This is a genomic window from Thiocapsa bogorovii, assembly GCF_021228795.1.
Classification (GTDB): Bacteria; Pseudomonadota; Gammaproteobacteria; order Chromatiales; family Chromatiaceae; genus Thiocapsa; species Thiocapsa bogorovii.
On record NZ_CP089309.1, the window covers coordinates 4,986,276 to 5,099,108 of the forward strand.

The 112,833-nt window shown below is 64.0% G+C and carries 103 protein-coding genes, 3 tRNA genes and 3 pseudogenes (2 of these 109 running past the window's edge); 72 read left to right on the forward strand and 37 right to left on the reverse strand.

Going from position 1 to position 112,833, the window contains the following annotated elements; genetic code table 11:
* On the forward strand, positions 1-1,446 hold the final stretch of the coding sequence (locus LT988_RS22195) for an efflux RND transporter permease subunit (protein ID WP_232407685.1). It extends 1,704 nt beyond the left edge of the window; the window shows 1,446 of its 3,150 coding nt (coding positions 1,705-3,150); its start codon lies beyond the left edge, outside the window; the stop codon is at positions 1,444-1,446.
* A 94-nt stretch (positions 1,447-1,540) separates the two neighbouring features.
* On the opposite strand, the gene LT988_RS22200 is transcribed toward LT988_RS22195, so the two are convergent.
* Entirely contained in the window at positions 1,541-2,386 is an 846-nt protein-coding gene (locus tag LT988_RS22200) for a PA4780 family RIO1-like protein kinase (protein ID WP_232407686.1), read from the reverse strand.
* Between the two features lie 284 nt (positions 2,387-2,670).
* Here LT988_RS22200 and LT988_RS22205 point away from each other — a divergent pair, with 284 nt between their 5' ends.
* Both LT988_RS22205 and LT988_RS22210 read left to right on the forward strand, forming a co-directional pair.
* Positions 2,671-2,931, forward strand: a complete 261-nt coding sequence (locus LT988_RS22205; RefSeq protein WP_232407687.1) for a hypothetical protein — start codon at positions 2,671-2,673, stop codon at positions 2,929-2,931.
* 51 nt (positions 2,932-2,982) lie between these two features.
* Positions 2,983-3,224: pseudogene (locus tag LT988_RS22210) on the forward strand (type II toxin-antitoxin system Phd/YefM family antitoxin).
* Between the two features lie 122 nt (positions 3,225-3,346).
* Here LT988_RS22210 and LT988_RS22215 read toward each other — a convergent pair.
* The 3 genes from LT988_RS22215 to LT988_RS22225 all read right to left on the reverse strand — a co-directional run bounded on the left by LT988_RS22215 (position 3,347) and on the right by LT988_RS22225 (position 8,558).
* Positions 3,347-5,812: a heavy metal translocating P-type ATPase gene (locus LT988_RS22215; RefSeq protein ID WP_232407688.1), complete on the reverse strand. Its 2,466-nt coding sequence runs from the start codon at positions 5,810-5,812 to the stop codon at positions 3,347-3,349.
* Complete coding sequence (locus tag LT988_RS22220; protein WP_232407689.1) at positions 5,809-6,357, reverse strand: hypothetical protein; 549 nt, start codon at positions 6,355-6,357, stop codon at positions 5,809-5,811. Before LT988_RS22220 ends, LT988_RS22215 begins: the two co-directional genes overlap by 4 nt.
* 311 nt (positions 6,358-6,668) lie before the next feature.
* The gene (locus tag LT988_RS22225; protein WP_232407690.1) at positions 6,669-8,558 is read right to left on the reverse strand and encodes an LTA synthase family protein; all 1,890 of its coding nucleotides are present in this window, start codon (positions 8,556-8,558) and stop codon (positions 6,669-6,671) included.
* 319 nt (positions 8,559-8,877) lie between these two features.
* Here LT988_RS22225 and LT988_RS22230 point away from each other — a divergent pair, with 319 nt between their 5' ends.
* From LT988_RS22230 to LT988_RS22295, 14 genes are all read left to right on the forward strand, one after another.
* Entirely contained in the window at positions 8,878-9,402 is a 525-nt protein-coding gene (locus tag LT988_RS22230) for a Na+/H+ antiporter subunit E (protein ID WP_232407691.1), read from the forward strand.
* Entirely contained in the window at positions 9,399-9,665 is a 267-nt protein-coding gene (locus LT988_RS22235) for a monovalent cation/H+ antiporter complex subunit F (protein WP_232407692.1), read from the forward strand. Before LT988_RS22230 ends, LT988_RS22235 begins: the two co-directional genes overlap by 4 nt.
* A complete protein-coding gene (gene mnhG, locus LT988_RS22240) occupies positions 9,662-10,012 on the forward strand; it encodes a monovalent cation/H(+) antiporter subunit G (RefSeq protein WP_232407693.1) in 351 nt (116 codons plus the stop codon). Before LT988_RS22235 ends, mnhG begins: the two co-directional genes overlap by 4 nt.
* The gene (locus tag LT988_RS22245; protein WP_232407694.1) at positions 10,012-10,284 is read left to right on the forward strand and encodes a Na(+)/H(+) antiporter subunit B; all 273 of its coding nucleotides are present in this window, start codon (positions 10,012-10,014) and stop codon (positions 10,282-10,284) included. The genes mnhG and LT988_RS22245 overlap by 1 nt, the downstream gene beginning before the upstream one ends.
* Complete coding sequence (gene mbhE / locus LT988_RS22250) at positions 10,277-10,966, forward strand: hydrogen gas-evolving membrane-bound hydrogenase subunit E (RefSeq protein ID WP_232407695.1); 690 nt, start codon at positions 10,277-10,279, stop codon at positions 10,964-10,966. The genes LT988_RS22245 and mbhE overlap by 8 nt, the downstream gene beginning before the upstream one ends.
* Complete coding sequence (locus LT988_RS22255) at positions 10,963-11,487, forward strand: sodium:proton antiporter (protein WP_232407696.1); 525 nt, start codon at positions 10,963-10,965, stop codon at positions 11,485-11,487. The genes mbhE and LT988_RS22255 overlap by 4 nt, the downstream gene beginning before the upstream one ends.
* On the forward strand, positions 11,484-13,040 hold the full coding sequence (locus LT988_RS22260) for a complex I subunit 5 family protein (protein WP_232407697.1): 1,557 nt from the start codon (positions 11,484-11,486) through the stop codon (positions 13,038-13,040). The genes LT988_RS22255 and LT988_RS22260 overlap by 4 nt, the downstream gene beginning before the upstream one ends.
* Positions 13,037-14,905 carry a proton-conducting transporter transmembrane domain-containing protein gene (locus tag LT988_RS22265; RefSeq protein WP_232407698.1) on the forward strand — a complete coding sequence of 623 codons (1,869 nt, stop codon included), beginning with the start codon at positions 13,037-13,039 and terminating at the stop codon, positions 14,903-14,905. Before LT988_RS22260 ends, LT988_RS22265 begins: the two co-directional genes overlap by 4 nt.
* Positions 14,906-14,954: 49 nt before the next feature.
* Positions 14,955-15,836 (forward strand): respiratory chain complex I subunit 1 family protein, encoded by an 882-nt coding sequence (locus LT988_RS22270; protein WP_232407699.1) that lies wholly within the window; start codon positions 14,955-14,957, stop codon positions 15,834-15,836.
* Between the two features lie 169 nt (positions 15,837-16,005).
* Positions 16,006-16,740 carry an NADH-quinone oxidoreductase subunit B gene (locus tag LT988_RS22275; RefSeq protein WP_232407700.1) on the forward strand — a complete coding sequence of 245 codons (735 nt, stop codon included), beginning with the start codon at positions 16,006-16,008 and terminating at the stop codon, positions 16,738-16,740.
* Between the two features lie 110 nt (positions 16,741-16,850).
* A complete protein-coding gene (locus tag LT988_RS22280; RefSeq protein WP_232407701.1) occupies positions 16,851-17,429 on the forward strand; it encodes an NADH-quinone oxidoreductase subunit C in 579 nt (192 codons plus the stop codon).
* Positions 17,419-18,561 carry an NADH-quinone oxidoreductase subunit D gene (locus tag LT988_RS22285; RefSeq protein ID WP_232407702.1) on the forward strand — a complete coding sequence of 381 codons (1,143 nt, stop codon included), beginning with the start codon at positions 17,419-17,421 and terminating at the stop codon, positions 18,559-18,561. The genes LT988_RS22280 and LT988_RS22285 overlap by 11 nt, the downstream gene beginning before the upstream one ends.
* Positions 18,561-20,405: an FAD-dependent oxidoreductase gene (locus LT988_RS22290; RefSeq protein WP_232407703.1), complete on the forward strand. Its 1,845-nt coding sequence runs from the start codon at positions 18,561-18,563 to the stop codon at positions 20,403-20,405. The genes LT988_RS22285 and LT988_RS22290 overlap by 1 nt, the downstream gene beginning before the upstream one ends.
* Positions 20,402-20,905, forward strand: a complete 504-nt coding sequence (locus LT988_RS22295; RefSeq protein ID WP_232407704.1) for a ferritin family protein — start codon at positions 20,402-20,404, stop codon at positions 20,903-20,905. Before LT988_RS22290 ends, LT988_RS22295 begins: the two co-directional genes overlap by 4 nt.
* A 180-nt stretch (positions 20,906-21,085) precedes the next feature.
* On the opposite strand, the gene LT988_RS22300 is transcribed toward LT988_RS22295, so the two are convergent.
* The 4 genes from LT988_RS22300 to LT988_RS22315 form a co-directional block, all read right to left on the reverse strand.
* Positions 21,086-21,571: a DUF2934 domain-containing protein gene (locus LT988_RS22300; RefSeq protein WP_232407705.1), complete on the reverse strand. Its 486-nt coding sequence runs from the start codon at positions 21,569-21,571 to the stop codon at positions 21,086-21,088.
* A gap of 173 nt (positions 21,572-21,744) precedes the next feature.
* A complete protein-coding gene (locus LT988_RS22305; protein ID WP_232407706.1) occupies positions 21,745-24,267 on the reverse strand; it encodes an FtsX-like permease family protein in 2,523 nt (840 codons plus the stop codon).
* Complete coding sequence (locus tag LT988_RS22310; RefSeq protein WP_232407707.1) at positions 24,264-24,998, reverse strand: ABC transporter ATP-binding protein; 735 nt, start codon at positions 24,996-24,998, stop codon at positions 24,264-24,266. The genes LT988_RS22305 and LT988_RS22310 overlap by 4 nt, the downstream gene beginning before the upstream one ends.
* Positions 24,995-25,246 carry a hypothetical protein gene (locus LT988_RS22315; protein ID WP_232407708.1) on the reverse strand — a complete coding sequence of 84 codons (252 nt, stop codon included), beginning with the start codon at positions 25,244-25,246 and terminating at the stop codon, positions 24,995-24,997. Before LT988_RS22315 ends, LT988_RS22310 begins: the two co-directional genes overlap by 4 nt.
* A 241-nt stretch (positions 25,247-25,487) precedes the next feature.
* Here LT988_RS22315 and LT988_RS22320 point away from each other — a divergent pair, with 241 nt between their 5' ends.
* From LT988_RS22320 to LT988_RS22330, 3 genes are read left to right on the forward strand one after another with little or no spacing between them, the layout of a single operon-like run.
* Positions 25,488-26,849: a glycoside hydrolase family 57 gene (locus LT988_RS22320; RefSeq protein ID WP_232407709.1), complete on the forward strand. Its 1,362-nt coding sequence runs from the start codon at positions 25,488-25,490 to the stop codon at positions 26,847-26,849.
* Positions 26,850-26,894: 45 nt separating this feature from the next.
* Positions 26,895-28,361 carry a glycosyl hydrolase family 57 gene (locus LT988_RS22325; RefSeq protein ID WP_232407710.1) on the forward strand — a complete coding sequence of 489 codons (1,467 nt, stop codon included), beginning with the start codon at positions 26,895-26,897 and terminating at the stop codon, positions 28,359-28,361.
* 25 nt (positions 28,362-28,386) lie between these two features.
* Positions 28,387-28,782 (forward strand): DUF2750 domain-containing protein, encoded by a 396-nt coding sequence (locus LT988_RS22330; RefSeq protein ID WP_232407712.1) that lies wholly within the window; start codon positions 28,387-28,389, stop codon positions 28,780-28,782.
* 290 nt (positions 28,783-29,072) lie between these two features.
* Here LT988_RS22330 and LT988_RS22335 read toward each other — a convergent pair whose 3' ends face one another.
* A complete protein-coding gene (locus LT988_RS22335; protein WP_232407713.1) occupies positions 29,073-30,542 on the reverse strand; it encodes a 2Fe-2S iron-sulfur cluster-binding protein in 1,470 nt (489 codons plus the stop codon).
* 291 nt (positions 30,543-30,833) lie between these two features.
* On the opposite strand from LT988_RS22335, the gene LT988_RS22340 reads away from it, so the two are divergent.
* The gene (locus LT988_RS22340) at positions 30,834-31,160 is read left to right on the forward strand and encodes a DUF1244 domain-containing protein (protein ID WP_232407715.1); all 327 of its coding nucleotides are present in this window, start codon (positions 30,834-30,836) and stop codon (positions 31,158-31,160) included.
* Positions 31,161-31,378: 218 nt separating this feature from the next.
* On the opposite strand, the gene LT988_RS22345 is transcribed toward LT988_RS22340, so the two are convergent.
* On the reverse strand, positions 31,379-31,873 hold the full coding sequence (locus tag LT988_RS22345) for a DUF302 domain-containing protein (protein WP_232407716.1): 495 nt from the start codon (positions 31,871-31,873) through the stop codon (positions 31,379-31,381).
* A 36-nt stretch (positions 31,874-31,909) separates the two neighbouring features.
* Complete coding sequence (locus tag LT988_RS22350; protein ID WP_232407717.1) at positions 31,910-32,191, reverse strand: cupin domain-containing protein; 282 nt, start codon at positions 32,189-32,191, stop codon at positions 31,910-31,912.
* Positions 32,192-32,376: 185 nt separating this feature from the next.
* Between LT988_RS22350 and LT988_RS22355 the strand changes: the two genes are divergently transcribed.
* The 8 genes from LT988_RS22355 (at position 32,377) to LT988_RS22390 (ending at position 39,875) form a co-directional block, all read left to right on the forward strand.
* Positions 32,377-32,886, forward strand: a complete 510-nt coding sequence (locus tag LT988_RS22355; RefSeq protein ID WP_232407718.1) for a CinA family protein — start codon at positions 32,377-32,379, stop codon at positions 32,884-32,886.
* Positions 32,879-33,394: an RNA 2',3'-cyclic phosphodiesterase gene (thpR, locus tag LT988_RS22360; RefSeq protein ID WP_232407719.1), complete on the forward strand. Its 516-nt coding sequence runs from the start codon at positions 32,879-32,881 to the stop codon at positions 33,392-33,394. Before LT988_RS22355 ends, thpR begins: the two co-directional genes overlap by 8 nt.
* A 268-nt stretch (positions 33,395-33,662) precedes the next feature.
* Positions 33,663-34,715, forward strand: coding sequence for a recombinase RecA (recA, locus tag LT988_RS22365; protein WP_232407720.1), 1,053 nt, complete (start codon positions 33,663-33,665; stop codon positions 34,713-34,715).
* A 20-nt stretch (positions 34,716-34,735) separates the two neighbouring features.
* Entirely contained in the window at positions 34,736-35,191 is a 456-nt protein-coding gene (locus tag LT988_RS22370; RefSeq protein WP_408648023.1) for a regulatory protein RecX, read from the forward strand.
* A gap of 34 nt (positions 35,192-35,225) precedes the next feature.
* Complete coding sequence (alaS, locus tag LT988_RS22375; RefSeq protein ID WP_232407722.1) at positions 35,226-37,826, forward strand: alanine--tRNA ligase; 2,601 nt, start codon at positions 35,226-35,228, stop codon at positions 37,824-37,826.
* A 171-nt stretch (positions 37,827-37,997) separates the two neighbouring features.
* Positions 37,998-39,227 carry an aspartate kinase gene (locus tag LT988_RS22380; protein WP_232407723.1) on the forward strand — a complete coding sequence of 410 codons (1,230 nt, stop codon included), beginning with the start codon at positions 37,998-38,000 and terminating at the stop codon, positions 39,225-39,227.
* A 267-nt stretch (positions 39,228-39,494) separates the two neighbouring features.
* Positions 39,495-39,713 carry a carbon storage regulator CsrA gene (csrA, locus tag LT988_RS22385; protein WP_007192647.1) on the forward strand — a complete coding sequence of 73 codons (219 nt, stop codon included), beginning with the start codon at positions 39,495-39,497 and terminating at the stop codon, positions 39,711-39,713.
* 71 nt (positions 39,714-39,784) lie between these two features.
* Positions 39,785-39,875 (forward strand) — tRNA-Ser (locus tag LT988_RS22390).
* 368 nt (positions 39,876-40,243) lie between these two features.
* Here the strand turns inward: LT988_RS22390 and LT988_RS22395 are convergent.
* From LT988_RS22395 to LT988_RS25660, 3 genes and pseudogenes are all read right to left on the reverse strand, one after another.
* On the reverse strand, positions 40,244-40,555 hold the full coding sequence (locus tag LT988_RS22395) for a hypothetical protein (protein ID WP_232407724.1): 312 nt from the start codon (positions 40,553-40,555) through the stop codon (positions 40,244-40,246).
* A 65-nt stretch (positions 40,556-40,620) separates the two neighbouring features.
* Positions 40,621-41,139 (reverse strand): nucleoside deaminase, encoded by a 519-nt coding sequence (locus LT988_RS22400; protein WP_232410635.1) that lies wholly within the window; start codon positions 41,137-41,139, stop codon positions 40,621-40,623.
* A gap of 288 nt (positions 41,140-41,427) precedes the next feature.
* A pseudogene (locus tag LT988_RS25660) lies at positions 41,428-41,685 on the reverse strand (ATP-binding protein); the annotation flags it as partial.
* Between the two features lie 877 nt (positions 41,686-42,562).
* Here LT988_RS25660 and LT988_RS22405 point away from each other — a divergent pair.
* The 3 genes from LT988_RS22405 (at position 42,563) to LT988_RS22415 (ending at position 44,219) form a co-directional block, all read left to right on the forward strand.
* The gene (locus tag LT988_RS22405; protein ID WP_232407725.1) at positions 42,563-43,084 is read left to right on the forward strand and encodes a DUF411 domain-containing protein; all 522 of its coding nucleotides are present in this window, start codon (positions 42,563-42,565) and stop codon (positions 43,082-43,084) included.
* Positions 43,085-43,203: 119 nt separating this feature from the next.
* A complete protein-coding gene (locus tag LT988_RS22410; RefSeq protein ID WP_232407726.1) occupies positions 43,204-43,653 on the forward strand; it encodes a c-type cytochrome in 450 nt (149 codons plus the stop codon).
* Between the two features lie 173 nt (positions 43,654-43,826).
* Complete coding sequence (locus LT988_RS22415; protein ID WP_232407727.1) at positions 43,827-44,219, forward strand: DUF302 domain-containing protein; 393 nt, start codon at positions 43,827-43,829, stop codon at positions 44,217-44,219.
* Between the two features lie 14 nt (positions 44,220-44,233).
* On the opposite strand, the gene LT988_RS22420 is transcribed toward LT988_RS22415, so the two are convergent.
* Both LT988_RS22420 and LT988_RS22425 read right to left on the reverse strand, forming a co-directional pair.
* Positions 44,234-44,641: a TlpA family protein disulfide reductase gene (locus tag LT988_RS22420; RefSeq protein WP_269752078.1), complete on the reverse strand. Its 408-nt coding sequence runs from the start codon at positions 44,639-44,641 to the stop codon at positions 44,234-44,236.
* 17 nt (positions 44,642-44,658) lie between these two features.
* On the reverse strand, positions 44,659-44,811 hold the full coding sequence (locus LT988_RS22425; RefSeq protein WP_232407728.1) for a hypothetical protein: 153 nt from the start codon (positions 44,809-44,811) through the stop codon (positions 44,659-44,661).
* A 417-nt stretch (positions 44,812-45,228) separates the two neighbouring features.
* On the opposite strand from LT988_RS22425, the gene LT988_RS22430 reads away from it, so the two are divergent.
* From LT988_RS22430 to LT988_RS22440, 3 genes are read left to right on the forward strand one after another with little or no spacing between them, the layout of a single operon-like run.
* Entirely contained in the window at positions 45,229-46,179 is a 951-nt protein-coding gene (locus tag LT988_RS22430) for a hypothetical protein (RefSeq protein ID WP_232407729.1), read from the forward strand.
* Positions 46,166-47,548, forward strand: a complete 1,383-nt coding sequence (pabB, locus tag LT988_RS22435; RefSeq protein ID WP_232407730.1) for an aminodeoxychorismate synthase component I — start codon at positions 46,166-46,168, stop codon at positions 47,546-47,548. The genes LT988_RS22430 and pabB overlap by 14 nt, the downstream gene beginning before the upstream one ends.
* Entirely contained in the window at positions 47,535-47,849 is a 315-nt protein-coding gene (locus LT988_RS22440) for an amino acid kinase family protein (RefSeq protein WP_232407731.1), read from the forward strand. The genes pabB and LT988_RS22440 overlap by 14 nt, the downstream gene beginning before the upstream one ends.
* A 497-nt stretch (positions 47,850-48,346) precedes the next feature.
* On the opposite strand, the gene LT988_RS22445 is transcribed toward LT988_RS22440, so the two are convergent.
* The gene (locus LT988_RS22445; RefSeq protein ID WP_232407732.1) at positions 48,347-49,123 is read right to left on the reverse strand and encodes a phosphodiester glycosidase family protein; all 777 of its coding nucleotides are present in this window, start codon (positions 49,121-49,123) and stop codon (positions 48,347-48,349) included.
* Between the two features lie 417 nt (positions 49,124-49,540).
* On the opposite strand from LT988_RS22445, the gene ubiG reads away from it, so the two are divergent.
* Positions 49,541-50,287: a bifunctional 2-polyprenyl-6-hydroxyphenol methylase/3-demethylubiquinol 3-O-methyltransferase UbiG gene (gene ubiG / locus LT988_RS22450; RefSeq protein ID WP_232407733.1), complete on the forward strand. Its 747-nt coding sequence runs from the start codon at positions 49,541-49,543 to the stop codon at positions 50,285-50,287.
* Positions 50,288-50,379: 92 nt separating this feature from the next.
* Entirely contained in the window at positions 50,380-50,565 is a 186-nt protein-coding gene (locus LT988_RS22455) for a hypothetical protein (RefSeq protein ID WP_232407734.1), read from the forward strand.
* Here the strand turns inward: LT988_RS22455 and LT988_RS22460 are convergent.
* On the reverse strand, positions 50,562-51,695 hold the full coding sequence (locus LT988_RS22460; RefSeq protein WP_232407735.1) for an aminotransferase class V-fold PLP-dependent enzyme: 1,134 nt from the start codon (positions 51,693-51,695) through the stop codon (positions 50,562-50,564). The two genes, LT988_RS22455 and LT988_RS22460, sit on opposite strands and share 4 nt — an antisense overlap.
* Positions 51,692-53,125 (reverse strand): L,D-transpeptidase, encoded by a 1,434-nt coding sequence (locus tag LT988_RS22465; protein WP_232407736.1) that lies wholly within the window; start codon positions 53,123-53,125, stop codon positions 51,692-51,694. Before LT988_RS22465 ends, LT988_RS22460 begins: the two co-directional genes overlap by 4 nt.
* A 259-nt stretch (positions 53,126-53,384) precedes the next feature.
* Between LT988_RS22465 and mdoH the strand changes: the two genes are divergently transcribed.
* The 6 genes from mdoH (at position 53,385) to LT988_RS22495 (ending at position 59,489) form a co-directional block, all read left to right on the forward strand.
* On the forward strand, positions 53,385-55,229 hold the full coding sequence (gene mdoH, locus LT988_RS22470) for a glucans biosynthesis glucosyltransferase MdoH (RefSeq protein WP_232407738.1): 1,845 nt from the start codon (positions 53,385-53,387) through the stop codon (positions 55,227-55,229).
* 46 nt (positions 55,230-55,275) lie between these two features.
* Positions 55,276-55,989: an FkbM family methyltransferase gene (locus tag LT988_RS22475; protein ID WP_232410637.1), complete on the forward strand. Its 714-nt coding sequence runs from the start codon at positions 55,276-55,278 to the stop codon at positions 55,987-55,989.
* Positions 55,970-57,028 (forward strand): zinc-dependent alcohol dehydrogenase, encoded by a 1,059-nt coding sequence (locus tag LT988_RS22480; protein ID WP_232407739.1) that lies wholly within the window; start codon positions 55,970-55,972, stop codon positions 57,026-57,028. The genes LT988_RS22475 and LT988_RS22480 overlap by 20 nt, the downstream gene beginning before the upstream one ends.
* Before the next feature lie 115 nt (positions 57,029-57,143).
* Positions 57,144-57,560 (forward strand): 6-pyruvoyl trahydropterin synthase family protein, encoded by a 417-nt coding sequence (locus tag LT988_RS22485; RefSeq protein ID WP_232407741.1) that lies wholly within the window; start codon positions 57,144-57,146, stop codon positions 57,558-57,560.
* A complete protein-coding gene (locus LT988_RS22490) occupies positions 57,557-58,621 on the forward strand; it encodes a glycosyltransferase family 4 protein (RefSeq protein WP_232407742.1) in 1,065 nt (354 codons plus the stop codon). The genes LT988_RS22485 and LT988_RS22490 overlap by 4 nt, the downstream gene beginning before the upstream one ends.
* Positions 58,614-59,489, forward strand: a complete 876-nt coding sequence (locus LT988_RS22495) for a class I SAM-dependent methyltransferase (RefSeq protein ID WP_232407744.1) — start codon at positions 58,614-58,616, stop codon at positions 59,487-59,489. The genes LT988_RS22490 and LT988_RS22495 overlap by 8 nt, the downstream gene beginning before the upstream one ends.
* 80 nt (positions 59,490-59,569) lie before the next feature.
* On the opposite strand, the gene LT988_RS22500 is transcribed toward LT988_RS22495, so the two are convergent.
* Positions 59,570-60,649 (reverse strand): RibD family protein, encoded by a 1,080-nt coding sequence (locus LT988_RS22500; RefSeq protein WP_232407745.1) that lies wholly within the window; start codon positions 60,647-60,649, stop codon positions 59,570-59,572.
* A 165-nt stretch (positions 60,650-60,814) separates the two neighbouring features.
* On the opposite strand from LT988_RS22500, the gene LT988_RS22505 reads away from it, so the two are divergent.
* The 4 genes from LT988_RS22505 to LT988_RS22520 all read left to right on the forward strand — a co-directional run bounded on the left by LT988_RS22505 (position 60,815) and on the right by LT988_RS22520 (position 66,387).
* Positions 60,815-62,086: a metallophosphoesterase family protein gene (locus tag LT988_RS22505; protein WP_232407746.1), complete on the forward strand. Its 1,272-nt coding sequence runs from the start codon at positions 60,815-60,817 to the stop codon at positions 62,084-62,086.
* Positions 62,083-65,625 carry an ATP-binding protein gene (locus tag LT988_RS22510; RefSeq protein WP_232407747.1) on the forward strand — a complete coding sequence of 1,181 codons (3,543 nt, stop codon included), beginning with the start codon at positions 62,083-62,085 and terminating at the stop codon, positions 65,623-65,625. Before LT988_RS22505 ends, LT988_RS22510 begins: the two co-directional genes overlap by 4 nt.
* A 169-nt stretch (positions 65,626-65,794) precedes the next feature.
* Positions 65,795-66,037, forward strand: coding sequence for a BolA family protein (locus LT988_RS22515; protein WP_232407748.1), 243 nt, complete (start codon positions 65,795-65,797; stop codon positions 66,035-66,037).
* Positions 66,038-66,147: 110 nt separating this feature from the next.
* Entirely contained in the window at positions 66,148-66,387 is a 240-nt protein-coding gene (locus LT988_RS22520; protein WP_232407749.1) for an acetyltransferase, read from the forward strand.
* A 191-nt stretch (positions 66,388-66,578) separates the two neighbouring features.
* Here LT988_RS22520 and LT988_RS22525 read toward each other — a convergent pair whose 3' ends face one another.
* The gene (locus tag LT988_RS22525; RefSeq protein WP_232407750.1) at positions 66,579-67,592 is read right to left on the reverse strand and encodes a YhdH/YhfP family quinone oxidoreductase; all 1,014 of its coding nucleotides are present in this window, start codon (positions 67,590-67,592) and stop codon (positions 66,579-66,581) included.
* Positions 67,592-69,115 carry a fumarate hydratase gene (locus tag LT988_RS22530; RefSeq protein ID WP_232407751.1) on the reverse strand — a complete coding sequence of 508 codons (1,524 nt, stop codon included), beginning with the start codon at positions 69,113-69,115 and terminating at the stop codon, positions 67,592-67,594. The genes LT988_RS22525 and LT988_RS22530 overlap by 1 nt, the downstream gene beginning before the upstream one ends.
* A gap of 335 nt (positions 69,116-69,450) precedes the next feature.
* On the opposite strand from LT988_RS22530, the gene LT988_RS22535 reads away from it, so the two are divergent.
* The 10 genes from LT988_RS22535 (at position 69,451) to LT988_RS22580 (ending at position 77,314) form a co-directional block, all read left to right on the forward strand.
* Positions 69,451-69,527, forward strand: a tRNA-Val gene (locus LT988_RS22535).
* A 123-nt stretch (positions 69,528-69,650) separates the two neighbouring features.
* Positions 69,651-71,570, forward strand: a complete 1,920-nt coding sequence (gene thrS, locus LT988_RS22540) for a threonine--tRNA ligase (RefSeq protein ID WP_232407752.1) — start codon at positions 69,651-69,653, stop codon at positions 71,568-71,570.
* Positions 71,571-71,628: 58 nt separating this feature from the next.
* Positions 71,629-72,162, forward strand: coding sequence for a translation initiation factor IF-3 (infC, locus tag LT988_RS22545; protein ID WP_040731927.1), 534 nt, complete (start codon positions 71,629-71,631; stop codon positions 72,160-72,162).
* Between the two features lie 149 nt (positions 72,163-72,311).
* Complete coding sequence (gene rpmI / locus LT988_RS22550) at positions 72,312-72,509, forward strand: 50S ribosomal protein L35 (RefSeq protein WP_007194184.1); 198 nt, start codon at positions 72,312-72,314, stop codon at positions 72,507-72,509.
* A gap of 36 nt (positions 72,510-72,545) precedes the next feature.
* Positions 72,546-72,902 (forward strand): 50S ribosomal protein L20, encoded by a 357-nt coding sequence (rplT, locus tag LT988_RS22555; RefSeq protein WP_007194183.1) that lies wholly within the window; start codon positions 72,546-72,548, stop codon positions 72,900-72,902.
* A gap of 116 nt (positions 72,903-73,018) precedes the next feature.
* Positions 73,019-74,050: a phenylalanine--tRNA ligase subunit alpha gene (gene pheS, locus LT988_RS22560; RefSeq protein WP_232407753.1), complete on the forward strand. Its 1,032-nt coding sequence runs from the start codon at positions 73,019-73,021 to the stop codon at positions 74,048-74,050.
* Between the two features lie 112 nt (positions 74,051-74,162).
* Positions 74,163-76,541 carry a phenylalanine--tRNA ligase subunit beta gene (gene pheT, locus LT988_RS22565; protein WP_232407754.1) on the forward strand — a complete coding sequence of 793 codons (2,379 nt, stop codon included), beginning with the start codon at positions 74,163-74,165 and terminating at the stop codon, positions 76,539-76,541.
* Positions 76,542-76,545: 4 nt separating this feature from the next.
* On the forward strand, positions 76,546-76,845 hold the full coding sequence (ihfA, locus tag LT988_RS22570) for an integration host factor subunit alpha (RefSeq protein ID WP_007194180.1): 300 nt from the start codon (positions 76,546-76,548) through the stop codon (positions 76,843-76,845).
* Positions 76,826-77,200, forward strand: a complete 375-nt coding sequence (locus tag LT988_RS22575; protein WP_232407755.1) for a MerR family transcriptional regulator — start codon at positions 76,826-76,828, stop codon at positions 77,198-77,200. Before ihfA ends, LT988_RS22575 begins: the two co-directional genes overlap by 20 nt.
* Positions 77,201-77,237: 37 nt before the next feature.
* A tRNA-Pro gene (locus tag LT988_RS22580) sits at positions 77,238-77,314 on the forward strand.
* Between the two features lie 181 nt (positions 77,315-77,495).
* On the opposite strand, the gene LT988_RS22585 is transcribed toward LT988_RS22580, so the two are convergent.
* On the reverse strand, positions 77,496-79,037 hold the full coding sequence (locus LT988_RS22585; protein WP_232407756.1) for a transposase: 1,542 nt from the start codon (positions 79,035-79,037) through the stop codon (positions 77,496-77,498).
* Positions 79,038-79,212: 175 nt separating this feature from the next.
* Between LT988_RS22585 and LT988_RS22590 the strand changes: the two are divergent.
* From LT988_RS22590 to LT988_RS22620, 7 genes and pseudogenes are all read left to right on the forward strand, one after another.
* Positions 79,213-79,572 (forward strand): annotated as a pseudogene (locus LT988_RS22590) (type I restriction-modification system subunit M N-terminal domain-containing protein); the annotation flags it as partial.
* Between the two features lie 525 nt (positions 79,573-80,097).
* Positions 80,098-82,434 carry an EcoAI/FtnUII family type I restriction enzme subunit R gene (hsdR, locus tag LT988_RS22595; protein WP_232407757.1) on the forward strand — a complete coding sequence of 779 codons (2,337 nt, stop codon included), beginning with the start codon at positions 80,098-80,100 and terminating at the stop codon, positions 82,432-82,434.
* 3 nt (positions 82,435-82,437) lie between these two features.
* Entirely contained in the window at positions 82,438-84,216 is a 1,779-nt protein-coding gene (locus LT988_RS22600) for an AAA family ATPase (protein ID WP_232407758.1), read from the forward strand.
* A 3-nt stretch (positions 84,217-84,219) separates the two neighbouring features.
* Positions 84,220-85,704, forward strand: coding sequence for a class I SAM-dependent DNA methyltransferase (locus tag LT988_RS22605; RefSeq protein WP_232407759.1), 1,485 nt, complete (start codon positions 84,220-84,222; stop codon positions 85,702-85,704).
* 3 nt (positions 85,705-85,707) lie between these two features.
* Positions 85,708-86,940: a restriction endonuclease subunit S gene (locus LT988_RS22610; protein WP_232407760.1), complete on the forward strand. Its 1,233-nt coding sequence runs from the start codon at positions 85,708-85,710 to the stop codon at positions 86,938-86,940.
* Positions 86,941-86,962: 22 nt separating this feature from the next.
* Entirely contained in the window at positions 86,963-87,988 is a 1,026-nt protein-coding gene (locus LT988_RS22615; RefSeq protein WP_232407761.1) for a DNA-binding protein, read from the forward strand.
* Positions 87,985-88,449, forward strand: a complete 465-nt coding sequence (locus LT988_RS22620) for a type II toxin-antitoxin system death-on-curing family toxin (RefSeq protein ID WP_232407762.1) — start codon at positions 87,985-87,987, stop codon at positions 88,447-88,449. The genes LT988_RS22615 and LT988_RS22620 overlap by 4 nt, the downstream gene beginning before the upstream one ends.
* 397 nt (positions 88,450-88,846) lie before the next feature.
* Here LT988_RS22620 and recD2 read toward each other — a convergent pair whose 3' ends face one another.
* Complete coding sequence (gene recD2, locus LT988_RS22625; RefSeq protein ID WP_232407763.1) at positions 88,847-91,030, reverse strand: SF1B family DNA helicase RecD2; 2,184 nt, start codon at positions 91,028-91,030, stop codon at positions 88,847-88,849.
* A 280-nt stretch (positions 91,031-91,310) separates the two neighbouring features.
* Between recD2 and zwf the strand changes: the two genes are divergently transcribed.
* A complete protein-coding gene (zwf, locus tag LT988_RS22630; protein WP_232407764.1) occupies positions 91,311-92,858 on the forward strand; it encodes a glucose-6-phosphate dehydrogenase in 1,548 nt (515 codons plus the stop codon).
* 16 nt (positions 92,859-92,874) lie between these two features.
* Positions 92,875-94,014, forward strand: coding sequence for a glucose-6-phosphate dehydrogenase assembly protein OpcA (locus tag LT988_RS22635; protein WP_232407765.1), 1,140 nt, complete (start codon positions 92,875-92,877; stop codon positions 94,012-94,014).
* Positions 94,015-94,394: 380 nt separating this feature from the next.
* Here the strand turns inward: LT988_RS22635 and LT988_RS22640 are convergent, their stop codons facing one another.
* The 7 genes from LT988_RS22640 to LT988_RS22670 form a co-directional block, all read right to left on the reverse strand.
* The gene (locus LT988_RS22640; protein ID WP_232407766.1) at positions 94,395-94,925 is read right to left on the reverse strand and encodes a TRIC cation channel family protein; all 531 of its coding nucleotides are present in this window, start codon (positions 94,923-94,925) and stop codon (positions 94,395-94,397) included.
* Positions 94,922-95,449 (reverse strand): MOSC domain-containing protein, encoded by a 528-nt coding sequence (locus tag LT988_RS22645; RefSeq protein ID WP_232407767.1) that lies wholly within the window; start codon positions 95,447-95,449, stop codon positions 94,922-94,924. The genes LT988_RS22640 and LT988_RS22645 overlap by 4 nt, the downstream gene beginning before the upstream one ends.
* Positions 95,450-95,512: 63 nt before the next feature.
* Positions 95,513-96,379, reverse strand: a complete 867-nt coding sequence (locus tag LT988_RS22650) for an alpha/beta hydrolase (RefSeq protein WP_232407768.1) — start codon at positions 96,377-96,379, stop codon at positions 95,513-95,515.
* 64 nt (positions 96,380-96,443) lie between these two features.
* Positions 96,444-97,265, reverse strand: coding sequence for an ethanolamine ammonia-lyase subunit EutC (eutC, locus tag LT988_RS22655; protein WP_232407769.1), 822 nt, complete (start codon positions 97,263-97,265; stop codon positions 96,444-96,446).
* Positions 97,266-97,273: 8 nt separating this feature from the next.
* On the reverse strand, positions 97,274-98,665 hold the full coding sequence (locus LT988_RS22660) for an ethanolamine ammonia-lyase subunit EutB (RefSeq protein WP_232407770.1): 1,392 nt from the start codon (positions 98,663-98,665) through the stop codon (positions 97,274-97,276).
* A 16-nt stretch (positions 98,666-98,681) separates the two neighbouring features.
* Positions 98,682-100,136, reverse strand: coding sequence for an ethanolamine permease (eat, locus tag LT988_RS22665; protein WP_232407771.1), 1,455 nt, complete (start codon positions 100,134-100,136; stop codon positions 98,682-98,684).
* A gap of 490 nt (positions 100,137-100,626) precedes the next feature.
* On the reverse strand, positions 100,627-100,779 hold the full coding sequence (locus LT988_RS22670) for a hypothetical protein (protein ID WP_232407772.1): 153 nt from the start codon (positions 100,777-100,779) through the stop codon (positions 100,627-100,629).
* On the opposite strand from LT988_RS22670, the gene LT988_RS22675 reads away from it, so the two are divergent.
* Positions 100,778-101,236, forward strand: coding sequence for a hypothetical protein (locus tag LT988_RS22675; protein ID WP_232407773.1), 459 nt, complete (start codon positions 100,778-100,780; stop codon positions 101,234-101,236). The two genes, LT988_RS22670 and LT988_RS22675, sit on opposite strands and share 2 nt — an antisense overlap.
* A gap of 128 nt (positions 101,237-101,364) precedes the next feature.
* Here the strand turns inward: LT988_RS22675 and hda are convergent, their stop codons facing one another.
* On the reverse strand, positions 101,365-102,069 hold the full coding sequence (gene hda / locus LT988_RS22680; protein WP_232407774.1) for a DnaA regulatory inactivator Hda: 705 nt from the start codon (positions 102,067-102,069) through the stop codon (positions 101,365-101,367).
* A 34-nt stretch (positions 102,070-102,103) separates the two neighbouring features.
* Positions 102,104-102,703: an NAD(P)H:quinone oxidoreductase gene (gene wrbA / locus LT988_RS22685; RefSeq protein WP_232407775.1), complete on the reverse strand. Its 600-nt coding sequence runs from the start codon at positions 102,701-102,703 to the stop codon at positions 102,104-102,106.
* 260 nt (positions 102,704-102,963) lie between these two features.
* Here wrbA and LT988_RS22690 point away from each other — a divergent pair, with 260 nt between their 5' ends.
* Positions 102,964-103,521 carry a thioredoxin family protein gene (locus tag LT988_RS22690; protein ID WP_232407776.1) on the forward strand — a complete coding sequence of 186 codons (558 nt, stop codon included), beginning with the start codon at positions 102,964-102,966 and terminating at the stop codon, positions 103,519-103,521.
* 58 nt (positions 103,522-103,579) lie between these two features.
* Entirely contained in the window at positions 103,580-103,870 is a 291-nt protein-coding gene (locus LT988_RS22695) for an acylphosphatase (RefSeq protein WP_232407777.1), read from the forward strand.
* Positions 103,871-103,912: 42 nt separating this feature from the next.
* Here the strand turns inward: LT988_RS22695 and cpdA are convergent, their stop codons facing one another.
* Positions 103,913-104,779, reverse strand: a complete 867-nt coding sequence (gene cpdA / locus LT988_RS22700) for a 3',5'-cyclic-AMP phosphodiesterase (RefSeq protein ID WP_232407779.1) — start codon at positions 104,777-104,779, stop codon at positions 103,913-103,915.
* Positions 104,780-104,990: 211 nt separating this feature from the next.
* Here cpdA and LT988_RS22705 point away from each other — a divergent pair, with 211 nt between their 5' ends.
* The 3 genes from LT988_RS22705 to LT988_RS22715 all read left to right on the forward strand — a co-directional run bounded on the left by LT988_RS22705 (position 104,991) and on the right by LT988_RS22715 (position 106,690).
* Positions 104,991-105,410 (forward strand): rubrerythrin family protein, encoded by a 420-nt coding sequence (locus tag LT988_RS22705; protein ID WP_232407781.1) that lies wholly within the window; start codon positions 104,991-104,993, stop codon positions 105,408-105,410.
* 498 nt (positions 105,411-105,908) lie between these two features.
* On the forward strand, positions 105,909-106,412 hold the full coding sequence (locus LT988_RS22710) for a hypothetical protein (RefSeq protein WP_232407782.1): 504 nt from the start codon (positions 105,909-105,911) through the stop codon (positions 106,410-106,412).
* Entirely contained in the window at positions 106,409-106,690 is a 282-nt protein-coding gene (locus LT988_RS22715) for a BPTI/Kunitz domain-containing protein (protein ID WP_232407783.1), read from the forward strand. Before LT988_RS22710 ends, LT988_RS22715 begins: the two co-directional genes overlap by 4 nt.
* A gap of 111 nt (positions 106,691-106,801) precedes the next feature.
* Here the strand turns inward: LT988_RS22715 and lpdA are convergent, their stop codons facing one another.
* From lpdA to aceE, 3 genes are all read right to left on the reverse strand, one after another.
* Positions 106,802-108,529, reverse strand: a complete 1,728-nt coding sequence (gene lpdA / locus LT988_RS22720; protein ID WP_232407784.1) for a dihydrolipoyl dehydrogenase — start codon at positions 108,527-108,529, stop codon at positions 106,802-106,804.
* Positions 108,530-108,740: 211 nt separating this feature from the next.
* Positions 108,741-110,483: a dihydrolipoyllysine-residue acetyltransferase gene (gene aceF, locus LT988_RS22725; protein ID WP_232407785.1), complete on the reverse strand. Its 1,743-nt coding sequence runs from the start codon at positions 110,481-110,483 to the stop codon at positions 108,741-108,743.
* Positions 110,484-110,692: 209 nt separating this feature from the next.
* A protein-coding gene (gene aceE, locus LT988_RS22730) for a pyruvate dehydrogenase (acetyl-transferring), homodimeric type (RefSeq protein ID WP_232407786.1) crosses the window boundary here: on the reverse strand, positions 110,693-112,833 show its 3' portion. It continues 514 nt past the right edge of the window; 2,141 of the gene's 2,655 nt are visible here — the last part of the coding sequence; the start codon falls outside the window, past its right edge; its stop codon occupies positions 110,693-110,695.

The following is a 112,833-nucleotide window of genomic DNA, read 5'->3' on the forward strand; positions in this document are numbered from 1 at the left end:
GAAGGTCAAATCGTTACGGCGAACGCGACCTTTGTCGCCGGCACGCCGCGCGCGCGGGTCGATGCGCTCTTGGAGCACCTCGACGAGACGCTTTGGGAAACCGAACGGGCCTTCGATCAGGGCAAGCTGGTCAATCTGGCGATCGCGTTGCACGGCTCCAAAGGCGACAGTAGCGGCTCCTCCTCGGATCAGCTTGGCGCCTTGCAGGTGGAGCTGGTCGCGCCGGATGCTCGCGAGGTGCGCAACGAGGAGTTCATCCGGGCCTGGCAGGAGCGCATCGAGCTTCCGGCCGGACTCGAGGGCTTTACGATCGCCTCGCGGCGAGCCGGCCCGCCCGGTCGAGACCTGACGGTCCGACTCTTCGGTGCGGATGCGGCAACGTTGAAGGCAGCGGCACTGGACATCTCCGAGGTTCTGAAAGGGATCTCGGGCGTGACGGCGGTCGAGGACGACATGGCCTTCGGGCGCGAGCAGATCATCTACTCGCTCACGCCCGCAGGACAGGCGCTCGGTCTCACGGTCGCGGACTTGGGGACCCAGCTGAGGACCGCCTTCGAGGGACAATTGGTCCAGATTTTTCAGGACGGTGCCGACGAGGTCGAGGTCCGCGTCAAGCTCCCGAAGGCCGAGCGTGAGCGTCTCGGAACGCTGGAGCGCATCAACATCCGTCTTCCCGACGGCACCTCGGTGCCGCTGACGACGGTCGCGCAATGGCGCTCGCAACGCGGCTTCGAGATCCTGCGTCATGCCGAGGGCAAGCTGGCGGTGGAGGTCTCGGCGGACGTCGACTCCGACGTCAACAACGCCGGTGCCATTATCGAAGGGCTGATCGCCTCGACACTGCCCGAACTCGGCGCGAACTACGGGATCAGCTACTCCTTCGAGGGGCGCTCTGCCGATCAACGCGAGACCCTGGGCGACATGCGCAAGGGCTTGGTGCTCGGCCTGATTCTGATCTACATCATCCTGACCTGGGTCTTCTCGTCCTACGGATGGCCGTTGGTCGTCATGGCTGCGATCCCGTTCGGCTTGACCGGTGCGCTTTTCGGGCATTGGCTGATCGGGATCGACGTCACCATTCTCTCGCTGTTCGGGATGTTCGGCCTGTCCGGGATCGTCATCAACGACTCGATCATCCTGGTCAAGTTCTATCAGGAGCAGCTCGACCAAGGGGTCGCCAGCCGCGATGCCCTCATCGAGGCCGCCTGCCAGCGTCTGCGGGCCGTGCTGTTGACCTCGCTGACCACGATCGCCGGCCTGACGCCGCTCTTATTCGAGAAATCCGTTCAGGCCCAGTTCCTGATCCCGATGGCGACCTCGATTGCATTCGGGCTTGGCTTTGCGACCGTGCTGGTCCTGCTCGTCATTCCGGCATTGCTCTCGATCCACGATAGCGTGCATGGACGGCTTGGCCGGTTGTTCAGGGCGAACCCGGCACCGGCGTGACCTTTCTCGGGTGGCGCATGCGACACCGCCCCGGCGGTGTCGCGACTCTCCCGGCGCTATGCGCCGATCCAGGTCGATCCGTACGAATCGCGGGTCATGCCTCCTCGCGCCCTTGGCGACGCCTGATCGCATTCTCGCGCGCATCGTTGATTTCCCGCATGATGCTTTCGATGTCGGCTTCCTTGTTGGCGCCCTTGAAGTGCCCGGTCAACGTGATCTCGGGCGTCAAGGCACCGGTTTCGTAGATGTACCAGATCTCCTTCGCGTAGCTCGTCGAGAGCAGCTCCGGGGCGAATTGACCGAAGTAGGACGCCAGGTTCCCGACATCGCGCTCCAGCATTCGCGCGGCATTGTTGTTGGCCGCCGCGTCGACCGCTTGCGGGAGATCGATGATCACGGGACCATCCTGATCGACCAGGATGTTGAATTCCGAGAGATCGCCGTGCACGATGCCGCTGCAGAGCATGCGCACCACATCCTTGAGAAGGATCCCGTGGTACCGAAGCGCGTCCTCGCCCGTCAGGTCCAGATCATTGAGCCGCGGCGCCGCATTGCCCTCGTCGTCGGTGACCAGCTCCATCAACAAGACGCCCTCGACATAGAGGTGAGGCTTTGGAACACGCACACCCGCAGCGGCCAAGCGGTAAAGTGCATCGACCTCGGTATTCTGCCAAACGTCCTCCTGCTGTTGGCGTCCGTATCGCGAGCCTTTCGCCATCGCCCGCGCCTGCCGGCTGTTTCGCACCTTACGGCCTTCGCTGTATAAGACCTGCTTGTGAAAACCCCGCTGATTTGCTTCCTTGTAGACCTTGGCGCAGCGCACCGCGCCATCGGCATGCACCACATAGACGGCGGCCTCCTTGCCGCTCTTGAGCGGACGGATCACCTCGTCGATGAGACCGTCGCGGACCAAGGGTTCGAGACGCTTTGGAATCTTCATAGACATCCTGGTGTGAAATGGCAAAGTCCGGGCGAAATCGGCGCCGCCCAAGAGCAGTTTCTCGACGCCCGAATGACCGCCGATGGCGTTCGAGCGATACTCGTTGAGTTGATGACCGGGAATTGCGACGGACGCTCGACCCGACGGCGCGGGAGGAGGGCTCGATCGGAAGGGCCAAGGCCAAGATTAACACGTTGGCCCGGGCTGACTGTGCCGGCGTCTCTCCACGACAGGTTACGCATTCGAAGCGCAAGAGTATCGTGAAACCGGACTCCCGAACCGCCATGCGACACCTTATCGACGAGGTGCGCGCAGCGATCCCGTTCGACGCGGATGATGCGCGCGTCTGCAGCGGTGATTGCGCCGGTTGCTCGCAGAAGCTGTTGGACTATCTGGAGGGAGAGCTGGATGCCTGGCAGCAGCGGCTCGCCGAGGGCGACCGGCCAAGCCTTGGAGACCTATCGCGTCTAGCCAAGACCGCTCGCAAGATCCATCGTGTATTGGTGCGAAACGGCATCCTGTCCGAGGTGGCCGAGCCGATTTGACATGAGTACGACATCACTCCGTTTTGTTGGTCAGCCCATTGGAGGAATGTGGTGACAGCGATGACGGCACGCGAAGCGCGTGCCAATCTCTATCGATTGATCGACGAGGTCGCATCTTCGCATCGGCCGCTGCGGATCTCCGGGAAGCGAAACAATGCGGTCTTGATCTCCGAAGAGGACTGGGAGGCGATTCAGGAGACGCCGTTTCTGGTGTCTGTCGCCGGGAGCTCGAATCCATCCGTGAAGACATGGCAACCCCTGTTCACGGGTGCAGCGAGGGTCCAGGCTGGTGAATTGGCGGATGGTTTAGACCAAACAGGCCCAAAAAATGCGCAGACGCCCGCTGTTTTGCCCTGGTCAGGCGACTGTGCAGTACGTCCGCCGAGCTCTCCCGGGAGATCACAACAGGACACAATCACTTGGCGGCAAGCTGGCGGGAGTCCCGCGCGGCTTGACCGAATCGCCGCAGCCGCAGGCTGTTGGTGACGACGAAGAGGCTCGACACGCTCATGGCGGCGGCGGCAAGCATGGGGTTGAGGAGCCATCCGGTGAGCGGGAAGAAGACGCCGGCGGCGAGCGGGATGAGCGCGACGTTGTAGGCGTAAGCCCAGAAGAAGTTGATGCGGATAGTGCGAAGTGTCTTGCGCGCCAGCGCGATCGCGGCGGCCGTGCCGCGCAGGTCGCCCTGCATCAGGATGACCTCGCCGGCTTCGACCGCGATATCCGTACCCGTGCCGATCGCGATGCCGACATCCGCCTGCGCAAGGGCCGGGGCGTCGTTGATGCCGTCCCCGACGAAGGCGACGCGACGCCCCTCGGCTTGCAGACGCTTGACCTCGGCGGCCTTGTCCGCCGGAAGCACCTCGGCGAGGACGCGCGTGATGCCGACTTGGCGAGCGATTGCCTCGGCGGTCCGGCGCCCGTCGCCGGTCAGCATCCCGACCTCGAGCCCGAGCGCACGCAGTTGGGCGATTGCCTCTTGGCTGCCGGCCTTGATGGGATCCGCGACCGCAAGGACCGCGATCAGGCGTCCATCCGCCGCGACATAGATCGGGGTCTGGCCTTCCGCGCCGAGGCGCTCGGCGACCTCGCTCGCGGCGTCCAAAGACACCTCCATCCGCTCCATCCAGCGCCGCGCACCGACCGCGATCCGTTGCTGGCCGACTTGGCCCTGAATGCCGAACCCGGGCTCGGCTTCGATCTGCGTGACCTCAGGCAGGGTCAATTCCCGTGCCTTGGCGTTCCCAACGACGGCAGCGGCGATCGGATGCTCGCTGTGATGCTCGACGGCCGCCGTCATCGCCAGTGCCGTGTCCTTCTCCATACCGTAGGCGTGGAGCGCGACGAGTGCCGGACGGCCCTCGGTCAAGGTCCCGGTCTTGTCCAGGACGAGGGTGTCTACGCGGGCCAGCGTCTCGAGCGCGGCACCGTTGCGCACGAGGATCCCCAAGGCCGCGCCGCGTCCGGTCGCGACCATGATGGCGGTCGGCGTCGCGAGCCCCATCGCGCAGGGGCAGGCGATCAGCAGCACGCTGACCGCGGCGACGAAGGCATAGCTTAAGGCCGGTTCCGGACCCAGCCAGAGCCAGACCGCGAAGGTGACGAGCGCGACGACCATGACCAGGGGCACGAAGACGGCCGCGATCCGGTCGGCGACGCGCTGGATCGGCGGTTTGCCGGACTGGGCATCCTCGACAAGCCGGATGATCTGCGCCAGCACCGTCTCGGCACCGACGCGGGTCGCGCGGTAGCGGAAGGATCCGGTTTGATTGAGTGTGCCGCCGATGACCGCGTCTCCGGGATCCTTGCGCACCGGTACCGGCTCGCCGCTGATCATGGATTCGTCGACCCGACTGCCGCCCTCGGTCAGGGTGCCGTCGACCGGGATGCGCTCGCCCGGGCGCACCTGGATGACGTCACCCGGAACGACCGCGTCGGCGGGGACCTCGATCTCGCCGTCCGGGCCGATGATGCGCGCGGTCTTCGGCTGGAGGGTCACCAGACGTCGAATGGCCTGCGAGGTTCGTCCCTTGGCGACCGCTTCGAGATAACGCCCGAGCAGGATCAGGGTCACGATGACCGCGGCGGCCTCGAAATAGAGATGGACCGTCCCGGCGGGAAGCATCCCCGGAAGGGTCAGCGCCAGCAGCGAGTAGAGATAGGCCGCGCCGCTGCCGAGCATGACCAGGCTGTCCATGCCGGGGCTGCGATGCCGAAGCTCGGTCAGACCGCGCACGAGGAAGCGCCGCCCGGACCAGAAGAGCACCGGGGTGGCCAGTACCAGCTCCAGCCAGGCCCAGAGGCCCTTCGGTGCCAGCTTGGCCATGAGCGCATCGAGTCCCGGCAGGAGCATCGGCCCCATGCTGATGAGCAGCAACGGAAAGGTCAGGGACGCGGCGACGCGCAGATCGCGTGCGAGTCGGTCGAGCTCGTGCGCCTTGCGCATCTCGTCCGACTCCGACCGTTGCTCGGGCGTAGCGGGCTCGTACCCGGCCGCGCGGATCGCTTGGGCGATACGCTCCGGACTTACCGAGGCCGGGAGATAGCCGACGGTCGCCGATTCAGTGCCGAGGTTGACGGTCGCCTCGATCACGCCGGGCACCGCTTGAATGGCCCGTTCCACGCGTGCGACACAGGACGCGCAGGTCATGCCGCCGACGCCGAAGGTGATCGATTCGACCCGGGGCTCGTAACCCGCGCCGCGCACCGCATCGAGCAGGGCCGGCACGGTCGCCTGATCGTAGCGTACAACTGCGGTCCCGGCCGCCAGGTTGACCGTCGCCGATGCCACGCCCGGAGCACGGGCGATGGCGCGCTCCACCCTCGCCACGCAGGAGGCGCAACTCATGCCGGCGACACCGATGCGGACCTCTTGGGTCATGGGTCGACCTGGCTCCAGACGCCCGGCAGGGCCAACGGATCGTCGACGAGGTCGCCGAGAGCGCCGTCGATCACGGGCGCCAAGAGCCCGTAGCCCACCCGCCAGCGGACGGTGCCCACCTGCACCGACGCGGTCTTTGTATTCAGCTTCACAACCTGTCCGAACCGCTCCTGTCCGTCGCGGTCCTTGAAGGCGACCCGGTCGCCCACGCTCAGACGATTGCGATCGACCGCTTGGCGTTTCTGTGCGGAGATCGTCACGTCTTCGCCGTCGAGATCGATCTGATAGAAGGGAATGCTCCACCGCTTTGCGTCGCCGAGATTCTCGATCTCCGCACGGCTCCGGTTGATCCGCAACATCTTGGCCTCCAGCAGCCTATTCTCGACGTGGTCGAACCAACGCACCGTCTGGCCGACACGCAGTGCTTGCTTGACGGCACGGACGCGCTTCGGGTCGTCGAGCTGGTTGCTGATGGCTGCATTCAAACGATAGAGCTCGAACAGGCTGGCTCGGCCCAGCGCATCCATAACCTCTGTATAGTTCAAGTCGACGTCTCCGATATCTGCAAGGATGCGCGCCAGCCTGCGGCACCAGGACGATGTGCGGGATCGGCGCGGATGATTCTAACGAGATTTGGACATACGCGAGCGCGAGGGTTTCCCAGGCCATCGGTTGACCTCGATGGCTTCGGTTTGGGTCATGTCGTCGATCGATCGGGCGGCTTAAGCCCCGCATCCACGCGGTAGGGCGTTTTCCGCGAAAGTATCGCGCAAGACGTCGATGCGCATTTCCGGAAATCCCCCCACGTTTTCCCGCCCTCGCGATCGGTCGAATCACTCGCCCGGTATCGGACGCCTCAGAGCTTGGGCTTGAGCTTATCTGAAGGCGGCAGGCTGGCGGCTGCCCGGAATCCCGGTGTGGGCTCAAGACGGCGCAGTGCATGTTGGGCGCCGCCGAAGATGTCGCGCGCGAGGATGCGGATGGCCGCGAGCCAGGAGGTGGATGCCTCGCAGGCAGAGGGTTGGTTCTCGGAGTCGCGACAGATGGTCGCCGTTTCACCGTCGCTGATGAGGTGCAAGCCGGGAAGCGGCCGGACTGCCGGCGACCCGGGCTCGGGTGCGGTCAGAGCCATCATCGAGGGGCGCGTATCGCTCAAGAGTCTTAGGAGCAGTCCGGGGAGTTGGTAGAAGGGAAGGTCGCCGGTCTTCACGACGCCGCGTTGTCCGTCGATCAGGATCAGGGGCGTGGCGACCAGGGTGCGGAACATCGCGTCGTTGAACTCGGCTCGGTTGGGCGCCAAAAGGCCCGATTCTCTGAAGCCGCCGAACTGGTTGCCGAGTGCCGGGAGATGGTCGCCGAAGAGGACGATCAAACCGTCGGGATCGCGCTGCCGAAGCTCGCCCAGGAAGTCCATCAGCTCGCGTGACTTGTAGTACATCGTATTGGCGTAAGCCTCGACCGTCGCGTGCCCCTCGGCTGCCCTGATGACGTTTGGGCGTTGCGCATTGAGCGGGTACGGCAGATGTCCGAAATAGGTCAGGACATAGTTGAAGACGGGCGTGGGTCCCTGCAGCTGAGGTCCGAGGCGATCGAGTACCTGGCGATAGAGCGATGCATCGCTCAGGAAGCCCTTGTTCATGTCGTCGAGCTCGAAATCGCCGTCGGACCAATAGGTCTCGAATCCGATACGGCGATAGGCGTTGACCCGATTCCAGAAGGACGCCGCGTTGGGGTGGGATGCGAATGACCGGTAGCCGGCGCTCGCCAGATGGCGCGGCAGACAGGGTGCGTCGTTGCGCAGTCCGCCCTCGAAGAAGACGTTGTCGCGCTCAACCGGGAAGCCGCAGAGGATCTCGAACTCGGTATTGGCAGTGTAGCCGCCGAAGACAGGCGAGAGGGCATGGGCGTGTCCCGAGGCGGCCCAGAGCTCGCGGAAGGCGGGATCGATCGGATCCGCGGAGAGCCCGGATGCGTCGAGCAGCATCGGATCCCAGAAGGATTCGAGCACGATCATATGCAGGTTCCGCGAGGGGAGAGCGGTCCCCGCCACCTTCACCAGGTCCTTCGGTGCGGTAGCGCCGAGCCGCGCGAGCGCGTCTTGCACCTCGCCGGGCGTCGGAGGGGGCTCGCGCCGGGCGCGGCTGCGCACGCCCTCCTGCAGGAGTTGCAGCGGAAGACCTCGTGCCTCGAAGTTGCCTCTTTGGTTCCAAACCGAGTTGCCGAACTGCTTGTCCAGAGCATGGCTTGCAGGCTCGGGGAAGGCAAGGAGCAGAGCGACGGCAAGCGCGACGACGCCGAGGTTGATCCAGGACCAAGGCCGACGCCAGGCGATCGTCCACCAGAGCAGGATCGTCGGGACGGCGACCATGAGGACAGCCCCCGCGAGCGGCCATCCCTCGAGCAGCAGCAACATGTTCTTGGCCGCGACGAAGTCGTCCGGCATCAAGGGGCCACCCAGGATCGACATCTTGAGCGCGTTGCCGAGCGTCAGCGCCGTGAACAGGGCAGCCGTTGCCAGTGCAAAGCGCACGAGGTTGCTCGACATGCCGTAGAGCAGCGTGCCGATCATCAGGTGCGCGATCAGGTCGGCCCGGAAAGCCTCGGGGCCGGGCTTGACCTCGAACAGGAGATCCATGGCCGCCTGGGCAGCCAGATACCAGGCCGAGACGAAAAGCATCGCGCCGATCCAGCCGAGGACAAGGCGGAATCCGCGTAGAAGAGTGTTCTGAAGACGGAGGTGATTCATCGATACTCGGCTCATGCCAACGACCCCTCTCCCCGGCGGGTCGACGGAGCATCGAGGACGAAAATGAAAACGTCAGTGAGTAGTCACCAAAGTGTAATACGCGCCCTTGTCCCTGGCCAGCTCATGGCCTTTCGAAATTTTTTGTGTGGGCTTTCAGGAGACTATCGGGAGTCTATCGGTGTCGGTGGGGGTAGGCGCGGCCGAGCGATTCAGCGTAGACTCCGGCGTGCGATGCTTTTCGATCCGTCTGCTCGGGGCCGATCGCAATCCCCGGCTGCGTGCTTCCACACCATCAGCCCAGTCGTCTTGAGGCTTACGAATGGATGACACCCCCGTCGATCCTCGGCCGTCGATCGGTCACTACCTCTTCTCGGTTCTCGTGCTCGCCCTGCTTTGGCTTTTGCTGGCAGGCAGCCTGGCGACGGCAGAGCTGATCGCGGCACTGGCTGTCGGCATCCTCGTGACCTCCATCGCCGGACCGCGCCTGGCCGTCTTGAGCGGGGTTCGGCTTTCGCCTTTGGCGCCTTGGCACCTTCTGCGCTATCTGCTGACCTTCCTCGTTGCGCTGGTGGCGGCCAATGTGGACATGGCGCGCCGCGTACTGTCGCCGTCGTTGCCGCTGCGTCCCGCTTTAATCGAGGTCCGGACCGCACTGCGCTCTTCGCTCGGGCGGATGTTGTTGGCCAACAGCATCACGCTGACGCCAGGCACGCTCGCCGTCGATATCCGCGGGGACCGGATCTTGGTCCACTGGGTGGATTGCCCGCCCGGAACCGATCTCGACCGGGCGACCGCCGCCATCTCGGATGCCTTCGAGCGCCATATCCGCGGGTTCCTCAAATGACGCTCAATACCTTGGAGATCTTAGCCGCCGTAATGCTCGGAGCGGCGCTCCTGATTGCGTTGCTGCGCCTCGTCACGGGGCCGTCGGCACCGGATCGCGTGGTCGCGGCGGATACCTTGACGGTGATCACGACCATCGCGATCGTCGGCTTGGCGCTCCTGTTCGCAAATCCTCTCTATCTGGACGTGGCCCTCGTCTTCGGTGTCTTGGCCTTCGTCGGTGTGGTCGCGATCGCCCGGGCGATCGAGGGAGGGCGCTCGTGAGGCTGCTCGCCGATGTCTTTCTGTTGATCGGGGCCGCCTTCGCCTGTCTCGGCGCCTTGGGCTTGGTGCGGATGCCAGATGTCTACACGCGGATCCAGGCCGGCACCAAGGCGGTGACCCTGGGGGCTCTCGCCTTCCTGATCGGTGCCGCGTTGCTCTTCCCGCAGTGGTGGGCCAAGTTGCTCTGCATTCTCGGGTTTATTCTCTTTACGAGTCCTGTGTCGTCCTCGACGATCGCGCGTGCAATCCATCTGTCGGGGATCACGCCGTGGCGGGCGCCCACGCCCGAGGCGTCCGGGCAGGCCCCGATGTCGCCACAGGCCGCCAAGCCCGCGGAGGGTCGCTGATGACAACCTGGGTCGCCTTGGTGGTGGTCGTGCTGATGTTGGTCTCGGCGCTTGCCGTCTTGCTCTTGCGAAGCTTCGTCGCGGCCGTGGCGGCGACGGCGGTCGTCGGGTTGGGTTTGACGGTGCTTTTCGTGCTGATGCGGGCCCCGGATGTCGCCATGACCGAAGCGGCGGTCGGGGCGGGGCTGAGCGGGGTCATCCTTGCGCTTGCGCTGCGTCGCCTGGGCCTCTGGCGAGTCGAGGATAACGGCCAAGGGGGCGGGGATGCGTAACCTGGCCTCGCTTCTCTTCGCCGGCGGTTTAGCCTTTCTGCTCCTGACGCTTCTGTCTCAGCTCGCCTTCGGGACGCCGCCGATGCGGGTCGGTGCGGAGATCCTGGCGGTGGCGCCCGGCGAGGTCGGTGCCGCGAACCTAGTGACCGCGATACTGTTGGGCTACCGCGGGTTCGATACGCTCGGCGAGCTGGCGATCCTCTTTGCTGCGGCTACGGCTGCGGGGGTCGTGCTCGGGCGCCGCCGTGACGACGCGCGTCGCGATCCGCCCGGTGGAGAAGTCTTGCGCACCGGCGCCGATCTGCTGTTCCCCTTGTTGGTCGTCGTCGGATTCTATGTGATTGCCCACGGGCATCTCACGCCGGGCGGCGGTTTTCAGGGCGGTGTCATCCTGGCTGCGGCCTTCTTCGTCGCTCTCCTCGCGCAACCGGCGCGCCATCTCAGTCATGGCCTGATCCTTTGGATCGAAGGTCTGGCCGGGGCCGCCTTCATCCTCATCGGGATCTGGGCCTTGGTCGCGGACGGTGACTTTCTTGCGCCCTTGCTCGGTCCAGGGCGGATGGGCGACCTGGTGTCCGCCGGGACCCTGCCGCTGCTGTCTCTGGCCATCGGGCTGAAGGTCGGCGCGGAGCTGGCCGGGATCATGGCACACATCGCCGACGCGGAGGCGCCCGACACATGATGTCCCTGACCTTGGAGGGCGTGGTCTTGATCGGCGCGCTCGGGCTGATCGTGATCGGCGCTCTGGGCATGGCCATCTCGAATCACCTCTTTCGGATGCTGTTGGCACTGGTTATTGCCGAGTCCGGCGCGAATCTGCTGATCGTGCTTTCGGGTTACCGGGTCGGCGCGAGCGCGCCCATCCTTGGCTTCAGTGATCCGACGACGCCCATGGTCGACCCCATTCCGCAGGTCTTGGTACTGACCGCGATCGTCATCGGCGTCGGCGTGCAGGCGTTGGCGGTCGCTCTTCTGCTCAAGGTGTATCGTGTCTACGGCACGCTGAACGTGCGCGAGCTGCGCGACCGCATGGACGCCGATGTCGCGACCGCCGCCGGCGTCGAGGCCGATGCGAGTCAGGATGCGCCCGCGGGCGAGCGTCCCTTGCCGCCGGTTCCGGCGCGTGCCTCGGGAGGGGCGGGGGGATTCGGAAGACGCGGTCCGGTCACTTTCCCGCCCCACTCCGACGAGCGGCGCCCATGATCCCGGATATCGCACTCCCGAATCTCTTTGTCGCGCAGCCCGGGCAACTGGTCCTGCCGGTAGTCCTGCCGCTCTTGGCCGCCTTTCTGATGCAGCCGCTGGCGCGCGTGTCTACCGCTCTGGCGCGTGGACTGGGCCCGTTGGTCCTCATCCTCTCCGCTTGGATCACGGCGCAGCTTTGGATCCAGCTCGGTGATGCGCCCTTTACGCTGGCGATCGGCGGCTTCGCCCCGCCGCTCGGGATCCTCTTTTATGCCGACGGGATCGCATTGCTCTTCGCGCTCGCCGTGCCTGTCTTTGCGCTCCTGTTTTGGCCTGGATCGGGATCAGGGGGAGACGCGGTCGCCGGATCGGGCCCTGATTCCAATCAGGCCGACCGCGATCAGGCCGCGCGTCGCGATGCACTGGTGCTCCTGCTGGTGGCGGCGACCACCGGACTTGCCCTGTCCGGCGATCTCTTCAACCTCTATGTCTTCTACGAGCTTGCCGCCGTGGCCTCCTTCGGTCTGGTGGCGCTGTCCGGCACCGGCCGTGCGCAGGTCGCGACCTTCCGTTACCTGATGATCAGTGCCTTCGGGTCTGTGCTTGCACTCGTCGGCATTGCGATTCTCTACATGCAGACGGGCACCTTGAACCTCGGCCAAATCGCGCAGCTGGCGCCCGAGACCCTGAACAATCCGATCGGTTCGGCGGCCTTCGCGCTCATGCTGATCGGCTTCGGCGTCAAGGCGGAGCTCTTTCCGGTCAACACGTGGGTGCCTGAGGTCTACGCCGGCGCGCCGGCGCGCGTGTCCGCCTTGCTGGCCGGCTTGGTGTCGAAGCTCGCGGTGCTGGTGATCGTTCGTCTGCTGGTGTTGATCTTCCCGCAGCCCGAGGCCGCTCAGATGCTGCTCGTGCTGGGTGTGCTCGGGGTCCTGACCGGCGAGTTTGCCGCTTGGCGCGCCAAGGACTTCCCGCGGATGCTGGCCTTCTCATCGATCGGCCAGCTCGGCATCGTCTTTGTTGCCTTCTCGATCGGCGGCGAGATCGGACTCTTGGCCGGGCTTGCCGTCGCGCTGCACCACCTGATCGTCAAATCCGCCTTGTTCGGGCTGGCGGTGCGCTGGAATGGCTCGTTGGAGGCACTTTCCGGTGCCGCGCGCACCTCGCCGCTGGGGGCGGCCCTGTTTGTCTTGTTTGCCCTGTCGCTGGTCGGGGTTCCGCCGCTGCCTGGGTTCTGGGCCAAGCTGACGGTCCTGATCGGTCTGGCCGAGCGAGGAACGCCGCTCGACATGACCGCGCTGATGGTGATCCTGCTGGTGACCGCAGTGGAAGCGAGCTATCTCTTCCGGGTCGCGATCCGGCTCTATCAAGACAATCCGGATCCGGTCGCCCCGCATGCCCGCCGGGATCTCGGGGTGGCCGCGCTGCTCGGAGCCGTTCTGGTCGCCGCGACCCTGGGTCTTCGGCCGGTTGCCGATGTCCTCGGTGCGGGCGCTGCGCAACTCGGCGACCGTGCGGGCTATATCGAGACCGTTTTCCCGTCTCACGTCGCCGGAAAGGATCGACCATGACGTCACTCGATCACCTCTTGCTGGTCTCGGCGCTGACACTCGCTCTGATGCTGCTGTTCGGACGGACGCGGATCGCCGGACGGCTTGCGGTCGCCCTCTACGGTGTCCAATTCCTGCTGCTCATGCAGACCGGGGCACTCCTCGGCGAGCCGGTCGCCTCCTCGCTGACGGTCTCGGTCCTGGATCTTCCGATGCATTGGCGCTACGACGCGCTCTCGTGGTTCTTCGCCATGATCACCATCGGGGCAGGATTCTTTTGTGCCTGGTATGCCGCCGGGGTGTGGCAGGAGCGCTATCGCGAACAGGGACACAGTCCGCGACTCTTCCATGTCGCGCTCGCGGCGAATGTCTTGACCATGTTGATCCTTCTGGGCAGCGGAGACCTTCTCTCGCTCTTTATTGGCTGGGAGTTGGTGAGCTGGGCGAGCTTTCTGCTGATGGCCGTCGGCGGCGGTCCGGCCGGACGGGCTGCCTTGCGCTATCTGGTCTACGCCTTCTCCGGAGGGATGGCGATCCTGGCCGGTCTGATGCTGATCTATACCCAGACCGGCTCTTTGGAGTACACGCGCGTTCTGACCCTATTCGGCGAGCTGTCCGACGCCCGGGTTTGGACACTGCTTCTGCTGATCGGCGGCGGCTTTGCGGTCAAGATGGGGCTGTTGCCTTTTCATCTCTGGCAGGCCGCAGCCTATGCCGAGACGCCCGGTCCGGGATCGAGCTTTCTCGGGGCCATCTCGGCGCGCATGGGTCTCTATGCCCTCATCCTGCTCCTCGTCGCCATGGTCGGCATCGGGCGATTGACGGCGATGGAAGTCCCTTTCACCTTTCTGAGCGCGCGCGACCTGATCGCCTGGATCGCCGCTCTGACGGTGATCATTCCGACCTATATCGCACTGCAGCAGCACGACGCCCGTTATCTACTGGCCTGGCACGGCATCGGACAGGGCGGCTACATGCTGCTGGGTCTGATGGTCGGCAATGCCGTCGGCTCCGCGGGCGGCCTGTTTCATGTCTTCACCTACGGCATCACCCAGGCGGCCTTGCTGATGGCGGTCTTCGCGGTGGTTTACCGCACGGGCACAGCGGACCTCAATAAGCTGGGCGGCCTCGTCGCACGCATGCCGCTGACCTTTCTGGTGCTCTTGTTCGGCATCATCAGCCTGGCCGGGCTGCCGCCGATGGCCGGCTTCGTCTCCAAGTGGATGGTCTATCGCTCGCTCGTCGCGGAGGGCATGCCGCTCCTGTTCGTCGCCGCCGTGGTCGGAACGCTCGGCACCATCCTGTCGGTCTATAAGCTCATCCACAACATCTTCCTCGGCCAACTGCGCATCGAGCATGAGCAGGTGCGCGAGGCGCCGCTGAGCATGCTACTGCCGATGCTGGGTCTCTCGACTCTGATCTTTCTGGTCGGGCTGATGCCCGGACCCGCGCTAAGCTGGGTCGCGGCGGTTCAGACCTCGCTCGGGCTGCCGCCGGTGCCCTATACCTTGGGCGGGATCGAAGATCCGCGCGGCGGTCTCGACATGCTCTGGCTGGTCGGCATCCTCATGGCCGGCTTCGGTGTCGGTGCGTTGATCTTCTTTGGACTCGGCGGCAAGTCCAAGCGGGTCCATCAGCTTGACAACTATGCCGGTGGCCACTTCCTGACCGCGGATGTGCGCTACCAATACAGCGACAACTTCTATGCCGGACTTATGCACTTGATCGGTCCCTGGTATCGGGGAGCGTTCCTCTGGCTGGAGAAGGCGTTGACGGCAACGGTGGCCTTCATCTCGGCGGTCACGAACGGGCTTTATCGCTACGCACAGCCGGCGCTTTTCGTGTTGGCGACTGCGGTCGCACTGCTCGCCTTGACGACCGCATGACCGCCGCTTTGAACCGGGTTTCTCGAAGGTGGTAAAGGTGATCGGATTGATGATCGAGCTGATTCTCATGCCCTTGGCGGCCTTCGTCATCGGGCTTGCCATGGTGCTGATGATGCGTAGGATCGGCGCGCGTTTGCAGCGGCGCGTCGGGCCGCCGCTGCTTCAGCCACTGTGGGACATCATCAAACTGCACGGCAAGGAGACCCAGACCTCGCACGGCCTGATCCACGAGTTCGGCATCGTGATGGCGATCGGCGGATTCGTGGCCGCGGTGACGCTCATGCCCTTGCCGGGCATGAACGGCCTGGCGGAGCAGGGCGGTTTGATCGCGCTCGTCTATATGATGATGATCCCGTCGCTCGGCCTCGCGCTCGGAGTCGGCCAATGCGCCAACCCGAACGGGTCCATCGGCATCTCGCGCGCATTGACCGCGATGCTGGCTTACGACATCCCGATGGTGATCGTCATCTTCGGGGTCGCCTTCTTCTACGGCTCGACGAGTCTCGTACAGATTATCGACGCTCAGCAGGCCGGCGGCTTCGCGACTTGGGGCATCGCCGAGATGCCGCTGCTCGCCCTGGCCGGACTCTTCGCGATGCAGGCCATGCTGGGCAAGCAGCCCTTCGAGATCTATGTGGCCCCGGCCGAGATCGCGACCGGGCCGATGGTCGAAATGGGCGGCAAGTTCCTCGGCGGTCTCTTCATCATGCAGTGCTTCCAACTCTACGCGGCGGGCGCGCTCTATACCCTTCTGTTCCTTGGGGGAGGGGAGAATTGGCTGACATTCCTGATCAAAGTCTTTGCCGTGGTCGCCATCCCGATGAGCATCGCTTTTCTCTTCCCGCGGTATCGGACCGAGGATGTGGTGCGGCTGGTTTGGAAATGGCCGGCAATGATCGGCTTACTGGGCATTGCCTTTCTGATGTATTAAACCGCGTCCGATGCGACATGCACCGTTTTTCAGTGGGTTGATTGTCGATTGCATCGATGCGCATTGGCTCTCACGCGGTTTGAGATGATGAAGACAGGCTTTGTATGCTTGGCGTGTCGTTGGGCGACGATCGTTCGACCGAGACTCGATTGCCGATGGGGTATCCGTTATGACTGAGCTGATCAAGACACCGCGCGCGGGCGAGACCCTGCCGGTCACGGCCGGGAAGCGAACGAATCCGCTTGCGAATGTCTTCGACGAGTTGGTGCGCTTCGCGCAGTCTCGCTCGCTCTTCATGCTGCACTATTGCACCGGCTGCGGTGCAATCGAGCTGCCCCCGGCCATGACCTCGCGGTTCGACATGGAGCGGCTCGGAATTCAGCCGATGGTCTCGCCGCGACAAGCGGACATCCTGCTCGTGACCGGCTATGTCTCGGTCAAGACGCTCAAGCGCGTCATTCTGACCTACGAGCAGATGGGCTCGCCGAAGTATGTGATCGGCATCTGCTCCTGCACGGTCAATGGCGGCATGTATTGGCAAAGTTATGCGACGGCGAAGAAGCTCAACGACTATATGCCGGTGGATATCTACATCGCGGGCTGTATGCCGCGTCCCGAGGCCGTGATCGCCGGGCTTCGCGAGTTGATGGAGAACATTCGGCAAGGCAAGGCCGACTCCTGGAAAGACTACTACAGGCACTACGATCACTACCTCGGTCACCAGCAGCGGTTGTTCGGCGAGACCTGGCAGACCCCCACCGACGTGATCTCGGAGGCCAGACATTACGGTCTTTTTGGTCCCGATACGCTGGGTACGCATACCGCGCTCTTGGAGCAACACCAGAAGCCGCTGGAAGCGCTTGAGATGAAGGTGGATATTCCGGAGTTGACGGCGCGGCGCTGACGCCTACCGCGATCCCGGTTTGACATTGCGGCGTTGATGGTCGGATTCGCTGTGCTCGCTACGTCTTCTCTAAGCCCCGGCCAAATAGATGTTATCGATTGGAATCCCGAATGACTAAAGACCTCTCGACCTGGCTGGATACGTTGCTCAGCGAGCTGCAAGGCATCGAGGTGCGGCGCAAAAGCAGTCGGCGGATTCGTGTCGATGTGCAACCGGATGCCCTGCCGGCCTTGTTGGAGCTGCTCCGTGGGCGCGCCTCCTATGTCCATCTCTCCGCGATCAGCTGCGTGGACTGGATCGAGGAGAACGAATTCGAGTTGGTTTACCATGTATGGTCGTACGAGATCGGATCCTTGGTCTCGGCGCATACCCGGATTGCACGCAATCCCGGCGTCTATATCTCCGTCTACGATATCTACACCCCCGCAGCCTTCTTCGAGCGCGATATCCACGAGATGTTCGGTGTCTTCTTCGAGGGCAGTCCCGACATGAGTAAATTCATCCTGACCGAATGGGATGGACCGCCGCCGATGCGTAAGGACTTCGACTCGGAGGCGTGGGTCAACGCGCACTTCGATTTTCAAGACTACCAACCGGATTGGTTGACGGAGATCGAGGCCAAGGGCGGCGGCGTCGCCGTGCGTCCCGACGAGCAGCGTTTCAGCCGGAGGGACGTCGATGCGTCCTGAGAACTACGAGGCTCAACGCCAGCCGCCGAGCCACGAATACGAGCTCAATATCGGCCCCAATCATCCGGGCATCGAGGGCAACTATGCCTTCAAGTTGAGACTCCACGGCGACAGGGTACTGGAAGGCAAGGCCGATGCCGGGTATCTGCACCGCGGATTCGAGAAGCTCATGGAGGGGCGGCTCTGGATCCAGAACCTCGCCATCACACCGCGGATCTGTGTTCCGGACCCGGTCCCGATGGAGGTCAGCTACTGTCTGGCCGTCGAGGAGCTCTGCGGTCTCGAGATCCCCGAGCGTGCTCAATGGTTGCGGGTGCTCCAGCTCGAGCTCTCGCGCATCGCCGCGCATCTGTTCACCTTCGGCGGACATGCCGCCACCACCGGCATGTACAGCCCCATGTTCTGGGGGATCGCCGATCGTGACCTGGTCCTGGATCTCTTCGAGGAGCTCACCGGCGGACGCGTCTACCATATCTACAACATCCCGGGCGGCGTGCGGCGCGACGCCCCGGACGGTTTTCTCGATCGCGTCGGGAGTACGTTGGATTATCTCGACTCGCGTCTGCCGGACTACGACAATCTGCTGTTCACCAACCAGGTCTTCGTGCACCGGGCGAAAGGGGTGGGCACGATGAGCCGCGAGCAGGCGCTCGAATGGGGCGTGACCGGCCCGAACCTGCGTGCGACCGGACTCGAGTTCGACGTGCGTCGCGACGATCCCTACCTCGTCTACGACGATTTGGATTTCGACATCCCGACCGAGGAGGCCGGAGACGCCTGGGCTCGCACCTTGGTTCGGCGCAAGGAGCTGGTGCAGAGCATCCGGATCGCGCGTCAGGTCATCGCCGCTTTGCGGTCCATCGACGGCCCCATCCGCTGTCCGATCCCCAATCCATTGGCCTGGAACGTCCCGGCCGGCTCGGTCTATACCCGTGTGGAGTCATCCAAGGGGGAGTTGGCCTGGTACGTGGTGTCGAACGGTAGCGAGCGACCCTATCGCACCCACGTGCGCGGTCCCTCGCAGATGCATGCGGTGCAGGTGCTCGAAAAGCTCTCCGTCGGTTGCCGACTCGAAGACGTTGCCCAGACCATGTTTTCGCTCGACGCTTGCCCCCCGGAGGTGGATCGCTGATGCGCGACATCGACTACAAGGATAGGGGCGGGATACTGAACCCGCTGAAGAGTCTCTCCTTTTTCGGTCGCAGGTCCGTGACCGTGCCGCTGGAGCCGCGCGCCGCGTCGGCCAACTATCGTGGCTTCCATGTCAACGACTGGGAGGCCTGCATCGGCTGCAGTACCTGTCAGAAGGTCTGCGACAACGCGGCCATCACCATGGTCAGCATCCCCGATCTGCCGCAGGATCCCGCGAAGGGGATCCGCAACCTGCGTCCGGCCATCGACTACGGACGCTGCTGCTGGTGCGCACTCTGCGTGGATCTTTGTCCGACCGGCTCCATCTCGCTGTCCCGCGAGTATGTCCATACCTGTCTCGACAGCGAGCTGGACAGCTATTTCGTGCTGCCCGATTCCAATGGCATCCACGGCACACCGTATCCGAAAGGCTGGGCCAAGTCGGAGGATGCCGACCTGGTCGCGCTCGAACGCGCGCGGATGGAGGAGCTCCCGCCCGCCGAACGAATCGGCAACTTCAATGAGATCGTCGCCGGCTACGACGCGAACCAGGCGATCATCGAGGCCTCGCGCTGCGTGCAGTGCGGCATGTGTTTCGACGCCTGCCCGACCCACATGAACGCGCCCGAATACATCCGCGCCATCTGGAAGGGCGACCTCGAGCAGGCGGTCCGCGAGATCTATCGGACCAACCCGTTCGCCCACACCTGCGGCCGCGTCTGCACGCATCGCTGCGAGGATGCGTGCTCGGTCGGGCACCGCGGCACGCCGATCGCCATCCGTTGGCTCAAACGGTATGCCATGGACGCCGTGGATCACGAGCGGGTGAAGACGATCGCCGCCGAGGGCAAGGCGCGGTTCCTCTCCGGCAAGCGCGTCGCCGTGGTGGGGGGTGGTCCGGCGGGACTCACCGCTGCCTTCGACCTGATCAAGGAGGGCCATGAGGTCACCGTCTTCGAGGCCCGACCCAAGGCCGGCGGCATGGTGCGCTACGGGATCCCGGACTATCGCCTCCCGCAGGATCGCATCGACCGCGATGTCGACGTCATCGCCTCGCTGGGCGTGAAGATCCGGTACGGCACGCAGGTCGGAACAGACATCACGATGGCCGAGCTCGAGCAGGACTATGACGCCGTCATCCTGACCATCGGTCTCTGGATGGGCCGCTCGACCCGCATTCCGGGCTCCGATCACCCGCGGGTCAAGCGCGCGGTGACCCTGCTGCGCGACGTGGCCGATCAGGTCAAGGTCTCGGTGCCGACCTCCGCGATCGTGATCGGCGGCGGAAACGTGGCGATGGACGTCGCCCGGACGATTGCACGTCTCCAGAAACAGACCTACGGCCAAGTCAAGGTCACGGTGACCGCCTTGGAGGACCTGGAGCACTTCCTCGCCGATCCCGAAGAGATCAAAGAGGCCAGAGAGGAGGGCGTCGAGATCCTGCCCGCCCGTGGCCCGCAGGAGATCCTCTTCAAGCCGCGTAAGTATGAAGTCGACAAGGTCCATGGCTTGCGGACTTGGCGCGTGCTCTCCATCTTCGACGCGCAGGGGCGGTTTGCGCCGAGATATGATGAAGCCGACGAGCAGATCCACGAGGGCGAGATGGTCGTCGAGGCCATCGGTCAGGCCGCCGAGGTCGAATTACTCGGCGAGGAGCTGACGGAGCGCCTCGACTGGAACCGCGGCCGATTGAAGATCGACGATCAGGGCCGGACCAATCTGCCCTGGCTCTGGGCCGCCGGAGACATGGTGCGGGGTCCGGATGTCGTCTCCGCGGTGGCCGACGGACACCGGGTGGCCTCGAGCATCACTAGCGTTTTATCGATTCGGGAGGACGCGGCATGATCGAAGGAGCCGTGAGCAGCTACGAGAAGATCAAGTCCAAGACCTCGCTGCGCGAGATCCTGGAGGTCGCCTGCAGCTTCGAGGCGAGCGCGCGTGATTTTTACACCGACCTGATCCCCAAGGTCGGCAAGAACATACGTTGGCTGGTCGAAGAATTAGCTGCCGAGGAGCAGCAGCATTTCGATCTATTGAACGGACTGGCGAGCCGAGAAGACATCGCCGAGCAGATCAAGGCAGAGGTCCGAATCCCGGCGACCGACACCCGATTCTCCGATGCTGTTCAGTTGCCGGACTTGGGTGCCAAGCCGGACGATCAGGCGATTCTGCAGTATGCGATGGGTCGCGAGCAGATTGCCATGGAACATTATCACTCGCTGGCGGAGGGCACCGAACCCGGACCGATTCATGATCTCTTCAGCTATCTCGCCGACGAGGAGACCAAGCACAAGGCCGAGCTGGAAAAGGTCTACTACGAGGTCGTCCACTCGGGCGGGGTCTGATACGACGCCGCATTGAAGCCTGTCCGGAGCGCGCAGCGCGAACCGCGGCATCTTAGGTGACTCGAGCCGAGTCGCGCGCCATCACCCCGACCGACCGCTTGTTGAGGCTTTCTCGAGCCGTTCCGAAGGAAACCCGTCACACGGGGCGGCGCCGGTTCTGCTGCTGCGCGCGGATCGGAATCAGCGTCCGGAAATCCGTTTCGCATTGGCGAGCAGGTCGTCGATCTCGCGTTCAGCTTCGACCCAGTCCTCTGCTTCGTGTCCGGGCGCGAAACGACGTTTCTCTGCACGGTAGTAGGCCGCCTCATGGATCATGTGCATCCGCTCCTCGTCCGACACATTGGCGAGTAACTTCAGGCTGATCGATTTGCTTTCGGGTGCGTTCCGGGCGACTCCGGATTTTGCGGGTGCCTTCTTGGCGGGTGTCTTTTTCGCGACGGGGGTCGCCGTGGCGGTCCGTGTCGCTGACGGCGCTGCCTTCTTCTTCGTGGCTGTCTTTGCGGGGGGCGCGGGGGCCTTGCCCGGTGCCGGTTTCGCCGCCGGTTTGACGGCAGCGGCTTTTGTGGGAGCCTTCTTCGCCACGGTCTTCTTGATGACTGGGTTCTTGCTGTCTACGGCCGCCTTCGGGGCCGTCTTTTTGGTTACGATCGTTTTGTCGTCGGCCATGTCGCTCGCTCGCCTCTTGGATTCCGGTATGGTCTCTTCGGGGTTTTTACTAAGACCCCGTCGGTCATTGGACGTCGTTGATTCAAGACCGGCGGTTCCTCTCGTCATCGCCGATAAGGATACACGGGATTCTTGTTCTCGGGGCAAGAACAGAGGTATGAATTTCGGGCATCTTATTCCGATCTCAACGCCTGCGCCGGATCCGTGCGGGCAGAACGATAAGCCGGGTAGAGGCCCGCCAGCAAGGCGGCGCTCCAAGCGAGCACGACATCCTGGATCAGTGTCAGCGATGGGATCCGCATCTCCATGGTCCAGCCGAAGGATCGCAGATTAACGACCTCGATGAGGAGGTCCGCCATCACGAGTCCGAGGGGAATCGCCAGCACGCCTGCCGAGAGACCGAGAATCGAGGTTTGGGTCAGAATCAACAGGGTCAGCTCGCGCCGGGTTATGCCCGTCGCGCGCATCACCGCGTAATCGCGACGCCGCTCCAGCTCGAGCGCCATCAAGGCGCTCAGCACGCCGATGAATGCCACACCGATGGCCAGGAGACGCAGGACATGGGTTATGGCGAAGGTGCGGTCGAAGATGTCGAGCGATTGCTCGCGGATCTGCTCGTTCAGGCTGACGAGGACCGGGGCATCGAACGTCTCTGTCAGGGCGCGAATCCGCTCGAAGACCTCGGCTCGATCCGCGTTGTCGTGCACCATGATGCCGATAGAGGAGACGGCGTCGTCGGCCCAGAGCGTGGCGTAACGGCCACCCGACATGATCAGCATCCCCGCATCCGAGCCGTAGTCGCGAAAGATGCCGCCGATCTCGAAGGACTGCCAGCCCCTTTGCGTGAAGAGTTCAACCCGGTCGCCGACCCCGACGTCGTGATGATAGGCGTAGGGCTCCGAGGCGAGGATCAACTCGCCGGTCTCGAAACGCGTCCAGAGATCCGCGGCTTCTCCGCCGTCGAAGCTGAAACCGCTCGGACTGACCGACGAGGAGGTCAGCCCGAGCAGCAGCACCGAGCCGGTCTCCGACTCGACCCGCACGCTGCGCCCCATGCTGATCTCGGCGATGCCCGGAAGGCCGGCCAGCCGTTCCGCAAGCCCGGAGGGCAGGACGCCATCGGCGCGATTCCCTGTCTCGGAGGGCGCAGAGACATAGATGTCACTTTGCAGGGTCGTGTCGAGCCAGACGATCAGACTGCTGCGAAAGCTGTCGATCATGACGCCGACTCCGAGGGTCGAGGAGATGGCGACGGTCAGTGCGGCTGCGGCGATGCCTGTACGGGTGATGGATGCAGCCACACCGCGCGCCGCGAGCACGGCGGGGATACCGCCGATCGGACCGACAATGCGCGCCAATCCGAGTGCAATCGCGCGGAGCACGGCGGGGACACAAAGGCTGAAGCCGAGAATCAGGATCAGAATGGCTAAGAAGCCGAGACCGATCGAGCGACTCGGGATCTGTGCTGCACCCCATCCGACGACCATCAGGGTCAGACCGAACGCTCCCAGCCAGAGCACCCAGCGCTGTCCTCGGCGCTCCAGGCTATTGGCACGCAGCACGTCACGCGGCTGAGCCCGCGCGGCCTCGATTGCAGGTCCGAGCGCGGCGACCAAGGTAATCAGAAGTCCGGCGGTCATGCCTTTTACGACCGACAGCGGTGTGACGAAGAGCTCGCGCACGGTCAGTGCGAAGTAGATGTCGTTGATGGTGCGTGTGACCAGCTGCACCAAACCCCAGCCGGTCAGGACACCCAAGGTCAGGCCGAGTAGAGCGCCGACGAGTGCGAAGAACAGGGCCTCGGACAGGACCAAGGTGAATAGCTGTGCGCGCGTGCAGCCGAGTGTCCGCAGCGAACCCAGCAGGCTGCGCCGCTGCAACACGGCGAATGTCATGGTGTTGTAGATGATGAATCCGCCGACCAGCATGGCGAGCAGGCTCATGGCGGTCAGATTGGTATGGAAGGCCCGTGTCATCTGACGCAGGGTCTCGCTGCGTTGCTCGGATGCGACCAGCCGCAGACCGGGCGGAAGCGCTTCGGCCAGAGCAGACGCCTCTTCGGGCGTGATGACCAGATCGATCCGGTCGATGGTGCCGACGCGCTCTGTGATCTCTTGTGCGGTTGCGATGTCTGCGATCGCCAGACCCTCGAAACCGCTGGTCTGATTCGAGGTCAGGATGCCGACCAGCTCGGCCGAGAGCTCGCGGGCCCCGATCCGCAGCGGCAAGGTGTCGCCCGGAACGACACCGAGTCGCCGGGCGTCGCTCGCGCTCAGCAGAAGGGTATCGGGCTGTGTCAGGATTCGTTTCAGCGATGGACCTTCGACCGAGAGGCCGGTGCCTCGGACGGACGAAAAGGCCAGCAGATCGAGCCCGATCAGCGTGAAGGTCGCGTCGGCGATCCGCACCGGCGCCTCGATGATCGGCGAGGCATCGATCGCTGCAAGCCCGCCGTGGCGGCGCAGGTCTGCATAGACCGCATCCGGGATGCCGCCAGAGGCGGATTCGATGCGGTGGGTCGCACGTCCGGCGACCCGCTCGATCGAGAGGTCGAAGGCCCGCCTCGCGCTCTCGTTGGCGATGTCCACGGCGATCACGACTGCCACGCCGAGTGCGATGCCGAGGACCGAAAGACCGGACTGCCAGCGGTGGCGGGCCAGATAGCGCAGGCTGGCGCGGACGAGGACCGGAATCACCAGGCGAGATCTCGCGCCGAGTCGACCAGCTGACCCTTGTCGAGCGTGAGCACCCGGTCGGCGATGCGCGAGACCGCCAGGCTGTGCGTCACCAGGATGAGGGTCCGGCGCCGATCCGCGAACAGCTCGGCGAGGAGCGCGAGGATCTGCTCGCCGGTCTCCACGTCCAGGTTGCCGGTCGGCTCGTCGGCCAGGACCAAGGCAGGGGAATGGATCAGTGCACGACCGATGGCGACGCGCTGCTGCTCGCCGCCGGAGAGTTGGTCCGGAAATGCACGGGCGCGACCGTCGAGTCCGAGGCGCTCCAACATCTCGGTGATCCGCGGCATGCCCCGGGCGAGCGAGGTGCCGTTCAGCTCGAGCGGCAAGGCGAGATTCTCGGCGACCGTGAGGGTCGGGATCAGATTGAAGAATTGATAGATGAATCCGACTTGGCGCCTTCGCAGGAGCGTCAGGCCGGGCTCGCCGAGGGTCGACAGGTGATGCCCCATGACCTCGACGCGCCCTTGATCGGGCCGATCAATCCCGGCAAGGAGGTTGAGCAGGGTCGACTTGCCCGACCCGCTGCGCCCCAGCAGCGCGACGCACTCCCCGCGGCCCACGTCGAAGTTGATCCCTTCCAAGACCCGGTGCTCGGTTGTTCCCCCGCCCTCGCGGTAAAACTTGTGCAGGTCCCGGATGCGCAGCACCGGCCGATCGGCGGACGGTGGATCAAAAGCCGGCGCCTTCATGCGAGCCAACGCACCAGATAATAGACGCGCTGGCCCTCCGATGAGCTCGACGGCCCGTAGACGATCGCCGCATGGAGTCCGCGCTCTGCGTGCGCCCCCGCGCGAGCCCCGGCAAGCGCCGTCGCTTCGTCGTCGACCACCGTCACGCAACCCTCCGGGTAGCGAGCACGGTCGGTGCGTTTCGTCTTGATGATCGCGAACCTGTGGTCCAGCGAGGTCGACTCGGGGTCGATGAGAATATTGGGCATGAGGTATACGGTCTCGGAGGCTTGGATCGGCGGGTGCGTGCGGGACACTCGCTCGGCGGGCGAAACGTCCGCCACTTGGACAGAAGTGGTGCGTCCGCTCGGCGGGCGCAAGTGCGAATCGAAGGGAGGCGTCGGCCTTTTGGGCGTTGGTCGCGCTTCTGTTATCCTCGGCACCTTCGAACCGTTGCTCCTCCGGCCGTCTACGAATGCCGTCCCCCTCATGCCATCTCGGAGTCGTACCGTGATCGCCCAGCACGCGCTCGTTCTGAACCTGCATCAGCCCGCCGGCAATCTCGAGGAGCTCCTCGACAACCAGAGCTGGGAGGCGAAGGAGATCCTGTTCGCCCTGGATCGTATCCCGCGCAGTCTATGGGGCCACGAAGATCTGGCACGCGTCCATGTCTCCCTTTCCGGCACCCTGCTCGAGACCCTGTCGAATCCCGAGTTCCAAAAGCGTGTCTACGGCACCGTGGATTGCGGGTCGCTCCTGTGGCACTTCCAGAACGAGACGCTGTTCGAGGTCTTGGGCACGGGTTACTACCACCCGGTGCTGCCCCTGATCCCCGAGGCGGACCGCGAGGAGCAGCTGCGCCGCTGGCTCGGCATCGCACATCACCTGCTCTGGCGCCCGCGCTTCCAAGGTTTCTGGCCGCCCGAGATGGGCTTCTCGATGGAGTTGATTCCGCTGCTGCGCGCTTTCGGCTATCGGTACGTCATGGTCGACAGCGAGCACGTGGAGCCGATCTCGCCGATGAGCTGGCAGGAGCTTCGCTATCGTCCGCATATCGCGCGTTTCGGCGGCGAGGCGATCACGGTCATCGTGCGCGATCGCGATCTCTCCGATGCCCAGGAATCCGGGATGGAGCTGGATTGGTTTCTCGCCGAGGTCGCCGAGCGGACCAAGTGGTGCGACTTTACCCCCCTGGTGACCACCTGTACCGACGGCGAGAACGGGGGTTGGTTTCGCAATGTGACCGAAGGGGCCAACTTCTGGAGTGCCTTCTATCTGCCGCTGCTCGAGCGCGTCGCCGCCGGCGAGGCCGCGATCGCACCCACCTTCATCAGCCGCTATCTGGATACCTACGGGGCCCACGGCGAGGTGCGCGTGCGCACCGGTGCCTGGAACACCGGGTGGCACCATGGCCGCGACTTCACCCAATGGACCGGCTCGGATCGCCAGAAGGAGGCGATCGAGGCCTTCGCCAAGGCCAGCCGGATGGTCCATGATGCACGTTGGTACGCCACCGAGCGGGGCGTCCGCGAAGGTCCCGAGGCCGAAGCGATCGAGGAGGCGATGTGGCGTCTGCTGCGCGCCGAGACCAGTTGCCATCTTTACTGGGGCGAGGCCTGGGTGCCGCGGGCCGAGGCGGATCTCGAGGCCAGTCGGGCCGCGCTCGAGCGTATCGGGATCCGCCCGGAGCCTACGGATGCGAATATGGATGCACCCGCACCTGAGCCCGGGTCAGAGCCCTTGTCCGACTTGACCCCGGCACCCGATGCGCTCACAACGAACATTCCCGCCGAACCGGCCGCCGACACCCCTCCGACCCATGCACCCGATGGGCCGGCCGTCTCCGAAACACCGGCACCAAAATCCTCTTGATCCACCCCGGCAACCCCGGAACAACCCTTCCTCAAGGAGTCCAGCGTGAAACCGCTACCCGAGTACGTCGATGACCTTCCGAATATCTGCGGCCATGAGGCGGACGTCGAGGCCGTCGCTGCCGATGCGCGGACGCGTTCGCTCTTCGCCGATCGCGGCGGCATCGATTTCGGCTCGATCCGCTCGGCGACCGCCATCGCCCTGCACCAGCACCAGCCCCTGATCCCGGCGGGCGGCGGGGATCTGCGCAGTGCTGCCTTGATCAGCAACCTCCAGTACATGATGGAGAACCAGCACATCGGGGACAATTACAACGCCCCCGCCTTCGTCTGGTGCTACAAGCGAATGGGCGAGTTCATCCCGCAGTTGATCGGCGAGGGCAAGTCACCGCGCTGCATGCTCGAGTACTCGGGCACGCTGCTGCACGGTCTGCGCAAGATGGGCGAGCATCATGTGATCGATGCGCTCAAGGGCATGACCTGTAACCCGGACTACAACTGGGCCGTCGAGTGGCTCGGCATGCCTTGGGGCCACGCGGTCGCACCCTCTACGCCGGTGCAGGATTTTCGTCTGCACGTCAAGGCGTTTCAGCATCACTTCGCGGCCATCTTCGGGTGGGAGGCGCTGGAGCGGGTGCGCGGCTTCTCCCCCTCCGAGATGGCCCTGCCGAATCATCCCGATGTCGCCTACGCCTTCGTCAAGACGCTCGTGGACTGCGGTTTTCAATGGGTTCTGGTGCAGGAGCACACGGTTCAGCAGGTCGACACCGGGCGGCATCCGGAGCGCCCGCACATCCCGCATCGCTTAGTCGTCACCAACTCGCACGGCGATACCGCCAGCATCATCGCCATCGTCAAGACCCAGGGGTCGGACACCAAGCTGGTCGCCCAGATGCAGCCCTGGTACGAGGCACAAGGGTTGCAGCGGGTCGCGCTCGCCGGCAAGTCGATCCCGCCGCTGGTCACCCAGATCGCCGACGGCGAGAACGGCGGCGTCATGATGAACGAGTTCCCGGGGAAATTCATGGAGGTGGTCGGGGCGTCGAGTTACACCGACACGCCTATGATGAACGGGAGTGAATATCTGGAGCATCTCTTTGCGCTCGGGATCAAGGAGTCCGATCTCCCCGAGGTCCAGCCCCTGTTTAACGATCGCATCTGGGCGCGCATTCAGCCCGGCGACGGGCCGGAAAAGCTGGAAAAGGCGATCACCGAGCTCAAGCAGGAAGACGGCCGATTCCACATGGAAGGCGGCAGTTGGACATCCGACCTCTCCTGGGTGAAGGGCTACGACGACGTGTTGGGTCCGATGGAGGAGGCGAGCGTCAACTTCAACCAAAAGGTCCTGATCCCCGGTGTGCCCACCAACGACCCGCGTTATCGCAACGCGCTCTTCCACCTCATGGCCTCCCAAACCAGCTGCTATCGCTATTGGGGTCAGGGTCTTTGGACCGACTACGGGCGCGAGATCTGCCGACGGGTCAATGCGATCCTCGAGCAGGATTTCGGCTGACGACAATCTGGGAAAAGACCTTGCAATGAACGCATTACCGAACACAGAGGATCTCTCGGCCAGTTTCGAACTGCCGGGCGAAGAGCGCTATATCGCGTTTCTTGCGCGTGTCACGGAACGGGGCGAGGTCTGGACCTTAAAGGGAGATGATGGCTTCATCGCTTTCTCCGACGATGAGGGACGGGATTGTTTTCCCTTCTGGCCCGACGCGGCATGTGCCACGGCGCTGGCGACGCATGATTGGGCCGATTGCCGCGCCGAGCCGCTGGCGCTCGAGGTCTTCATGACCCGTTGGTTGACCGGTATGGCGAAGGACGGCCGGATGGTCGCGGTCTTCCCCGCGCCGGATGGCTCGGGCGTAGTCATTGCGCCCGAGACCCTGTTGGAGGATCTTCGGGAGGAGGGGGAGCAGGGCGCTTAACGGGGCTGTGTTGAAGGGATGATCCGAGGCCGCTCGCCCGCGGGCTGAACGGTTGCTCGCGCGTCCGTCGAGGTCACTCGCTTTGGTCACGACGGGATGAACGCCGTGAACGATACCTTGAGCAAGATCAAGGCTCAGGCAGAGCGTGCCCGAAACTCGCACGAGGAGGTCAAGGAGACCTCGGCGGAGAAGCCCACCCCTGCGGCATCATGTTGCATGTTCCCGGCGGTCGTTAAATCTGCCGGGGTCGCTCCCGTCCAAGAACATCGCATACCGCCGTCAGGCGCGGTTTAAGTCTCGGTGATCTCGCACGCGATCCGGTCATCGGCAACTCCCTCGCTGCGGAGCAGGTCCGCCAGCCTTCCGATGGGCGCTTCCGGGCCGGCCAGATAGAAACGCAGTCCGCGCAGATCCGGGTGATCGGCGCGGATCACCGCAAAGACATCCTCCGCACGGCCGCTCATCAGCGGCGTCAGTTGGAAGTTGTCCAGCGCATCCGTGAGCGCGCGGCCCCAACGTCCCTGGTGGTGCCCCTCCGGATATTGCGTGTCCCAGTAGAGGTGGAAGGACTCGATCACGTCGATGGAGATGGCGTGCTCGATCAGGCTCTTCGCCGGCGCGATGCCGTCGCCGAAGGCGATGAAGACCGCCGGTTCCGGCGCGTCCTCGGTCAGCACGAAGCGCCCGTAGGGCCCCTCGACCGCGATGAGGTGGCCGGGGTGCAGAGGCTTGAAGACCGCTTCGGAAAAGGTATCGGTGCCCCGTCTGACGTAAAACCAGAGGTTTCGGGCGTTGCAGGGACAGCTTGCGATCGGCAGCTCGCGGCTTGCGCCGTCTTCCAGCGTCAGGCGCACGCGTTGCCCAGACATGAACCGCAGGGTTTGAGTCCGCGGGGTCTGGACGTTCAGCGCGACCAGGTTCTCCGAGATCTGTTCGAGCTTGCGTAGACTGGCTCGGATCTCCTGATGCGGGAGATCGTTCACGCAAAGCGCCTCGGCCGCCTCGATCACGACGTCCGTGACGGCGGTGTGCGAGCAGGTCAAGAGATAACCCATCGCCTTCTCGCGCTCGCTCAGCACATAGTCGTGCTCGCGGATTCGCCGCGTCTCACCGCTGATCAATCGCCCCTTGCAGGCCCCGCAGTTGCCGCTCGCGCAACCGTAATTAAGGTTGATTCCGGCGCGCACCGAGGCGTCGAGAATCGACTCGTTGCCCTCGACGAAGTAGTCGTGACCGCTCGGGATGAGTTTGACGTTGGCTGCCATGATGCGAAGGAAGGTGTCTTTGGCGAAGAGTTGTGCGCGCTCGTCCGTGACCGCACTGCCGATCAGAGCCGTGCGGGCGTCGAGGAACCAGTCGCGCGTCTCGCATGCCTGTCCCCCGATATGATCGGGGGGCGCGTCGGCAAGCGCCTTCAGACGCTCGCCGACCTGGTCCAAAAGGTCCTCGGCGGCGCTCAAGGCCGACATACGCTCGACGAGCGTCTTGCTCATTGCCCGCAGCCGTGCGACCAGGACTTGCGGGCTGGGCAGCGCGGCGTCGTGCCCCTCGGTCTTGGGAAGCGCATCGCTTTTGATGCGCTCGACCCGCTCGAGCGCCGCGTCGTCCGTCAGACTGACGGCGGGAAAGGCACGAAGGAGATCGCTGACGGCGACCGAACCCTCGAAGGTGGCGATCTCGCCGCGTCTGATGCGTCGCTGCAGCTCGGCGCGGGTGACGCCGGCGAGCCGTGCGGCGCGGGACAGGCTCAGGTAGTCCATGGGCGTGAGGTCTCCGATAGGGCTGGAGGCGTGCGTTCCCCCAGCACAGAAAGTGCTGCCGTGTTCGATCGACCGATCAGCCGCGCTTGACGCAATGCGGACACCGCGGTTCGCGATGACTGTGGTTGTCTGCTTCGGCCGCCAGTTGGGCTTCTCCTGTGCGCCGGGCTCGATGAGGAATCAACGCGAAAAATCTCCCCCCGATCCCGATATCGTCCTTTCCAGAGCCTCCGCGCCTCCCGGCGTGCCTTCATTCCATCGGTTCAATCCACCTGACGAAGGAGAGCTGACGTGGACGACAACACCAAGACCCAGATCGAGGCCGCCGCATTCCGTGGCTTGGTCGAGCACCTGCAACGCCGTACCGACGTGCAGAACATCGACCTCATGAACCTGGCCGGCTTCTGTCGAAACTGCCTGTCCAAGTGGTATATGAACGCCGCTTCCGAGCACGGCGTCGAAATGACCTACGACCAGGCACGCGAGGCGGTTTACGGAATGCCGTATGCGGACTGGAAGACCCGCTATCAGCGGGAGGCAACCGCGGAGCAGGCGCGCCTGTTCGAGGAAACCCAGCCCTTGCACGCCTTCGTCAGCGGCCACGGTGGAAAGGCTTAGACGCTCGGGCTAGAGCAGGTCGTTACAATGACAATGCCGGCACGTAGGGTGGACGAGCGAGAGCGAAGTCCACCTGGGCCAGGGCCGGCGCTGGTGGACTGCGCTGCGCTTGTTCACCCTACAGCGCGTGTCCGCTCTATAGCGCTTGTCCACCCTTCCGCGTGCTCACCCTTCCGCCTGTCTACCCGAGAGCTCCGAATCGGCGGCGTGGCCGTGTGTTAGAGATCGCCGGTGGCGCCCGCGGTCATGATCTCCTCAATCGTATCGCGCACCTTGATTGCATTATCCATCAGGTTCGGCGGTAGGTCGGCCATCCCGATGACCTTATTGAGGTCGAGCGTCGTCAGCCATGCCTTGCCGTCCTGATCTTCGATCAGGGTGATTCGACAGGGCAGATATGCTGAGAAGTCAATGTTTTCCTTGATCATCTCGCTGGCGATCCGAGCGTCGCAGAACTGGAAGATCTCGATGCGTTTGGTCTCCACGCCCATCGACTCCAGCTCCTTGTAGAGCGGCAGGTGAGCGACGAGTTTGAAGTTCAGCGTGTTGGCCCGAAGTTTCATGGACTCGACGGCGTCGTCCATCGAAACATCTTCGGCCAGTGGCATCTTCAGCACGGTGTCGGCGATCGTCATGCTTTCGGCATGTGTCTGTGTGGCGAGGAAGGTCAAGGGCAGCAGGGCGATCAGCAGGGACAGTAGGACTTTCTTCATTGTTGCATCTCTCCGGTGGATAAACTGTTGATGAGTTCAGTCGAATTTGTAGTGCTTCTCGACCGGCTCGACGACCTCCCAGGTGCATTCCATGCCGGCGGGGAAGGTGATCAGGTCGCCGCGTCCGAAGGTCTGGGGCTCGCCCCCGGTCGGGGTCACATGAAAACGCCCTCGCACGACGTAGCAGGTCTCGGAACGATCGTAACGCCAGGGAAAGGTCGAGGGCTCTTTTTTCCAGACCGCCCAGTCCTCAACGCCGAGGACATCCAGTTTGGCGGGGGAGGGTTTGTGCTCGCAGTAAATCTGAAGGTCGGTCATCCATCGGCTCCGGGGTCGGCCGCCGCGATCGGCGGGTCTGGCTTTGCTGGGTCGGCATTCTGGAGCCAATCCGTTGGATTTTCCACCCGAGCGGCTGATGGCCGGTCTGGTTCGGGCGGCGTACGCCCCGGTCGCTATACCTGAAACCCTTTGTGTTCTTTGTGCCTTTGCGGTTAGATCCGGTCATGAATGACCCGAACACTCCCTCCGAGCAAGAGCCGAGCGCTGTCCCCCTTGCCGAGCTGATGCTCCGATCGGCACTGCGCCTTGCTGTCGCTGAATCCTGTACCGGCGGTTGGTTGGCGAAGGTCATTACGGATCTCCCCGGGAGCAGTGCCTGGTTCGATTGCGGGTTCGTCACTTACAGCAATGCGGCCAAGCAGGAGATGCTCGGCGTGCGTGCCCAGACGCTGGCCGCGCAGGGCGCCGTGAGCGAGGCGGTGGTCGCGGAGATGGCCTCGGGCGTCCTGAGTCGCACCCGAGCCCACGTCGCTGTTGCCATTAGCGGCGTGGCCGGACCCGGCGGCGGCAGCCCCGAGAAGCCTGTCGGAACCGTCTGTTTCGCCTGGGCCTGGCCCGAGGGGCGGATCGAGACCCGACGTCTGCACTTCGACGGCGATCGCGATGCCGTGCGGCGCCGCTCGGTGCAGGTGGCGATCGACGGGCTGCTCGAGCGGCTTCCGGACCGTGGCTGAACGCTGGTTCTTTGCCCTTTGGCCCGATGACGCCGTCCGCGACGCCTTGGCTGCGCGCGTCCGCGAGCTTCTGCCCGTCGGCGCCCGTGCGATCCACCCGAGCGATTTTCACCTGACGCTTGCCTTCCTCGGTCCGCTCGCACCCGACGTGCTCGGGTGTGCGGAGGGGGTTGCAGATCGGATTCGAGCCCCCGAGCTCGAACTCGAGCTCGATCGCGTCGGTTGTTTCGCGCGAGCGCGCGTGTTGTGGTGCGGGCCCGCATGCCCGCCCGAGACCTTGCCGGCCCTCGTTTCGGATTTGCAGGTGCGGCTCGCGACCTGCGGTCTTGCCGCCGATCCGCGTCCCTATCGGCCGCATATCACACTCGCGCGCCAGGCCGCCGCCGCGCCGCCGGGGTCCGAGTGGTCGACGCCGATTCGTTGGTCGGTCCGCGAGATCGTGTTGGCTGCCGGATACGGCGGTCCCAGGCCGCGTTATCGGGTGCGTCGTCGGTGGGCGTTGCACTAGCGTCCCACCGCCCGCGTTCAATGCGGGCTCATCGCGCTTGCGGCCTGCGCAACTTGTACGCCTTACCAGCCCGGACGGGCGCTATGCCTTGTGACGTTTGCCGATTCGCTATGCGATAATCGGGATCTGGCTGTTTCGGGCGGCATGAGCCTCGGCGGAGGCCCGGCGCGCTCGCCGGCCGCTGTCGGGACGCCGGCGAGTCGCATCCGGACATTGCAGAACGAGACACCTAGGAATGATCAAGCCGATCAGGTTCAACGGAGACCCAATGGACGATAACCGCAAGAAGGCACTGGCCGCCGCGCTGACCCAGATCGAAAAACAGTTCGGCAAAGGCTCGGTGATGCGCATGGGCGACACCGGTGTCATTCGCGAGGTCGAAGCCATCTCGACCGGCTCGCTTGGTCTGGATCTCGCGCTCGGGATCGGCGGGGTGCCCAAGGGTCGTGTGGTCGAGATCTACGGACCCGAATCCTCGGGTAAAACGACGCTCACGTTGCACATCATCGCCGAGGCCCAAAAGGCCGGCGGCACCGCCGCCTTCGTCGATGCCGAGCATGCCTTGGATCCGGGATATGCCGAGAAGCTCGGCGTGAACATGAACGATCTGCTGGTTTCGCAGCCGGACACCGGGGAACAGGCGCTCGAGATCACCGATATGCTGGTACGCTCCGGCGCGGTCGATGTGGTGGTCGTCGACTCGGTCGCGGCGCTGACTCCGAAGGCGGAGATCGAGGGCGAGATGGGCGACTCCCACGTCGGCCTACAGGCGCGTCTGATGTCTCAAGCGCTGCGCAAGCTCACCGGAAATATCAAGCGGTCGAACTGCCTCGTCATCTTCATCAACCAGATCCGCATGAAGATCGGTGTGATGTTCGGCTCGCCCGAGACCACGACCGGCGGCAACGCGCTCAAGTTCTACGCCTCGGTCCGGCTCGATATCCGCCGCATCGGCAGTATCAAGAAGGGCGACGAAGTGATCGGCAACGAGACCAAGGTCAAGGTCGTCAAGAACAAGGTCGCGCCGCCCTTCAGGCAGGCCGAGTTCGACATCCTCTACGGGCAAGGCATCTCGCGCGAAGGCGAGATCATCAGCCTGGGCGTAAACGAGGGCTTCATCGAGAAGTCCGGCGCCTGGTACAGCTATGAGGGCAATCGCATCGGACAAGGCAAGGACAACGCGCGGGTCTTCCTGTGCGAGAATCCCGAGATCGCCAAGGCGATCGAGACGAAGATCCGCGACAAGCTTCTGCCCAAGGTGGGCGAGGCATTGCCCGGCGCCGGTGTTGCACCGATCGCCGAGGCACCCGCGGAGATCTAGACCGAAGCCCTCGCCGAGCGATGGAAGAACCGGGTCCTGTAGCGGAGATCGTTGATCGAGCCCGCCGGCTGCTCGCAACCCGCGAGCATTCCCGAGCCGAGCTGATGCGTAAACTCCGAGCGCGCGGCTTCGATGATGCCGGGATCGGGGAGGCGCTTGACAGGCTGGTCGCCGAAGGCGCACTCGATGAAGAGCGTATGGTCGAGCAGTATGTTGCCGAGCGTGCCGCCAAAGGGTTCGGACCTCTGCGAATTCGCGCCGAGCTACACGAAAAAGGTCTGACCGATACCCTCATCGACCCTCATCTCGGTGCCATGCGGGATGACTGGGTCGCCTATATGGCAGAGATCTACGATCGCCGATTCGGCAGTGAGCCACCGCCCGACCGTGCCGAGTATGCTCGACGTGGCCGCTTCCTCGAGCAACGTGGGTTTCCCTCCGAGATGATCCGCCGCTTCCTGCGCCGGCCCGATTGACCGGCCGGCGTCCGCAGTCCAACCGAGCATACCCATGACCACGAGTGCAGAGCTTCGAGCGAGTTTTCTCGACTATTTCGCGCAACGCGATCACGAACGCGTGCCGTCCAGCCCCTTGGTGCCGGCCAACGACCCGACCTTGCTTTTCACCAATGCCGGGATGGTCCAATTCAAAGAGGTCTTTCTGGGGCGCGAGCGGCGCGCGTACACCCGGGCGGTCAGCTCGCAGCGGTGCGTGCGCGCCGGAGGCAAGCACAACGATCTGGAGAACGTCGGCTACACGGCTCGGCATCACACCTTTTTCGAGATGCTCGGCAACTTTAGCTTCGGCGATTACTTCAAGCGCGAGGCGATCCTGTTTGCCTGGGACTATCTCACCCGTGTCCTGGCCCTGCCGCCCGAGCGACTCTGGATCACCGTCTACACCGAAGACGACGAGGCCGCCGACATCTGGCTGAAAGAGATCGGCGCCGATGCCTCGCGATTTTCCCGTTGCGGGGCGAAAGACAACTTCTGGTCCATGGGCGAGACGGGCCCCTGCGGCCCCTGTTCCGAGATCTTCTACGACCACGGCCCCGAGATCCCCGGCGGCCCGCCCGGCTCCGCGGACGAGGACGGCGACCGCTACGTGGAGATCTGGAACCTGGTCTTCATGCAGTACAACCGCGACGCCGAGGGCATTCTCACCCCGCTCCCGCGCCCCTCGGTGGACACAGGCATGGGTCTGGAGCGCCTTGCCGCCGTCATGCAGGGCGTGCACAGCAACTACGAGATCGATCTGTTCGTGCGGCTGATCGACGCAGCGGCACGCGCGACCGGCTGTGCGGATCGCGAGAACAAATCGCTGCGCGTCATCGCCGACCACATCCGGTCAGCGGCCTTCCTGATTACCGACGGGGTGACGCCGGGCAACGAGGGCAGGGGCTACGTCCTCCGTCGCATCATGCGTCGGGCCATTCGCCATGGATACCAGATCGGGTGCACCACGCCCTTTTTTTATCGGCTGGTGCCGGCGCTCGTCGCCGAGATGGGAGAAGCCTACCCCGAGCTGGTCGCGGCACAGGAGCATGTCGAGCGCATCGTCCTGCTGGAAGAAGAGCGCTTTGCCGAGACCCTCGAGCATGGTATGCGACTGCTCGACGAGGCGATCGCCGGTCTGAGCGATGCACGCATCCCGGGCGAAACCGTCTTCAAACTCTACGATACCTACGGCTTTCCGACCGACTTGACGGCCGATATCGCCCGCGAGCGTGGCCTGTCCCTGGATATGGATGGCTTCGAGCAGGCGATGGCGCAGCAGCGTGAGCGCGCGCGCGCCGCCAGCCAGTTTGGCGGTCCGGCCGGTTTCGAGATCGATGTTCAGGGCGAGACCGAGTTTTGCGGCTACGAGCGTCTCCACGAGGAGGCGACCGTGGTCGCCATCTATTCCGCAAACGGCTCCTGCGACCAGCTCGCCGCGGGCGAGGAGGGTCTGGTTGTCTTGGATCTCACGCCCTTCTACGCCGAGTCCGGCGGCCAGGTCGGAGATTGCGGCTGGCTCGTCGGCGAGAGCGGCCGGTTCGAGGTGCTGGACGCGCAAAAGAAAGGCGAGGGTGCCGTCGGTCATCTCGGGCGTATCGCCGAGGGTACCTTGGCGGTCGGCGATCGGATCGACGCGCGCGTCGACGGCGAGCGTCGGCGTGCGACGGCCCTGAACCATTCCGCCACCCATCTGCTGCATGCGGCGTTGCGCCAAGTCTTGGGCGAGCACGTACAGCAGAAGGGCTCGCTCGTCGGTCCGGAGCGACTGCGCTTCGACTTTTCGCACTACGAGGCGGTCACGCGCGAGCAGTTGCTCGAGATCGAGCGCATGGTCAACCGCGAGGTCCGCGAGAATCATCTCGTCGAAACCCGGATCATGAGCCTCGACGACGCCAAGGCATCCGGGGCCATGGCGCTCTTCGGCGAGAAATATTCCGACCAAGTGCGTGTGCTGCGCATGGGTGACTTCTCCGTAGAGCTGTGCGGCGGCACTCACGTCAAAGCGGTCGGCGACATCGGTCTGGTCAAGATCGTCGGCGAGAGCGGCATCGCCTCCGGTGTGCGGCGGATCGAGGCCGTCACAGGTGCGGCCGCGCTCGACTGGATCGAAGCCGACGAGGATCGGCTCATTCGCTTGGCCGGCCTCCTCAAGGGCGGGCGCGACGACGTCGACCAGCGGGTCAGCCAGCTGCTCGAGCGCAGCCGCCGGCTCGAAAAGGAGCTCGAGCAGCTCAAGGCCAAGCTTGCTAGCTCCGCCGGTCAAGATCTGGCGTCGCAGGCGGTGGTGATCGACGGTATCAAGGTGCTCGCCGCGCGTCTCGATGGGGCCGATTCCAAGGCCCTGCGGGTCACCCTGGATCAGCTCAAGGATAAGCTCGGCTCGGCGGTCGTTGTCCTCGCCACCGAGGGCGACGGCAAGGTCAGCCTGATTGCCGGCGTGACTAAGGATCTGACCGACCGCCTGAAGGCAGGGGATCTCATCCGCGAGGTTGCAGAGAAGGTCGGCGGCAAGGGCGGCGGACGCCCCGACATGGCTCAAGCCGGCGGCAACGATCCGGCGGGTCTCCCAGCCGCCTTGGCGGTGGTGGACGGTTGGGTGCGGCAGCGGCTCTAGGCTGCCGTTGGGCTGACGGTGCCCGCCACCGACCGACCTCTCGTGGCGAAGTCTGTGCGGTGAACCGTCCGGATGATCCAAAAATCATTTTCTTCAGGATCTTTGGACCCCAGCGGTTCATCGGATCCGACACATCGGGAGAACGCGAGACGTGCATGCCGGGAGAGTTCGATGGGGCTGATCGTCCAGAAGTACGGTGGCACATCCGTGGCCAACGCCGAGCGAATCAAGGCGGTCGCCGAGCGCGTTAAGCGATGGCGCGACGAGGGGCATCGTGTCGTCGTCGTGGTCTCGGCCATGTCCGGAGAGACCGATCGACTGGTCGCGCTTGCCAAGCAGATCCAGGAGCGTCCCCTCCCGCGGGAGCTCGACGTGCTCCTGTCCACCGGCGAGCAGGTGACCATTGCCCTGCTGAGCATGGCCCTCGACGCCATGGGCTGTGCCGCCCGCTCGTACACGGGAGGCCAGGTGCACATCCTTACCGACAGCGTCCACAACAAGGCGCGTATCCACGACATCGACGCCGCCCGTGTCGGTGCGGATTTGGAGGCCGGTCGCGTCGTGGTCATCGCCGGTTTCCAGGGCGTCGATGCCGAAGGCAATATCACGACACTCGGGCGCGGTGGCTCCGACACCTCCGCCGTGGCGATCGCGGCGGCCCTGAAGGCCGACGAATGCCAGATCTACACCGACGTGGACGGCGTCTACACGACCGACCCCCGTGTCGAGCCCAAGGCGCGCAAACTCGATCGCATCACCTTCGAGGAGATGCTCGAGATGGCCAGTCTCGGCTCCAAGGTGCTGCAGATCCGATCGGTTGAGTTTGCCGGTAAATACAAGGTGCCCCTGCGTGTACTCTCCAGTTTCGAAGAAGGCGAGGGTACGCTCATTACGTTCGAGGAAGACATCGTGGAAGACGCCAAGATCTCCGGAATCGCCTTCAGTCGAGACGAGGCCAAGCTGACCGTGCTCGGTGTGCCGGACCAGCCCGGCGTGGCCTATCGGATCCTCGGGCCGATTTCTGACGCCAACATCGAAGTCGACATGATCATCCAAAACATCGCAGCCCAAGAGGCGACGACCGACTTCACCTTCACCGTGCACCGGAACGATTTTCCGCGTGCGATGGAGATCCTCGATCGAACCGCGAAGGAGTTGGGAGCACGACAAGTGCTCGGCGACAGCCGGATCGTGAAGATTTCGCTGGTCGGAGTCGGAATGCGCAGTCATGCGGGGATTGCGAGTCTTATGTTTTCCACCCTGGCCAAGGAAGGCATCAATATCCGGATGATATCGACCTCCGAAATCAAGATCTCGGTCGTGGTCGACGAGAAGTACCTTGAGCTCGGGGTGCGAGCCCTGCATGACGCGTTCGGACTTGGCGTACACGCATCATCTTGACCGTGGTCGAAACGTGAACCGACCGTCGGTCGGCTCGAATCCGTCGGGGGCTCTTGGAATTGCGTTTTCGAGGACAATTGTCGTTGCCTGGAGCGCGAATCTTTTTGGTTCTTGCGGGCAGGTGCTAGAATCCTGGAAGGAAACTTGGTTTCTCACACCCGATATGCGACTGGCTGTGCCTTCGATGAGACTGATCCGCGTTACGGCCAGCTAGCGGTTCGGGTACTATCATTCAATCGGAAAAGGGAACGTAAGGGAGATTAAGCGATGTTGATTCTGACCCGCCGGGTTGGCGAAACCCTCATGATCGGTGACGAAGTGACAGTGACAGTCCTCGGTGTCAAAGGAAACCAAGTACGGATCGGGGTCAACGCACCTCGCGACGTCGCGGTGCATCGGGAGGAGATTTACGAGCGCATCAAACGCGAGCAGGCCGAAGGTGGTCCGATCGCTGGAGCGGTTCCGCCGGGAACTCGGCTCGACTGAGCTTGCCGGGAACTCGGCTAGACTGAGCTTGTAGCCAAGGGCGCGTAGGCAGGATAAACTACGCGCTCGTCGGAGAGATGGCCGAGTGGCTGAAGGCGCTCCCCTGCTAAGGGAGTATAGGCTAATCCCCTATCGAGGGTTCGAATCCCTCTCTCTCCGCCAATTCAATCGAATTCATATCGATGATTCAATCGCTTGATGAGGTATAGCCTCTCCGGGTCTCCAGTTCGTTCCCCCATCTCATGCGATCCGCACTGCCTCTTCGCCTCCTTTATCGCAGTTGCCAAGATCGCCTCGTGCCGTGTGCGCGGTTCAGAGTTGCGGAGATTCCGTCTCGCTGACGGCAAACCTCGTCTGCAGTCGGTGGCTTCCGACCGTGGGGGCGGTGGCCGGTTCGAACGGGATCACGACGATGACGGCTATGCCGTTGGTCATCACTTCCCGGTCGGCCAGACGAAATGAGGGTCTCGGCAACCTGCCGGGCACAATCTCAATCGCCCGCAGGCGGGAGTCGCACGACGGGTTTATCGTCATCGGGGGGCGGCCGGCGGCGAGCCGGCCTTCCATGTCAACAGGCGATGACCGCCCTCGGGCGTCGGGCGCAACAGACCGGCCCAGCCTTTATTCCAATCGATCCGGGCGGATCCGTCCTCCAACGTCCAAGTCCCGCTGCTGCGGTAGTCGCCGATCTGCTCGGTGGCGATGCCGCCCGGCAGGAGACCGATCACGATCGGGGTATCGGGTCGAGACAGACTGGGTGCGGACCAGATCCCCTCCAGCGCGTCTCCGGCAACGGCGAAAGCGGGCAGGAGCAACAGGAAGGCAAAAACATGACGAGACATCGCACACCTCGATGATCGCGGATGGGCCAACAGCGCGGTAAGCGCCGCCGGGCTGAGCGTTGGCTTCAGTAGTGCACCCGATCCGGATCGGCGGCATAGCTTTCGAGAACCTCCAGCGCCTCCTCGCGGAGCAAGGGGATCTCCGGGATCCCACGCCGTTCCGGCGGTCTTTCCAGCTGTTCGTAGATGAAGCGGTCATCGAAGCCGATGCCGGCCGCATCCTCGATGGTGAAGCCGTAGAACACGCGCTCGATCCGCGCCCAGTAGATCGCACCGAGGCACATCGGGCAGGGCTGTCCACTGGTGTAGAGATCGCAGCCCTGCAGGCTGAGGCTCTCGATCCGCCGGCAGGCATCGCGGATCGCCACCATCTCGCCGTGCGCTGTTGGATCCCGCGTGGCGATGACCCGATTCCAGCCCTCCCCGATGATTCGCCCGGCGCGAACGATCACTGCACCGAAAGGACCGCCGTCACCTGCTGCCGAGCCCCGACGGCCCAAGGCGATGGCGCTCCGCATGAAGTGCTCATGACCGGACCGGTCATCGATCTCGCCGACGTCTCGACTCGGCGACTCGGATTGCATGCTCACATCAATCTCTATCGGCTTGCGGCTGCCCGAGCCACTCCGTTTTGATCTTCCGGCGTACTTGATCTCCCAGCATAGCGCCATAGCTGCCTATTTGATTGACCTTAGACCCGATCATCGGCGAACAACCGGGGCGCCGAGTAACGGTCTTCGTCCGACAGGCCGCGGTCTCGGCGAAGGGTCGACGGCGATGCACAGCGCACTTTAACCGGTGAAGGACCCGATTTCGGCAGGCATGTCATCTGGGCAGGGTAATCGTTGCAGTCATTCCGCCATGCTGTCGGTTTAGCAGCAGCAGATCGACTCCACGCGCGCGGGCAATATTACGCGCGATCCCCAGCCCGATGCCCCCGAGTTGCGCACCCATGAACCCTCAAGGCGCCAAAAGGGCGCGAAGACCTTCTCCGGTGATTCGGGCCGGATGCCCGGTCCCCGATCGGCGATCGTCACCTTCACCACGGTCTCGGAATCCCTCAACTCGATGTCCGCTTCGCCGCCATAGCGCAGGGCGTTGTCGAATAGATTGCCGATGCAGCGTTCGAGCGCGACGGGTCTGCCTTGATAAGGCTTCTAAATCTGACCGCGCAGGCGCACGCGTGCACCCGACTTTTCGGCATTGTCGCTCAGGCTTTCGAGCAGGGCTATCCGATCCATGGGTCTCCTCCCGGCTGGCGGTGCACGCATGGAATCGAGGGGCGTCTCGACCATGCTCTGTATGTCGTCGAGATCACGCCGGCCAGCAGGATCAGCAGTCTCAACGGCATCTGCGCCGGCCAGTCGAAGAGTTCCCGCGGTATAAGGCGCTCGGACCAGACCCAGCTGCGGTCCTTGAGCCGGGCCTGGACGATGAAGCGGTTCGCCATCGCGTGCCTGTCGGCACCGTCTCGACCCGGCCCCGTCGTGTCCTAAGCGTCTCGACCGTGCATCGGCCCACTCATGACGAAGCCGGCCAGGGCCACTTCGACCTTGGTGTCGGCACCAAGACGTTTTCGGATCTACGCTCGCACCAGTTTGGCACCGGCCTTGTGCGCATCCAACGGCGGCAAGTCGCATGATGGTTGATGGATTCGGTATCCCCGGATTCGGGATTGTCCTGATCTGGGTCGTGATCAACGCCGCGGTTGCGTTGTTGATCCGGGCATTTGTGGGTGGCGCGCGGAGAGGAGCGCGCCCGCATCCATGTCTTTACGAACAGTAGTTGTCAGTATTGCAAGAAGTTACATGGGAAAATTCTGGCGCTGCGAGAGGGCGGTGTGCCATCGCCTACATTCCGTTTTCGCGCGGCGATACCGAAACCGGCGTGCTGCAACTGCCCACCTGATCGATCCGGAACCCCACATAAACGCTGACGATCAGGCAAAACCGCGTGCGTCACCACTGAGTGCTTCACCACTGAGTGCTTCACCACTGGGAGGATCGAATGCCAAGACTCAGAAATCTCGTTCCGGGGCTGTTGCTCGTTGCGCCACTGTTCTGCGCTTTGGCTGCGGCAGCGGAGCCGACCATCTCCGTCTTTAAGAGCCCCACCTGCGGCTGCTTTACCCGATGGATCGGACACCTGGAAGACAACGGCTTCGAGGTGGACGCCGTAGACTTCACGGACCTTGGTCGCATCAAGTCCCGGGCCGGCATCGCCCCGGAGCAGTCGTCCTGCCACACGGCCCTCCTCGGCAACGATGTGATCGAGGGCCATGTGCCGGCGAGCGACATCCGCCGGCTGCTTGCGGAGCAACCGGATGCGCGCGATCTCACGGTGCCTGGAATGCCGCCGGGCTCGCCGGGCATGGAGACGCCGAATCCCCAGCACTACCAGGTGCTGCCCATCGGCAAGGACGCCAGTACGTCCGTATTCGCGGAGCGCGAACCTCATGCGCCGCGGCTCATCTCGGAGCGCATCTCGATCGCCGTCCGGGAAGGGGGGGCGGGAGGGCCCAAGCAGTGACCGTGTGGCACGACCGACGCGCCGCGCTGCTGGTCGGCGCAGCCGTTTTGGCTGCGCTGAGCGCCTGCGCCGGGCCGCGCTGGATGGGCCCTGGACCTCCACGCGGAGCGGCAGGCCCGATGTCGGGCGCTCCGGGCGGCATGATGGGTGGTTACGGCATGGGCGGCTACGGATACCGGATGCGTGGCTATCGTGGCGGCATGATGGGCGGCTCGATGCTGCGGCACCGGCAGGTGATGACGGATGGGATTCCGGCGGTCTATGCTCGGCTGCGCAACCCGCTGCCGTCGAGCACGGCGGTGATCGCCGCGGGCAATGCGCTCTATCGAGCCAACTGTGCCGCCTGCCACGGCGACCTGGGCGACGGCGATGGTCCGGCAGCGGCCGGGATGTCGCCTCCACCGGCCAACCTGCGCTGGTCGATGCGGCGACCCGTTGTCGGAGATGCGTATCTGATGTGGACCATTAGCGAGGGCGGCGGGCAAATTGGCACCGCGATGCCCGCGTTCAAGGACGCGCTCACCGAGACCGAGCGCTGGAAGCTGATCCGATTTCTCAGGACACTCTAATGGCCTGCATGTCGGCGGGGGACCACAAGCGAAGGACGTCGCCCCGGAGGCCGCGACGGTTGCTGGTCCGGTCCACGGGATTTAGGCCACCTTCGCCTCAACCTAAGCCGAACCTAGGCAGGCGTCCTGGTTCATAACGACCCATTCCACAAACAATAGAGGAGTTGCATGCGATGTACGGATTTTCCACGACACTGAAGACCACATTCGACGAGGCCGTCGCCCGCGTCACCGAGGCACTGAAGGGCGAAGGTTTCGGCGTCCTGAGCGACATCGACGTCAAGGCCACACTGGAGGCCAAGCTGGGGATCGAGAAGCGACCCTACCGCATCCTCGGCGCCTGCAATCCGCCCCTGGCCAATCGGGCACTGGAGGCGGAGCCCGACATCGGGCTGCTGCTGCCCTGCAATGTGGTCGTGCGCGAAGAGGCCGACGGCAGCATCGTCGTCGCCTTCATGGACCCTGAGTCAGTTCTGCAACTGGTGGACAGACCCGAGGTCGCGGAGATCGCCGCGGAGGTCAAGGGTCGGATGGAACGGGTCCGCGACGCCCTCGCGGCGGCTTGAGGGGACTCGACCTTTCACTTAAACCGCGTCCAGCGCGGCGTGCGATGGTTTTGAATCGGATCAACCCTCGCGGAATCAACGATCGCCGGAGCTGGCGCGGTTTCATCGGAGACACCTGTTGAATCCCATTCCGGCGGGCCGAGCGCCTGGAATCGCAAGCGGCCATCGCACCCGATCAGGAAACGGCTGGGCAACACTTTTGCGCCCCGGGCATGGAAGATCGTCTGATCCGGATCCAATACGATTTGGCCCTCGTAACCGAGCCGGCGCATGGCCTCCACGGCCCGGCGCGGTGTCTCGTCGACGTTGACCGCCGCGACGTGGAACGGATGTCCAGCCAGGCCTTGGGCAAGCCGCTGCAGCGAAGGCATCTCCGCGAGGCAGGGCGGGCACCAGCTCGCCCAAAAGTTCACCAAGACCACACGGCCGTCGGGGTCGCTCAGCGAATGCCGATCTCCCCCGGGTCGGCGGCGCCGACGGCCGGTGACGGCGCTGCATCCGGAATCCCTTCCAACGCGCCACCGAACGCGGGAAGCGCGAGGACCATGAACAACGCCATTGCGTTGGCCGGAACGGCCCGGATGGACGTCATAGCGCGTACCCCATCGACAGGCGTGCACGGTAGGACGCCGGGCTTGGCCACCTCTTCAAGCTCTGTGGCCCGATCTTAACCGGTCGGTCATGTCTCGGTGCGCTCGACAGCCAGTGGTGCGGTGCACAACGATTCTTCAGATCGACGTGCATGAGCGAGGGAACACGCCCGGATTCGGACCAGTGCTCCGACAATAGCCCACCCCCGCGCAACGGCACCTCGGTCGGATGTTCCCTTCGGTCGATTCGGCTGCCGAGGCGCGGGCGTGCATGCTCTGGCCCAGCCATTGCGTGCCCAGGGACCATCGCGCCACAGCGCAGTTGCCCCGAGCCCTTTCCAGGTATGACCCTAAAAAGAGCATTTACACCTTGCCTCAGGTGATCCAAGCGGCTGAAATATCGCTGCAAGGAGGTCCCGATGACCAATTCGATCCCTCACCCGCAGGGTGAACCCGAAACCACCGCGGCGGTGCCGCATGCCGGCCCGGTGGCGGTGGACACCTTTGGCGGGCGCGTCCACGTCGAGTGGGATGCGCAGGCGTCGGTGCGCCGCAGCCTCGGCAAGCTCGATGAAGCCGACGGGGTGGCCTGGTCGCAGAACCACCTGGACGCCTGCGTGGCCCCGGTGCTGGGCGTGCCCTGGATTCTCGATACCGACCTGACGGTCAAGCCGCACCACGGTCATCAAGAGGGTGCGGTCAAAGGCGACAATCCGCACAAGCCGGGACGCCCTTCGCACAGCGTTGCGGTGCGTGCGGGTCTTCCGCACGCGCAAGGTTGGTCCGATCGCGAGCGGATGGGTGCCGATGAACTGGTCTACCGCGGTGTCGTGCGCACCCCTGTCTATGCGCCTGCGGAGCGAGCACCGCTGGACGGCGACTGGACGGGCCTCGCCGCCGAGCATTTCGCGACGGCTTCCGATGTCTACCGCCTGACGGGCGAGCTGCCGGTATACGCCGATCTCGGCGAGACGGCCGACGGACGGGCCAAGGGCGAGGTCGAAAGCGCAGCCCGGCTGGCTCGTATGCTCGGCGAAGACGCGATTGCCCTGGAGCCTCATCAGTGGCGCTCTTTGGCGAGCTATCTGCGCCAATGTCGGATCGAGCGTATCTGGCGGCCCTGGGCGCGCCGATGCTCGGCCGGCCTGCCCGAGGATGCGCCGTTGGTGGGCGCCGGTGTTGGCCGTTTCCTTGTGCCCGAGCTTGCGCGGCGGCTCGGCCGCGGCCATGTCGACTGGCTGACCTTGATCGCGCGTGCAGCGGATCCGGCGTCCGCGCCCACACCGGAAGGCGCCGATGCGGGGGGCTGCGCGCCGGCCGTTGCACTCGCTCTGTTGCCCTTATCGGAGTCCGGCGATGCCCTTGCTTGAAGAGCTGCCCTATCGACCGGACAGCGCACAGATGTTCGAGGCCTTGACCGAGCGACCGTGGGCCGCGTTCCTGGACAGTGGCCGACCGCTGTGCGAGGGCGGACGGTACGACATCCTCGCCGCCGATCCCTACCTGATGTTGGTCACGCGAGGGACGCTGACACGGATTCGCTCGCACGCCGGTGTATCCCTATCGCCGCAAGATCCCTTTGAGCTGTTGCGTGACGTCCTCGGCGAGCGGACTGCGCCGATTGCGGGTCTTCCGTTCGCGGGTGGCGCCATCGGCTGGCTTGGCTACGACTTGGGACGGCGTATCGAGCGGCTGCCGGTGCTCGCCCGCGATGCAGAGAAGATTCCCGATATGGCCGTCGGGCTCTATGACTGGGCCGTTGTCGTCGATCACGACGAACAGCGCTGCTGGCTGGTCGGTGCCGGCCGCGATCCGCGCACGCGTGCACGCTGGCCGGAACTCCTGCGGACCTTCACCGGGCCGTCGCCAACGCGTGCGCGCTCCTTTCGGTTGCGCAGCCCCTTGTGCTCGAACATGACCAGGGCTCGATACGCGGCCGCCTTCGCCCGCATCCAGGCGTTCATCCATGACGGCGATTGCTATCAAGTCAACCTCGCGCAGCGCTTCGCGGCCCGCGCAGCGGGCGATGCCTGGTCCGCCTATTGCGGTCTGCGCAGGCTCAACGCCGCGCCGTTCGCTGCTTACTTGTCGACGCCGTTCGCTAAGGTGATGAGCTCCTCTCCGGAGCGCTTCCTCTCGCTGCGCGACGGTCGCGTGGAGACCAAGCCGATCAAAGGCACTCGGCCCCGGGGTACGAGCCCGGAAGCGGATTCGATTCTCGCGCGGGCACTGTCGGAAAGCACCAAGGACCGCGCCGAAAACCTGATGATCGTGGATTTGTTGCGCAACGATCTGGGCAGAGTCTGCCGGACGGGCAGCGTGCGCGCCCCGAAGCTCTTCGACGTGGAGAGTTACGCCGCGGTGCATCATCTCGTCAGCACGGTCACCGGCAAGCTGGCGGATGGCGAGGATGCGGCCTCGTTGCTGCGGGCCTGCTTCCCCGGCGGGTCGATTACCGGCGCGCCGAAGATCCGTGCTATGGAGATCATCGAGTCGCTCGAGCCGCAGCGCCGGGGTGTCTACTGCGGCGCCATCGGCTATCTGGGCTTCGACGGTGCGATGGATAGCAATATCGCCATTCGTACCCTGGTCTACGCGGCAGGCACGGTGCGTTTCTGGGCCGGCGGCGGCATCGTTCATGATTCCGATATGGAGCAGGAGTATCAGGAGACCTTCGATAAAGCCGCACCCCTGCTCCGGCTGCTCGAGGGCGAGCCGCTCGCCGATGTGGGTCGTTAAGCTCGGGGGCAGCCTCGACGCCGCCGAGCTTGCGGCAGCCGCTTCTGGTGGTGCCCGGCGGCGGCCCGTTCGCGCATGCCGTGCGCGCCGCCAACAGCGGCGGCAGTTCGATGATCGTGCCGCTCACGTGATGGCCGTGCTGGCCATGGAGCAGATGGCGCACGTCGTTCGTTCACTGGCGCCCGGGCTCACGGGCACCGATGACGCGACAGCCCCGCGGGCGCCCTGCGGCGATGCCCGCCCCGCGGTGCGCGTGCGCTTCGACCCGACCGCGATCTCGGCAGTCGGCAGCGGTTCGTAGGGAGCCGCCTCGGTTCGGCGATCCGCCCGTGTCGAGAACGGCGAGCGGGAGTCCGCCCTCGGGATCTATGTGAAGCTCCACATCACCGGACCATCCGGCCATCGGCAAGGTCGCCTCGCGCACGGCGGAAGCCCGTACCGCGCGCTGCAAGGCCAACAAGGGCAGCCTGCCCGGTTGCGCCGCCGGGCAACCGACCGCGGTCATGACCAAAGGCACGCCCGTGGGTTCTGGCCTGTGCCGCCTGCGGAAATAGGCCTAAACGACTTGCCAAGGACGGCAAAAGGTCGGTCAACTGCCGGATCTGGGCTGAGCGAATCGAGTGATGGCGTTGATCAAGCAGACCGAGCACGAGATGGGTCAAGACGCCAGCAACATCGGGTTCGGCAGCAGCGAGGCCGATTCGATGATCTCTTCAATCGCCTGACCCACATGTCCGGAATCCGCCTTCACACGTGAGGGTTGATCGGTCGGCTCCGGATTGCTCGGCGCGGCTCCAGTCAACGCGTGCAGATTCCGAGCAGGTTCCTCACACGTTTCCAGGGTTGCAGGGTTACAGGAGCCTTGCCGACGCCGCGGTCGAAGAAAAATCCGGTCGATGAACCGCCGTCGAGGTTGATGGCGCGATCGACCCGCCAGGGTGTCAGGTCCCCCGGGGAGGCAAGGATTACCCCGAGCTCGGAGAGCGTGAGACTGGTCATGGTCGCACCGATGACCCAGTGTCCCCGCCAATCCGTGGCGATGAAGGTGCGGCGCCGCGGGTCGGAGGTGGACAGGCCTCGCACCGTGCGACCGTCTTCCACGAGATAGGGTCCGGTCTGCAACAAGGCGCTGATGTGCGTGTGATCTTGGAAACGGCCGCGCCGGACGAGATGGATGCCGCGGTCGTCGCTGTAGATCACGCCGCTCAGGAGTTTCGCGGTCTCGAATCGGTTGATCCGCTGTCCTTTCGAAATCACCAGCCCGGCCGGCCGCCAATCCGGGTGGAAGAAGCCGCCGTTGACCCCGGCCACGCAGCCCTCGGCGCGGAAGGCCGCCTCCAGCGTCGGGTACGCCGCCTCCGGACCGGCGCCCAGATCGATCACCTCCAGGCGGAACGCCCGCGAGGTGAAGAAGGCGACGTGTGCGACGACACGTTTGCTGTCGGAAGGGCGCACCGCGGAGCGTTTGGCGTAGGTGAGGTCGGCGCTGATGTCCTGCCGCTCCGACTCCCCCCCAGGCATCCAATCCGCGGCGAGCGCGGTCGAAGCCTGCAGCAGAAGGGCCAGGAGGAGCATGCCGGGCCACACTGAAGGCGGGCTTAAGGACCACCGCACCCAACCAGCCTGTTCGCCGCGGATCGTCGTACGCGTCGGCGCGGTCCACGGAGTTTTCTCAATGGTCATGGCTTGGAGTTGCCCCGACGCGCAGTGCATCACCAGACCCGGGATGGGCTCCGGCGATGTCACCGTTCCGGCCGGTCGTGCATTTCTCGGTTAGGCGGATCATCGGGGGCATCTTCGAGGTCCGAGTTGCGCGGCCCCGGCGAGCGCGGGACGCACCCTGCTTTCCGGGTGAGGAGGCCCTGGTGAGTCCTCCCAATGCTATCAGAAGCACGCCGACATCCCTAAAGCTGCAGCGGATGCTCTACCGTTGGAATCCCGCGCACTCACCACGATCTCGCGTTCGAAGGGTACATCATCAGGAGAAGGACAATGAGCGTCGTGCATTTGAGCGCACCCACGATCGATCCGGACGAGGTCGCCTATTTCGAGCGACTCGCGCACCGTTGGTGGGACGCGGAGGGGCCGTTCTGGCCCTTGCACCGTCTCAACGCCTTTCGCGTCGACTACATCCGCCGGCATCTTGCCGTATGTTTCGGGCGGGATCCACTAGCGGAGCGCCCCTTTGAAGGGCTGAAAGTGCTTGATATCGGATGCGGCGGCGGGATTCTCAGCGAGTCCATTGCGCGGCTCGGCGCCTGTGTTACGGGGGTGGAGATTACCGAGAAGAACGTACGTGTTGCGCAGATCCATGCCCAGTGGAGCGGTCTGGAGATCGATTATCGCCTGGGGACGGCGGAGGACTTGGTGCGTTCCGGCGAGCAGTTCGACGCCGTGCTGAACATGGAGGTGATCGAGCATGTCGAGCATTTGCCGGAGTTTCTCGCCGATTGCGGTCGCCTGGTTCGACCGGGCGGGGTGATGTTCGTGGCCTCGATCAATCGAACGATCGCGGCCTTCTTCGTGGCCATTCTCGGCGCGGAGTACCTCCTGCGCTGGCTGCCCAAAGGCACTCATCACTATCGCAAACTGGTTCCCCCGGGGGAGGTTGAGACCGTGCTGGGTCGAGACTTCGATGTCAAAAATCGCACCGGCGTCCGGGTGAATCCGTTCAATCGCGCTTTCGGCTATACCCGCTGGATGGGCGTGAACTATATGCTTCTCTTGCAGCGTCGCTGAGGGTGATTGAAACATCGGGCAGGTGGATCTTGTCGAAAGAGGGGTGCCGGGGCGTATCCGATTGGCTCCGGCTTGGTTCTGAGGGCAGGACGATGACCGGAGAAGACGAATTCGAGGGTTGGATCGCATCGATGTCGCGCGGCGACTGCGGTTTCACGTACGTCAGGTTTTATGCCGATGCCCCGGAATGGGCCCGATACGCGGCAATCAATCGCTTCGGCAAGGGCACGGTCTTTCTGCCGCCTACCGAGATCAAGCCCAAAAAGACCGCGGCCTAATCCGCCGCGATCGAGAGTACCTCTTCGATGGCTCGGTCGATGACCTCGAGGGGTGTGTAGAAATGGGGTGAGAAGCGAATTCCGCCGCCGCGCTGTGCGCAGAGAACCCGCCGGTGCATGAGCTCGGGGTAGAGCTCGGACGAGGGTTTTCCGGGGACTCGAAAGGTGACGATGCCCGCGCGGCGCTCTGGCGCGCGGGGCGATAAGATCTCCAGGCCGTGTTGATCGATCCTCTCGATCAGATGGGCCGTGCGCATCTGAACCTCATGCCAGACGTTCTCGATTCCGACCTCTTCGATCAGCGAGAGACTCGCCTCGAGGGCGTGGACCCCCAGGAGGTTCGGGCTGCCGCACTCGAAGCGTCTTGCGTCCTCGGCGGGTCGCCAATCCCGCCGGTCGAAGTCCCCCGAGTGTTCGAGCATGTGCCATCCGAACTGGTGCAGGATGAGGGTGTGCCGCATGGACGGGCGAACGTAGAGCAGGGCCACGCCCTCCGGACCCAGCATCCATTTGTGTCCGTCGGCCACGACGAAGTCCGCCGCGGTGCGCGAGAGGTCGAAGGGCAGGGCACCCAGGCCCTGGATGGCGTCCACACAGAAGAGGATGCCGTTGGAGCGGCAAAAGGCGCCGATACGCTCCAGATCGAGGCGTAGGCCCCGCGCGTATTGCACCCAACTGACGGCGATCATTCGGGTGCGCGGGGTACAGAGTGCGAAGAGGTCGGCTTCGGGATCGGCGGATCCATCCAAGTCGAGCGGTTTCCAGACCACCCCGCGGGGTGCTAGGGACTCCCAGACGACGCGGTTGGACGGAAACTCCTGTGCGACTCCGACGATCTCGTCGCCGGATTGCCACGTTAAACCGTAGGCGATGATCGAGAGTGCCTCGGAGGTGTTTTTCGCCAACGCGATGTCCGCTGCCGAGTCGGCTCCGATCAGCCTCGCCAACCGCTCGCGCAGACGACGCTCCGTCGCGAGCCAGTGAGGATAATGCAGCGATCCAAGCCGCCTGTTCTCCTCGGAAAATCGCTGTACAGCCTCGGCGGCGCGCCGCGGCCAAGGACCGACGGCCGCGTGGTTCAGGTGGCAGAGGGTCGGGTCGAGATCGAACTCGTCGGAGTCGAGACTCAACCGTCACTTCCCTCCGCCGGAGCTGCCGGAGCCTGCTGGGCCTGGACCGATGGCGTTGCCGGTGCTGCGGGCGCCTGCGAGGCTTCGCTGCCTGTTGCGGGCGGACTCTGAGGTGCCTCGGCCGCCGGTGCCGGATCCGAAGCGGGGGCTGCCGGTATTGCTGCCGCGGGTGGTGACGATCGCGCCGGCGAACTTGCGGAATCGGCCGGTCCTTCCGTCGTCGCGGTTGCCGTGGTCTCCGTATCGGGCGTCGCAGCCCGGCCGGATTCCGCGCTTGCCTGTTCAGGCGCTGTAGCCGCCTCCGCGGCGCTTTGGGGCGCGCTCTCGGTCGAAACCGCCGGCGCGGCCTCTGCCGTTGGAGCCGACGTCGGCGGTGCGGCCTCGGATGCCGTGGCGCCGGATGTCGGGCTCGGATCCCGGGGTGTGGCAGACGCGGTCGACGACTCCGGCGTGGTTCCGGGCACGGACCCCGGTGACGCCGTGGCGGGTTCGGCAGCCGTCACACCGACATCGGAGGTCGGTGGCGGCGCGGCGGGCGGGGTCGTCGATGCCTGCGGGGCCGAGCGCGAATCGGCTGGCGGGCGCGGAGTCGTCGTCGCGCTCGCTGTGCTCGCAACAGCGGTTGACGCCTCGGCGCTCGGGCTCGCCGCTGCCGCACTGGCTTGGGCGACGCGACGATTCTCGGCCTCCCGTTTGGCGCGCTCGGCTGCGATGCGCTGTTTCTCGACATAGTTGCCGTAGCTCGGGCCGGATCCGACGATGGTGACCTCCGTACCATGCGAGACGTGCTTGAACAGAACCGGCGCGAGCGTACTCGGCAAACGAATACATCCGTGCGAGGCGGGCTGTCCGGGACGCGGTATGGGCCCGGCATGTAGGCCGATGCCGTCGTAGGTCAGCCGCATGAAATAGGGCATGCGTGCGCCCTCGAAGCTCGCGCCTGCCGGGATCGGATCGCGGCCCGCTTTGGCGTTCGAGCGGACGACCTTGCCGTTTTTCACGACCTTACCGTAGAGGTTCGAGCGCTTGTTCTCCACCTTTTCCATGACGGCGAAGCGGCCGGTCGGGGTCGGATGCTTGGGCAAACCGCTGGCGATGGTGCTCCAGCCGATCTCGTCTTCGCCGACAAAGAAGCTTGCCCGCTGCGTGTCCGTGTCGATGACGATGCGCGAGACCTTGCGACCGTCTCCGTTCCACTCATAAAGCTTGGAGGGTTTCGGCTTCTCGACGGGCCCCTCGACGCGCTCCTCTGCCGGTTGAGGTGTCGGCTGCTCGGCGACGACCGGCTCTTCCGGCTTCGGATCGAGCTTGCTCATGAACCGCGCAAGCTCGGTACAACCCGTGAGGGTCAGAAGCAGCGCGCAGGCACCCAGGACCTTGACGGAGGGGAATAAGGCTTGGGGCAAGCCCCGTCGTTGCATCTGGCTCATAGCGTCTTGTTCTTCTCGAGGGTCCCGGCCAAGCCCGGGACATTGCGATTGGTCAATCAGGTTTAAAGGATAGCGCGATGAAGCTCGAAGGGCACGCAGATCGGCTGATTCTTGACTTCCCCGTCTTAGCACCGACGTAGCTCGCTGGCGAAGAGATTTTCGATCCGAGCCGACATACGGTCGCGGCCCGAACCCCGTGAGACCAGTCATATCGACCCCTTGGACCGCCGACGTGGCGGTAAAGCTTACGGAGTATCGGATGCTGACGGACCGCGCCTCGTCCCCCACGCACGACCACCAACCCAGTGGCTCGGAAGCCGATGCGGCAATGATGTCGCGCCGCCGCGTTCTATTGTTTTTCCTAATTATCGGCACGATCGCATTCGCGATCGCCCTGATGATCGCCACCCTTTCGAGCGGCGGATTCGACCTTCTGGATGCCCTCCTCACCCTCTGTTTCGGGCTGACCTTGCCCTGGACGGTGATTGGCTTTTGGAATGCCGTGATCGGATTCGCTCTGATGCGTCGCCATCGTGACCCTGCCGCGGTTGTCTGCCCGGTGATCGCCGATCCGCCGGATGCGATCACGGCTAGAACGGCAATCTTGAGCTGCATTCGCAACGAGGATGCCGAGCGGGTCGTGCGCCATCTGGATCGCATGATTCAAGGCCTCCATCAGTCAGGTCATGGACAGGCGTTCGAGATCTTCGTACTCAGCGACTCGACGTGGCCCGAATGCATCGAGGCGGAAGAGGCAGGGGTGCAGCGCTTGCGCAACCGCTGGTCGCCGCTGGTGAGCATCGGATATCGGCGACGTCCGGACAACCCCGGTTTCAAAGCGGGAAACATCCAAGATTTCATGCATCGCTGGGGCGACGGGTTCGATTTCGCTCTGGTCCTGGATGCCGATAGCCTGATGGCGCCCGACACCATCCTGCGGATGGTGGGCATCATGCAGCGCAATCCGCGTTTGGGGATTCTGCAAAGCCTCGTCGTCGGCCTGCCTTCGACGAGTGCCTTTGCGCGGATCTTTCAATTCGGCATGCGCCTCGGGATGCGCTCCTACACGCTGGGCAGTGCCTGGTGGCAGGGCGACAGCGGGCCATACTGGGGACACAATGCGCTCCTGCGCGTGCAGCCCTTTCGGGCGCACTGCCGTCTCGATCCGCTGCCGGGTCGCCAACCGCTCGGTGGTTGGGTCTTGAGTCACGATCAGGTCGAGGCGGCGCTGATGCGCCGAGCCGGCTACGAGGTGCGTGTGCTGCCGCAAGAGCGGGGAAGCTGGGAGGAGAATCCGCCGACCTTGATCGAATTCATCCGACGCGACCTGCGTTGGTGTCAAGGCAACCTCCAGTATCTGCGCCTGCTCTCCACGCCGGGCCTGCATCCCGTCGGGCGGGTTCAGTTGGTGCTGGCGATCCTGATGTTCATCGGCTCGCCGGCGTGGGTCCTCTTCATGACGCTCGCGGCCTTGCAGATCGGCCGTGTTCCGGAATCCGGCCCCATGTTTGATCCGATCTTCGGCTGGTCCATCTTTGCGCTCGTCATGACAATGGTCTTCGCGCCGAAGCTTGCGACCTTGGGGAGTCTGCTGCTCTCCCGAAAAGGTCGCGCCGATTTCGGCGGCGGTCCGCGCCTGCTGGCCGGCGCCTTTGGGGAGATCCTCTTCTCGACCTTGATCGCGCCCGTGATGGCTTTGGCACACACGCTCTTCATGGGCGGGCTCCTGTTCGGCAAGGCGATCGTCTGGTCACCGCAGCGTCGCGACACCCATCGATTGAGGGTGACACAGGCCTTGCGCCGACTCTGGCCGCAGACCCTCTTCGGGATTGCGGCGATGCTCTGGTTGATCTCGACCGATGCCGGCGGGGCGGTTCTCTTGTCTCCTTTCATCGTCGGGGCACTGCTCGCCGTCCCGATCGCCGTGCTGACCGCCTGGCCGGCCTTCGGCGCCTGGCTGGCGCGGATTGGCCTTTGGCGGATCCCGGAGGAGGTCGATCCGCCGGCCTTGATCAAGTCGCTCGGGCTTCCACGGGTCGGCCGGCGACGCGCTTATGTGCCGGCGACGGATCAGGTGGCCGCGGATTCGATCGTTGGCGACTGAGCGCAATCACGCCCGCAGAGACGGCCTACGGGCCGTTCTCGGTGTAATGCGATCGTTGAAGATCTACTATCTGAACCGGCGTCGGTTGCGGATGGACGACTTCTACCGTGCCTTTCTCGCCCCCGGCGATCTGGCCTTCGATATCGGCAGTCACGTCGGCGATCGGGTCGGCTCTTTTCGTCGCATCGGTGCCCGCGTCCTGGCGGTCGAACCACAGCCGGCGCTGGTGCGAACGCTCCGTTGGCTCTACGGACGCGACCCCAGGGTGCGGATCGAGGCGGCGGCGGTCGGGCGCGCGTCCGGGCGGGGGCAGCTGCGCCTGAATCGCGCCAACCCGACGGTGAGTACGCTCTCCTCAGGCTTCATCGCGGCGGCACGGGATGCGCCGGGGTGGGAGGCGCAGCATTGGGACGGCGCGATCGAGGTTGACTGCACGCGTTTGGACGACCTGATCGAGCGTCACGGCATGCCGCGCTTTATCAAGATCGATGTCGAGGGTTACGAGGCGGAGGTGATCGGCGGACTGACCCGACCCGTCGATGCCCTATCGTTCGAGTTCACGACGATCCAGAAGGACGTCGGACGGTGTGCGTTGGCGGAATGTTCGCGACTGGGCTATTCGCAATTCAACGCCGTTCTTGGCGAATCCTATGTCTTTGTCCACGACGTTTGGCTCGACGCCTCCGCGATCGGCCGCTGGCTCGATGTCTTGCCGCATACCGCCAACTCGGGAGACATCTATGCCCGGCGAGTCGACTAGGAACGCGCGCCGATCGCAAGCGGCGCCTGCGCAGCGGGGCGTTCCGACATGGGCCCGCGCCTACTGGGTCACCGGGCCACTTCAAGGGGAACTGCGCGATGAGCCGCTTGCACCGCCCGGTCCGCGGGAGGCGCTGGTGCGAACCCTTTACACGGGCATCAGTCGAGGCACCGAGGCGCTGGTCTTGCGCGGCGAGGTGCCGCCGAGCGAGTACGCCGGGATGCGTGCACCTTTTCAGACCGGTGACTTCCCCTGGCCGGTGAAATACGGTTATTGCAACGTCGGGCGGGTCGAGGCCGGCCCGCCGGATTGGCTCGGGCAGACGGTCTTCTGTCTCTATCCCCACCAGAGCGCCTATTGCGTCCCGATCGAGGCCCTGCACCGGATCCCCGACGCGGTCCCGCCGGGGCGGGCCGTGTTGGCGGCGAACCTCGAAACCGCCGTCAACGGGCTCTGGGATGCCGGTCCCCGGATCGGCGATCGTATCGCCGTGGTCGGCGCCGGATCCGTCGGTGTGCTCTGCGCCTGGTTGGCGGGGCGGATCCCGGGCTGCCGTGTCGAGCTGATCGACATCAATCCGCGCCGCGCCGAGATCGTCGAGAGGCTCGGGGTCGACTTCGCCTTACCCCTGGATGCGCGCGGGGATGCCGACCTCGTCATCCATGCAAGCGGCTCGTCGGCCGGCTTGGAGCAGTCCCTCGGACTGGCCGGCTTCGAGGCGACCGTCCTGGAGTTGAGCTGGTACGGCACCAAGCAGGTGACCCTGCCGCTCGGCGCGGCCTTCCACCGACGTCGCTTGACCTTGCGCTCCTCCCAAGTCGGCCAGGTCGCGACGGCACAACGTGCACGCTGGGACTATCGTCGGCGTCTCGGTCTCGCGCTGGCACTGCTCGCCGATCCGGCGCTGGATGGTCTGATCAGCGGCGAGGACGCGTTCGAGGATCTGCCCGCCGTGCAGAAACGTCTGGCATCGGATTCGAGCGATGTCCTGATGCATCGGGTTAGCTACCCTAGAGACGACATCCGAGCCGTGTCTTGAGATGCCCCGTCGGTTCCTCTCCGCCACCGAGAGATCCGGTTTGCGACCACCGCGCCGTGGTGCCTTGTTTCGGTTATTCTTCCGGCGTGTACAAAGAAACGGGACAGGAGACACCATGTACAGCGTCTGTGTTCGCGACCACATCATGATCGCGCATAGCTTTCGGGGGGAGGTCTTCGGACCGGCACAGCGGCTGCACGGGGCGACCTATGTGGTGGACGTCGAGTTCCGCCGTCCCGAGCTGGATACGGATGGGCTGGTGGTCGACATCGGGCTCGCCACACAAAAGCTGCGCGCGCTCTTGGCCGATCTGGACTATCGGAACCTGGACGAGGAGCCGGCCTTTCAGGGCCGCAACACCTCTACCGAGTTCCTCGCGCGTGTCATCTTCGATCGCATGGCCGAGCAGTTGAGTGCGGGCGCGCTCGGCGAGGGCGCCCGCGCGATCACGGCCCTGCGCGTGCAGTTGAGCGAGTCCCACGTTGCCTGGGCGGCCTACGCCGCCGACCTGCCGCAGCGACAGCACGCATGACGCGTGCAGGCTCCGTCTGGTTCCTGATCCCCGGTAACCTGACGACGCCGACCGGCGGTTATCGCTACGATCGACGGATCATCGACGGGTTGATCGGCTTGGGTTGGCGCGTTCGCGCCGAGCGTCTCGACGACAGTTTCCCCGAGCCGAATGCGGATGCTCTGGCGGATGCCGACCGCCGCCTTGCAACCATTCCGGACGGCGATAGGGTGGTCATCGACGGATTGGCCTTCGGGCTTCTCGGGGATGTCGCCGCTCTTCACGAACGACGCTTGCGCTTGGTCGCGCTCGTCCATCACCCACTCGCCTTGGAGACCGGTCTCTTCGCCGCCCGAGCCGAAGCATTGCGAATGAGTGAATCACGGGCCCTGGTGTCTGCCCGTCGAGTGGTGGTGACCAGTGCCGCCACTGCGGATGTCCTGAACCGCGACTACGGGGTCTCGAAGGAGCGGATTCGCGTCGTCCAGCCCGGCACGGATCCGGCACCGCTTGCGGCAGGCTCGGACGAAACCATCCTGAACCTGCTCTGCGTGGCCGCTCCGACGCCGCGTAAGGGCCACGACACCCTGTTGCGCGCGCTCGCACCCTTGGCAGACCGGCCCTGGCGACTGGATTGTGTCGGCAGCCTCACGCGTTGCACGCGGACGAGCATCGCCTTGCGGCGTCTCTCTGAACGCTTGGACCTGTCCGAGCGTGTGAATTTCACGGGTACCGTCGACGAACCCGCTCTCGATGCGTTTTACCATCGGGCGGATCTGTTCGTCCTGCCGACCCGCTTCGAGGGCTACGGCATGGTCCTGACCGAGGCCTTGGCTCGGGGTCTGCCGATCGTCAGCACCCGGACCGGGCCGATCCCGGACGTGGTGCCTGCGGATGCGGGGCTCTTGGTGGATCCCGACGACCCGGCGGCGCTCGAAGCCGCCTTGGCCCGGGTACTCGACGACGCCGGGCTGCGCCGCAGTCTGGCCGCGGGCGCTCGCTCTGTGCGCACTCGCCTACGCGGTTGGGATGCTGCGAGCGCGGAGTTCGGCTGCGCCTTGGAAGGGGTGCCCCATGGGTGATTTCGACGCCGACTGGTTGCGGCTGCGCGCGCCGGCGGACAGCCGTGCCCGAGCTGCCGATCTGCCGGTCTTGCTGCGTCCTCACCTACCGAAATCGCAGATGCTTCGTGTGCTGGACCTGGGGTGCGGGACCGGTTCCAATCTGCGAACACTGGCCCCGATCTTGGGTGGCCCGCAGGCGTGGCTCTGTCTGGATGCGGATGACGACCTCTTGGCTCGAGTGACGGACGAGACCCGAGCCTGGGCGCAGGCATCCGGGCTCGATTGGGACGCAACGGATCAACGGGTCACGCGGGCCGAGCCGCATCTGAGATGCTCCATTGCGACCCGTCGCTTCGATCTCGTGCGCGACCTGTCCGCGCTTCCGCTCGAAGGGATCGGGTTGGTCACGGCCTCGGCGCTGCTCGATTTGGTGTCGGAGACCTGGCTCGCCGGATTGGTCTCGCGGTGCGCGAAGGTGCGCGTGCCGATCCTGATGGCCTTGACCTACGACGGTCGCGTGGCCTTCGAGCCCGCGTTGAGCCTTGATCGGGAGGTCATCGAGGCCGTGAATCGACACCAGGGTCGCGACAAGGGCTTCGGCCCGGCGCTGGGGCCCGGCGCGAACGCTCGATTGGCGATCCTCGCGGCTGCAGAGGGTTACTGGGTCGAGGTGCGGAGGAGCGATTGGCGGATCCGACGTTCGGAGCGGGAACTGCAGACGGCCTTGATCCGTGGCTGGTCCCGGGCCGCTCGCGAAGAGTCGCCGGCATCCGATGCGGCGGGGATCGCGCACTGGGAGACGGTTCGGCTCGCCGCCGTCGAACGGGGTTGTTCCCGAATCAACGTCGGTCATCGCGATCTTCTCGCCATTCCGCCGCGGACTTAAACCGCGCCCGTCGCGGTATGCGTCATGTGTTGCAGTGGCTTGGCCGCGCCCGCTGCAACGCCTGTCGGATCTGGCGCGGTTTAGCGGATGCGGGACAGCTCCGATCGGGTGATCGTCTCGTCGTCGAGGGCATTTCGAGGGACCTCCGCGGCGGAATCCTCCGGTGCCGGCGCGGGGGACTCTGAGGTCAGCTCGAAGTCATAGAGCACATCCTCGCCCATCCGAAAGAGGCGTGTCGCCGGCCGCAAGGCATCCGCCAAGCGTTGGGTCGGCGGCAGTTGTACTCCGGGTCGACCGCTGCCGATCACGAGCGGGGCGACCGCTATCTGCAGGCGGGACAGCCGCCCGGCCTGAAGGAATCGCGAGACCGTGGCCCCGCCGCCTTCGATGAAGATCCTGCGCAGACCTCGCTCGGCGAGCGTGTTCAGGACCGCCTCCAGATCGAGCCCGTCTGACACGACCGGTACCCCGATCAGCTCGGCCCGCCCATGGTGTTTCTCTCCGGGTCGGATGCGGTCTCGGTCGCAACACAGCAGCGTCTCGGCCTCGCCGTCGATGAACAGATGACGCTCGGAGGACAGACGTCGTCGCGGGTCCAAGACGACCCGCACGGCATTCGGTCCGGGAACCAGGCGCGTGGTCAGGCGCGGATCGTCTGCGGCCACGGTCTCGGCCCCGACCAGCACGGCATCACTGAGCGCACGCATGCGGTGCAGGTGCCGAATGTTGGCCTCGCCGGTGACGAAGCGGGCATCCCCGTCGGCCGTGGCGATGAAGCCGTCGATGCTCTGACCGAGATGTGCGATCACCTCCGCGGGACCGGGATGCGGACGGCACAGGGGCAGGTAAAGATCGAAGAGCGCGAGCGCTGGATCGCCGCCTTGGCAATCCTCCGCGCGGTCTCTTGTCCGGTTTCCGGGGCGCCAACCCGTGTGCGGGAGCCAGAGCAGGTCCGCGAGCGAGCGATGCGCCGGGTCCACCGTCGACACCCGACCGTCCGGGTCGGCACGCAAGGCCAGCGGATGGTCGAGCGACCAAGCGGCATTGCGCGCCAGTCGTGCGGCACTCAGAATCAGCGACCAGGTGCGAGCGGCGTCGGTGTCTTGCCGATGCGACTGCGATTTCGATCCCTCGCGCTGAGTGATCTTGGATCGGATCATCGGCGGGCTCCCCTGGTTGAGTTGATGTCGGACACGCGGTTGAAAGGCAACGTCATTCCGCGGATATGGCGCTGGACACCTGGAAATCGAGCCGAGCGAATCGGTCTTCGCCATCGACGCGCCCTCGGTGACGGGAACCAAGACACATGGAACGAGGAGATCGCCTTGAGATTCCTGCATGCCGCCGATGTGCATCTCGACAGTCCGCTGCGCGGACTCGAACGCTACGAAGGCGCACCGGTCGATGAGATCCGCGGCGCGACCCGCCGGGCCTTCGAGAATTTGGTCGCACTCGCGATCGAGGAGGCGGTCGACTTCGTCCTCTTGGCCGGCGACATCTACGACGGGGACTGGCGGGACTACAACACCGGGCTGTTCTTCTTGGGCCAGATGGGCCGCCTCAACGATCACGGCATCCCGGTCTTCCTGATCGCCGGGAACCACGATGCCGCGAGCCAGATCACCAAGGCGCTGCGACCGCCGCCGAATCTCTCGGTCTTCGCCACACGCGCGCCCGAGACTTGGATCCTCGAGCACCTCGGCGTGGCCATTCACGGTCAAGGGTTTTCGACCCGTGCGGTGACGGACGATTTGAGTCGGGCCTATCCGCAAGGCGATCCGGCACTCTTCAACATCGGGTTACTCCACACCTCGCTCGACGGGCGCCCGGGCCACGAGCCCTACGCGCCCTGCACCCCGGACGGCCTGAGAGCAAAAGGGTACCAGTATTGGGCGCTCGGCCATGTCCACCAGCACGAGCTGATCGCAGAGGACCCCTACATCCTCTTCCCGGGAAATCTCCAGGGCCGCCATATCCGCGAGACCGGCCCGAAAGGCTGCACCCTCGTCCGGGTCGAAGACGGCGAGGTCGTGGAGATCGAGCCGCGGGCGCTCGATGTCGTGCGCTGGGCGGTCTGTCCGGTGGACGTGACCGACGTGCGAAGCCCGGATCAGATCCTCCCGCTGGTCGAGCATGCGCTCGCCGCAGCGTCGGACGCGGCAGAGGGCCGTCTTCTCGCAACCCGTCTCCGTCTGACCGGGCGCACACCGATTCATTCGCGCCTGCACGCCGAGCACGAGCGCCTGGTCAACGAATGCCGTGCCCTGGTCTCCGCCGCGGGCTTGACGGACGTCTGGATCGAGAAACTGGTCGTGGAGCCCCATCCGTTCGCGCCGGTCTCCGAGCTGTCGCGCGAGGATGCCTTCGGCGGGCTGTTGCGCACGATCCATGCCTTGGAGGTCGACGGCGAGCGTCTCTCCTCCCTGAGCGAGGAGGTCGAGACGCTTGCGCTCAAGCTGCCGGCTGCCTTGCGCGCCGGCGATGATCCGTTCGATCCAGTAGACCCTGAATATCTGTCCGACTGCCTCGAGGACGTGAAGGCGTTACTCGTCGAGCGGCTGCGCGGGCAGGGCGATCCGCAGGAGGGTGCCGGATGAAGATCCTGGAGTTGGACCTGCGCGCATTCGGTCCCTTCACCGACCGGCGCCTCGATCTGAGCGGTGGCAGCGAGGGCCTGCATCTGGTCTTTGGCCCCAACGAGGCCGGCAAAAGCTCCGCCCTGCGTGCACTGCGCGGCTTGCTCTTCGGGATCCACGAGCGTACCCGTGACGACTTCCGACACGGCAAGCAGGAGCTGCGTCTGGGCGGGCGTCTGCGCAACCGCGGCGGGGAGGAGCTCGAATTCGTCCGACGCAAGGGCCGCAAGAGCACGCTGCTCGATTCCGCCGGGAAGGCAATCGGCGAGGATGCGCTGCTGCCCTTCCTGGGCGAGGTGGACGACGGCCTGTTCGAGCGGCTCTTCGGGATCGATTACGAGAGTCTGGTCGGCGGCGGTGAAACCCTGCTCGAAGAGCGGGGCAGGGAGGCCGAGGCGCTGTTCGGGACCGCGCTGGGCGCGACCGCAATCCACCGGGTTTTGGATCGACTCGATCAAGAGGCCAACGGGCTCTTTTTGCCGCGCGCGTCCAAGCCGCGGATCAACGCCCTGATCGGCGAGCTCGGCGAGAACGACCGCCGCGTGCGCGAGGCGAGCTTGTCGGTCCGTGAATGGGAGCAGGCCAAGACGTCGCTCGATCGGACGATGCGCGAGCTGGCGGGGATGGACGCGGAGATCGCGGAAACGACGCTCGAGCGCAGCCGCCTCGAACGCATTCGCCGCACCCTCCCGGATCTGGCGCGGATGGCCCGGCTGCAGGAGCAGTTGGGCGGGATCGGCGCCGTGCCCGTACTCGCCGAGGATTTCGCGTCGCGTCGCGAGGAGGCGGTCGCCAAACAGACCCGTGCCGTCGAGGCGCGCACCAATGCGCAGCAACGGCTCGATGGGTTGCGCGGACTCATTTGCGAGCTGAGCGATGCCGTGTCGGAGGCTCTGCTCGGGGAGTCGGAGTCGATCGACGACCTGCGCGAACGGCTCGGCAGCCATCGCAAGGCCGCGCGCGATCGCACCGAGCTGGTCGCCGAGCTGACGGGCCGGGAGTCCGAGGCGAGCGCGCTGCTGCGGCAGGCGCGTCCGGACTTGACCCGCGATGCCGCGCCTGCCGATGTGGCTCGACTGACGCCGCTGCTCGCGCGCAGGCGAAGCGCGACCGATCTCGGCGCCCGCAAGGCCGCCTTGATCGATGCGGTCGCCAAGACCCGTGCCGATCTCGCCGAGACGCAAGAGCGCCTCGGGCTGCGCACCGCGGCGCTTGCCGAGCTGCCCCCGGCGGTTGTTTCGACCGATCTGCAGATCGCACTCGATGCCGCGCGCCGGGCGGGAGACCTGGATCAGACGCTTGTCGAGGAGCGGGTGGCGTTGGCGGCGCAACTGAAGGCTTGCGAGCAGGGGCTCTCTGCACTCGGTCTCTGGTCGGGCGGGTTGGCCGATCTGCTTGCCGCACCGCTGCCCGACGAGGAGAGTCTGCGGCGCTTCGCGGACGAGACCCGCGCTCTGAACGAACAACGGCAGGCACTGGAGTCGAAGCGTTCGGAGGTGGTCGGCGAGCGACTGCGGTGCGAAGAGGCCCTGCGGGTGCTCGAGCTGAGCGGCTCGGTTCCCTCCGAGGAGGAGCTGACGCTCTCGCGTGCGCATCGCGATCGGGGCTGGCTGCTCGTGAAGCGGGCATGGCTGGCGGGCGCGGATGTCGCCGCCGAGGCTCGGCTCTACGACGCCGCAGCACCTCTTCCGGATGCCTTCGAAGGGGCTTTGACGGGGGCCGACGAGGTTGCCGATCGTCTGCGCCGCGAGGCAGGGCGCGTCCATGACCGTGCAACGACACAGGCACGACTGGAGGTCGTGCAGCATGAGCTGGAGGAGACCGAACGTGCGCTGGCCGAGCTGGCATCGTGCGTCGCCCGCTCCGAGACGGCATGGCATGGGCTTTGGTCCGCCTGCGGCCTGATCCCGCTACCACCGTCCGAGATGCTGCCCTGGCTCGTTCGCGCCGCGCGGCTTCGCGAGCTGATCCGCCGGGCCGACGAGATTCGCGAACGGATCGAAGCCCGCGAGGCGGTCCGGGCTTCGCACCGCGCGGCGCTCCTGAGCGCACTCGGCTCGGGGGACCGGACCGTCGAGCTCGGATCCACGGCGCTCGCCAAGCCCGAGCTCGGCGGCCTCATCGGGTTGGCAGAGGACCGGCAGCGCGCCGCGGAGGACGGCGCGCGTGCGCGTCTCGCGCTGGAGCGCGAGATCGCGGAGCTCCAAGAGCGCGCCCGAGGGTTGAGTCGCGAGCTGTCCGAGGCCGAGGCCGATTACGCAGGGTGGCAGAAGGACTGGACGGCGCTTATGGCCGAGCTCGGACTCGCGCCGGATGCCGGTCCCGGCGAGGTCTCGGACGATCTTCAGGCCATCGCGGATGCGGTGGCGAAGGTTGAGGCCGGCGCGGTTTTGAGACGGCGTATCGAGGGGATCGATCGGGATGCCGCGGCCTTCCTCGAGCAGACCCGCGAATGCCTCGGTCGGCTCGCGGTCGACCTGCTGGACCGGCCGGTCGAGGACGCGATCTTGACGCTCCACGCGCGGCTCGACGAGCAACGTGCCATCAAGACGCGACTCGACGAGCTGCGTGCCCAGGCGAGTCGCACCGAGGATGAGATTCGCGAGTCGGAGACGGCGATCGCGGCGGCCGATCGCGTCCTCGCCGAGCTCTGTCGTCAAGCCGGGTGCGAATCGCCCGACCAATTACCGCTGATCGAGGCGCGTGTCCGTGAGCGGCGGCGACTCACCGACGAGCTGGAAGATGTCGAACGTGCACTCATGCGCGCCGGTGACGGCCTCGGAATCGACGCGCTCGCACAAGAGGCGGCCGCCGTCGACCAAGATCGGGTGGTCATGCGGCTGACCGAGATCGACGCGCGCCTCGAGCAGGAGCTGCGTCCGGCGCACCGAGCGCTGATCGAAGAGAAGGCCGACGCGGATCGTGCACTCAAGGCGATGGGCGGGGAGGGCACCGCCGCCGCGCTCGCCGAGGGATCCCAACAACTCCTCGCCGGCATCCGCACCCATGCCGAGCAGTATGTCCGGCTCAAGCTTGCGGCGCGTATCCTGCGTGACGAGATCGAACGTTTCCGCCGCCAAAACAGCGACCCCATCCTCGGGCGCACCAGCCACTATTTCGCGCGCCTCACCTGCGGCGCCTTCAGTGCGGTCGAAACCGATTTCGACGAAGCCGACCAGCCCGTTTTGGTCGGTCTGCGCAACAGCGGTGAGCGACTGCGCGTTGAGGCGATGAGCACGGGGACCCGCGATCAACTCTATCTGGCGCTGCGCCTGGCCAATCTTGAGCAGTATCTCCAAGCGGCCGAGCCGATGCCGTTCGTCGTCGACGACATCCTCATTCAGTTCGACGACGAGCGCGCGCTCGCCACGCTCGCGACCCTGGCGGACTTCTCGGCCAAGACCCAGGTGATCCTCTTCACGCACCACGGCCGCGACACCGAGCAGGCTCGGCAGCTCGATCCGGGCCGAGAGCGGATTTGGGTCCACCGGTTGGGGTAGTGTAGGCAAGCCCGTGTGCCAGCCCGGCGGAGCGTCATCCATGCCACTTGGCCGGCTCTTCGAACTTGCTCGTGACAGTCGAAGCACTATCTAATGAGCTTGGCGGCGAGCGCGCGAACCCGTCTGCTCGCCGGTTCGTCAATAGGAACGAGGCTATCAGGAGTTACCGTTGGAAATCGAAGCAGTCGCACAACTCATTCGGCAGGGCATCCCGGGCGCCGAGGTCCAGGTCTCCGGCGACGGGAGTCATTTCGACGCCGTTGTCGTCAGCGAGGTCTTCGAGGGCCTCACGCCGATCAAAAAGCAGCGCTTGGTGATGGACACCGTCAAGCCGCAGATCGCAAGCGGGGAACTGCACGCGCTGTCGATCAAAACCTTGACGCCGGCGCAAGCCGCCGAGCAAGTCGGCTGAGGACAACACGGACTTGCCGCCTCGGCACGGCATGCCCGGACCTTGCCAAGGGTCGCCCCGGTGTCATACTTGTAGGTGAAGGATCAATCCCTTGCGCAGGAGGTCAAGCCATGTTTCTCAAACATCGCACTACCGGCAAGATGATCGAGGTCTTGAGTCAGCGGGATCTGTTCAATCCGATGCACGCCAAGGTCGTCGGGCGCTATCACTATGGTGAGGAGGCCCAAGAGCCGGAGACGTTCGACAAGACCGAGTTGTTGTTTATCTCGGACGAGGCATTGCCGCGCTGCTGGACCGACAGCCATTATCGCGACGACGAGATCCACCACTACTACAAGAAGGCATCCTGATCGGTGGCAGGCCGGCCCGAGTTGCAAGCTCGGGCCGTTTTCTTTGCGCCATTCGCGCATTTGCGATGCCGGTTCCCGAATCCAGTCCGGCCGGGCCGGGCTAACGATCAAGGCCGTCGGTTGATTGTGGCGCGCACTGGGGTTGGCTCGGGGAGGATGGGTTTCGCTTCGCTCGACCCATCTTCCGGCCCTTAGCCGCCGTTCGTGTCGGACGCCGGTGCGATCTCCACCAATATCCGCCCGTGCGTCTTCCCCGCGAGTATCTCTTCGAAGACCCTTGGCAGGCCATCCAGATCGACGGTCTCTCCGAGTAGCAGGTCCAAGTCGGCCGGGCGCCAGTCGCTCGCCAGGTGGCCCCACAGCTCCGCGCGCAGCCCCTGTGGGACATCGACCGAGTTGCAGCCGAGCAGGCTCACCCCGCGCAGGATAAAGGGCATCACGGTGGTCTCGAGCTGGTGGCCGCCGGCGAGCCCGATGCTGGCGATGTTCCCGTTCGGGACCATGGTGCGCGTGATCTGCGCGAGTGTCTCGCCGCCGACATTGTCGATCGCGCCGCCCCAGACGGCTTTTTCCAAGGGCCGCTTCGCCTCGGCCAGAGCATCGCGCCCGATGATGCGCGCGGCGCCGATGGCCTTCAGCCAGTCTGCGAGCGCCGGTTTCCCCGAGAGCGCGACCGCCTCGTAGCCGAGCCGCGAGAGGATCGCGATCGCGATTGAACCGACCCCGCCGCTCGCGCCCGTCACGAGGATCGGACCCATATCGGGTTTCTGACCGTTGACCTGCATCCGGTGCACGGCGAGCGCCGCGGTGAATCCGGCGGTGCCCAGGATCATGGTCGCGCGCGGGTCCAACCCGACCGGAATCGGTGTCAGCCAGGTCGCCGGGACGCGGAGATACTCTGCATAGCCGCCGTCGTGGTCGAAGCTCAGGCCCCAGCCTGTGGCGACGACCGCATCACCTGCCCGGTAAGCGGGATCATTGGATTGCTCCACGATGCCGGCCGCGTCGACCCCGCCGACCAGCGGGAAGGTACGCAGGATCTTCCCGCGCCCCGTGCCGGCGAGTGCATCCTTGTAATTGACGCTTGAATGGATGACACGAACCAAGACCTCGCCCGTCTCGGGGGCCTGCTTCGGGAGCGCCTCGAAGCCGGCGCGGTGGCCCTCTGCGTCCTGATGAATCCGGAATGCCCGATAGTTTTCCACTAGATCACCTCCACCGGGATCAGCCCGATTTTGTTGCGCCATTTGGCAGGTCCGGTACGGTGGACGGACTCACCGCGGCTGTCGACGGCGACGGTCACCGGCATGTCTTCCACCTCGAATTCGCGAATCGCTTCCATTCCAAGATCCTCGAAGGCGATCAGTCGAGACGACTTGATCGCCTTGGCCACCAAGAAGGCCGCACCGCCGACGGCCATCAGATAGACCGCGCCGTGCTTCTTGATGGCGTCGATCGCCGCGGGACCGCGCTCGGCCTTGCCGATCATCCCGATCAGGCCCGTACGCTCGAGCAGCTGATCGGTGAACGGGTCCATCCGTGTGGCCGTCGTGGGCCCGGCCGGGCCCACGACCTCGTCGCGCACCGGGTCGACGGGGCCGACGTAATAGATGAATCGGTTGGTGAGGTCGACGCCTTCGGGTAGTTGCTCGCCCCGATCAAGGAGATCGGCGATGCGTTTGTGTGCAGCATCTCGGCCGGTGAGCAGCTTGCCCGAGAGCAGGAGGCGCTCGCCGGGTTGCCAGGTCGCGATCTCCTCGCGGGTCAAGCCGTCGAGCTGGACGCGACGTGCCCCGGCGGCCGCGTCCCAGGTGATCGGAGGCCAATCCTCCAGGCTCGGCGGGACGAGCGCAACCGGGCCGGAGCCGTCGAGTGTGAATTCCAGATGTCGTGTTGCCGCGCAATTGGGGATCATGGCGACCGGGAGCGAGGCGGCGTGGGTCGGGTAGGTCAGGATCTTCACATCCAATACCGTGGTGAGCCCCCCGAGACCCTGCGCGCCGATGCCGAGCGCGTTGACCTTCTCATGCAGCTCCAGGCGCAGTGCTTCGATGGGATCCGCAGGTCCGCGCGCCTTGATCTCGTGGACGTCGATGTGCTCCATCAGGGATTCCTTCGCGAGCAGCATCGCCTTTTCGGCAGAGCCCCCGATCCCGATGCCGAGCATGCCGGGGGGGCACCAACCGGCACCCATGGTCGGAACCGTCTTGAGCACCCAATCGACCAGGTTCTCGCTCGGGTTCAAGACCGCGAACTTCGCCTTGTTCTCGGAGCCGCCGCCTTTGGCCGCCAGACGCACCTCGACCCGATCGCCGGGGACCAACTCCACGTGCACGACCGCCGGTGTATTGTCCCCGGTGTTCTTGCGCGCCCCGATGGGGGGCGAGACCATGGAGGCGCGCAGCACATTGTCGGGATGGCTGTAAGCACGGCGCACCCCTGCATCGACCATCTCCTGAATCCCTACGGACGCATCCCAGCGGACCTCCATACCGATCTTCAGAAAGACCACCACCATGCCGGTGTCCTGACAGATCGGGCGGTGACCCTCTGCACACATCCGGGAATTGACGAGGATCTGAGCCATCGCATCCTTTGCTGCGGGCGATTCCTCGATCTCGTAAGCCGCAGTCAGGGCTTGGATATAGTCGCGCGGGTGATAGTAGGAGATGAATTGGAGCGCGTCGGCGATGCTTTGGACGAAGTCGATCTCGCGGATGATGGTCATGGGTCTGCGGCGTCTTGTTCAGAATATCCAAGCAGTATAACAAGCCACTCGCGGAGGGTTCGCAGCGCTGCCGGGTGACCAGGCAGAAGCGCTCGGTAGGACGCAGAGGCGATGCGACGCTTCGGCAGCGCTCCGGGAGGAAGGTCTCCGATAGGATCGCGCCGGGTCTTCACCCACAGCATGCCGGGAAGGTCGATTCGTCGATACCGGTGCCGCGCTCGGCCAGGGCACCGGCACTGCCTTAGACGTCCGCGACCATCTCGGGTAGCCGTGGACGAGGAAAAAGCACTTGGCAAGAATCTTAGGGGCCTGTATTATTCCGGGCTCGCAACGACAGGCGCGTAGCTCAGCTGGTTAGAGCACCACCTTGACATGGTGGGGGTCGTTGGTTCGAGTCCAATCGCGCCTACCAAACATCAGCCGCCAGCTCCGGCCGTCAGCCGCCCGATCTACGTCGAGCGGCACCGTGCTGGAGCTGGCGGTTTTTTCATGTGATCCCTCGTATCGATCACCACTGACGCTTTAAGGTCTCGCTATGCCTCTTGTCACCCTTCCCGATGGATCCAAGCGTCAATTCGATGCCCCTGTCTCCGTTCGGGATGTTGCGGCTTCGATCGGCGCGGGCCTAGCCAAGGCTGCTCTCGCCGGGCGGGTCGACGGCGTCTTGGTCGATACGTCGTTTATCCTCGAGCAGGATGCCGCGTTGGCGATCGTCACCAACAAGGACGAGGAGACCGCGCTCGAGCTACTGCGACACGACGCCGCCCACGTCATGGCTCAAGCGGTGCAGGAGCTGTATCCGGGCACTCAGGTGACCATCGGTCCCGCGATCGAGAACGGCTTCTACTACGACTTCGCCCGCGAGGAGCCCTTCACGCCCGAGGATCTCGAGGCGATCGAGGAACGCATGCACGAGATCGTGAAACGCGATCTGCCGATCGTGCGCGAGGTTTGGGATCGCGAGCAGGCCAAGCGGACCTTCGCCGAGCTCGGCGAGCACTATAAGGTCGAGATTATCGAGGACATCATCCCCGAGGGGGAGGCGGTTTCCGTCTACCGCCAGGGCGACTGGTTCGATGTCTGTCGCGGGCCGCATCTGCCGAGCACCGGCAAACTGGGCAACGGGTTCAAGCTGACGAAGCTCGCGGGTGCCTACTGGCGCGGCGATTCGAACAACCCCATGCTCCAGCGCATCTACGGCACCGCGTGGCGCGACAAGAAGGAGTTGGCGGCCTATTTGCATCGTTTGGAAGAGGCAGAGAAGCGCGATCATCGCAAGCTCGGAAAGCAGCTCGATCTGTTCCACTTCCAGGACGAGGCGCCGGGCATGGCCTTTTGGCACGCCAAGGGGCGGGTGATCTACCGCCTGGCCGAAGGCTACATGCGCGAGAAGCTCGACGAATACGGCTATCAGGAGGTCGAGACCCCGCAGGTGCTCGATCGGTCTCTCTGGGAGCGCTCCGGTCACTGGGACAAGTTCGCCGGCGGCATGTTCACGACCCATCTCGACGATCGCGACTATGCGATCAAGCCGATGAATTGTCCCGGTCACATCCAGCTCTTCAACCAAGGGCTCAAGAGCCATCGGGATCTGCCGCTGCGCATCGCCGAGTTCGGGGTCGTGCATCGCAACGAGCCTTCCGGCACCCTTCACGGTCTGATGCGGGCACGTCGCTTCACCCAGGACGACGCGCACGTCTTCTGTACCGAGGCGCAGCTGCAGGACGAGGTTGCGACCCTGATCGATATGGTTTTCGAGACCTACCGCGACTTCGGTTTCACCGAGATCGATCTGGCCCTCTCGTTGCGCCCGGACAAGCGCGTCGGCAGCGACGCGCTTTGGGACAAGGCCGAAGCGGCGCTCGACCAGGCGCTCACGGCGAAGGGTCTCGAGTTTAAGGTGCAGCCGGGCGAGGGCGCCTTTTATGGCCCCAAGATCGAATTCACCCTGCACGACAGCATCGGTCGTGCTTGGCAGTGCGGCACCATCCAGGTGGACTTCTCGATGCCCGCGCGCTTGGGTGCGCATTACATCGCCGAGGACAACAGCAAGCAGGTCCCGGTGATGATCCACCGCGCGATCTTGGGCTCGGTGGAGCGGTTTATCGGCATCTTGCTCGAACACTATGCCGGTCAATTGCCGGTTTGGTTGTCGCCGACCCAAGCAATGGTGATGAATATCACGGATCGGCAGGCGGAGTACGTCAAGGAGGTCTCTAAGACCTTGCGCAGCAAGGGCTTCCGGGTCGAGACGGACTTGAGAAACGAGAAGATCGGCTTTAAAATCCGCGAGCACACCCTGCAACGAGTACCCTATCTGCTCGTCGTCGGTGATCGGGAGGTCGAATCCCGATCCGTTGCCGTCCGCGACCGTGCGGGCCAGGATCTCGGAATCCTTCAGCTCGATGCCTTTATCGACCGTCTGAGCGAAGAGATCACGAACCGGACCCACTGACGCCCGGCCTGATCAAGGGGCCGCGAGAGCGTCGTGCGCGTCGTGTCTATCAGTGCTTTTGGAGGAACCTGCTATCGCTGCACCAAAGAGAAACCGCGTCAACAAGGAGATCAACGTACCGGAAGTGCGTCTGATCGGCGCGGACGGAAACCAGGTCGGAGTCGTCAATACGCGCGAGGCATTGGAGATGGCCACGGAAGCGGGCCTCGATCTCGTGGAGATCGTTCCGACGTCGGAGCCTCCGGTGTGTCGTCTCATGGACTTCGGCAGATTTCTCTTCGACCAAAAGAAGAAGAAGAACGAAGCCAAGAAAAAGCAGAAGCAGGTTCAGATCAAGGAAGTGAAGTTTCGTCCTGGAACGGACGAAGGAGACTATCAGGTCAAACTACGCAGCCTGACGCGTTTCCTCAACGAAGGGGATAAGGGCAAGGTCACGATGCGATTTCGCGGGCGCGAGCATGCGCACCGGGAGCTCGGTTTGGAGCTTTTGAAGCGGATCGAAAACGACCTTGCAGCCCTCAGTGTCGTGGAACAACAACCCCAGATGGAAGGACGCCAAATGGTCATGGTGCTGGGCCCCAAAAAGAAATAGCGACGCGTATCGTCGAGCCAGCGGGCGAATCATACTGAGTGTCTCGAGAAGACGACCATCGGTCGATGCGGCCGATGCCGTCTTCAAAAAAACCTCGGCTCGACGTGCGTCGCACTACAATCATTCGGCAAATCGCGGAGTAAAAACCCATGCCCAAGCTGAAAACAAATCGCGGGGCGGCGAAGCGCTTCAAGCGCACGGCCTCCGGTTCGGTCAAATGCAATTCCTCTCACCGGCGTCATATCCTGACCAAGAAGAGCACCAAGCGGAAGCGCCAATTGCGTGCGCCCAAGCGGCTCCATAAGGCGGATGTGCGGGCCGCGCTGCGGATGATCCCCTACTGCTGAGCACATTGCGCTTGAACGAATCCCAGGAGTCAAAGAATGCCACGCGTTAAACGGGGTGTTACCGCCCACGCTCGTCATAAAAAGGTCCTTGATCAGGCCAAGGGTTACTACGGTGCCCGTAGTAAGGTCTACCGTGTCGCCAAGCAGGCCGTCATCAAGGCCGGTCAATATGCCTACCGTGATCGCCGCCAGAAGAAGCGCCAATTCCGTGCGCTCTGGATTGCGCGCATCAATGCTGCCGCGCGCGAGAACGGTCTCTCCTACAGTCGCTTCATCGACGGGCTGAAGAAGGTCGGGGTCGAGGTTGATCGCAAGGTGCTGGCCGACATCGCCTATCACGACAGCGTTGCGTTTGCAGCGCTGGCCGAGCAAGCGAAGACCGCACTGGCCTAAGCCGTTTCCTTTCTCGCCCGAGTTCTACGGCGATACAAGAGGGAAAGGCCCCGGTCTTTCCCTTTTTCGTTTCACGACCTCGCGGCGGATCAGACACCCAGCCGGAAGACCCGACTATGGCTGAACACACCGGACTCGGCCTCGCGGCGCTGCAAGCTGCTGCACTTGAGGCGATCGCGGCGGCCGCCGATCTTGCCAGTCTCGACCAAGTGCGCGTGCGCTATCTCGGCAAGAGCGGTGAGTTGACCGCGCTGCTCAAACAGCTCGGGACGCTCCCGGCCGAAGAGCGCCCTGCTGCAGGTCAGGAGATCAACCAGGCCAAGGCTGCGGTCCACGTTGCCATCGACCAGCGCAAGGTCGTCTTGGAAGAGGCCTCACTCGCGGCGCGACTCGCCGCCGAGCGGATCGACGTGAGTCTGCCCGGGCGAGGGCGCCGGCCCGGTGGGCTGCACCCCGTGACCCGTGCGATGCGGCGCATCGAGCGTCTGTTCGCCAACGCGGGGTTCGCCGTTGCAGAGGGGCCGGAGGTCGAGGACACCTATCACAACTTCGAGGCGCTCAACATCCCGGAGCATCATCCCGCCAGGGCGATGCACGACACCTTCTATTTCGATGCCGAGCTTCTGCTGCGCACCCACACCTCCCCGGTTCAGATCCGGGTCATGGAGGAGCAGGCGCCGCCGCTCAAGATCATCGCGCCCGGTCGCGTTTATCGCTGCGATTCCGACCTGACTCATACGCCCATGTTCCACCAGGTCGAGGGTCTGCTGGTCGACGAGCAGGTGAGCTTCGCCGATCTGAAGGGCGTGCTCTACGATTTCTTGCGGAATTTCTTCGAGCGCGACCTGGAGCTGCGTTTCAGGCCGTCTTATTTTCCCTTTACAGAGCCTTCGGCCGAGGTCGACATCCAGTGTGTCATCTGCGGCGGCAGCGGGTGTCGGGTCTGTAAGCAGACCGGATGGCTTGAGGTGCTCGGTTGCGGCATGGTCTATCCCGAGGTCTTTCGGCACGTCGGTATCGACCCCGATCGCTATCTGGGATACGCCTTCGGCATGGGGGTAGAGCGCCTGGCGATGCTGCGTTACGGAATCGACGACATTCGCTTGAATTTCGAGAACGATCTGAGATACCTGCGCCAATTCTCATGATCTCGGCTTAAAAAGAGCCGGCAAGCACTCGGGAATGGTCCTTGTCCGGCGGTAATCCTATCGATCCTCATCCCTTGTGGCGGGATGACACCAGAGTACAGGGCAGCAGCAGATGCGATTCAGCGAGGCGTGGTTGAGGGAGTGGGTGAACCCTCCGGTCGACACCCGACAATTGGCCGACCAGCTCAGCATGGCCGGCCTCGAGGTCGATGCGGTCGAACCCGCGGCTCCGGCCTTCAGCGGTGTGCGGATCGGCTGGGTGCAGTCCGTCGCACCCCATCCAGACGCCGAGAAGCTGCGGATCTGCCGGGTCGATCTCGGCGAGGATGCGTTTCTCCAGATTATCTGCGGGGCGGCCAACGTCGCCGAAGGCATGAAGGTCCCGGTCGCGACCGTCGGAGCCGTGCTGCCCGGCGACTTCAAGATCAAGAAGGCTAAGTTGCGGGGTGTCGAGTCCTACGGCATGATCTGCTCGGCCAAGGAGCTCGGTCTTGCCGAGACCTCCGAGGGCATCCTGGCCCTGCCGGCAGATGCGCCTGTGGGCGAAGACATCCGCGACTGGATGGCACTCGACGATCACTGTATCGAGGTCGATCTGACCCCGGATCGCGGCGACTGTCTCGGCATTGCCGGGCTTGCGCGCGAGGTCGCCGTGATCAACCGTGCGCCGCTCGCCACACCCGCGATCCAGCCGGTCGCGCCTCTGCATGACCGGTCTCTACCGGTCCACCTCCAGGCCCCGGCTGCCTGCCCGCGCTACGTTTGCCGAGTCATCCGCAACATCGATCCGAGCGCGACCACGCCCTGGTGGATGCAGGAGCGCCTGCGTCGCGGCGGGATCCGGGCCATCAGCCCGGTGGTCGACGTGACCAACTATGTCCTGCTCGAGCTGGGCCAGCCGATGCACGGCTTCGATCTCGCCAAGCTGGACGGCGAGATTTGCGTGCGCATGGCGGTGGAGGGCGAGCGTCTCGCCCTGCTCAACGGCGAGGAAGCAACACTGCGCGCGGACACCCTGGTGATCGCCGATGCCGGACGTGCCGTCGCATTGGCCGGGATTATGGGCGGGTCCGGGACCGCGGTCGGTTCCGAAACCCGCGACGTGCTGCTCGAAAGCGCCTTCTTCGCGCCGCTTGCCCTCAGCGGCAAGGCGCGGTCTTACGGCCTGCATACGGATTCGTCGCATCGGTTCGAGCGCGGGGTCGATCCCCAACTCCAAGTCCGCGCGATCGAGCGTGCGACCCGTCTGTTGATCGCGATCGTCGGAGGTGAGCCGGGCCCCGTGATCGAGGCGGTATCGCAGACCGAGCTACCCGAGCCTCGGATGCTGACGCTCCGTCGGTCGCGTGTCGCTCAGGTGCTCGGACTCGCGCTTCCCGACGACACCATCCTCGATATTCTGACGCGTCTGGATCTGAACACGGAGGCGACCGCCGAAGGGTGGCTGGTCACGCCGCCGAGTGCCCGCTTCGACCTGGTTCAAGAGGTCGACCTGATCGCCGATATCGGACGCATCTACGGTTACGATCGAATCCCGGTGAGTCACGCGAGCTCGGCATCCGTGACGGGTGCGACCCCGGAGACGGATTTCGATCTGGATCGCGCCCGTCTCGCGCTGGTCGATCGCGGTTTCCACGAGGTCATCACCTACAGCTTCGTGAGTCCCGAGATTCAAGCGTTGGTCGACCCCAAGCAGGAGGTTCTGCGTCTTGCGAATCCGCTGAGCGCCGAGCTCTCCACCATGCGGACCAGCCTCTGGCCCGGCTTGATCCAGACCGCGCGCTACAATCAGGCGCGGCAACAGGAGCGGGTGCGCATCTTCGAGTCCGGTCTACGCTTTCGAGTCGGCGCGGACGATCTGACCCAGACGCAGGGTCTCGCGGGTCTCATCACCGGGAGCCCGGATCCGGAACAGTGGGGTTTGCCGAGCCGCGCGGCGGACTTCTTCGATCTGAAGGCCGATGTCGAGGCCCTGCTGTCACTGACCGGCGCACCGGGGCGCTTCAACTTCGTTCCCGGCACGCATCCGGCGCTGCACCCCGGTCAGACCGCGAGGGTGGTCTGTGACGGGCGAGGCATCGGTCTGCTCGGAATGCTTCATCCGAGTCTGGCCGCACAGCTCGACATCATGGGCGATGCCTATCTGTTCGAGCTGGACGTCGCGCCCCTGAGCGTCGGCGCACTGCCTAAGCACGCGTCCATCTCGCGCTTCCCGAGTATTCGCCGAGACATTGCGATCATCGTCGACGCGGCAGTGACTTACGGGCAGATCGCGGACTGTATTCGCGACACGGAGACCGAACTTCTACGCGATTTGGTCCTGTTCGACCTCTACACCGGCAAAAACATTGAATCGGGCAGAAAAAGTCTCGCTCTTGGATTGATTTTACAGGCTTCTTCTCAGACACTTACAGATGGAGTCATTGAAGACACGGTGGGGCGGATCCTAGCCCGCCTCGCTTCGGAATTTGGCGCAAGATTGAGGGACTGACCCAATGGCATTGACCAAGGCCGATATGGCCGAGCACCTGTTCGATGAGCTTGGCCTGAACAAGCGTGAGGCCAAAGACATCGTCGAGATGTTCTTCGAGGAGATTCGCGCGGCGTTGGAGCGTGGCGAGCAGGTCAAGCTCTCCGGGTTCGGCAACTTCGATCTGCGCGAAAAGAAGGAACGTCCCGGCCGCAACCCCAAGACGGGAGAAGAGATTCCGATCACGGCGCGGCGCGTGGTGACCTTTCGCCCGGGGCAGAAGCTAAAACAGCGAGTGGAGGCCTATGCTGGAACCGACCGATAAGGGCGAGGACAACGGCCCCGGCGATCTTCCGCCGATTCCGGGAAAGCGATACTTCACCATCGGCGAAGTGAGCGAGCTCTGTGGGGTCAAGCCTCACGTGCTGCGGTATTGGGAGCAGGAATTCCCTCAGCTCAAACCGGTCAAGCGACGGGGCAACCGTCGCTACTATCAGCGTCACGACGTGCTGATGGTGCGACAGATCCGCAACCTGCTCTACGAGCAGGGCTTCACGATCGGAGGCGCCCGTCTGCAGCTCAGCGGGGAGGGCGCCAAACAGGACCTAAGCCAGACCCACCAGATCCTACGCCAGATGCGTGTAGAGCTTGAAGACGTCCTTCAGTTGCTGCGACGTTGACAGCAGAGGGACCACAACCTAATATGGCTCGTCTTAACGGGGCGTAGCGCAGCCTGGTAGCGCACCTGAATGGGGTTCAGGTGGTCGGAGGTTCAAATCCTCTCGCCCCGACCAAGGAAAATAACGGCTTAGGTCATTGATGACCTGGGCCGTTTTCGTTTGGGTCACCGTAAAGTTACCAGCCTTGGCGTGCTTGCCGCGAGGCTGGCCTCGGATTACCCTAAAAAGAGCAGTTAGCGCCCGTCGCGGAGCGTTTTCGGCCCGCGGGCGAGTACACATACCGGCGGTTCGGCGGCTACGCCGGGGCCGGTAACACCGCCGGCGGCTGCAATTGGCGGCCGTTGAGGTACTTCACCAGCGCACGCGAGAGCAGCCGGTACCAGCGTTGCAGGGGACTCAACTGCTCCGCAGTTCGGCGCAGGGTGTTGAAGAAGGCCGCGATCTCGCGGCAGGTCGCCTCCACCCACCCGGCTTCGGCATGGGGATGGCTGATGGTCAGGCGCGTCTGCCCGCCGTGACGGGTCAGTCGTGCCGGTGCGCTGAGCAGCAGCGGGCGGCTGGTGATCGCCTCGGTGTGCCGTGTCGGGTCGGCCAGGCGCACGAACAGGCTCCACCAGTTGTAGGTCAAGGCGGTGATGCGCGCCATGAAGCGGCAGCGCTTGATGTCGCGGGTGGTGAAGCCGCCCCAGCCCCAATGGTTCTTGAGCTCGTCGAAGGGATTCTCCGCGTCGGCGCGATCGCGATAGAGTTGCGCCACGCTCAGGATCTCATGGGGCAGCGAGGTCACCAGCACGGCGTACTCGTAGAGGATCGTCCGGTCGGTGAACTCGGCGAAGCTCAGGCGCAGCTGCTCGGGATCACCCTGCTCGACGACGGCCAGGTCGGCCTTGATGCGCCGGCGCAGCACGACGGCGCGCCGGGCACGGCTCCAGCCCGACAGACGCAGGGTCGTCTCGGCCCCCTGCCAGCCTTGACCGGCATCGCGCCACTCGGCGTCGCGCATCAGGCGCTCGACGGTGTGTTTGACCTTGGAGGTCATGCGCAGCTTGAACAGATACGGGATCCCCTCCTGCTCGGCCCGTGCCATGTTGGCTTGGGTGCCCCAATCGCGGTCGCCGCGAATGCACAGCGGCCAGTGCGCCCGCGGCAGGCGCGCGAGCAACTCCCACAGCCCCGGCGCGCTGTACTTGGACGCGGTTTGGTTGCCGTCCAGCACCTCCACGTCCAGGATCAGACGCAGACCGGCGATGAAATAGGTGTGGTAGGTGTGCGAGGGCCGACCCGGCTTGTGCGGGTTGTAGCCCTTGAGCGCACCCTCTTGATGCCCGTAGAGCGGCTTGACCGTCACGTCGGCATCGAGAATCCAGGGCACGCCCAGCACCGGCGCCACGCAGGCGTCCAGGTGGTTCTGCAACCAGGCCACCCCGTCGGCTTCATCGAGCTTGCCGAGGTTGCGGCGCACCGAGTCCTCGCTGACCACCGCCTCCATGCCCAGCAGGGCGGCGTTGATGGTGTCGCCGCGCAGGGCACTGATGTGGGCATAGCGCTGATGCCCGGACAGCACCGCCAGGATGGCGGTACCCAGAACGTCGCGCGTGCTCGGGGCGTTCGGGCTGGTCAGCTTCAGCGGGCAGCTCTCGACCCAGGCATCGAAGCGCCCGCCCAGGCGCAAAAACTCGGTGAAGAACGGCAGCTGCCCCAGCGGGGTGACCGCCGCCTGCGCATCCCACTCGACGTGGACGCGCCCGCCAAACGTGTCCACCGCAACCGGGCCGGCATGCGGTACCAATGCGGTGGTTTCGGGTTCACCCTGCGGGTGAGGGATCGGGTTGCTCATGGGGACCTCCTTGCGCGGATATTTCAGCGGCTTGGATCACTCGAGGCAAGGTTTAACTGCTCTTTTTAGGATTACGGTTTCGGGAGACCGCGCACGAGGAGTGGTCACCCTGAGAGTGGTCTCGCCTGCGAACCCTCGCTACAGCGTTTTCTCCCGAGCAGCAAGGAAACGGTTCATGGCCATGAAGAGGTCCGAGCTTCATTCCTCCCTCTGGTCCAGTTGCGACGAGCTGCGCCGGGGTATGGATGCCAGCCAGTACACGGGCTACGTCCTGGTGCTGCCTTTCATTAAGTACGTCAGCGAAAAGTACCTCGGCCAGCCTCACGACGCCCCGATCGTCATCCCCCCGGGCGCGAGCTTCCGTGAAATGGTCGCGCTCAAGGGCAAGCCCGACATCGGCGATCAGATCAACAAGCCGATCATTGCCCCGTTGGCCAATGCCAACCGGCTCTCCGCCATGCCGGACTTCAACGACCCCTTCAAGCTCGGCTCGGGCAAGCAGATGGTCGAGCGGCTCAGCAAACTGATCGCTCTAGAGGATCTCTTCGAGCGCTTCAGCCACTTCGGCGTGCCGCCGGCCAAAGCCGGGCCATTATTCCTACCTGCTGCATATCGTCCGCTTGCTCAAGAATACCGTTACTGGAGGATGTTGGGCGTGCGCTGAAAAAGGTGATGGGAGAAAAGTCGCGAGCCGTCTCGCTCTTCCTCGTTGAGGCCGAAACAATTCCTTGGACTAAATGGGGTAGTGCAGTACCCTCCAGTGCGTTTGCAGTGAGCTTCTGGGAGGGAGGCGAGCCAAGGCCACCACCGAAACCGGTACACTGACATTTCGCATCGCCCCGGCCCGGAAGGAACCGTTACGCAGGGTCGATCAGCGGGAGGACTGCTCCTCGCCAACATGGTGGAGGTGTTGATCCGAGACTACTGCGAGAGCAGCAGTATCCCCATGGAAGAGCCGATAGCCGACAAGTAACCAAGAGGGGTAACGGATGCGATTGCATGAAGTGCCCGCCAGCCGTCGGTTTAGAAGCAACGCGATGGGCCGGGGTTTGAAAGAACAATGACCACAGAAGCCGATACCCGCGCCAACTTCATCGACCCTGCCCTGGCTGGTGCCGGCTGGGGAAGCGGTCAAATCACTCGGGAATACTACTTCACCGACGGACGCAAGCTTGCGGGCAACCAACGCGGCAGCCGCTGCTTTGTCGACTACCTCCTGCATAGTGAGAATCGCCACCTCGCGATCATTGAGGCTAAAAAGGCATCCGCCCACCCGACCCAAGGACTTCAGCAGGCAATCGCCTACGCCAAGAAGCTTGGCGTCCGCTTCCTCTACTCCACTAATGGCGAGCAGATCTACGAGTTCGACCTTGAGACGGGAAAGGGCGCGTACAGGGACAGTTATCCGACACCTGCAGAATTGCTTGCGCGGTATGCCGACGCAACGACCGAACTCGCCAGCACACTCAGGAATACCGCGTTTTACCTGGAAGCGGGGATGCGCCCTCGCTATTACCAGCAACTGGCCGTCCACGCCGCCACTGATGCGATCGGCGATGGCGATGAGCGCGTGCTTTTGACGCTGGCGACCGGCACCGGCAAGACCTTTATCGCGTTCCAAATCGTGCACAAGCTGTTCCAGGCGCGTTGGAATCGGCAGCAACTGGGATCACGTCGCCCACGCATCCTCTTCCTGGCGGATCGCAACATCCTCGCCGATCAGGCGATCAACACCTTCAACCCCTACGAGAAAGACCTCGTCAAGATCGACGGTGACGAGGTCCGACGTCGCAATGGCGTGGTGCCGACCAACGCCCACATCTTCTTCGCCATCTATCAGGCGATTGCCGAAAGAGAAGACATCGGCGGCTACTACCGGGAATACCCGAGCGACTTCTTCGACCTGATCATCATCGACGAATGTCATCGCGGCGCGGCCAATAACGAAGGCTCCTGGCGTGCCATCCTGGAGCACTTCGCCCCCGCCGTACACCTTGGCCTCACCGCGACTCCCAAGCGCACCGACAACATCGATACCTACAGCTACTTCGGCCAACCCGCCTACGAGTACTCGCTCAAAGAGGGCATTAACGACGGTTTTCTCACGCCCTACCGCGTCAAGCGAATCCGCACCAATCTCGACGAGTTGGTCTTGACCGCCGACGACGAAATCCTCAAGGGCGAGTCCACCCAGGATATGTACGACACCAACGATTTCGACAACAAGATCGTCGCCGACCAGCGCACCGAGCTGGTTGCCCGTGCCATCCTGACGAACATCAACCCCCTGGAGAAGACCATCGTCTTCTGCACCAATCAGAACCATGCCCTGACCATGCGGGACATGATCAACAAGCACAAAGCGGTGGCCGATCCGCACTACTGCGTACGCGTCACCAGCGACGAGGGCAAACCGGGCCGAGACCTGCTGGAGCGCTTCCAGAACAACGACCGGGATATCCCCACCATACTCACGTCGTCCCAGATGCTCACCACTGGTGTCGATGCCCGAAACGTCCGCAACATCGTGCTGGATCGCGCCATCGGCTCCATGGTCGAGTTCAAGCAGATCGTCGGGCGCGGCACCCGCGTCTTCGAAGGCAAGGACTACTTCACCATCGTCGATTTTCGCGGTGCCACCAACCGCTTCTATGACAAGGATTGGGACGGCGATCCCCTCGACGTGGACACGCCGCCGGTCATCGACGCGAACGAGCCGCCTCCGCCACCCTATGGCGATAAGCAAGAGCACGAATCCAGGCAGGCCGGTGGAGAAGGCGAGGCGGAGGATGTTGAGCCAGTGGAGAAGCTCACGGTTCGCCTCAGTGCCGCCCGCGAGCTCAAGGTCATCGACGTGGAGATCCGCTATATCGACGAGAATGGACGACCGCTGTCCGCTCAACAGTTCGTCGAGCGTCTCATGGTCAAGTTGCCGGGCCTTTTCTCCTCGGCCGAGGATCTGCGCGAGACCTGGTCCGACCCCGACCGGCGCGAGGCCCTGCTGCAGCAACTCGGCCAGGCCGGTTTCGATGCCGAACAGCTCGCCACCCTGCGCCGCATGTTCGCCGCCGAGCAGAGCGACCTGTTCGACCTGCTGGCCTTCCTAGCCTTCGAGCAGCCCATGGCGACCCGCAGGGCGAGGGTGCAGGCCACCCGCGCCAACAGCGCCTTCTTCGACCAGTTCGAGCAGCAACCGGCCCGCGACTTCCTGCACTTCGTCCTGAATCGCTATGAAGAGACCGGCGTCGCCGAGCTTGCCCGCGACCGCATGCCCGGCCTGATCAAGATGTCCAGTCTCGGCACCACCCGTGACGCCTCCCGTGCCTTCGGTGGCAGCCCCGCCAATGTGCTCGCAGCCTTCCGCCAACTGCAACACCAGCTCTACCACTGTGCCTAGATCATGGATCTGACCCTCGCCCCCAATCCGCTGCACAACGCACCGCAGACCCTGAGCTTCGACAAGATCGCCACCCTGATCGGCGCGAACGGCTCAGGCAAATCGTGCATCTTGCAGAGCATCTTCGATACCAAGCTAGCGGGTACGGGTTTCGAAGCCCTCCGGGTGGTCTGCTTCTCCTCGGGCCAGAACGAGAACTTCTCCCAGCGCTTCAGCCAATACTTGAGCCAGGAGCGACGCGCGGGCCGCTCGTTGAACTTGGCGTGCTTCTACTTTGACAAGTCCTGGTCGAAATTGCTGATCTTTCTCGCAACCTGCCTTCACTCCAGCGGAAAGGTCCGAGAGTTCCTGCGCGAAAACGACTATGTACAAGAGCAGCAGGTGACCCAGACCAGCTCCGACGACACCAGCTCCCGCCTCACAATGAAGTTCAAAGTGGACAAAGGCTACGCCGAGCGCGTTCAAGCGGCCTTGAAGGCTGAGGAGCGAGGCGAAACAGACACCTTACGCAGTACCCCATACTTCCGATCCCTGGCCAGCTTCATCGAAAGCAATGTCGATCCGCACTACGATTTCGAATCCGCCCTGCGCAAACGTACCGTCGAATTGACCGCAGCGAAGCTGCTGACCGCATCCTACGTGTCCGCGCGTCCTGAGGATGACGAGGATGAGGAAGATCCGGCGCAGCAGATCGAAGTCGACCCCACCGTCAGCTTCTTCACCCAAGCCGCAGACAACAACTACTTCATAGAACGGGGCGACTTGAAGCTCCAATTGCGTGACGGCCTTGAACTGGACCAGCTCAGTGACGGCGAATACCAGCTTCTCTTTCTCTACGCACTCATCGACCTGTTCGATGGCGAGAACACCCTGTTTCTGTTGGACGAAGCCGACTCCCATCTGCACTACAAGAACATCGACCGCCTTTGGAAAATCCTGAAACAGATCAGGGGTAAAACAGTCACCACAACTCATCTGCTCGACTCGATCACGGCCAACGAGTTTCACGCCATCAAGGTGGTCGAGAAGGGGCGCATTCGCGACGACGACAAGCTCAAACAGTTGATCGATCGACTTAGCATCCTCTCCCGTGCCACCTCGGTGGAGTACGAGGTCTGCGCCAAGATCCAGCACATGGCGCTGCTCGACGACTACAACGATTGGGACATCTTTCTGCGCCTTGCCGCGCGCAAAGGGCTGGATACTTCACGATTGAATAGCGTCTACGCTTTCAAGAAATCATCGAGCTATGCCAACGAAAACGAGTCTTTCGGCAAAGCAAAAATCCAGTGGACGGAGAGCTTGAGCAAGGTGGAGTGTGACCTGGCGACAACCCAGGTATTTCTGATCTGCGACCGGGACGAAGCCACCCTTGATATAGATCCGCAGTCCGGCGTAAAGGTCCGGGGACAGCAATATCGGGAGCAGATCAACGGCATCCACTGGCCCCAGGGGAGGAATGTTTCAGTTCATCTCCTCGCTTGGAAACGCCGCGAGATCAAGAACTACCTCCTCTCCCATACGGCGCTGGATCACCATGGCAAGCTGTGCGAGATCAATGGCCCCGGGCTGGCCCAGGCCGACCATCTGGCCGCCAACGACCCCGGCGACAACGGCGGCATCCGCCGTCTCGCCGTCAAGGACACCATCAATCCGTTGATCAACGGTCCTGATGGCCTGTGCCCGCTGAAGCTCCAAGCCTACATCGACCTGATCCCACCCCAAGAGATCAGCGAAGACATCGAAAACATGTACAACTTCATCGTTGGGAAGCTCTCTTAGCCCATGTCGCTCCAGCAAAAAATCGACCGCATCACCGACATCCTGCGCCGGGATGACGGCATCTCCGGGGCCATGCACTACACCGAGCAGACCTCCTGGATCCTGTTCCTCAAGTTCCTCGACGACTACGAGGCAGCGAAGGCGGACGAGGCCATTCTCTCCGGCGTCGACTACACCCCCGTGCTGGACGAGCGGCACCGCTGGGGCAGCTGGGCCTGCCCCAAGACCACCGACGGCAGACCGGATATCCAACGGGCGCGCACCGGCGATGACCTGCGTGAGTACGTCAACGGCGAGCTGTTCCCCTATCTCAAGGCCTTCCGCAACACAGCCGGCTCGACCGTCGGCGCCGACCCCAACTCTTTCCGCTACAAGATCGGCGCCATCTTCGAATACCTGGACAACAAGATCGCCTCCGGTCACACGTTGCGGGAGGTGCTGGACATCATCGACGGCCTCAACTTCCAGTCCGAGAGCGAGCTGTTCGAGCTGTCCCAGGTCTACGAGGGGCTGCTGCAAAACATGGGCGATGCCGGCGGTTATGCTGGGGAGTTCTACACACCGCGCCCGCTGATCCGCGCCATCGTCAAGGTCATCGATCCCCAACCGGGCCAGACCGTCTACGACGCCGCCGCCGGTTCCTGCGGCTTTCTCATCCAGGCCTTCGAGCATCTCAAGGCGAGGCGGGCCAAGCTCAGCACCAGCCAGTGGGACCAGATCCAGCAGCAGACCTTCTACGGCTACGAGAAGACCACGCTGGCCTATGTCATGGGCATGATGAACATGATCCTGCACGGCATCGAGTCGCCCAACCTCTACCGCCAGAACACCCTGACCCAGAACATCCGCGACATCCAGGAGAAGGACCGCTACGACATCATCCTCGCCAACCCGCCCTTCGGCGGCAAGGAAAAGGCCCAGATCCAGCAGAATTTCCCCATCCAAAGCAACGCCACCGAGTTGCTCTTTCTGCAGCACTTCATGAAGTCGCTCAGGATCGGAGGCAAGGCCGCCATCGTCGTGCCCGAGGGCGTGCTGTTCCAAACCAACACCGCTTTCGCCCAGGTGAAACAGGAGCTGTTGGAGCACTTCAACCTGCACACCATTCTCAGCCTGCCCGCCGGGGTGTTTCTGCCCTATTCGGGGGTCAAGACCAACGTCCTCTTCTTCGAGCGCCGCGGCGGCACCACCAAGATCTGGTTCTACGAGTGCGAGCCGGAGCAGAAGCTCACTAAGAACAAGCCCCTCACCGACGCCTACCTGGCCGAGTTCGTCGAGCTTTATGCCAAGCGCAGCACCACCGACCGCTCCTGGACCATGCCGGTGGACAAGCTGAAGGAAGACTACGACCTCTCCGCCGAGAACCCGGCTAAGAAGAACGACGTGGAGCACCTGCCACCGCGCAAGATCCTGGAGCTGATTCAGGAGAAGGAGACGGCGGTGACCAACCTGCTGGGCGAGATCGACGAACTGCTGGGGGAGCGGTAGGCGATGGAGCAGCAGTTGTATGAATTGCCGGAGGAGTGGATAACCAAGCCTATTGGGGAGATTGCCTCGCTGGTAACAAAAGGTTCTACACCTACCAGCTATGGGCATAAGTTTCAGAGTTCTGGCATCAACTTCGTAAAGATCGAAAACATTACTGACGGGAAAATTGATGCAGATAGTATTTCTAGCTTTATAACTGAAGAGGCCCATCAGTTTTTGAAGCGATCGCAGTTACAAGAAGGAGACCTCCTTTTTTCCATCGCCGGTTCTATTGGAACAAGTGCGTTAGTTGATGCCGCTATACTCCCCGCAAACACGAATCAGGCATTGGCTCTGATACGGGGGTATGAGTCGGATGCTATCCCTGAATTTCTTCTATATGCGCTTCGTTCCGAGGTGTTGAACGAAACAAAAAATAAAAAGCGCGGGGGAGCATTGCAAAATATCTCTCTCACAGATATTAAAAACACAAAAATCCCCCTCCCGCCCCTCAACGAACAAGAACGCATCGTCGCCAAGCTCGACGCGCTCTTCACCCGCATCGACGCCGCCATCACCTACCTCCAGGAAACCCTCAAACTCTCCAAAGCGCTTTTTGCGAGTGCGTTGGATCGAGAATTTGCTGCCTTAGACGTTCGCTTCCAAATTGGTGACATTGCCTACGTTAAAGGAGGTAAACGGCTACCTAAGGGGGCGACGTTTCAAGATGACTCAACAGCACACCCATATATCAGGGTCGCTGACTTTCGGGATGATGGAACAATAGAGTTGTCCGGGCTGAAATACATCAGTGATGAGACCTATAAGTACATCAAGAATTACACGATAAGTATCAAGGATTTGTATATCAGTATCGCTGGAACAATTGGAAAAACCGGTGTTGTCCCGGAGGAGCTTGATGGAGCTAATTTGACTGAAAACGCGGCGAAAATTGTGTTCAAGAAGCAGGGGAATATTGATGTTCGATTCGTCTATTACTTTACTCTTTCTAATGATTTCTTAGAGCAAGCGGGCCTCGCCACGAAAATTGTAGCGCAGCCGAAATTGGCGCTCACTCGTTTGTCGAAAATTGAAGTTCCTTTACCAGCCTTGAGAGAGCAGCGCCGTATCGTCAGTAGTCTCGACCTCCTTTCCGAACACACCCGCGCTCTCGAAGCCGAAACCAAGGAACGCCTCGACCAACTGGCCGCCCTCAAGTCTTCCCTGCTCGACGCCGCCTTCCGCGGTCAGCTATGACGGCCCAAGCCGGAGCCACGCCATGAGCCAGGACCTGACCAACTCTGCCACCCAGCGCCAGAACATCCTCAACAACCCCTATGCGCTGCAAGAGATCGAGAAGGCCGCCCAGATCCGGGGGATCGCCTTCGAGGGGCGCAGTGTGGTGCTCAAGGAGCAGGTGGCCGCCTTCTTTGAGGTGACCGTGCGGACGGTGGAGAATTACCTGGCCCAGTTCGAGGAGGAACTCTCGCGCAACGGCTACGAGGTACTCAAGGGTAAGCGGCTGAAAGAATTCAAGTTAGCCCTGCAGGCGCAGGATGTTCCCGAAACAGATTTCGGGAACATCGCCAAGAGTCCTCAACTGGGGATCTTCGACTTCCGCGCCTTCCTCAACCTGGCGATGTTGATGGTGGAGAGCGAGCGGGCACGGCTGCTGCGCCAGGCGATCCTGGACATCGTCATCGATACCATCAACCAGCGCACCGGCGGGGGCACCAAGTACATCAACCAGCGCGACGAGGACTTCGTGCACGCCTGGTTCCAGGAAGAGAGCTATCGGAAGCAGTTCACCGACGCCCTGCGCGATTACGTGGCGCTCGGCAACTTCAAGTATCCCCTCTACACCGACAAGATCTACGTCAGCATCTTCCGCGAGAAGGCGCAGGCCTACCGCAAGGTCCTGAAGCTGCATGAAAAGGACAAGGTTCGGGACACCTTCTACTCGGAGATTCTAGATCTGGTGGCCTCGTATGAATGTGGCATCGGCGCCATGATCCGGGAGGAGGCGGAAACGAAAGGACATCCGCTGTCAGCCTGGGAAGTGGACGCCATCTTCGAGCGATTCGAGAAGCTGCCCCACTGGACGCCGCTGATCGAACGGGCGCGCAACAAGATGGCCAGCCGCGACCTAGCCTTCCGCGACGCCTTGCACAAACAGCTCGAAGAGTATGTGACGCCGCTGCAGCGGGACGAGTTCGAACGCTTCCTGGGCGAGAAGAGCAAGGAACTCGCCGAGCGCCTGGAAGAGGCCAAGGATGTGATGAAGCGCCTCAAGGAGCGTGAATGAGCACCTCGGTCATCTACCTGACCCTGGAGCAAGCCGTCGAGGTGCACCGCAAGACGGTGGAAGTGAGTGGCGGCGGCGCCATGGGGCACCTGGATCTCGGCAAACTGGATAGCGTGCTCACGCACATTCAGAACGACGACTACTATCCCACCTTCGCCGACAAGCTCACCCACCTCTTCTTCGGCGCCTGCAAATTTCACAGCTTCCAAGACGGCAACAAGCGCGTCGCCATCACCCTCTGCGCCCAGATGTTGCTGTTCAACGGGTATCTCTACTGCTCCGACCGCTTCATCCGGGAGATGGAGAACATCAGCTACCACGTTGCCGCCGGTCGGATCGACAAGGACCTACTGGGCGAGATCATCGCCGCTGTCTTGGATGACGAACTCGAAGCCGAATCCCTGAAGCTGAAAATTCTGAACGCGATTTCCGTCGATCCCGACGATGGGCGATCGAACTGATTGGACGAGCCTGTATCTCCCGTCAAGTCGCGCGCAAACAACGCAGCAAGCGCATCGCCAGGTTGTACGTTAGCGCTTCCGGGTGGCAAACGGCAGGCTCGACGCACGACATTCAGCCCCGCCATTGGCGGCGAATGCGGATCTTCCACCGCACGCCCACTGACTCGATTCGTGTCTTCCCCGTCGGTGTGCGCCGGCGCGAGATGGGCATAGCGCTTGCCGGCGACTCAAGAACTGTTAGGTGCACGTGCGGTCAGGGAGGGCAAGGCGGCGGGGACCGAGTTCGTGCACGCCGCACCCAGGGGGAAGAGCCCAAGCTTTTCGATCCGACATCCTATCCAATGCCGCACGAACGGTTTTGTCTGTTGGCCGCGTGCCGCCGCCCCGATCGTCAACCTCACCCCTCCACCAACCGCTCCCGCAACCGCGTCAACCGCCCGGCCCCGGTCTGCTTCACCGCCGTGGCGAGCGCCTTGGGCTGGGCGATCAGAACCACCAGCCGCTTGCCGCGGGTCACCGCGGTGTAGAGCAGGTTGCGCTGCAGCAGGGTGTAATGCTGGGTCGCCAGCGGGATGACCACGGCCGGGTACTCCGAGCCCTGGGCCTTGTGCACGCTGGTGGCGTAGGCGAGTGCGAGGGCGTCGAGCTCGCCGGTCTCGTAGGCGACGGGGCGCCCGTCGAAGTCGATGGTCAGGATCCCTTCGTCGAGATCGATCGTGCGGATCCGTCCGATGTCGCCGTTGAAGACCTCCTTGTCGTAGTCGTTCACCAACTGGATGACCTTGTCGCCCGGGGCATAGGTCCAACCGAAGCGCTCGATGCGCGGCTGGGCATCGGGATTCAGCGCCGCCTGCAGGGCAACGTTGAGCGCACGCGCCCCGAGACCGCCGCGGTTCATCGGGGTCAGCACCTGGATATCGCGCACCGGATCCAGGCCGAAGCGCGCCGGGATGCGCTCGGTCACCACCCGCAGGAGCCGGTCATGAATCGCCTCCGGGGTATCGACCCGGATCAGATGAAAGTCGCTGTCTGGGCCGTCCGCGGCCGCTGCTTCGGGTTGGTATCCGGCATTGATGCGGTGGGCGTTGACGATGATCCGCGAGGCGGCGGCCTGGCGAAAGATCTCGGTCAGGCGCAGGGTCGGCAGGGTGGCGGAGGCGATCAAGTCGGCGAGCACCGCGCCGGGTCCGACCGAGGGGAGCTGATCGACATCCCCGACCAGGAGCAGCGCCGCAAAGCTCGGCACGGCGCGCAGCAATTGGTTCATCAGCACGATGTCGACCATCGAGGTCTCGTCGACCACCACCAGATCCGCCTCCAGCGGATGCTCGGCATCGCGTTTGAATCCCATCACCTGCGGGTCGAACTCGAGCAGCCGGTGGATGGTCTTGGCCTCCCGCCCGGTCGACTCGGAGAGCCGCTTGGCCGCGCGCCCGGTCGGGGCGCACAAGAGGACATCCACACCCTTGGCCGCGAGGATCCGCAGCAGGCTGTTGACCACCGTGGTCTTGCCCACGCCCGGACCGCCCGTGATGATGGCGACCTTCGCCTCGAGCACTGTCGCGACCGCGGCGCGCTGGGAGGCCGAGAGCACCTGCCCGGTGCGTGTCTCGACCCAGGGCAGGGCCTTCTCGGCGTCGATCGGACCCCAAGGCGGCGGATCCTGCGCGAGCCGGCGCAGATGACCGGCGACCCCGCGCTCGGCACGCTGCAGGGGCGCGAGGAATAAGGCCGGGCGCTCGGCGATCGTCTCGGCGACCAGGCGCTCATCGGCCAGCTCGGACTCGATCGCCGCCGCGATGATCGGGGCGGGGATCTCCAGCAGGCGCGCGGCCTGGGTACTCAGGTCATCCCGCCAAGCGGCGCAGTGGCCTTCGGTGGAGAGCTCCTGGAGCACATGCCGCACCCCCGCCTGCGCCCGAATCGGCGCATCGCGCGCGATGCCGAGGCGCTCGGCGATCGCATCGGCGGTTTTGAAGCCGATGCCCCAAATATCGAGTGCCAGGCGATAGGGATTCTCGCGGACCTTCTCGACCGCGGCGTCCCCGTAGGTCTTGTAGATGCGCACCGCGCGCGCCGTGCCGATCCCGTGGGACTGCAGAAACACCATGATCTCGCGGATCACCTTCTGCTCGGCCCACGCCGAGGTTACCCGCTGTTGGCGTTTGGGTCCGATCCCCGGCAGTGCGAGCAACCGCTCCGGGGTCTCCTCGATGACGGTGAAGACGTCTTCGCCGAAGGCCGCAACCAGGGTGCGGGCAAAATGCGGTCCGATGCCCTTGACCATCCCCGAGCCGAGGTAGCGCTCGATCCCCTCCAGGCTGCGCGGCGGGACGATCCGCAGATTGGTCGCCTTGTACTGCAGCCCGTGCTGGCGGTCGTTGACCCAATGCCCCTCGGCTTCGAGATGCTCGCCGGGGGATACGCTGGCCGCGGAGCCGATCAGGGTGACCAGATCCCGCTGACCGCGCACCTGCACCCGCAGCACGCAGAAGCCGCTCTCGGGGCTGTGGTAGGTAACGCGCTCGACGGCACCGCTGAGCGGTTCGGTCGGGGCGGGCGATGCAGGCGGCGAGGTCACGTGTCCCGACTCTCAAAGGAAGCGCTCAAGTGAGCAGGGTATACATCCGTTCGCGACGGCGGCGGTACCACTTGTTGCCGGCGGCGTTTGCCCTCTCGGTCCACCCCGCTCTTGAGCCGGTAGCGATCAGTCCGTATAAGTACCGGAGCGAAGCGATTCCATCTCGGGCCTCGACCGCGGCCTCTCTTGACCGCGACGGTACTCGATTCTCACCTGCACGAATTCCTCGGCGCTGCTCAGCGAGAGGAATCGACACGAATCCGTGAAGAGGAAGGCAGCCATGACCGAGAATCCGGCCGACTCGAACCCGTTGATGTCCGGTCGAAACCAGTCGCTGTTTCCGCAGGCTTGCACCATCGTGATCTTCGGCGGCGCGGGCGATCTGTCCCGACGCAAGCTGATCCCCGCACTCTACAATCTCGCGTTGGACGGCTTGTTGCCGACACAGTTCGCGGTGATCGGATTCGCCATCGATGAGATGAGCGATGACGCGTTTCGGGGCTTCGCGCGCGAGGGCATCGAACGATTTTCGCGGCGCGAGCTGAGTGAGGAGGACTGGCTGGATTTCGCCGAGCATCTCTTCTACCAGCAAGGCGAGTTTGGCGAGGCCTCGGCCTATGCCGCGCTAAAAACACGTCTCGATGCGATCGAGCCGCGCTTCGGCATCTCCGGCAATCGGCTCTACTATCTCGCCATCCCGCCATCCTTGATCGATACCTGCGTCTTCGGGCTGCGGGATGGAGGCTTGGTAGCGCCGGCAGACCGGGATCTGCCCTTCACCCGTCTGGTTGTGGAGAAGCCCATCGGGCGCGATTTGCCCAGCGCGCTCGCCGTGAACCAGTCACTCCAGTCATGTTTCGCAGAGCATCAGCTGTATCGGATTGATCACTATCTTGGCAAGGAAACGGTCCAAAACATACTCGCGATGCGTTTTGGTAATTCGATCTTCGAACCACTGTGGAATTCCAAGTACATCGATCATGTGCAGATTACAGTGGCCGAGGCGGAGGGGGTCGGTACCCGCGCGGGATATTTCGAAACGGCCGGCGCCCTGCGCGACATGGTACAGAACCATATCCTGCAGTTGTTGTCGTTGGTGGCAATGGAGCCGCCCTGGAGTATGCGCGCCGACGTGATCCGCGACCGCCGACTGGACCTGCTGCAATGCCTTCGCCCGATGCGTATCGATGAGGTCGAACGGCACGTGGTGCGGGCTCAGTATTCATCGGGCTTCTTCCACGGCAAGAACGCGCCGGGTTATCGCCGCGAGAACGGCGTGGAAGCGGATTCGACCACCGAGACCTTTGTCGCCCTGCGCTTGTTCATCGACAATTGGCGCTGGGCGGGTGTGCCGATCTATATCCGTACCGGCAAGGCGATGCCGAAACGTGTCAGCGAGGTTGCGGTGCAGTTCAAGGCGGTGCCGCACATGCTGTTCAACACCGATACGGATCATCCACTCGAGCCGAATGTGCTGGCGCTTCGCATCCAGCCGGACGAGGGCTTGTCCTTGCGTATCGGCTCCAAGCTGCCGGGACCCAAGGTGAAGATCTACCCGGTCAAGATGGACTTCCGCTACGGCTCAACCTTCGGTGACCAGTCGCCGGAGGCTTACGAGCGTCTGCTGCTCGATGTCATGGCGGGCGACGCCACGTTGTTCATGCGCGACGACGCGGTCGAGGCGTCCTGGCAGTGGATCCAGCCCATCCTCGATGCCTGGGAGGCGAGCGGCGAGCGCTGGTTGCCGGAATACCCGGCGGGCAGTTGGGGGCCTATCGAGGCCGATCGGCTGATCGACGCCGACGGTCACGCTTGGCGTCAACTCTAACGACGGGTCGACCGCCATGAATCGTTCTGCCGAAGACTACATCGACCCGGTCGAGATCGAACGCGAGCTGACCGCAATCTGGGCGACCATCAACGGTCAGCAGAAAGACGGCGGCACTGTCACCCGGGCCTCCATGTCCAACGTCATGATCTTCTGCGACGGCGAGGACCAGGCGTTGGACGCCGCGGATCGGATACCGCGGCTGGTGCAACATCACCCGGCGCGGGTATTGGTGCTGGCTCTCATTGAAGAGCAGGCCGGTGAAGGCGTGCAGGCCTGGGTCACATCCCACTGCCGCCGCACCGGCGATGGCCAGCAGCTTTGCGCCGAGCATATCGAATTGCGCTTCGGCGTGGGCAGCGCGGCGCGCGCGGCATCGATCGTGCGTTCACTGCTGATCAGTGACCTGCCGTGCGCGCTATGGTGGCTCAGTCCGCGACCGCCGGCGCTCACCGGTGCGGTATTCGATGCCTTCGCGCCCATGGCGAACCAGATCATCTACGACAGCATCGGCTGGGCGGATCCGCCCAGTGGCGTGCTGGCAATGGTGAGGTGGTCAAAGAACAATCGCACCGTGATCTTCAATCTAGCCTGGCGCCGGCTCAAACCCTGGCGGCGGATGCTGTCCCAGAGTCTGGACCCAAGCGCGCTGCCCGGTGCGTTGCAGCGCATCGACGCCGTCGCGTTGCATCATGGTCCCCACGCCCTGCCGCTGGCTTGGTTGCTGCTCGGCTGGTTGGCCTCGCGTCTAGGCTGGCAACCGAAACAGGGCGTTGCGGAGGCGGGCAGCCAACTGAACTGGCGGTTCGAGTCGCCGAACGGTCCGGTCCGAATCACGATGCAACGTCACGACGATGGCCCACCCAATATCGACTGGATGCGCATCAGCTGGCAAGCCGGCGACGCTCAGCCGGCCGGCTGTGCTGAATATCGCCATGAGGGCCATCACATCCGCCACATCCCGAGCGATGATTCGATGAGACCCTCATCGACACCTGCGGTGGAGCAGCGGCTCGAACAGATGGTCGCTGCCCAACTCGCACACCGCGCCGGTGATCGGCTGTTCACGGAGTCGATCGCGTTCTCCGAGGCCATGGCGAAGGTGGTCAAAGGGGAGACCGTAGCGGCGAAGAAGGAACCAAATGAACGCGGTTAGCCTTTGGCGCTCCGGGCAACTGATCGACGCGTCTGGGCTCATCATCCGGGCTGGTTCGACCCCCATCAAGCGGGAAGCTCGGCCACGGACGCAAGCACCCCGTCCGGTAGGGGTTCCTGGCGCAGATTGTCCGGGCGGAACTGACGGGTGCGCGCCAACGCCCCAGTAAGACCATCCACGGCGCGCCAATAGCGCGTGTTGCCGAGGACTTTCTCTCCAAAACAGCGCCGAAGGAGACGCCGTCGATGCTTCGGTAGCCGCGGAACAATTGGCCGTCGGGTGCTGGCATTGGTTCGCACACCCGTTCGGTTCGGATCCTGAACGGGGTTGATCGACACCAGCCGGCCAAGTCCGACCGCCCGGTTTGCGCCGATGACCCGCTACAACAGCAGTGTCAGGATCCTTAGGGCTCTGCCGGCTGAAGCCGGTCGCCGGCATCTCAGGCTTCGCCGCCGGGGCGCAGCCGCGGCGCGCTCCAGCCGCGAAGTACGACGATGATGCGCAGGCTGAAGACCAGAACGAAGGTCGCCCCGATCGACAGCACGATAGGCCCGCTCCACGTCATCCATGTGGTTCGCCAGATACGGCATTGAGAACAGGAACAGCCCGCCGAGGATCGCGATCTCCTCATAGATGACGCCGCGGAAGGTGCGCGGCTTGCAACCGGTGACGACGTCAAGCAAGACCCCGCCACCGGCGCAAGTCAGCGCGGCCAGCAGCGGGATCCAGAGCCAGTCCAGCCGGGCGACGATCGCGACTTTGGCCCCGATGATGCGGAACGCCGCCAACCCGACGGTATCGGTGATCAGCAGCAAACGGGGAAAGCGCTCGCCCCATGCCTGCGGCTGCCGTGACAACCGGTTTTCCAGTTGCGAGAGAGTCTGCGGAATCGGCTCCCCGGCCGGCGTCACAAGACCGTCACCTGGTCTCCGACCCGGATCTGACCGCCCTCGCGTACACGTAGACAGTGCCCGCCTCGACCGCGGAGCGCCTTGGCCGTGCCGGTTCCGGAGATGCGATCCAGGTAACCGCATGGTGGGCGGGTCCGGTGCCACTCGAAGAGCGCCTCTCCGATGCGCAGGTGCCGCCTTCTCAGCTCGACGCCGGCCAACCCGGTCACGACCAGGTTGCGTCGGTGCTGGCCGTCGCTCAGCACCAGGCCATGACGTCGTTCGGCGCGGTGGAGGTCCTCGGCTAGGATCATGGTGACCTGACAGCCGTCGGTGAGCCGCCAGAAGCCTCGGCCCAAGTTGTAGCGATCCTCTGCCAGTCCTTGATCGACAATCGCCAGGGTCTGCGTGCATGCGCGCATCGGTGCCCCGGCCGAATTCGCGACGAAGATCGCTGCGAGGTGTGCGTCGGGCGCTCGACCCTGTCCTAGGGCGAGGCCGTGCAGGAGTCGCTCAAGCCGCGCTTTTAGCCAATGAGGACGCATGTGCGACCGCCCGTGATGATCAGCATGGAGGCCCGTCGCCGGTGGGCATGCTTCCGCACGTGCCTAAGCCGGCGCGGCGACGGCGCAGCGATGCTCGAGAAACCCCAGCAACGCGCCGACATGTTCCTCGATGCAATCGACCGAGTCATGGTCGGCGCCGTCGATTTCCAGCAGGCGCACAAGGCGTCCCGAGGATCGCGCATGGATCAGGCGCGCGTCGTTTACAGGAACCACGCGATCCGCCCTGCCGTGCACCAGCAACACTGGACAGGGGATGCGGGTGACTGTGTTCATGGGCGCGATGGCGTCGAAGCGGTGTCCGATCAGCCATTCCACGTAGCGGATGATTCCGTAGACGATCGGCGCGGGTAGGTGCAGGTGACGCACCGATGCCTCGGTCACGCGTGCGGGGTGGGCGAATGCGGCGACGCTGATCACTGCCGCGATATCCGGGTTGCGTGATGCCTCGAACAGGGCGGCGCCTGCTCCGACCGAGTGACCGAGCACGGCGACACAGTCGGCGCGTCGCGGGTGATGCCGTTTGAGCCAGGCGATGGCCATTCCGAGATCCTCGGCAAACCGCGGCAAGGAGGAGAAGGTATCGGCGTCGCTTCCGCCGTGATTGCGGGCATCGAACAGCAAGACGTTGAAGCCGGCCTGTCGGAAGGGGGCCGCGATGGGCAACATCAGCTCGGCGTTGCCGCCCCAGCCGTGCAAGATGACAAGGGTGCGTGTCGAGCCCGCTGCCGGAATCAGCCAGCCGAAGAGGGATCGGTGTCGCACGGTCGGGATGCGAACGGCCTCGAAGTCGAGACCGGCGTCCGCCGGCGTGCCGATTTCGCGGAGCCGGGGAGCGCGGAATCCCAAGTGCACGCCCGCAGGGATTGCGGCTGCGGCCAAAACGGCCAAGAGACTCAAGGTCGCGAGCATGTCGGTCGAATTCCGTGACGGCTTGGAAGATTGCGCCCGCACCCTCGACCTTGTCCGGCCGTCTTCAGATTGCGGTGTTCGGCAAGAGGAAAGTGATGGCATCGGCTCGCCTTTCCAAATGCTCCGGCCCGGAGGCCCCTTCTTTGAGCGAGACGCCCGAGACCCGACGGCGTCGCGCCTCCTCCATCAGGTAACGCAGTTTGCACGATGCCGATTCGTGACTCAGGCCGGCGGAGCGGATATTGGACAAGCAGTTGCGATCCGCATCCGTTCTGCCGACGCGCGGGCCATGGGTCAGGTAGACACCGAGACTGTCCGGCGAGCTCAGGCCCGGTCGTTCCCCGATCAGGATCACCAGGATCTCGGTCCGCAGCCGCTCGCCGATCTCGTCGCCGATCGCGACCCGACCCTGCTCGACGATCGGGATGGGACCGACCCGCCAGCCTGCGCCCAGCAGATCCGGGATGATTCGATCGAGGAAGGGCAGGGCGTTTTCGTGGATCGCACGCGCCGAGAGACCATCGGCGATCACGAAAACCACATTCGGTTCGGCACCGGACGCGCTCGCGACATCTTCGAGTAAGGCACGCGACTCTGAGTCCAGCCGACGTCCCAAGTCGGGACGCTGCAGGTACTCGAAGCGATTCGCAGCCGCACTGCGCAGACGCAGGCTCGTCCAGCAGCGTGCGTCGAGCTGCGTCGCGATGCCGTCGGCATCCAAAGGCAGATGGACGGCATCGCGAGCCTGGGCATGGGCGAGCTGAAACGCCAGATGCGCCTGCGTCGGCAGACTGCCTCCGGCGCGTCCCAATGCAATGCGTGCATCGGTGAAGCGACGCAGAGATGACCAAGGGTTCGAAACGACCGGGCTTTCGGGGTGCGACATGGTTGCTCCTAAGGCAGCTGCGCCAGGGCGCGGCGGAAGGGTTCCGGCAGTGCTTCGGAGAGGGCCAAGCGATTGGTTCCGTCGAAGATCCCCATTTCCCCGAGCCACGACTCGAACTCTGGTGCGGGTCTCAGCCCCAGGACATCCCGGACATAGAGGGCGTCGTGAAACGAGGTTGTCTGGTAGTTGAGCATGATGTCGTCCGAACCCGGGATGCCCATGATGTAGTTGCACCCGGCGACACCCAGCAGGGTCAGGAGCACGTCCATGTCGTCCTGATCGGCTTCGGCGTGATTGGTGTAGCAGACATCGCAGCCCATCGGCACGCCCAACAGCTTGCCGCAGAAATGGTCTTCGAGACCGGCGCGGATGATCTGCTTGCCGTTGAAGAGGTACTCGGGTCCGATGAATCCCACGACCGTATTGACCAGGAAAGGATCGAGTTTGCGGGCGAGTCCGTACGCGCGGGCCTCCAGGGTCTGCTGATCGACTCCGTGATGAGCGTTGGCGGACAAGGCGCTGCCCTGTCCGGTTTCGAAATACATAACCTGATTGCCGACCGTCCCGCGCTCGAGCGACAGGGCCGCGTCGCGCGCCTCGATCAAGAGGTCCAGTGTGACGCCGAAGCTCGCATTCGCGGCCTGGGTTCCGGCGATGGATTGGAACATCAGGTCCAGTGGTGCACCCTGCTCGATTGCCTGGATCTGGGTCGTGACATGCGTCAGCACGCAGGATTGGGTGGGAATGCGGTAGTGCCCGATGATCTCGTCGAGCATCCGCAGCAGGGTCGTGACCGCGGCTAGATTGTCGCCGGCCGGGTTGATCCCGATCATCGCATCGCCGTTCCCGTACAAGAGCCCGTCGAGGATGACTGCGGCAATCCCGGTCGGATCGTCGGTGGGATGGTTCGGCTGCAGGCGCGTCGACATGCGTCTCGGCAGCCCGATGGTGTTGCGAAAGGCCGTGACCACGCGACACTTGCGCGCGACCAGGACCAGATCCTGAATCCGCATGACCTTGCTGACCGCAGCGACCACTTCCGGGGTCAGGCCCGGAGACAAGGCGGTGAGTGCCGCCGTGTTGGCTTGCTCCGACAGGAGCCAGTTGCGGAAATCCCCGACAGTCAGATGCGCGACCTTGGCGAAGGCGGTCTTATCCTGATCGTCGATGATAAGGCGGGTGACCTCGTCGTCCTCGTAGGGCACGACTGATTCGCTCAAGAAGACCTGCAAGGGTAATTCCGACAGGGTCAGTTGGGCCGCCACGCGCTCGGCGTCGTTGGCCGCGATCACCCCGGCCAGGGCGTCGCCCGAACGTGCGGGCGACGCCTTGGCCATCAGCTCACGCAGGCCGTCGAAGCGGTAGGTCGTCGTTCCGATGGCTTGTTTGTAGTGAGGCATGGTGTTCTACCGGATCTTAGGCGACGCCCGCCAGTTCTGCCTCGGCGCGTTTGATCGCCTCGAACTCCTCCTCCGGGGCCTGCGCGACCAAGTGATGCCGGCTGTAGAAGAAGAAGTAGGCTGCCATGACGGCATAGAAGATCGCCGCGTAAAGCACGACCATCGGATTCACCAGGAAGCCGGCGACGAAGGCGACACAGGCCAGCACCAAGGCGATGCTCGAGGTCACGGTGCCGCCGGGCGTGCGGTAAGGACGCGCGAGATCCGGCTCGCGCCGACGCAGGACGATGTGAGAGGCGGTCATGAGGATGTAGGAGATGGTCGCCCCGAACACGGCCATCAGGATCAGCAGGTCGCCTTCGCCGGTGAGCGACAAGGCAAAGCCCAGCGTTCCCGGGACGACGAGCGCGATCCACGGGGTCTTGCGCGAGCCGGTGAGCGACAGGACGCGCGGCAGATAGCCGGCGCGGGATAAGGCAAAGACCTGTCGTGAGTAGGCAAAGATAATCGAGAAGAAGCTCGCGATCAGGCCGGCCAGACCGACCAGGTTGATGAATCCGCTGACCCAGGTGCGCCCGCCGAAAGCCGTCTCGGACTCCAGAGCGTCGATCAGGGGATTGCCCGAAGCCATCAGTGTGGACGAGCCTGCCCCTCCGGGGCCGACGACCAGGATCAGTGCCGCGAACAGGAGCAGGATCAGCATGCCGACGATCAATCCTTTGGGCAGGTTCTTCGTGGGGTCTTGCGTCTCTTCCGCCGCCAAGGGCACGCCTTCGATGGCGAGGAAGAACCAGATTGCGAACGGGATCGCCGCCCAGATGCCGAGGTAGCCGAAGGGGAGGAAGGCGCTCGCCCCGAGTGCATCGGTTGGCGGAATATCGAACAGGTTATCGACGCTGAAATGCGGAATCATGGCGATCACGAAGACCAGCAAAGCCGTCGCGGCCACGGCCGTGATTACGAAGATGAGCTTTAGTGCTTCGCCTACACCGTAGAGATGGATGCCGACAAAGACGAGGTAGAAGACCAGATAGACGGGCCATCCGCCGATGCCGATGAGCGATTCCATGTAGGCGCCGATGAAGACGGCGATCGCCGCCGGCGCGATCGCGTATTCCAAGAGGATCGCGGTCCCGGTCAGGAAGCCGCCGACCGGCCCGAAGGCGCGGCGTGCAAAGCCGTAGCCGCCGCCCGCAGTCGGGATCATCGAGGATAACTCGGCCAGCGAGAAGACCATGGCCGTGTACATGGTCGCCATCAGTACGGTTGCGATCAGCAGGCCGCCCCAGCCGCCCTGACCCAGCCCGAAATTCCAGCCTGCAAAATCCCCCGAGATGACATAGGCCACCCCCAATCCGGCGAGCAGGACCCATCCTGCCGCGCCCTTCTTCAATTGCCGGTGCTGGAAATAGGCCGCGTCGACCTTCTCGTAGTCGGCCCCATGCACATGAACGACGGTTTCTTCCGACACCTGTGATACCCCGCTAAGCGACAAAGATAGAAAGGATGCGATCGGTGCCATCTCGGGCTTGAAGCAGACAGACGAATCGGTCTGCCCTCCTGGTCTCGCGAGCTGCCCTCGGCTGCGATCTTTTGATGCAGTCGAGGCGCGATCTCGATCCCAACGCCCCGTATCGGTGCTGCGCTGCAACATCGGCGCGGCGCATGAGCAACAACCATAGGCATGAAGGCTCGGTTGCCCGAGTTTCAGGGGTTTGCACCGCACGATCCGAGCCAAAGCGTGTTGGCGGCTCGCGCGGCTCCTCCATCGTCGGCATCGAGAGGATCGCCGGAGCGGCACGTCGAAGGCCGTCGGGCGCCCATCGGATCCGTCGGCCGGGCGGTCCACTCGACGGCATCGACACCGCCGAGCGCAAGCGGCTGCTCTCGGAATGCGAGGGCGGGCGAGCGCGTCTCCGGTGCAGGACCATCGGTCTTGGCATAGACTGAAGACAACACACTCATGCCCTCGAGCGCGTCGTGAAGGACCGGACCGACACCGGCCGCGCAACCTCGATACGGAGATCTCCGGGCTCGTCGTGAGTGGCGCCCTGGTCGTCGCGATCGTCAAGCCAGAGGGCGCTGACCTCGTCGTCCGGACAGGAGCTCAACATGTTTCATGTCTCCCGCCCACGGCTTTACCGCCTGCTTGCCGCCGGTGTCTTCTTGCTGCTTGTGCGCTATGACGCTCTGGGCGCTTCCGCCATGTCGGCGCCCGCTTGGGATGACTGCCGTGACCGCGTCATCGCGAACCTCGAGGCCGCCGGTCTGCGGGATTTCGGCGACGTGAGCGCCTACACGGGCGCAACCGGTACCGGCGCGCTACAGGCGGTCATCGACCGATGCGGTTATCGCTCCGAAGACCTCGATCCGGCCTTTTGCGACGATCTCTACGAGCAGGTGTATGCGGCTTGCCGCGAGGATGGCTTCGAGGGAATGAGCATGGCCGCCACGTCTTGGGTTCTGATCTTCGATCCGAAAGGCCCGCTCGTGGAGCGGTTGAGGAGGATCTGTATCCAACGGGCGACGATCGACCGGACGCGGTTCGGTCGTCTGATCTGCGGGGAGTAACGGGAGTCAGCCGCTCGACGAGGTCCAGGTCCAACTGCGCGCTGTCGGTCGCCACAGCATGGAGCGGACGTGGGGGGTTCCTTCGCTCGGATGCGTGTGCTCGAAATCGACCGATTGTGGATCGCCGTTCAGCTCTCGCCGCGCACGATGCGACGCACCAGCGGAATGCTCGGTTGGCGTTGTTCGCGCAGGCTGGCCTCATCGATTCGCTCGATCAGGGCCACCAGTGAGCCGGGATCGCGCGCATAGTTATTCATAATGTAGCGCGCGGTTTCCTGTCCCAGCCGCATGCCGAACTCTGCGGCGATCTCCGTGAGCAATCGCTCGCAATCCGCGTCGCTCAGCGGCAGTAAGCAGTAGCGCGGACCCCATTGAAGGCGCGAGCATAGATCCGCCAGACCGAGTCCCAGAGCATCCGGGGCTGAGCGTGCTGCGATCAGGAGTGAGCATCCTCGCGCCCGTGCCCGATTGAACAGATCGAACAAGGCGACCTCCCAGTCCGGCTTGCCCGCCATGGCCTGGACATCGTCGATCGCCAGAAGATCGCGGCTCTCCAAGTCGTCGAAGATCGAGGGCATCAGTCCGGTCTCGCAAAGCGGGATGTACTGCGCCGTTCGGCCCCTTTGGATCGCGGTATGACAGGCGCCTTGCAGCAGATGGGTCTTCCCCGTCGATGCGCCTCCGAACAGGAAAATATAGGCTTCGCCGACCCCGGACGCCAGGGCCTCGATCGCGGCGAGCGCCTCCGCGTTCGGGCCGGCGCGATAGTCCGCGAGCGTCGGCTCGCGGATGAGCGTGACCGGCAGATGCAGTTGTCCGGGATGCTCGGTCAAGGTTCCGCCTGCTCGAGGATGCGCGACTTACGCTTTAGCCGGCGCGACGCGAGAGTGCTGCAGCGGTTTCGGCAAGCCGACGGCCCAGGGCGACACACAGACGCTTTTCCTCGTCCGTGACCGGGAGGGCGCTATCGGGTCCGGCGAGATGCGACGGACCGTAAGGCGTGCCGCCGGTCCGGGTGTGAAGCAGGTCGGACTCGGTGTAGGGGAGCCCGGTCAGCAGCATCCCGTGGTGAAACAAGGGGACCATCATCGTCAGGAGGGTGGCCTCTTGACCGCCGTGCAGACTGGATGTCGAGGTAAAGACCCCGGCGGGCTTTCCGGATAGGGCCCCGGAGAGCCACAGACTGCTGGTTCCGTCGAGAAAATACTTCATCGGGGCGGCCATATTTCCGAATCGCGTGGGGCTCCCGAGTGCAAGGCCGGCGCAGCCGCGCAGATCATCGTCGTCGGCATAAGGTGCACCGGAGGCCGGGACACTGTCCTCGGTCGCTTCGCAGACGCTCGAAACGGCAGGAACGGTTCGCAGACGCGCTTCCAGTCCGCCGGCCTCGACGCCGCGTCCGACATGATGGGCCATCTCGGCGGTGGCGCCGTAGCGACTGTAATAGAGGACGAGAATATAGCTCATAAACGATCGGTCTCCGAAAAGGCAGGTTCGGATGCGCAGACTCCGGGTCGGATCTGCGCTCGGCGTGATGTTGACCACGTGGGTCCGGGGTTAGTCTAAACCGCGTTCCCGATCGACACCGATGTTTTGTCGAATCCCCGTCGCGCAGCCGGAGCCGGGACGCGTCGCCATTGAACTGTCGAGCCGAAGTGGCGAGAATCAGGCGACGGCGCGCGCGCGTTCGCCCGGTGCCGGAAACCTTGCGAGGAGGCAAGACAAGAATGACTCAAACGCGTTCGCGTGTCCGTCGGCTACAGCTTCGACTGATGTTTATTCTGCTGGTTCTGCACGCGGTCTCGGTCGGCGCTGCAACCCGCGACCCGGCCCAATACTTCTTCGATTCGACCTTCGGTGATTTTGCCGAGGAGCTCCAGACGGCGAGAGACGAGGGCAAGAAGGGCGTCCTGCTGATGTTCGAGATGGACGAGTGTCCCTTCTGCCATCGTATGAAGACCACAGTGCTCAACCAGCCCGAGGTGCAGGACTACTTCAAAGAGCATTTCATGATCTTTCCGGTGGATATCGAGGGCGACGTCGAGATCCATGATTTCGCGGGTACCGCGATGCCGCAAAAGGATTTTGCGTTGAAGACCCATCGGGTCCGTGCGACGCCGGTGTTCGCCTTCTTCGACCTCGACGGTAATCTGGTGGCCAGGTACACCGGAGCCACGGGTGATGCGACCGAGTTCATGTGGCTCGGGGAGTATGTCGTTCAGGAACGCTATAAAGACATCACCTTCCCGGCCTACAAGCGCGAGCGCCAAGCCGCCGCCGAGTAAGCCTGCAATCCAAGCCACCGTTCGTGCAGTGCACAGGACCCGATCCGAGGAGCAGAGAATGGACGAGCGTCAAAGCGAGCAACACATCTGCTACCGCTGCCTCGTCGGCGGGCGGGTGCAGGGCGTGTTCTTCCGTGCGTCGGCCCGCGAGCAGGCGATGCGGCTGGGTGTGACCGGGTATGCGCGCAATCTCCCCGATGGGCGCGTGGAGTTGCTGGTTTGCGGGGAGGCGAATGCGGTCGGCCATCTGCGCGACTGGTTGCGCACGGGGCCGCCGGGTGCTGCGGTGACCGGGGTTGCTTGCGAGCCTTTGGACTTTCAGCAGTATCCGAGCTTCGCAATCGATTGACGGGCGATTTCTAAGGTCGATGCGTGACAGGCGTCGCGCGCGTCAATAACCGCCTGCCGTCCGATTGGCACGCTCCGGGTAGCCGTCGAGACGCACCACACGCGTCTCGAGTGCGCCGTCGGCAAGTAGTGCGAGCTCTCGGTACCCCGGCGCTTGGGTATCGATTGCGAATTGGGACCGGCGCGGCTCGAACTGAACGCAGGTCGATGGAGTTCCCAGAACACTATACCCGTCGATACGCCGTGCGAATTCCTGGTGGATATGACCGCACACGACGGCCCTGACCTGAGGGTGTCGATCGCAGATCGCGATCAGCTCTTCTCCGTCCTCGACCGAGAGCTCGTCCATCCAGTCGCTTCGGACAGGGATCGGATGCTGATGTAGAAAGATGACGGTGGGTGAGGGGTCCGGCGCGAGGACTTCGTCAAGCGCGGCGAGTCGAGCCCTGCCGATCCGCCCGCCTTCCAAGCCCGGCTCGGTCGAGTCGAGAAAGACGAGATTCCAGTCGGCGAGCTTACGCACGGCAACCGGCTCGACTGCTGCAGGTCCGAGCAGCTCTTCCATCAGAGGACGAGAGTCGTGGTTGCCGGGAATGCAGTAGTAGGGTAAGTCGGTGCGATCGAGCAGACGACGGAGCGAGCGATACCCTTCGCGCGACTCGTCGTGGACAAGATCGCCCGTGAGCACTAAGGCATCGGCTGGTGGGGAATGCGAGAGGGCGAGCTCCAACACCGCCTCGAAGCTGCGCCGCGTGGTCACCCCGAGCAGCTGCCCGTCGGGTTGGGCGAACAGATGCGGATCGGTCAACTGCAGAAGCGTACGCCGTTGCACGGTCTGCTCCGGGCGTGTTCCACCCGCCACGGGTGATGGGGCGAGGTCGAGTGTCCGTGAGCCGATGGACGCTGGCATAATCTGCTCCTTGGTGATCAGATTTAGGGTATAGCAGTTGCGCATGAGCGCGTTACCGAACCAGTTCACAGACTTGTCGAAGAGCGCCGTCGCCCATAAAAACAGACGATCGAGGTCATTGGAACAAACAATTTCTGAAATGGCGTCGAGGTGACTAAGGTTTTTGTGTAGGTTCAGCCAACCCCGTTCTTTCCATCGTGAGGAGATCGACATGGAGCTCAAGGGCAGCAAGACCGAAGCGAGTTTGAAGGAAGCCTTCGCAGGCGAGTCTCAGGCCAATCGCCGCTACCTCTACTTCGCCGCCAAGGCCGATGTCGAGGGCTACAACGACGTCGCGGCGGTCTTCCGTTCTACCGCCGAAGGCGAGACAGGCCATGCGCACGGCCACCTCGAATATCTCGAAGCGGTCGGGGATCCGGCCACCGGCTTGCCGATCGGCCCGACCGGCGACAATCTGCGTGCGGCCATCGCGGGCGAGACCCACGAATACACCGACATGTATCCCGGCATGGCAAAGACCGCGCGTGACGAAGGTTTCGACGAGGTCGCGGATTGGTTCGAGACGCTGGCCAAGGCCGAGCGCTCGCACGCCAACCGCTTCCAGAAGGCACTCGATAACCTCGACGCCTAAACCGAGTCCCCCGAGCAACCAGATCGGCTCGGCGGCATGATGTCCATGCTCGGCGCCAAGTACCGCGGCGTCGGGCGCGGCTTAGAGAAAGAGCGCTTCCCCCGACCTTTGTAGGGAGCGCGAACCGCATGTCGGGGCGACGTGAGTCGCCCCTTCTTGTTTTGAGCTGCGGCGTCGTCCGGATGTCGACGCTCGGGAATCAACTTCACGATTACCGAGACCGCCTCGGATCCCTTGTCTGCTTCGTCACCTCGTGCGGCGCAGCCGCGCACGCGTATAATCGCGCCGTGCCCTTCAGCGCTCCAGGCCGCGTTTTACCGGCGTCCACCAACGACGCCCCAGTAGCAACAGGCCAGATCCGCATGAGGTGGCTCGACCCACCTCGAGCTTTTTCCATTCTTTAGAAGACCGCGTCAGCTGAGACGCCTGTGAATGATTGCGACGCGGAGTCAGCGTGAGACGAGTGACGATTGCACCCGATGCGGCTTAAAGGACACGATGGAACGATTGCTTGAATGGATCAGCGCTCGGCGACCCTGTCGTCTCATCGAAGGCGAGCAGGGCGAGCCCTACCTCGAACGCTACTACCTCCTCGGCGCCTTCGGCTGGCATCTGTATCTGCACCGCTTCGTCGATTCGGATCCGGACCGCGGGCTTCACGACCACCCCTGGCGACACGCCGTGAGCTTGGTGCTCTCGGGCGGCTATGACGAGATCCGCGCACTCGACGGGGACCCGGAGCACATCCGGGCGCGCTTCTGCGCTCCGGGAAGATTCAACAGGCTGCGCGGCTCGGACTATCACCGGGTGGTTTTGCGTGCGGGCGTCCCGGCTTGGACGCTCTTTATGCATGGCCCGAGAGTCAAGGGCTGGGGATTTCGTCGAGGGGGCTCCGTCCAGGTGATGGCCAAGGACGGAAACGACTTTCGACATCGCGATTGGTGGAAACAGGCGCCGACGGGTGCGGAGATCCGTGGGACGGCGCGGATCCGGCCTCGATGAGGGCCGAGCGGCTCGTCCGGTTGCGCGTTCCGGTGCTCGTGATCCTCATGGCGAGTCTATCGGGATGTGGCGGTGCTTCCTCGGGAGGCGCACGCGAGGAGCTTCCCGTCGCCTGTCTCGTCAAACCCGACCCCGGCCCCTGCCGCTCCAATCAACGCGGGTTCTATTACGATTATCGAGACGATCGCTGCAAGGCATTCACCTACGGCGGTTGCGCGGGTCGGGTGCCGTTTCCCACCCTGAAGCACTGTTTGGACTTCTGCGGGGCAAAGCGGTGATCCTCGGGGCCGGTCACGTGAAAGGCGACATCGGTTATCCGTCATCGGTGATCGGCTCTTAGGCAATCTCCGGCATCGCTTCCCCGCGAGGCGACGATAAGTCGCCGACAGTCAGCGCCTCTTCGGCGGCAGCAGATCCGTGATCGACCCGTGCGCCATCTCGGCGGCGAGCCCGATGGTTTCGTTCAGGGTCGGATGCGGATGAATGGTCAGGCCGATGTCTTCCATGTCCGCGCCCATCTCAAGCGCCAGAACAGCCTCGCCGATCAGCTCGCCGGCGTTCGGGCCGACGATGCCTGCGCCCAGGATGCGCTTGGTCTCCGGATCGAAGAGCAGCTTGGTCAGACCCTCGTCGCGATGGATGCCGAGTGCGCGGCCGCTTGCGGCCCAAGGGAAGACGCCTTTCTCATAGGCGATGCCATTGGCCTTGGCATCGGTTTCTGTGAGGCCCATCCAGGCGACCTCGGGGTCGGTGTAGGCGACCGAGGGGATGGTCATGGGATCGAAGAGGGCCGGCATCCCGGCGATGACCTCGGCCGCGACCTTGGCTTCGTGGGTCGCCTTGTGGGCGAGCATCGGCCCGCCGACCACGTCGCCGATGGCGAAGATGTTCGGCACGTTCGTGCGCATGTGGGCATCGACCTTGATGAACCCGTGCTGATCGACCTTCACCCCCGCCGCCTCGGCGTTGACGAGCTTCCCGTTCGGGCGTCGGCCGATGGCGACCAGTACCTTGTCGTAGACCTCCTCGCCCGGTTTTTTGCCCTCGAACACAACCTTGATGCCTTCGGCCGTGGCGCTCATCTGCGCGACCTTCGTTTCGAGTCGGATGGTGCTGTAGCGCTTCTTGATGACCTTTTCGAGCGCGCGCACGAGGTCGATGTCCGCACCGGGCATCAACTGATCCTTCATCTCGACGACCTCGACGGTCGAGCCGAGTGCACTGTAGACGCTTGCCATCTCGAGTCCGATGATGCCGCCGCCGACGATGAGGAGGCGCTCGGGAATGTCTGCGATCTCGAGCGCGTCGGTGGAGTCCATGACACGCGGGTCGTCATGCGGAAACCCAGGGATCTTCATGGGCGCCGAGCCGCACGCGATGATGCAGTGGTCGAACAGGATCCGGACCGGACCACCGGGTTGGGCCACGGCGATCCGGTTGGGTGCTTCGAACCGACCGGTGCCCTGGATCACGTCGACTCGACGTTGCTTCGCCATGGTCGCGAGACCGCCGGTGAGCTTGGCGACCACCTGCTCCTTGCCCGTGCGCATCTTTTCGAGGTCGATCTCGGGCGCACCGAAGGTCACGCCCATGGTGCCCAGGGTCTTGACCTCTTCGAGGATGGCGGCGGTGTGCAGCAGCGCCTTCGAGGGAATACAGCCGACGTTCAGACAGACGCCGCCGAGTGTGTGGTAGCGTTCGATCAGCACGACCTTCTTGCCGAGGTCGGCGGCGCGAAAGGCGGCGGTGTAACCTCCGGGGCCGGCGCCGAGGACCACGACCTCCGTGACGATCTCCTGCGACGCGGCGGCAGCCGTGTTCGCGGACGCTTTCACCGGTTCGGAGGCGCCCGCAGCCTGTACCTCCTTGACCTCGAGCGTCACGATGAGTGTGCCTTCCGAGATTCGATCGCCCACCGCGACCTCGACCGTGCGCACGATCCCGGCACGCGGCGCCGGGATCTCCATGCTCGCCTTGTCGCTTTCGAGGGTGATCAGCGACGCCTCTTCGATCACAGGGTCACCCGGGGAGACCAAGACCTCGATGACCTCCACGTCCTCGAAGTCTCCGATGTCCGGTACCTTGACCTCGATGATGTCGCCGCTCTTGTCGTTCATGGTGTGATTCTTCTCTTGGGGCCGCAACGGCCGCGCGATGATGATGGCTCGATAGCGCCCAATCCTAGACGAAAGCGTGTCGCGAGGCGAAACCCTCGACCCTATTCACTGCATTGCGTTCGGGCGTCGCGCACGTGCGTGGGCCCCGGGTATCGACCGCGGGAGCCGAGGCGAGGCACAGGCAAACATGCCCCGCCTCCACGAGCCGGCCTCACAGCAGGAGCTGACGAAGATCTCCGAGCAGCTCCCCGAGCAGGCTGGTGAAGCGCGCCCCGTCGGCCCCGTCGACGACACGGTGATCGTAGGACAGGGACAGCGGGAGCATCAGGCGCGGCTCGAAGCTCTGGCCGTTCCACACCGGCTTGGTCGTCGCGCGCGAGACCCCGAGGATGGCGACCTCGGGCGCGTTCACGATCGGCGTGAAGGCGGTCCCGCCGATACCGCCGAGGCTGGAAATGGAGAAACACCCGCCTTGCATGTCGCCCGGCAGCAGCTTGCCGTTGCGCGCCTTGTCGCCGAGATCGGAGAGCTCCGCGGCCAGGGCATAGATGCCTTTCTTGTCGACATCGCGCACGACCGGGACGACCAGGCCCTGCGGCGTATCGACCGCCACACCGATATGGGTGAAGTGCTTGAGCACCAGACCCTCGCCGTCCGTTGTCAGCGAGGCCTTGAGGACGGGCATCCGGTTCAGGGCCGTCGCGACCGCCTTGAGGAGGAAGGGAACAAAGGTCAGCTTGATGCCCTTTTCGGTGGCCTGAGCCTTTTGCGCCTTGCGGAAGTCCTCGAGGGAGGTGATGTCTGCCTCGTCGAATTGCGTGACGTGCGGCACGGAAAGCCAGCAGCGGTGCAGATGTCGACCGCTGAGCTTCTTGATGCGCGACAGTTCGGTGACCTCGACCGGGCCGAACTTGGCGAAATCAATCTCGGGCGCGGCGGGCAAGGCGAAGGGCAGGGCGCCGCCGGCGGGCCCGCTCGGAGCACCTTGCGCGAGCGCGTGCTTGACGAAGCCCTGGACGTCGTCCTTGAGCACGCGACCCTTCGGCCCTGACCCCTTGACGAATTTCAGGTCGACGCCGAGCTCGCGAGCGAACCGTCTCACTGTGGGGCTCGCATGGGCCTTGCGGCCTTTGGCGATGGCTGCCATGTCCTCGGGGCGTGGCAGCACCGGCGCGGGTCGGCGCTCGGATTCACCGGGTGCGCGCTTCGCGTTCGATGACGGCCCCGGCGGTGCTTCGAGCTCTTCGGCCGTGTTCGCAGCCATCGGCGAGGCCGTTGCGATCGGCTCGCCGCTGTCGATCTCGCCGTCGGTGCGAAGCGTGAGGATGAGATCGCCCTGGTTGAGGGTATCTCCGACCTTGACGGCCAGCTCCTCGACGATACCTGCGTTTGGAGAAGGGATTTCCATCGTGGCCTTGTCGCTCTCGAGCGTGAGGAGCGACTGGTCGACCTCGATGCGATCTCCCGGAGCGATCAGGACCTCGACGACCGGGATGTCGGAAAAATCGCCGATATCGGGCAGGACCACGGAGATGGTCTCGCCGCTGCTCGGCCCATGCCGAGCAGTCGACTTCGGTAGCGGCGGCGACGCAGGAGCCGGGGAGGCCGCGCGAGACGTCAGGGGGGCGGCGAGCGGCTCGCCCGACCCGGCTTGCGCAGACCGCGTTTCGCCGGCTGCGTTCTCTTCGGGTGCCGCCTCCTCCGAGCCGGTACCATCTGTCTCGACGCTCATCAGGGGATCCCCCTGACTGACCCGGTCTCCGATCTTGACCTTCAACGCTTTGATCACCCCCGCCAGGGGCGAGGGGATCTCGATGGTCGCCTTGTCGCTTTCCAGGCTGAGGATCGATTGCTCGGCCTCGATCCGGTCGCCTGGCGCGACGAGGATCTCGATCACCTCGACGTCCGAGAAGTCCCCGATGTCCGGCAGCAGAATATCTTCGACGGTTGCCACGCTCTGTCCTCCCTAAACCGCGTCCGGGGCGATCACCACGGATCCCTGTGGTGGGCGGCCCTGGCTGAGCCGGGCGGTTCGGCCCGGACGCGGTTTAGCCATAGATTTTAGATGTCCTAAACCGCGTCGGCCGAGCGCTTCGTAGAACCTTGTATGTCGGTAGGTTCACCGAAGCAACGCGTGTCATGCCGGACGCGGTTTAGCGCGGTTCAGATCGTCACCGGGTTGGGTTTTTCCGGGTCGATACGGTATTTCCGAATGGCCTCGGAGACCGTCGCGGTCGGGATCTCGCCCTCGTCCGCCAATGCCTTGAGTGCGGCGACGACGATGTAGTAACGATTCACCTCGAAGAATTTTCGGAGCTGGCTGCGCATATCGCTCCGCCCGAAGCCGTCGGTCCCGAGCACCAGGTAATGGCGCGGGATGTAGGGGCGGATCTGATCGGCGTAGGTTCGGATATAGTCGGTGGCGGCAATGATCGGACCCTGGGTCCCGGCCAGCTGCTCCTCGACATACGTGGTTCGTTGGGGCTGGTCGGAGTGGAGCATGTTCCAGCGCTCCACATCGATGCCCTCGCGCCGCAGCTCGTTGAAGCTGGTGACGCTCCAGACATCGGCGCCGACGTTGAAGTCCTTGGCGAGCAGCTCGGCCGCGGCCAAGACCTCCCGCAGGATGGTCCCGGCGCCGAGCAACTGGACCCGGTGGGTATGCTCCTCGCCCTGATGAACCCGATACATGCCCTTGAGGATCCCGGCCTCGGCGCCCTCGGGCAGCGCCGGCTGAACGTAATTCTCGTTCATCGCCGTGACGTAGTAGAAGACGTTTTCCTTCTCCCGATACATGCGGCGCAAGCCATCCTGGACGATGACGGCGAGCTCGTAAGCGTAAGCCGGATCGTAAGCGACACAGTTCGGGATGGTCGCGGCGACCACCATGCTGTGGCCGTCCTGATGCTGCAAACCCTCGCCGGCGAGCGTGGTGCGTCCGGCGGTGCCGCCGATGAGGAAGCCGCGCGCCTGCATGTCGCCCGCCGCCCAGGCGAGATCCCCGATGCGCTGGAATCCGAACATCGAGTAGTAGATATAGAAGGGGATCATGCTCTGACCGTGGTTCGCGTAGGCGGTGGCCGCGGCGATCCAGGACGACATGGCTCCCGCCTCGTTGATGCCTTCCTGCAGGATCTGACCCTTCTTGTCCTCCCGGTAGTACATGACCTGATCGGCATCGACCGGCTCGTAGAGCTGTCCGATCGAGGAGTAGATGCCGAGCTGTCGGAACATGCCCTCCATGCCGAAGGTGCGTGCCTCGTCCGGAACAATGGGGACCAGGTACTTGCCGATCGCCTTGTCGCGTACCAGGATGGTGAGGATGCGCACCAGCGCCATGGTGGTCGACATCTCCTTGTCGCCGCTGCCTTCCAGGAGCGGCTTGAAGGCATCCAGCTCGGGGATCGGCAGCACGGCGGCCTCGTCGCGACGCGCCGGCAGGAAGCCGCCGAGCCGCTCTCGGGCCTCGTGCATATATTGCATCTCGGGGCTGTCCTGAGGTGGCTTGTAGAAGGGCGCGGCGCCGATCTGGTCGTCCGAGATCGGAATATTGAAGCGATCACGGAAGGCCTTGAGGTGCGTTTCACCCATCTTCTTCTGTGAGTGGGTGATGTTCATTCCCTCGCCGGCCACACCCATGCCGTAACCCTTGACCGTCTTGGCCAGGATGACCGTCGGCTTGCCGTTCATGCGCATGGCTGCGTCGTAGGCCGCGTAGACCTTGGCCGGGTCATGACCGCCGCGGTTCAGGCGCCAAATGTCCTCGTCGGTCATGTTGGCGACCATCTCCTTGAGCTCTGGGTACTTCCCGAAGAAATGCTCGCGGGTATAGGCGCCGCCCTTGGCCTTGTAGGCCTGGTAGTCGCCGTCGACACATTCTTCCATGCGCTTCAGGAGCAAACCCTGCTTGTCGCGCGCGAGCAAGGGGTCCCAGTAACTACCCCAGACGACCTTGACGACGTTCCAGCCGGCGCCGCGGAAGACCGCCTCCAGCTCCTGGATGATCTTGCCGTTGCCGCGCACCGGGCCGTCAAGACGTTGCAGGTTACAGTTGACCACGAACACCAGGTTGTCGAGACGCTCGCGCGCCGCAAGAGAGATGGCGCCCAGCGATTCGGGTTCGTCCATCTCGCCGTCGCCAAGGAAGGCCCAGACCTTACGCTCGCTCGTGTTGACCAACCCGCGATCGTTCAGATAGCGCATGAAGCGCGCCTGATAGATGGCCATCAGCGGACCCAACCCCATCGAGACGGTCGGGAACTGCCAGAAGTTGGGCATCAACCAAGGGTGCGGATACGAGGACA

What these genes read in the sequence shown, in the direction of transcription:
- LT988_RS22200 (WP_232407686.1), bottom strand. Translation starts at nt 2,386, where the DNA reads ATGAAGATTCCAAAGCGTCTCGAACCCTTGGTCCGCGACGGTCTCATC.
- LT988_RS22205 (WP_232407687.1), top strand. Translation starts at nt 2,671, where the DNA reads ATGCGACACCTTATCGACGAGGTGCGCGCAGCGATCCCGTTCGACGCG.
- LT988_RS22215 (WP_232407688.1), bottom strand. Translation starts at nt 5,812, where the DNA reads ATGACCCAAGAGGTCCGCATCGGTGTCGCCGGCATGAGTTGCGCCTCC.
- LT988_RS22225 (WP_232407690.1), bottom strand. Translation starts at nt 8,558, where the DNA reads ATGAATCACCTCCGTCTTCAGAACACTCTTCTACGCGGATTCCGCCTT.
- LT988_RS22230 (WP_232407691.1), top strand. Translation starts at nt 8,878, where the DNA reads ATGGATGACACCCCCGTCGATCCTCGGCCGTCGATCGGTCACTACCTC.
- LT988_RS22235 (WP_232407692.1), top strand. Translation starts at nt 9,399, where the DNA reads ATGACGCTCAATACCTTGGAGATCTTAGCCGCCGTAATGCTCGGAGCG.
- LT988_RS22245 (WP_232407694.1), top strand. Translation starts at nt 10,012, where the DNA reads ATGACAACCTGGGTCGCCTTGGTGGTGGTCGTGCTGATGTTGGTCTCG.
- mbhE (WP_232407695.1), top strand. Translation starts at nt 10,277, where the DNA reads ATGCGTAACCTGGCCTCGCTTCTCTTCGCCGGCGGTTTAGCCTTTCTG.
- LT988_RS22255 (WP_232407696.1), top strand. Translation starts at nt 10,963, where the DNA reads ATGATGTCCCTGACCTTGGAGGGCGTGGTCTTGATCGGCGCGCTCGGG.
- LT988_RS22260 (WP_232407697.1), top strand. Translation starts at nt 11,484, where the DNA reads ATGATCCCGGATATCGCACTCCCGAATCTCTTTGTCGCGCAGCCCGGG.
- LT988_RS22265 (WP_232407698.1), top strand. Translation starts at nt 13,037, where the DNA reads ATGACGTCACTCGATCACCTCTTGCTGGTCTCGGCGCTGACACTCGCT.
- LT988_RS22270 (WP_232407699.1), top strand. Translation starts at nt 14,955, where the DNA reads ATGATCGAGCTGATTCTCATGCCCTTGGCGGCCTTCGTCATCGGGCTT.
- LT988_RS22275 (WP_232407700.1), top strand. Translation starts at nt 16,006, where the DNA reads ATGACTGAGCTGATCAAGACACCGCGCGCGGGCGAGACCCTGCCGGTC.
- LT988_RS22280 (WP_232407701.1), top strand. Translation starts at nt 16,851, where the DNA reads ATGACTAAAGACCTCTCGACCTGGCTGGATACGTTGCTCAGCGAGCTG.
- LT988_RS22285 (WP_232407702.1), top strand. Translation starts at nt 17,419, where the DNA reads ATGCGTCCTGAGAACTACGAGGCTCAACGCCAGCCGCCGAGCCACGAA.
- LT988_RS22290 (WP_232407703.1), top strand. Translation starts at nt 18,561, where the DNA reads ATGCGCGACATCGACTACAAGGATAGGGGCGGGATACTGAACCCGCTG.
- LT988_RS22295 (WP_232407704.1), top strand. Translation starts at nt 20,402, where the DNA reads ATGATCGAAGGAGCCGTGAGCAGCTACGAGAAGATCAAGTCCAAGACC.
- LT988_RS22300 (WP_232407705.1), bottom strand. Translation starts at nt 21,571, where the DNA reads ATGGCCGACGACAAAACGATCGTAACCAAAAAGACGGCCCCGAAGGCG.
- LT988_RS22310 (WP_232407707.1), bottom strand. Translation starts at nt 24,998, where the DNA reads ATGAAGGCGCCGGCTTTTGATCCACCGTCCGCCGATCGGCCGGTGCTG.
- LT988_RS22315 (WP_232407708.1), bottom strand. Translation starts at nt 25,246, where the DNA reads ATGCCCAATATTCTCATCGACCCCGAGTCGACCTCGCTGGACCACAGG.
- LT988_RS22330 (WP_232407712.1), top strand. Translation starts at nt 28,387, where the DNA reads ATGAACGCATTACCGAACACAGAGGATCTCTCGGCCAGTTTCGAACTG.
- LT988_RS22335 (WP_232407713.1), bottom strand. Translation starts at nt 30,542, where the DNA reads ATGGACTACCTGAGCCTGTCCCGCGCCGCACGGCTCGCCGGCGTCACC.
- LT988_RS22345 (WP_232407716.1), bottom strand. Translation starts at nt 31,873, where the DNA reads ATGAAGAAAGTCCTACTGTCCCTGCTGATCGCCCTGCTGCCCTTGACC.
- LT988_RS22350 (WP_232407717.1), bottom strand. Translation starts at nt 32,191, where the DNA reads ATGACCGACCTTCAGATTTACTGCGAGCACAAACCCTCCCCCGCCAAA.
- LT988_RS22355 (WP_232407718.1), top strand. Translation starts at nt 32,377, where the DNA reads ATGAATGACCCGAACACTCCCTCCGAGCAAGAGCCGAGCGCTGTCCCC.
- recA (WP_232407720.1), top strand. Translation starts at nt 33,663, where the DNA reads ATGGACGATAACCGCAAGAAGGCACTGGCCGCCGCGCTGACCCAGATC.
- LT988_RS22370 (WP_408648023.1), top strand. Translation starts at nt 34,736, where the DNA reads ATGGAAGAACCGGGTCCTGTAGCGGAGATCGTTGATCGAGCCCGCCGG.
- alaS (WP_232407722.1), top strand. Translation starts at nt 35,226, where the DNA reads ATGACCACGAGTGCAGAGCTTCGAGCGAGTTTTCTCGACTATTTCGCG.
- LT988_RS22380 (WP_232407723.1), top strand. Translation starts at nt 37,998, where the DNA reads ATGGGGCTGATCGTCCAGAAGTACGGTGGCACATCCGTGGCCAACGCC.
- csrA (WP_007192647.1), top strand. Translation starts at nt 39,495, where the DNA reads ATGTTGATTCTGACCCGCCGGGTTGGCGAAACCCTCATGATCGGTGAC.
- LT988_RS22395 (WP_232407724.1), bottom strand. Translation starts at nt 40,555, where the DNA reads ATGTCTCGTCATGTTTTTGCCTTCCTGTTGCTCCTGCCCGCTTTCGCC.
- LT988_RS22400 (WP_232410635.1), bottom strand. Translation starts at nt 41,139, where the DNA reads ATGCAATCCGAGTCGCCGAGTCGAGACGTCGGCGAGATCGATGACCGG.
- LT988_RS22405 (WP_232407725.1), top strand. Translation starts at nt 42,563, where the DNA reads ATGCCAAGACTCAGAAATCTCGTTCCGGGGCTGTTGCTCGTTGCGCCA.
- LT988_RS22410 (WP_232407726.1), top strand. Translation starts at nt 43,204, where the DNA reads ATGTCGGGCGCTCCGGGCGGCATGATGGGTGGTTACGGCATGGGCGGC.
- LT988_RS22415 (WP_232407727.1), top strand. Translation starts at nt 43,827, where the DNA reads ATGTACGGATTTTCCACGACACTGAAGACCACATTCGACGAGGCCGTC.
- LT988_RS22425 (WP_232407728.1), bottom strand. Translation starts at nt 44,811, where the DNA reads ATGACGTCCATCCGGGCCGTTCCGGCCAACGCAATGGCGTTGTTCATG.
- LT988_RS22430 (WP_232407729.1), top strand. Translation starts at nt 45,229, where the DNA reads ATGACCAATTCGATCCCTCACCCGCAGGGTGAACCCGAAACCACCGCG.
- pabB (WP_232407730.1), top strand. Translation starts at nt 46,166, where the DNA reads ATGCCCTTGCTTGAAGAGCTGCCCTATCGACCGGACAGCGCACAGATG.
- LT988_RS22440 (WP_232407731.1), top strand. Translation starts at nt 47,535, where the DNA reads ATGTGGGTCGTTAAGCTCGGGGGCAGCCTCGACGCCGCCGAGCTTGCG.
- LT988_RS22445 (WP_232407732.1), bottom strand. Translation starts at nt 49,123, where the DNA reads ATGCTCCTCCTGGCCCTTCTGCTGCAGGCTTCGACCGCGCTCGCCGCG.
- ubiG (WP_232407733.1), top strand. Translation starts at nt 49,541, where the DNA reads ATGAGCGTCGTGCATTTGAGCGCACCCACGATCGATCCGGACGAGGTC.
- LT988_RS22455 (WP_232407734.1), top strand. Translation starts at nt 50,380, where the DNA reads ATGACCGGAGAAGACGAATTCGAGGGTTGGATCGCATCGATGTCGCGC.
- LT988_RS22465 (WP_232407736.1), bottom strand. Translation starts at nt 53,125, where the DNA reads ATGAGCCAGATGCAACGACGGGGCTTGCCCCAAGCCTTATTCCCCTCC.
- mdoH (WP_232407738.1), top strand. Translation starts at nt 53,385, where the DNA reads ATGCTGACGGACCGCGCCTCGTCCCCCACGCACGACCACCAACCCAGT.
- LT988_RS22475 (WP_232410637.1), top strand. Translation starts at nt 55,276, where the DNA reads ATGCGATCGTTGAAGATCTACTATCTGAACCGGCGTCGGTTGCGGATG.
- LT988_RS22480 (WP_232407739.1), top strand. Translation starts at nt 55,970, where the DNA reads ATGCCCGGCGAGTCGACTAGGAACGCGCGCCGATCGCAAGCGGCGCCT.
- LT988_RS22485 (WP_232407741.1), top strand. Translation starts at nt 57,144, where the DNA reads ATGTACAGCGTCTGTGTTCGCGACCACATCATGATCGCGCATAGCTTT.
- LT988_RS22490 (WP_232407742.1), top strand. Translation starts at nt 57,557, where the DNA reads ATGACGCGTGCAGGCTCCGTCTGGTTCCTGATCCCCGGTAACCTGACG.
- LT988_RS22495 (WP_232407744.1), top strand. Translation starts at nt 58,614, where the DNA reads ATGGGTGATTTCGACGCCGACTGGTTGCGGCTGCGCGCGCCGGCGGAC.
- LT988_RS22500 (WP_232407745.1), bottom strand. Translation starts at nt 60,649, where the DNA reads ATGATCCGATCCAAGATCACTCAGCGCGAGGGATCGAAATCGCAGTCG.
- LT988_RS22510 (WP_232407747.1), top strand. Translation starts at nt 62,083, where the DNA reads ATGAAGATCCTGGAGTTGGACCTGCGCGCATTCGGTCCCTTCACCGAC.
- LT988_RS22520 (WP_232407749.1), top strand. Translation starts at nt 66,148, where the DNA reads ATGTTTCTCAAACATCGCACTACCGGCAAGATGATCGAGGTCTTGAGT.
- LT988_RS22530 (WP_232407751.1), bottom strand. Translation starts at nt 69,115, where the DNA reads ATGACCATCATCCGCGAGATCGACTTCGTCCAAAGCATCGCCGACGCG.
- thrS (WP_232407752.1), top strand. Translation starts at nt 69,651, where the DNA reads ATGCCTCTTGTCACCCTTCCCGATGGATCCAAGCGTCAATTCGATGCC.
- rpmI (WP_007194184.1), top strand. Translation starts at nt 72,312, where the DNA reads ATGCCCAAGCTGAAAACAAATCGCGGGGCGGCGAAGCGCTTCAAGCGC.
- rplT (WP_007194183.1), top strand. Translation starts at nt 72,546, where the DNA reads ATGCCACGCGTTAAACGGGGTGTTACCGCCCACGCTCGTCATAAAAAG.
- pheS (WP_232407753.1), top strand. Translation starts at nt 73,019, where the DNA reads ATGGCTGAACACACCGGACTCGGCCTCGCGGCGCTGCAAGCTGCTGCA.
- pheT (WP_232407754.1), top strand. Translation starts at nt 74,163, where the DNA reads ATGCGATTCAGCGAGGCGTGGTTGAGGGAGTGGGTGAACCCTCCGGTC.
- ihfA (WP_007194180.1), top strand. Translation starts at nt 76,546, where the DNA reads ATGGCATTGACCAAGGCCGATATGGCCGAGCACCTGTTCGATGAGCTT.
- LT988_RS22575 (WP_232407755.1), top strand. Translation starts at nt 76,826, where the DNA reads ATGCTGGAACCGACCGATAAGGGCGAGGACAACGGCCCCGGCGATCTT.
- LT988_RS22585 (WP_232407756.1), bottom strand. Translation starts at nt 79,037, where the DNA reads ATGAGCAACCCGATCCCTCACCCGCAGGGTGAACCCGAAACCACCGCA.
- hsdR (WP_232407757.1), top strand. Translation starts at nt 80,098, where the DNA reads ATGACCACAGAAGCCGATACCCGCGCCAACTTCATCGACCCTGCCCTG.
- LT988_RS22600 (WP_232407758.1), top strand. Translation starts at nt 82,438, where the DNA reads ATGGATCTGACCCTCGCCCCCAATCCGCTGCACAACGCACCGCAGACC.
- LT988_RS22605 (WP_232407759.1), top strand. Translation starts at nt 84,220, where the DNA reads ATGTCGCTCCAGCAAAAAATCGACCGCATCACCGACATCCTGCGCCGG.
- LT988_RS22610 (WP_232407760.1), top strand. Translation starts at nt 85,708, where the DNA reads ATGGAGCAGCAGTTGTATGAATTGCCGGAGGAGTGGATAACCAAGCCT.
- LT988_RS22615 (WP_232407761.1), top strand. Translation starts at nt 86,963, where the DNA reads ATGAGCCAGGACCTGACCAACTCTGCCACCCAGCGCCAGAACATCCTC.
- LT988_RS22620 (WP_232407762.1), top strand. Translation starts at nt 87,985, where the DNA reads ATGAGCACCTCGGTCATCTACCTGACCCTGGAGCAAGCCGTCGAGGTG.
- zwf (WP_232407764.1), top strand. Translation starts at nt 91,311, where the DNA reads ATGACCGAGAATCCGGCCGACTCGAACCCGTTGATGTCCGGTCGAAAC.
- LT988_RS22635 (WP_232407765.1), top strand. Translation starts at nt 92,875, where the DNA reads ATGAATCGTTCTGCCGAAGACTACATCGACCCGGTCGAGATCGAACGC.
- LT988_RS22645 (WP_232407767.1), bottom strand. Translation starts at nt 95,449, where the DNA reads ATGCGTCCTCATTGGCTAAAAGCGCGGCTTGAGCGACTCCTGCACGGC.
- LT988_RS22650 (WP_232407768.1), bottom strand. Translation starts at nt 96,379, where the DNA reads ATGCTCGCGACCTTGAGTCTCTTGGCCGTTTTGGCCGCAGCCGCAATC.
- eutC (WP_232407769.1), bottom strand. Translation starts at nt 97,265, where the DNA reads ATGTCGCACCCCGAAAGCCCGGTCGTTTCGAACCCTTGGTCATCTCTG.
- LT988_RS22660 (WP_232407770.1), bottom strand. Translation starts at nt 98,665, where the DNA reads ATGCCTCACTACAAACAAGCCATCGGAACGACGACCTACCGCTTCGAC.
- LT988_RS22675 (WP_232407773.1), top strand. Translation starts at nt 100,778, where the DNA reads ATGTTTCATGTCTCCCGCCCACGGCTTTACCGCCTGCTTGCCGCCGGT.
- LT988_RS22670 (WP_232407772.1), bottom strand. Translation starts at nt 100,779, where the DNA reads ATGTTGAGCTCCTGTCCGGACGACGAGGTCAGCGCCCTCTGGCTTGAC.
- wrbA (WP_232407775.1), bottom strand. Translation starts at nt 102,703, where the DNA reads ATGAGCTATATTCTCGTCCTCTATTACAGTCGCTACGGCGCCACCGCC.
- LT988_RS22690 (WP_232407776.1), top strand. Translation starts at nt 102,964, where the DNA reads ATGACTCAAACGCGTTCGCGTGTCCGTCGGCTACAGCTTCGACTGATG.
- LT988_RS22695 (WP_232407777.1), top strand. Translation starts at nt 103,580, where the DNA reads ATGGACGAGCGTCAAAGCGAGCAACACATCTGCTACCGCTGCCTCGTC.
- cpdA (WP_232407779.1), bottom strand. Translation starts at nt 104,779, where the DNA reads ATGCCAGCGTCCATCGGCTCACGGACACTCGACCTCGCCCCATCACCC.
- LT988_RS22705 (WP_232407781.1), top strand. Translation starts at nt 104,991, where the DNA reads ATGGAGCTCAAGGGCAGCAAGACCGAAGCGAGTTTGAAGGAAGCCTTC.
- LT988_RS22710 (WP_232407782.1), top strand. Translation starts at nt 105,909, where the DNA reads ATGGAACGATTGCTTGAATGGATCAGCGCTCGGCGACCCTGTCGTCTC.
- LT988_RS22715 (WP_232407783.1), top strand. Translation starts at nt 106,409, where the DNA reads ATGAGGGCCGAGCGGCTCGTCCGGTTGCGCGTTCCGGTGCTCGTGATC.
- lpdA (WP_232407784.1), bottom strand. Translation starts at nt 108,529, where the DNA reads ATGAACGACAAGAGCGGCGACATCATCGAGGTCAAGGTACCGGACATC.